This window comes from Streptomyces sp. NPDC058295 (assembly GCF_042880655.1).
Lineage (GTDB): Bacteria > Actinomycetota > Actinomycetes > Streptomycetales > Streptomycetaceae > Streptomyces > Streptomyces coriariae.
Window position 1 is genome coordinate 1 of sequence record NZ_JBHVYO010000019.1, and the last position, 112,346, is coordinate 112,346.

Below are 112,346 nucleotides of genomic sequence, written 5' to 3' on the forward strand. Positions count from 1 at the left end.
GGCGGGGCCGCGCCCGGGGCCCGGCCCCGGCCCCCGGCGGCGCCCGGCGGGGCCCGCCCCCGGCGGGCCCGCCGCCATGTACGGGCCCGCTCAGGCAGCCGCCCGCCGCCCCCGCCGGTGCGCGATCTCGCCGAGGACGACGTCCATGACCAGGAAGCCGGCGAGCGGGATGCCGAGGAGCGGCACGAAGTAGGCGACCACGGCGACCGTCGCCATCAGCGGGACGAGGACGTACGGCGGAACCTGCGCCCAGGCCCCGCGCGGGACGGGCCGGCCGAAGGCGGACCCGCGGCCGCGCTGCCACCACATGCGGTAGCCCCACACGATCAACAGGACCAGGGAACCCGCGAGAAGCATCAGCGCGAGCTGGTTGACCAGACCGAACAGGACGCCGGTGTGCAGGTCGATGCCCCAGCGGGTCAGTTTGGCGAGCAGCGGGTAGTCGTCGAACCGCAGCACGTCGGTGACCTCGCCGGTGGCCGGGTCGACCGCCACCGCGTCCTGCTTCTCGGGCCAGCTGCGCTGCACCTGCTTGACCACGAACGCGGAGGAGGCGTCCGCGGGCGGGACGATCTCGACCGGGTCGCCCAGCCCCTCGGCCCGCGCGGCGGCCAGGACCCTGTCGAGGCCGACGCCGTGCTCGGCGTCGCCGCCCGCGCCGGAGGCCGTGTCGTGACCGGCGTGGTCGCCGCCGCTCGCGGCCGCCGAGACCGACGGAGTGGCCTGGCCGAGCGAGGTGCGCAGGACGTCGACGTTGGCGCCCGCGTAGGTGGACCAGGTCAGTCCGGTCGCGGACAGGAAGATGAAGCCGACGGCGGCCCACACGCCGACGGTGCCGTGCAGACCCAGCGTGCGGCGCCGTCCGGCGGTGCCGCGGACCTTGCGCAGGGCGCGCCGCCGGGAGAACCAGAGCACCAGGCCGCCGCCCGCGATCACCCACAGCCAGCTGGCGGCGAGTTCGCTGTAGAGGCGGCCGTTCTCGCCGAGGTGCAGATCGCGGTGGAACTCGTCGATCCAGGTGCGCAGCGGCAGCGCACCGGTGGAGCCGTACTGCTCCAGGGCGCCGCGCACCTTGCCCGTGTACGGGTCGACGAACACGGCGAGGGTGTGGGTGGCGTCGACGCCCTCGACGCCGGACAGCATCACGCGGGTCGTGGCGTCGTCCTCCGGCGAGGGGCGGACGGCCGCAACCGTACCCTCGGGGTAGGCCTTGCGGGCGGCGTCCACCTGCTCGGAGACCGGCAGCGGCGCGGCACCGACCGGCACGGTCAACTCGTGGGCGTACACGAGCCTCTCGGCCTGGAACGCACCGGCGTACAGGAACCCGGTGGCGGCGGCGACCAGCAGGAACGGCGCCACGAACACGCCGGCGTAGAAGTGCAGACGCAATATCAGCGGGCGCAGCGGGGCCCACGGACCGCGGGACTTCGGCTCGGGGGCCGCTGCTTGCGGTGCCTCGTCCGGTCCCCCGGCTCGAGCGGAGCCGGGGGTGGGGGAGGTCGAGGGAGCGGTGGACATGGTGGCGCTTCTCCGGGGGCAGGAGGAGTGGGTCGGGGACAGCGGCACGGGGGACGCTTTCAGCCGTGCCGCACCAGTAGTCGGCGGCGGACGGCACCGAGTTCCCGCCACTTCGAGTGACCTGCGTCACATGTCATGCGGCCATGGCATGCTGGTCCGATGGCATCTCCCAGTCCCCGCGCGCCCCTTGCCGAACGGATCGAGGAACTCCTCGCCCCTGGCGGCCCGTTGCCCATCGTGGCGGCGGGAGACCCGGTCCTGCGGACGGGTACGACGCGCTACGAGGGTCAGCTCGACCCCGCTCTGCTGGCCCGGTTCGTCGAGGCCCTGCGCGTCACCATGCACGCGGCGCCGGGCGTCGGCCTCGCCGCCCCGCAGGTCGGGGTGGAACTGCGGATCGCCGTCATCGAGGACCCGGCGCCGGTGCCGGAGGAGGTGCGGCTGGCCCGCGGCCGGGTGCCCCAGCCGTTCCGGGTGCTGGTCAACCCCGAGTACGAGCCGGTCGGTTCGACCCGCGCCGCCTTCTTCGAGGGCTGTCTGAGCGTGCCGGGCTACCAGGCGGTGGTGGCCCGGCACGCCGAGGTGCGGCTCACGGGTGCGGACGAGCACGGCCGGCCACTGGACGAGGTGTTCGCCGGCTGGCCCGCCCGTATCGTCCAGCACGAGACGGACCACCTCGACGGTCTGCTCTACCTCGACCGGGCCGAACCGCGCTCGCTCTCGGCCAACCAGGCCGTGCTCGAACGCTGGACGCAGCCGACGGCGGACCTCGCCGCGAGGGCGCTGGGGTTCGAACTCCCCTGAGCCGCCGGCCCGGTCGGCCGGGTTCGCTCAGTTGTCCCGGTAGGCCTCCAGCAGCCGCAGCCACACCTCGCTGAGCGTCGGGTAGGACGGGACGGCGTGCCACAGCCGGGCGAGCGGGACCTGGCCGGCGACCGCGATCGTCGCCGAGTGGATCAGTTCGCCGACACCGGGGCCGACGAAGGTGACGCCGCGCAGGATCTCCCGCTCCAGGTCGACGACCATCCGGGCGCGGCCCTTGTAACCCTCGGCGTACAGACCCGCTCCGGCCACGGACGACATGTCGACGTCGACGGCCCGCACCCGGTGTCCGGCCTGTTCCGCCTCGGCGAGCGAGAGACCGACGGCGGCCGCCTCCGGGTCGGTGAAGACGACCTGGGGGACGGACTCGTGGTCGGCCGTGGCGGCGTGGGCGCTCCACGGGTCGCTCTCCGGCAGCTCGGTACCGGCCGCGCGGGCGGCGATGGCGGCACCCGCGATCCGGGCCTGGTACTTGCCCTGATGGGTGAGAAGGGCCCGGTGGTTGACGTCGCCCACCCCGTAGAGCCAGTCGGTGCCGTTGACACGCAGACTGTCGTCGACGGTGAGCCAGGAGCCGGGTGCCAGGCCGACCGTGTCCAGGCCGATGTCGTCCGTGCGCGGGGCGCGGCCGACGGCGAAGAGGATCTCGTCGGCCTCGATGCGTTCGCCGGTGTCGGTGACGACCACGACGGTGCCGTCGGAGCGGGTCACCGACGCCACCGAGGTGCCCGTGCGCACGTCCGCGCCGGCCTCCGTGAGCGCCTCGGCGACCAGTTCGCCCGCGAACGGTTCCATCCGGTCGAGCAGGCCCTTGCCCCGCACGAGAAGGGTGACCTGCGAGCCGAGCGCCTGCCAGGCGGTGGCCATCTCGGTGGCGACGACTCCCCCGCCGACCACGACGAGCCGGCCGGGCGCCGACTGGGCGCTGGTGGCCTCCCGGCTCGTCCAGGGCCCGACCTCGGCGAGCCCCGGCAGGTCGGGCAGCGCGGCGCGGGTCCCGGTGGCGACGACGACCGCGTGGCGGGCCGTGAGCACCTTGTCCCCCACCGTCACCGTGCGCGGCCCGGTCAGTCTGCCGTGGCCGCGGTAGAGGTCCGCGCCGATGCTCTTGATCCAGTCGACCTGCCCGTCGTCCGTCCAGTCGCCGGTGAACCAGTTGCGGCGGGCGAGGACCGCCGCCGTGTCCAGCGGGCCCTGCACCGCCTCGCGCAGGCCGGGCAGTCGGCGGGCGTCCGCGCGGGCGATCACCGGGCGCAGCAGGGCCTTGCTGGGCATACAGGCCCAGTACGAGCACTCGCCGCCGACCAGCTCGCTCTCCACGACCGCGGTGGTGAGGCCGTGCGCACGGGTGCGGTCGGCGACGTTCTCCCCCACGGGCCCGGCTCCGAGCACAACCACGTCGTACAGGTTGGTTTCCGTTTCCGTCATGGGGTCAGTCTGGTGGGTGGTGTGCGGGGTGGCCACACGGGTAGGGGCGCGGAATACGCGTCGGGCCGGCCGTGTTGTGGCGGACGGTTTCACCCCATGCCAGGAGACCCCTGGCGGGAAGCACCGGGAAGAGGAATCACGCCATGAGCAGCACCGTGGAGCTCACCAAGGAGAACTTCGACCAGACGGTCACCGACAACGACTTCGTCCTGATCGACTTCTGGGCGTCCTGGTGCGGCCCGTGCCGTCAGTTCGCCCCGGTCTACGACAAGGCCGCGCAGGAGAACCCGGATCTGGTGTTCGGCAAGGTGGACACCGAGGCGCAGCCGGAGCTGGCCGCGGCCTTCGGCATCCAGTCCATCCCGACGCTGATGATCGTGCGGGACCGGGTCGCCGTGTTCGCGCAGCCGGGCGCCCTGCCCGAGGCCGCCCTCACGGACGTCATCGGACAGGCGCGCAAGCTGGACATGGACGAGGTCCGCAAGTCGATCGAGGAAGAGCAGGCCAAGTCCGGGGCCGACGGCTCCCCGGCCGCCCAGGGCGAGTAGCCCCGGAGCCGCCTGGACCCGGGACCGCCTAGAAGGGGTACGGCGCCACGTCCGCGCGTACCGTCGTCCAGCGGACGTCGGTGAAGGCCTCGAGGTTGGCCTCGCCGCCGAAGCGGGCGCCGGTGCCGGAGGCGGCGACCCCGCCGAAGGGCGCGACGGCCTCGTCGTTCACCGTCTGGTCGTTGATGTGCACGATGCCGGTCGGGATCCGTTCGGCGAGGTCGAGACCGCGGGCGGCGTCGCGGGTGACGATGCCGAGCGAGAGGCCGTAGGAGCTGCGCGCGGCCAGGGCCGCCGCCTCGTCCGGCGTACCGAAGGAGCGGACCGGGGCCACCGGGCCGAAGACCTCCTCCGCGTAGGCGGGGGTGTCGTCGTCGACGCCCGCGAGGACGGTCGGCCGGTAGAAGAGGTCCTCGTGCCTGCCGCCCGCGGCGAGCTTGGCGCCGGCCGCCGTGCTGGCCTCCACCAGGCCGTGCACCTTGGTGAGCTGGCCGCCGTCGATGAGCGGGCCGAGGTGGACCTGGGCGCGGTGCGGGTCGCCGACGGCGAGGGCGTCGGCCTTCGCCGCGAGCCGCTCCACGTACTCCTCGTAGAGGGAGGCGTGCACCAGGTGGCGGCCGGTGGTCATGCAGATCTGGCCCTGGTGGAAGAAGGAGCCCCAGGCCGCGGTGGAGATCACCGCGTCCAGGTCGGCGTCCTCCAGCACGATCAGGGCGGAGTTGCCGCCGAGTTCCAGGTGGGCCCGCTTGAGGTGGCGTCCTGCGGCCTCGCCGACCGCCCGGCCGGCCGCGGTGGAGCCGGTGAAGGAGATCACCGGCACCAGCGGGTCGGCCACCAGGGCCGCACCGGTCTCGGCGCCGCCCGGGAGGATGTGCAGGAGGTTCTCGGGCAGGCCCGCCTCCGCGAAGACCGCGGCCAGGGCCAGTCCGCCGCACACCGCCGTCCGCGGGTCCGGCTTGAGGACGACCGCGTTGCCGAGCGCGAGGGCGGGCGCGACGGACCGGATCGACAGGATCAGCGGGGCGTTGAACGGGGAGATCACGCCCACGACGCCGACGGGCACCCGCCGGGTGTACGACAGCCGGGGCGCCTCGCTGGGCAGGACCTGTCCGGCCGGGCGGGAGGCGAGCGCCGCGGCCTCGTAGCACTCCTGGGCGGCGACATGCAGCTCGAAGTCGGCCTTGCCGGGTATGGATCCGGACTCGCGGACGATCCACTCGCGCAGTTCGTCGGCGTGGGCGGCGAACAGGTCGCCGGCCTTGCGCAGCACACCGGCGCGCACGAAGTGGGGCAGCCGGGCCCACTCGGTCTGCGCGGCACGGGCGGCCTCGGCGGCCGGACCGACGTCCGCGGCGCCCGCCAGGTCGACGGTGCCCAGCGGATCGCCGGTGGCGGGCTCGGTGACGGTGTACCGGGGGCCCGACAAGGTGCGGGACTGCCAGTTCTTGGGGTCGAGCAGCGGCATGAAGGCTCTCCGATCGGTGACCCGCGGGACTCGCGGCTCTCTCACAGGGGGAGGGGAAGTCCCGTGTAGTTGGCCGCCAGTTCGGCGGCGGCGTGGCGGGATGCGGTGATCCGGCGCAGCCGGGCGAGCTGCATCCGATGGTCGAACGCATCTCCATCTGGTTGAGCGTGCAACATCCTAGTCATGTCGTCGGAAAAGCGGGTCGCCTGCCACACACGTCGCAGACAGAGATCCGAGTACCCGTCCAGCAGCCTCGTGGACCCGGTGGCGTGCAGTTCGGCGAAGGCGCTGCCGAGCAGCCGTACGTCCGAGACGGCGAGGTTGAGCCCCTTGGCACCGGTCGGCGGGACGATGTGGGCCGCGTCCCCGGCGAGCAGGAGCCGGCCGTGCCGCATCGGCTCGTGGACGAGGCTGCGCAGCGGCGTCACGGACTTGCTGATGACGGGGCCGCGGCGCAGCGTCCAGTCGGCGTCGACGGCGAAGCGGGCGGCGAGTTCGTCCCAGATCCGGTCGTCGGGCCACTCCCGCAGGCCGGTGCCGTTGGGGACCTGGAGGTAGAGCCGGGAGATCCGCGGCGACCGCATGCTGTGCAGGGCGAAGCCGCGTTCATGGCGTGCGTAGATCAACTCCTCGCAGGAGGGCGGCACTTCGGCGAGCACACCGAGCCAGGAGTACGGGTAGTCGTGGGTGTACGTCCGGCCCGCCGCGGCCGGGAAGGCGGCGCGGGCGACGCCGTGCGAGCCGTCGCAGCCGACGACCCAGTCGCAGGACAGGGTCCGTTCGCGCCCCTCGTGCAGGAACCGCACGACGGGCGACCCGCTCAGCGGCTTCTCCACGGCGAGGGCCGCCGCCTCGAACAACAGGGGCGGCCCGTCGGCGAGTTGGAGGGCGACGAGATCCTTCACGAGCTCCGTCTGGGCGTAGATCGTGACCGTGCGGCCGCCGGTGAGGACGGGGAAGTCGAGATGGTGGCGCTCGCGGTCGAACCGCAGCTCGATGCCGTGGTGCACCAGGCCCTGGGCGTCGAGCCGTTCGGCGGCTCCGGCCGCGCGCAGGGTGTCGACCGTGCCCTGCTCCAGCATTCCGGCACGCTGGCGCCGTTCCACGTACTGTCTGGCCCTGCTCTCCAGGACCACGCAGCCGACTCCCGCGCGGTGCAGCAGCCGGGCGAGCAGCAGCCCCGCGGGGCCGCCGCCGATGATGCCGACCGTCGCACGCATGGCACGCCTCCCCTGCGACCGTAGTTCAGCTGGAGTCGCGCTGCACCACGGTGGCTCCGAACGGTTCGTGCGCCTCGGGGACGGCCGCGGGGCTGCGCACCGCCCGGTCGACCAGCGAGGCGAGGTCGCGGCCGGAGGGCAGCGCGATCCGCACGGTGCTGAGCCGGGGCCGCAGCAGCCGCCCGAGCATCAGGTCGTCGGCACCGATGACGGCGACGTCCTCGGGGACACGCACGCCCGCGTCCTGAAGGGCGCGCATCAGCAGCATCGCGTACTCGTCGTTGTAGGCGAAGACGCCGTCGAGGCCGAGGTCGGGCCAGCGGGCGGCGAGGGCGGCCGCGGACTCCTCCGTGTAGGCCAGGGACAGTTCGGTGACGGTGGCGTCCGTGCCGTGCAGCGCCTCGCGGGAGCCGGCCAGCCGGGGCGCGGAGAACATCTCCATGCCACGCTCGGCCGGGACGACCACCCCGATCCGGCGGCGGCCGCGGGCGTACAGGTGCGCGGCGGCGCTGCGGCCGACGTCGGCATGGTCGAGGAGCAGCGCGCGGGCGCCCTCGACCGCCTCGGGACCGAGGGTCACCACGGCCCGGGCGCCGGACCTCTTCAGTACGGCGACCCCCTCCGGGCCGACGCCGGGGCTGGGCACCAGCACGGCGACGGGCCGCAGTTCGGCCCAGGCGCGGGCCGCGTCGTCACCGCGCAGACCGGTGGCGCCGTACTGGACGACGGTGTAGTCGAGGCGGCTCAGCGCCCCCTGGAAGTCGTGCACGAACTGGGAGTAGAGGGGGCCGGCCGGGACGGGCAGGGTGGGCATCAGGACCATGCGGCTGTGGCCGGCCCGCAGGGTACGGGCGGCCGCGTGCGGCACGTACCCGAGTTCCTTGGCGGCCTCGTGCACGCGGCGGCGGGTGGGCTCGCTGATGCGTACGGCGCTGGCGTTGTTCAGGACGTAGGAGACGGTCGCGCGCGAGACGCCGGCCAGGCGGGCCACGTCCGCGCTCGTGGGCACGGGGCGCGGCGCCGGCGACATCGTCGGCGCGGGCGGGTTCGGTATCTGCACCATGACGTACGGCATCTTGGCAGAAGCGGTGAGCGGCCTTCCGGGCGGGGGACGCCGAAATCCGATGAGCCGTCAACGAACATGTTCGTGACGTACTTGTTCGCAACGAACATGTTCGGTAGGGTGACGGCATGACAGCACGCCCCGACACCCCGCGCAGTCGCCGTGAGCGCCCGGCCAAGCCCGCTCTGACCAGGGAGGGCATCGTGGCCGCCGCCCTCGCGGTACTGCGCGCCGAAGGCCTGCGGAAGCTGACCATGCGGCGCCTGGCCGAGGAGCTCGACACCGGCCCGGCCTCCCTGTACGTCTACGTCCGCAACACGGCCGAGCTGCACGCGGCCGTGCTCGACGAGCTGCTGGGCACGACCCTGCCCGCACCGGCCGCGGGGAGCTGGCGCGAGCGGCTGGAGGGCGTGCTCACCTCGTACACCGCGATGCTCTTCGCCTATCCCGACCTCGCCCGCTCCGCGCTCACCGCCCGGCCCAGCGGCCCCCACTACCTGAACCTGATCGAGACCCTGCTCGCCCTGCTCGACGAGGGCGGGGTGCCGCCCACGCAGGCCGCGTGGGGCGTCGACCTGCTGCTCCAGCACGCCACCGCGACGGCCGCCGAGCACACGGACGAGGCGCCCCCGGAGGACTGGGACGCCCTGCTGCACGCGGTGCGCGAGGCGTCGGAGCGGACCCATCCGCACATCGCCGGCCTCACGGGACCGCTGCTCTCGGGATCGCCCGAAGCCCGCCTCTCCTGGGGACTCCAGACCCTGATCAGCGGCATCGAGCGGACCGCCGTACCCGAATGACCACCCCAGCCACCCCACCCCCCCAGGAGGAACCGTGCATCACCCCATAGCAATCATCGGCGCCGGACTCGGCGGCCTCACCCTCGCCCGTGTGCTGCACGTGCACGGCATCGAGGCGGCAGTCCTCGACCTGGACGCCTCGCCCGGCGCCCGCACCCAGGGCGGCCTGCTCGACATCCATCTGGACTCCGGCCAGGAGGCACTGCGCGCCGCCGGACTGCACGAGGAGTTCCGGACGCTGGTCCTGCCCGGCGGCCAGGCCACCCGGGTCCTCGACAAGGACGCGGTGATCCGCTTCGAGGGGGCCGACGACGGGACCGGCGAGCGCCCCGAGGTCGACCGGGGTGCCCTGCGCGACCTGCTGCTGAACGCGTTGCCCGAGGGAACGGTCCGCTGGGGCGCGAAGGTCACCGGCGCGCGTGCGCTGGGCGGCGGGCGGCACGAGGTGCGTCTCGAGGACGGCTCCGCCTTCACCACGGACCTGCTGGTCGGCGCCGACGGAGCCTGGTCGCGGATCCGCCCGCTGCTCTCCGACGCCCGGCCCGCGTACACGGGCGTGTCGTTCGTCGAGACGGACCTGCTCGAGGCGGACGCACGCCATCCGGTGAGCGCCGGCGTGGTCGGCGGCGGGTTCCTCCTCGCGCTCGGCGCCGGCAAGGGCTTCCTCGCGCACCGCGAACCCGACGGCAGCCTGCACGTCTACACCGCTCTGCGGGTCGCCGAGGACTGGGCGGACCGCGTGGACTTCGACGACGCCGAGGCGGCCAGGAGGTACGTCCTGGAACACTTCGCGGACTGGGACAAGAGCCTGCGGGCGCTGGTCGCCGACGCCGACGGACCCCTGGTGCCGCGCCTCATCCACGCCCTGCCGGTCGGCCACCGCTGGGAGCGGGTCCCCGGTGTCACCCTGCTCGGCGATGCCGCCCATCTGATGTCGCCGTTCGCGGGCGAGGGCGCCAACCTCGCGATGCTGGACGGCGCCGAACTGGGCCTGGCCCTGGTCGCGCACCCGGGCGAGCGCGAGGCCGCGCTGGCCGCCTACGAGGAGAAGCTGTTCCCGCGCAGCGAGGCGGCCGCGGCCGCCTCCGCCCACAGCAGCGTGGCCCTGTTCGCCGAGGACGCCCCGCAGGCCGTCGTCGACCTCTTCACCGCGGGGCCCTGACCGGCGCCGCGCTCGGCACCCCGCTGGTCACCCGGTCGACCAGTTCGCTCCAGCCCGCCTCCAGGCGCGCCGCCGGCATACCGCACTGCCGGGTGAGGTGGTGGACGAGGACCGGGTTGAGGTACCCCGTCAGCGTGTGGGCCAGCAGTTCGACATCCGTGTCGGGCAGGGCCTGGCGCAGCAGCAGGACGAGATGGCTGTGGTGGACACGGCGCGGCGGCACGGAGTACCGGCGGTCCGGTCCGGGCTCGGCCGCCAGCTGGAGGTCCAGTTCGTCCACGGACCGCCTGAGCATGGCGACGCCGAACGCCCGCAGTCGCTCGACGGGTTCCGCGCCCGGCCCCAGCGGCGGGGGACCGCTCAGGAACGCGGCCTGGAAGTTGCGCTCCGAGTGGTCCAGGAGCGCGGTCAGCAGCCCGGTGCGGTCGCCGAAGCGCCGGAACACCGTGCCCTTGCCCACGTTCGCCGCGCTCGCCACCGCCTCCATGGTGACCCCCGCCGCGCCGTGCTCGGCGATCAGCCGGGCGGCGGCGTCCAGCAGCCTGGCCCGGTTGCGGGCAGCGTCGGCGCGCAGGCACGGCTCGTCCCCGGCCGGCCCCAGGTGCAGCAACCCGGGCTCGGTCAGACTCTCCTCGGGCTCCGGACAGGGAGGCAGAACGGCGGACATGAACTCAGCGTAAAGCATCGGGAATGAAACTGGACCGCGGTCCGGTTAGGATGCTAGAACATTAAACGGACCTCGGTCCGGATTTGTAACAGCAATGTTTCAGCCTCTGGGAGTACCCATGTCTGTCCGCATCCTCGCGCTCGTCGGCAGCCTTCGCGCCGGTTCGACCAACCGCCAGCTCGCCGAGGCGGCCGTCAAGGTCGCTCCCGAAGGCGCCGACGTCGACCTCTTCGAGGGCCTGGCCGAGATCCCCTTCTACAACGAGGACCTCGACGTCGAGGGCAGCGTCCCGGCCGCCGCCGCCAAGCTGCGTGCGGTCGCCCAGGCCGCCGACGCGTTCCTGCTCTTCTCCCCCGAGTACAACGGCACCATCCCGGCCGTCCTGAAGAACGCCATCGACTGGCTGTCCCGCCCGTACGGCGCCGGCGCCTTCGGCGGCAAGCCCGTCGCCGTGGTCGGTACCGCGTTCGGCCAGTTCGGTGGCGTGTGGGCGCAGGACGAGGCCCGCAAGGCCGTGGGCATCGCCGGCGGCAGGGTCATCGAGGACCTCAAGCTCTCCATCCCGGGCTCGCTGACCCGCTTCGCCGAGACCCACCCGGTGGACGACGCCGAGGTCGCCGCCCAGCTGACCGAGGTCGTGGCCCGTCTGCACGGCCACGCGGGCGAGGTCGTGGCCGCCTGACCGGCAGCACCACGACATAGCAGGACACGGGGCTGCTGGGGGTCCGGAATTCTTTCCGGGCCCCTTTCGCCGTACGCGGCCCCCGTTCCCCGCTCCCCGCACCCCGGCCCGGTCGGTCCAGCTCGGCCGGCCGCACCACGGCGGGGCCACGAAACGCTCGATCCAGCCGGCCGTCTCGCCCAGGCGCGGCGCGAGGATCACCGTGTCGATGCCGAGCTCGGGGTAGAGGCGAAGAGATCGCACGCGTCCGTGTACCGGGCGACCAGCCGCAGCGTCCTGCGCGCCTCCGCCGCCGATCAGGATCTCCGGGCGCGGGGAGCCGACCGCGGTCTTGATCGCCGTTCACCGGCTCCGGTGACGCCAGACCTCGGAGCGCTCTCGAAGTCAAGGGACCACCGGCCGGACCGGCCTCCGCGTCCGCGTCCGGTCATCCGATAGGCGAATCTCGTCCAACCCGAAGACCTCCTCCCGTCGCGTCTGATAGGGCTGGGCGGATGCAGACCCTCTATCGACGACTGCTCGGCCTGATGCCCCGTATCGGCGTCCAGGTGACCGACCTCGGACCGGGGACGGCGGTGGTCTCGCGGCGCGGCGGCGCGTACCGGGTGACCGGCGCGGACAAGGACACCTGGGTGGTGCGGCGTACCCGTGACAAAGCCCGTTCCGAGGTCGCCGAGGGCGGCGCCGTGCGGCTGGGCGACACCGGCGCGTTGCTCCTGATGGAGACCACGGGCGGTCAGGACGAGCGCAGACTCCAGCTGGCGGCCGCCGAGTACCTCTGCACCCAGCATGTGACCGCCATGCTGGAGCTCTACGGCGTGAACTGCGTCTTCGACGTCGGCGCCAACAACGGCCAGTACGCCAGGCGCCTGCGGAAACTCGGCTACACCGGCCGGATCGTGTCCTTCGAGCCCACCTCGGAGACGTTCGCCCGGCTCGAGCAGGCCGCGGCGGACGACCCCGACTGGCAGGTGTACCGGTGCGGACTGGGCCGCGAGGAGACGACGGCCGAGATCCACGTCGGCTGGAAGACGATGAACTCCCTGCTGCCTGCCAGCGACTACGGCAAGGGCCGCTACAGCAGGTTCGCGAAGGCCGACACCGAGGAGATCCGGGTCCGCCGGCTGGACGAGGTCATGGCCGACGCACTGGACGGCCTCGCCGATCCGCGCCCCTACCTGAAGATGGACACCCAGGGCTACGACCTCGAGGTGTTCGCCGGCGCCGGGGAGCGGATCGCGGAGTTCGTGGGGATGCAGTCCGAGGTCGCGGTGCTGAAGCTGTACGAGGGCAGCCCCGGTATGGGCGAGGCCGTCGCGGTGTACGAGGCCGCCGGGTTCGGCATCACCGGCATGTACCCCGTGACGCGCGAGGCGACCACGGGGCGGGTGATCGAGTTCGACTGCGTGATGATGCGCGCGGACGCCGCGCCTACGCCGTAGAGCCGTCCCGCGCCGCCCCCTCCGGTCGCCCCTCTCCTTCCTCCCTTTCCTGCCGCTCCTGCCGTGCGGAGGCCCGCAGGCTGGTGACGGTGGTGACCGCGAGGACGAGCACGATGAAGCCGAGCGAGAAGGGGATGCCGATCTCGGGCACGTGCACCCCGGACTCGTGCAGCGCGTGCAGCACCAGCTTCACACCGATGAAACCGAGGATGACCGACAGGCCGTAGCCGAGATGGACCAGCTTCTTCAGCAGGCCGCCGATGAGGAAGTACAGCTGCCTGAGGCCCATCAGCGCGAAGGCGTTGGCGGTGAACACGATGTACGGGTCCTCGGTCAGCCCGTAGATGGCGGGGATCGAGTCGAGCGCGAACAGCACGTCGGTGGAGCCGATCGCGAGCATCACGACCAGCATCGGGGTCATGACCCGCTTGCCGTTCTGCTCGATCCACAGCTTCGTCCCGTGGTAGCGGTCGGCCACGCCGAACCGTCTCTCCACGGCCTTCAGCAGCTTGTTCTCCTCGTACTCCTCCTCGTGCCCGCCCTTCCTGGCATCCTGGATCAGCTTCCAGGCCGTCCAGATCAGGAAGGCTCCGAAGAGGTAGAACACCCAGGAGAACGTCGAGATGATCGCCGCGCCCGCCGCGATGAACAGCGCGCGCAGCACGAGGGCCACCAGCACGCCCACCATCAGCACCCGTTGCTGGTACTGCGAGGGCACCGCGAACTTGGCCATGATCAGGACGAACACGAACAGGTTGTCCACGCTCAGCGACTTCTCGGTGATGTAGCCCGCGAAGAACTCCCCCGTCGGCCCGCCGCCTCCGAAGAGGAACACGCCGAGGCCGAACAGACAGGCCAGGACGACCCAGACGACGGTCCAGGTGCCGGCCTCGCGGACCGAGACGTCGTGCGGTTTGCGGCCGATGAGGAAGTCGACGGCGACGAGCGCGCACAGCGCCGCGACGGTCAGCAGCCAGACGGGGAGGGAGACGTTCACGGGGGTCACTCCTGGTGCCTGTGTGGGGGTGAAAATCGTTGTCGTCCGCGGCTGCTTCTTTCCACCCCAGACAGGTGAACAGAAGGTCATGACCTGGCAAGCTGCGGAGCGGGGCAGGGCGTCACCCGCCGTACGGCGGGCAGCTCCCGCCGTACGGCGGCCCCCGGACGGGCGGCGGGTGCGCCGATCATGGGCCGCACGAGCCGCCGCGCAACCGCGCTCCGCGTGAGGAGAACCCCATGACGTCCGCACCGCCGCCCTTCGACCCCGAACTCGGCGCCGCCCTGGAACTCATCCGGGAGATGATCCAGCCGGGGCTGACCGCCGAGGACATCGAAACCGTCCGCCAGGGGCCGGGCATCGCCCTGCTGGCCGAACTGGACCTGACCCAGGGCGGGGCCTTCGAGGTCGAGGACCGGACGGTGCCGGGACCCGAGGGCGCCCCCGGGATCTCGCTGCTGATCTGCCGGCCCACCTCACCGGCTCCGGCACGCCCGCGTCCGGTCGTCTATCACGTGCACGGCGGCGGCATGATCCTCGGCAACAACCGCGTCGGCGTGGACGTGGCCCTGGACTGGGCGCGGGAACTGGACATGGTCGTGGTGTCCGTGGAGTACCGGCTGGCGCCCGAGCACCCCCATCCGGCGCCGGTCGAGGACGTCTACGCCGGTCTGCTGTGGACGGCGGAACACGCCGCGGAACTGGGCGCGGACCCCGAGCGGATCGTGCTCGCCGGGGCCAGCGCGGGCGGCGGTCTCGGTGCCGCGCTCGCCCTGCTGCTGCGCGACCGTCAAGGGCCGCGGCCGCTCGGCCAGTTGCTGCTGTGCCCGATGCTGGACGACCGCAACGACACCCCCTCCAGCCATCAGATGGCGGGCCTGGGCGTCTGGGACCGCACGGCCAACGAGACCGGGTGGACGGCCCTGCTCGGCGAGCGGCGCGGCGGCCCTGACGTCCCCCCTTACGCGGCGCCCGCCCGGGCCGAGGACCTGTCCGGGCTGCCGCCGGCCTTTCTCGACGTGGGCTCCGCCGAGACGTTCCGGGACGAGGTGGTCGCCTACGCCTCCCGGATCTGGCAGGCCGGCGGGGTCGCCGAGCTGCATGTCTGGCCGGGCGGATTCCACGGCTTCGACGGCTTCGCGCCGCAGGCCGCGCTGTCCAGGTCGGCCCGTGCGGCCCACCTGGACTGGCTGCGGCGGCTGCTCGCCGAGTGACGCCCGCGGACGGCGGCCCGGCGGCGGGGCGGCTCAGCGGCGCTTGAACGCCACGGGCCCCTGTTCCCTTCGATGGTCCCGTCCGCGTGCGGGAACGGCCGGCGACCGGCTCCCCCCGCACAGGTCCGGCCCCGGCACCGTGTTCCCGCCCTTTCCGACCTCCGGCAATCCGCTCAGGCCCCCGGTCCGTCGGCTTTTCGCCACCGTTTCGCGGCGAGCCCGGAACCGACCACCGAGGCCGGTTCCGGGCGGAAGCGGTGGCCGCACCCCTCCCTCGTCGGCGCCCGCGTGGCGCATCATGGCCGCATGAAAGAGCTGGCCGGGCGCCTGACCGCACTGGACCCGGACGCCGGCGCCGCCGTGCGGGTCATCGCCTACTTCGACCGGCTGGCCGAGTCCCGGGCCGGGGTGGAGGCGCTGCTGCGCGGGGCCGCGGTGCTCGCCGGGGTGCCCGCGCGGCTCGTCGACGCGGACCGCCGGGTGCGGGTCCGGGTGGAGCCCGACGGCACCCGCCGGGACACGGAGCTGCCGCCGGACCCGGACTGGCCGTGCACGGCGCTGACGCCCGACGGGCCACCCGCGCTGTGGCTGGAACGCGCCGGTGCGATACCCAGCGTCGTGGACGCCGTGATCCTGGAACGGGCGGCCGGCGCGGCCCGCGTCGTGCTCGACCGCACCCGCGGGCGGGCGCCGCTCGACGACCCCGCCCTGGTCGAGACGCTCCTCGACGCCGCGGCCGCCGAACCGGCCCGGCTGCACGCGGCCCGCCGCCTCGGCCTGGGCCCCGCCGCCCCCGCCCGCGCCCTGGCCACGCCCGGCGGCCGGCCCCGGGTGCTGCCCGCGGACGCCCGGGACGCCGTGCCGGCCGGCCGGGTGGGGGTCGGGCCCGCCGTGCCCGTGACCGACCTGCCGCGCTCCTGGACCGCGGCCCGCACCGCGCTGCGCTTCACCGCGGACGGCACCGCGCAGGACCCGGGCCCTCGTGTCGTGTACGCCGACGAACTGGGCGGCATCGCCCTGCTGGCCGACCTCGTCGCACCGGGGGCCGAGCCTCCGGCGGACGTCCTCGCGGTCGAGACGGCCGCCGCGGACGCGCCCTGGCTGCTCACCACGCTGCACGCCGTCACCGCCACCGCGAGCCTGCGGTCGGCGGCGGCCGAGGCGAACGTCCACCACTCCACCCTCCAGGACCGGCTGGCCCACGCGGAGCATCTGCTGGGGTGGCCGGTGCGCACGCCCCAGGGCCGGCTGCGGCTGCACCTGGCGCTGACGATGCGGCGGCTGGCACGGCCGTGACGGCACTCCCGCGGGGCGGCGATCCTCGGGGAGGGGGCGTTCAACCGATCGATTGAACGGGGATTCCATCGCACGCGCGTGGTCCGCTCCGTCCGGACGACGCGGGCCGGCCGCCGGGCGCGGCAGGATCGACCTCGACCGTGGCGCCCGGTCCCCCACCCCCTCAGCGTGCGAAAGAGGTTCACCGCCATGCCCAGCTCCCCCAGCAGAAGGCGCCTGCTCACCACCGGTGCCGGTGCCGCCCTCGGCCTCGGCGCGCTCGGCGCCGCCTCCACCCCGGCGTCCGCGTCCGCGGCGCCGGCCGCTCCCGCGCGGGGCTCCGGCGCCGAGGAGACCAGGTCCCTCGACGAGCTGTACCGGGCCGCGCTCGCCGAGGGCGGCAGGCTCGTCGTCTACGCCGGCGGCGACACCCCGACCCAGCAGGACGGCACCAAGGCCGCCTTCCTGAAGCGCTTCCCGGACATCGACCTGAAGCTGATCGTCGACTACAGCAAGTACCACGACGTACGCGTCGACAACCAGCTCGCCACCGGCACCCTCGTGCCCGACGTCGTCCAGCTCCAGACCCTCCAGGACTTCGACCGCTGGAAGGCCCAGGGCCGCCTGCTGTCGTACCGGCCGGCCGGGTTCTCGAAGGTGCACGAGGGGTTCAAGGACCCGCAGGGCGCCTGGGTCGCGATCGGAGCGATCGCGTTCAGCTTCATGTACGGGACGGCCGCGGTCGGTTCGGACGCGCCCCGCACCCCGCTGGACCTGGTCGACGCCAAGTGGAAGGGGAGGATCGCCTCGTCCTTCCCGCACGACGACGACGCGGTGCTCTACCTGTACTCGCTCTACGTCGAGCACTACGGCTGGGACTGGGTGGCCCGGCTGGCCGCGCAGGACGTCCGGTTCGCGCGCGGCAGCAACTCCCCCGGGGACGCCGTGCGCGCCGGCACGCACGCGATCGGCGTCGGCGGCTCGGGTGCGCCGCTGTCGACCGGCCCGGTGAAGTTCGTCGTACCGGACAGTGCCCCCTTCATGGCCTGGGGCCAGCGGGCGGCGGTGCTCAAGGCCGCGAAGAACACCACGGCCGCCAAGCTCTACCTCAACTGGCAGCTGTCCACGGAGGTCCAGCGGAACTCCTTCAACGGCTGGTCGGTGCGCACCGACATCACTCCCCCGGCCGGCCTGAAGCCGGTCTGGGAGTACCGCAACGCCCACCTCGACGGCTTCCCCCGTTTCATGTCCGACCGGGCCGGGGTGGAGCGGCTGAAGCAGACGTTCGCGCTGTACTTCGGCGAGGTCGAGGGCGACCCGACGCCGGGCTTCCTCGGGCTGCGTCCGGGCGCCTGAGGCGACCCGGCCGTCCTCACACGGTCCCTACAGCTGCCGGATAGACTCGGGCCCCCTGTTCGAACGGATCATCGTCCAAGGGGATCTGCCGTGTCCGACCGCGCTCCCGTCCACACCCCCGCGAGGGCGGCCCGGGGGAGCCGGCCGATCGCCGACCTCCTCGCCCATCTCACCTTCTTCGTCGTCGTGGGCGCCGCTCTGGTCCGGCTGGTGCAGCTGAGGATCGGGCTGTGCTGGGACATCGTGGGCGTCAGCGGGCTGCTGGCGCTGGTGTACGCGGGCGGACTCGCGGCCGGTGAACGGCTGGGCCGGATCGGCCGGCACCTGTGGGTCGTGGCGCTGCTGGCGCTGTGGACCACGCTGGTCCTCCTCGCGCCCGCGTCGCTCACCGCCGCCTACGTGTGGTGCGCGCTGCCGCTGGCCTGCGCGGCCCTGCGGGTGCTCGGCCGGCGGGCGGCCGGGGCGGCGGTGGGCGCCCTCTCGGTCGTCCTCGCCGGTCAACTCGTCCGCAGCGCGGGGCAGTTCGATCCCGAGCTGGTGCTGATCCCGGTGGCGGCCGTGTGGGGCACCGTCGCCCTCTACCGCGCCCAGCAGCGCGACGCGGCCGAACGGCTGCGGCTGGTCGAGGAGTTGCGGGGCACCCGGGACGTACTGGCCCGGCAGCAGCGGCAGGCCGGGGTGCTGGCCGAGCGGGCCCGGATCGCCCGGGACCTGCACGACACGCTGGCCCAGGAGCTCTCCGGCGGGGTGATGCTGCTGCAGGCCGCCGACCGCGACTGGGACGCGAGGCCCGAGGTGGCCCGGAACCGGATGCGGGCGGTCGCCGACGCACTGCACGCCAATCTCGCCGAGACCCGCAGGATCATCCGCGACCTGACGCCGTCCGCCGTGGACGAGGCCGGTCTGGAGGGCGCGCTGCGGCTGCTGTGCGCGCGGGCCGAGGCGGAGGGCGCGGCGGCCCGGGTGCGGTTCCTCTCGGTGGGCGAGCGTCGGCCGGTCCTGGACGGGCCCGCGGCGGCGACCCTGTTCCGGGTGGCACAGAGCACGCTGGCCAATGTCCGTGAACACGCGCGCGCGGTGAACGTCCTGGTCACGCTGCACGGGTACGCGGACCGGACGGAGCTCGAAGTGCGGGACGACGGCGCGGGGTTCGAGACCGGCCGGGTCGGCGTCCCCGCCCAGGCCGTCCGGGGGCTCGGCATCCCGGCCGCCCGGGCGCGGCTGCGGGAGTGCGGCGGGGATCTCGTCGTGGGCAGCGTGCCGGGGCGCGGCACCTGTGTGCGGGCGACGGTGCCGGCCCTGGCGAAGAGCCGCCCGGCGGCCCCGGTGGCCGCCCGGTGAGCGGTGCGCCGTTGCGTCTGCTGGTGGCGGACGACCATGCCGTCGTCAGGGCGGGGCTGCGCGCACTGCTGGAGGGCGAGCCGGATCTCGAGGTGGCCGCCGAGGCGGGGTCCGGGGAGGACGCCGTTCGGCTCGCGGCGCGCCTGCTGCCGGACCTGGTGCTGATGGACCTGCGGTTCGGGAGCGGTGCCGGCATCGACGGGATCGAGGCGGTGCGCAGGCTCGCGGCCGAGGCGCCGGGGATCCCGGTGGTGATGCTGACGAGCTACGCGGGCCGGGCCGATGTGGTGCGCGCGCTGGAGGCGGGTGCCCGGGGCTATGTGCTGAAGGCGGGACCGCCGGAGGAGCTGTTCCGGGCGGTACGGGGTGCCGCGGCCGGTGCGCTCGGGCTGGCGTCGGAGGTGGTGGGCGAGTTGGTCGCCCAGAACCCGGCTCCGGAGCGGGAGTTGAGCGGGCGGGAGGTGGAGGTGGTGCGGCTGCTCGCGGAGGGGCTGAGCAACCGTGCGATCGCCGAGGCGCTGTTCCTGAGCGAGGCGACCGTCAAGACGCACCTGGTGCGGATCTACCGCAAGCTGGGCGCGGACAACCGGGCGGCGGCGGTGTCGGAGGCGGTCCGCAGGGGCCTGCTGGACCTGGCGTAACGCGGAGGCGGCAGCAAGCGGGGGCGGCACGGAGGGGGGCGACCTGCCGCGGTCACCCCCCTCCGGTGTCTCAGACCTTGGCCTGCTCGGGCACGGCGGTCTGGTCGGTCGCGTCCTCGCCCGCCGCGGCGGCACGGGCTGCGGGGATGACGGCGGCGATGGCCGCGGAGATCAGCGCGAGGGCGCCGCCGACCAGGAGCGCGGTACGGAAGCCGTCCTCGGAGGCGAAGGTGTGGCCGCCCATGGCCGTGGTCATCTGGGAGAGGATCACGCCGATGACGGCGGAGCCGATCGAGGTGCCGAGCGAACGCATGAGGGTGTTGAAGCCGTTGGCGGCGGCGGTCTCCGTGAGCGGGACCGAGCTCATGATCAGGGCGGGCATGGCGCCGTAGGCGAGGCCCACACCACCGCTGGTGATGAGCGTGACCACCATGACGCCCCAGGCGGACCCCATCAGTGCCAGGGAGACGAAGTAGCCGGCGGCCAGCACCAGGGCGCCGCAGACCAGTGTGAACTTCGGACCGCGGGCGTTGGTGAGCTTTCCGCCGAGCGGGGAGATCAGCATCATCATCAGGCCGCCGGGCGCCATCCACAGACCGGCCGCGAGCATCGACTGGCCGAGGCCGTAGCCGGTGGCCTCCGGGAACTGGAGCAGCTGCGGCATCACCAGCATGCTCGCGTACATGCCGAAGCCGATGAAGACCGAGGCGAGGTTGGTGAGGAGCACCCGGGGGCGGGCCGTGGTGCGCAGGTCGATCAGCGGGTCGGTGGTGCGCACCTCCCACACGCCCCAGCCGACGAGGGCCACGACGGCGGCGGCGAACAGACCGAGCGTGGTGCCCGAGGCCCAGCCCCAGTCGGCGCCCTTGGAGACCGCGAGCAGCAGCGAGACCAGACCGACGCCGAGACCGATCGCGCCGGGCAGGTCGAACCGCTGGCCCTTGGCGCCGGCCGGGACGTCCGGGACGAGCAGGTAGATCAGGACGGCGACGACGGCGGCGAGGGCGGCGGAGCCCCAGAACAGCACGCGCCAGTTGGCGTACTGGGCGACCGCGGCGGCCAGCGGCAGGCCGATGGCGCCGCCGATCCCCATGGAGGCGCTGACCAGCGCGATGGAGCCGCTGAGCTTCTCGGCCGGTACGACGTCCCGCAGCAGCGCGATGCCGAGGGGCACCATGCCCATGCCCATGCCCTGGAGCCCGCGCCCCACGATCATCGTCACGACGTCGGAGGCGAAGGCGCACACCACCGAGCCCACGATCAGCGGCACGGAACAGGCGAGCAGCATCCGGCGCTTGCCCAGCAGGTCGCCGAGGCGGCCGACGACCGGCACGCACACGGCGGCCACCAGCAGGGTGACGGTGATCACCCAGGCGGCGTTCGAGGACGAGGTGTCCAGGATCTGCGGCAGCTCGGCGATGAGGGGGGTGACCAGCGTCTGCATGATCGCCGCGGTGGTGCCGGCGAAGGCCAGCGTGGCGATCACGGCACCTGGGCGGGCCGTGGGCTGGAGAGCGGGGGCGCCCATGGGGACTCCTCGACTTGGGATGTGCGGTGAAGGTCCGCGGGAAGGATCCGCGCGCAGCACGCGAAGGATGTGCATCGTACATGCCATGTGTATCAAGCACATGCTGTGGCCCGTGCACAGCGGTGTGCCAGGATGGTGCGGGCGCACGGAAGCAGGAGGTCGGGCACATGGACACGCCGACACACGAGGTCGAGTACGAGCAGATGCTGCTCAGCCGCCACACGTTCCTGAACCAGCGGGGCGGTCGCCGCAAGAACAGCCTCATGGAGCGCAGCGCCTACATCCTGCTCAGCCGGATCCGGGTCCAGGGACCCATGTCCATCGGGGAACTCAGCGAGGCCTTCGGACTGGACGCCTCCACCCTGAACCGGCAGACCGCGGCGGCGATGCGGGCGGGGCTCATCGAGCGGATCCCCGACCCGGAGGGCGGGATGGCCCGCAAGTTCCGGCTCACCGACGAGGGCACCCGCCTGCTGGACTCGGAGCGCGAGGGGATCGTGGACATCCTGGACCAGGTGATGACCGACTGGCCGGACGAGGACATCGCCGCCTTCGCGGGCTATCTACGGCGCTTCAACTACGGCATCGAGGCCATCGGCGGCCGCCCGTGGCCGCGCCCCTGACGGCACGGCCGTTCAGCCGACGCCGTCGGCGCGCGTCTAGAGTTGCAGGGAGATCACCACTGCGCGGGAGTTCCCATGACCGGTCCCCGTCGGACACGCCCCACCGACGCCCTCGAAGCCATCGAGCCCCCGGGCAACGCCGAGACGGTCGTCGGGGTGCTGTCGGTGACGGTCCTGGTGGAGGTGCTGGGCGTCCTGTCCGAATCCGAGGTGTGGCTCCTCGGACTGCTGGTCTTCCTGCCGGGTACGGCGTCGGCCCTGTGCACCGTCCAGCAGACGAAGTTCGTCGCCGCCTGGACCACCCTGTTCGTCACCCTCACGCTGGTCGTACGGGCCGACGACAACGGCCGGTGGCTCGACCGGGCGCTGCTGGTGCTGCTCACCCTCGCCCTGGGAGCCGCCTCCGTCTACGCCTGCCACCGGCGCATCGCGCGCGAGCACGAGATGTTGCGGCTGCGCTCCACCGCCGCCGCCATGCAGCGGCACATCCTGCACCCGCTGCCCCTGCTCACCGACGACGTGCTGGTCAACGGCGTCTACGAACCCGTGCAGGAGGACCGGCTCGTCGGCGGTGACATCTACGACGTCGTGGCCTCGCCGTTCGGCACGCGCGTGCTGATCGGGGACGTGCAGGGCAAGGGGCTGGCCGCGGTGGGCGCCGCGTTCGCCGTCATCGGCGCCTTCCGTGAGGCGGCCCACCGGGAGCCCACACTCACCGCGCTCGTCGACGCCCTGGACGCCGCGGTCGTCCGGCACAACTCCTACGCCGAACAGACCGGCGACGACGAGCGGTTCGTCACCGCCCTGATCATCGGCGTCGACCAGGGCACGGAGGCGCAGGCCGTCAACTGCGGGCACATTCCGCCCCGGTTGGTGCACGAGGGCGCCGTCACCGCACCGGCGGTGGACACCGGCGTCCCGCTCGGGCTCGCCGACCTGGCCGCCGAACCCACCACGGTCGGGTGGTTCGCGTTCCCCGCCGGGTCCACGCTGGTGCTGACCACCGACGGCCTCACCGAGACCCGCGCCCACGACGGCACCTTCTACCCGGTCGACGAGCGTCTGATGAAGCACCTCGACCTCTCCCCCACCGAGCTGCCCCTGGCCATGCACGAGGACGCCCGCGCGTACGCCGGCCACGACCGCCGGCACGACGACGTCGCCGTGCTGACCGTCCGCCGGTCACCACGTCACTGAACACGGCCGCCGACCGGGCGGCCGGTCCCTCCCCTGCGGTTCACCCGGGCCGACAGCTCCCGCTCCCGCACGGATCGCGACGGTCGTCCGGTCGCCGCTTCAGGCCTCCCTCAGGTGGCTTCGCCACAGTGATCACCCGGCGGCCGTTCAGCGGGGATGTGCCCCTGGCGAAGGGAACCAGCGACGATGACCGAGCTCGGCTCCGCTGAGGTCGTCACCGCCGGACCGCCGGGCCGGGCCCCGTCATTGCGGCCCGGTCCACCGGCTCAGGCCCAGGCGGTCGCCGCCACGAAGGAGCTGTCCTGGCGGAACAGGTCCGTGCCGTCGGGCTGTTCCACCCGGAGCTGGTAGTTGTAGTGGCGCAGGTAGTAGCCGGGGTAGTTGTACGACTCGAAGCGGACCGAACCGCTCGCCGAGCCGGTCCGGGCGATGAAGGTGGCGTCCTTGGCGAAGGACGCCGTGCCGTCGTTGGCGTCGAAGCGGCCCCGGAAGGAGTAGTGGCGCAGGTAGTTTCCGGCGGCGTCGCGGAAGGAGTACGCGTTCGCGTCGGCGAGGCCCGCCACCACGGTGAAGGTGGACGCCTGCTTCTCGGCGGTGGTGCTGGAGCTGGTCACCACGGGCAGGTTGAGCAGGGCGGACTGCTCCTGCCAGTAGCGGGTGGTGTAGTTGCCGGACCGGAACGAGCGGGTGGCGTTCTTCGTGAGGGTGGGGCCGCCGGTCACCGTCTCCTTGATGACCGTGAAGTGGCGTGCCGTGCCGGAGATGCCGGGCAGCGCCTTGGGCGCGCTCCAGGTGGCGAAGGAGTCATAGCTGTCGCTGTAGTAGTAGTTGCCGTCGCCGTAGCCGTCGAAGAAGATCCGCCAGGCGCCGTTGTCGAGCTGGATGACGGACGGGCCCTCGCGGTAGCTGCCCCAGCCCGCCCAGTCACCGGTCCTGGTGATCGTGTAGGGGCCGGCCAGGCTGGACGCCGTGCCGTACTCGATGTACTTCGCCGTCTCGTTCTTCGTGAACGCGTGGTACGTCGAGCCGACCTTCACGATGTAGGTGTCGATGTGGTTCGACCCGATGCCGGACAGGGCGACCGGTGAACTCCAGGCGGTGAGAGCGGAGTTGGTGGCCTTCAGCAGATACGGGGTGAAGATCCACTCGTCACTGGTCACGGAGCAGGACACGATGACGTTGACGCTGCCGTCGCTGTCGACGAACCACTCCGGCGCCCAGGCGCGGGAGAGGTTGGTGATCGGGACCGTGTAGTCGTACAGGAACGTCCAGTTGACCCGGTCGGAGCTGCGGGCGAAGCCGATGGTGGTGCTGGCGTCCTGCCAGGTGTGGGTCGTGTAGGTGACGTAGTAGTAGCCGTTGGTGTGCTTGAAGACGCTCGCGTCGCGGATGCGGTTGCTCGGCGGGGTGTAGGCGGAGGACTGCAGCAGCCGGAAGTCGGTGGCGTCGTCGGACTGGTAGACGTTCACGGTTCCGTCGTTGCTGTTGAGGAACGGCACGATCGTGTAGCGGGTGGCCGAACCGGCGGCCGGTGCGGCGGCCAGGGCCGTGCCGAGCAGGCCGGGAGCCTCGCCGAGCACGAGCGCCGTGGCGGGCAGGACGGCCATCGCGCGCAGCAGGGCACGACGGGACGGGGCGGGGGGACGGGTCGTCATGGCGGCTCTCCTACGGCTCAAGGCACGTCCGGCGGTTCGATATTCCGAACACAGTTCGGAAAGTCGATCAGAAGGTAGGGGCGAGGCAGGAACACGTCAATCCTTTGCGCAGGAACAGACGATGCCTGTGGGACGTCTGTGGCGGGTCGGGCCGCCGCCCCGGTGGCGGACGGGCAGACCCCTTCCGCCCGCGTGCCGTTCCACCGCCGGGCGGCCAGACTTACCGTGCGGTAGACATCGTCGTCCCGGAGGTGCCCGCATGACGCCCGACCGTGCCGCAGGCCTGACGGCCACCGCCCGCGCGCTGGCCGGGGGCGAGGTGTCCTCCCGCACGCTCGTCGAGCACACCCTCGCCCGGATCGAGGCGAGCCAGGGCACCCTGAACGCCTTCCGGATCGTCCGGGCCGAGGCCGCGCTAGCCGAAGCCGACGCGGCCGACCGGGAGTTGGCGGCCGGGGGCCGGCGGCCGCTGCTCGGCGTCCCCGTCGCCGTCAAGGACGACATGGACGTGGCGGGCGAGCCGACCGCCTTCGGCTGCCAGGGCGTGCACCCCACGGTCGCCGAGGACGGCGAGGCGGTACGCCGGCTGCGCGCGGCCGGGGCCGTGATCGTCGGCAAGACCAACACCTGCGAGCTGGGCCAGTGGCCGTTCACCGAGGGCCCGGCCTTCGGCGCGACCCGTAACCCGTGGAGCATCGAGCACACCCCGGGCGGCTCCTCCGGCGGTTCGGCGGCCGCGGTGGCGGCGGGTCTGGTGCCGGCCGCGCTCGGCTCGGACGGGGCCGGCTCGGTCCGCATCCCTGCCTCCTGGACCCATCTGGTCGGCATCAAGCCTCAGCGCGGCCGGGTCTCGACCTGGCCGCGCGGCGAGTCCTTCCACGGCATCACGGTCAACGGCACGCTGGCCCGTACGGTCGCGGACGCGGCGCTGCTGCTCGATGCGGCGAGCGGCAACCACGCGCACGACCCGCACCGGCCGCCCGCCGTCGACGCCTCGGCGGCGGTGGGGCGTGACCCCGGCCGGCTGCGGATCGCCCTGTCGTTGAAGCCCCCGTTCACCGCCGTACCCGCCCGGCTGCGACCCGAGGTGCGCGCCCGCGTCCTCGAACTCGCCGAGCGGCTGGCGGGCCTCGGGCACACCGTCGAGGAGGCCGACCCGCCGTACGGGCAGATCGGCCTCGCCTTCGTGCCCCGGGCGACCGCGGGCATCGCCGAGCGGGTCGCCGAGGCCCCGTTCCCCGCGCTGCTCGACCGGCGCACCCGGGGCGCCGCCCGGCTGGGCCGGCTGCTGGGCGGGGTCCCGCTGCGGGCGGCCCGGCGCGCGGAGGCCCTCCTGCACCGCCGTATCGGCGGCTTCTTCGAGAACTACGACGTGATCCTCGCGCCGACCACGGCCGCTCCCCCGCCCCGCATCGGGGCCATGCTGCACCTGAGCGGATTCGCCACCGACCGCGCGATGATCGCCGCCTGCCCCTACGCCTGGCCGTGGAACGTGCTGGGCTGGCCCGGCGTCAACGTGCCCGCCGGCTTCGCGCCCGGCGGGCTGCCGGTCGGGGCACAGCTGCTCGGCCCGGCGAACAGCGAGCCGTTGCTGATCTCGCTCGCCGCCCAACTGGAGGCGGAGCTGCGCTGGCACGAGCACTGGCCGCGGGAAGCGGTCGCGGACTCGCCGGCCGGATGAGCGGGTTCCGCCCGTACCCTGTGACCATGGACGATGCGTCGATGGTCGGGCTCATGGGGCGGGTCACCGGGACGATCGGGCCCGGGCTCGTCGGCGAGGTGATCGTCCGGGTGCGCGGCGGGGCCGAACACTTCCTCGCGCACCCGGCGGACGGCACGGGCCGCATCGAATCCGGCACGGTGGTGATGGTGGTGGAGCACCTGCCCCCCAGGACGGTCTACGTCACCCGGGCATACGACAGTTGAGCCCGTCCCGGCGCAGGTGAGGGCCGTTCTGTACGTCTTCGGGAACGTAAGCGTCAAGATTGCAACAAGGATTCGCCGACGTCTTCACCCCTGACCCGGGCAGGCGCAGACTCCCTTCGTTCGGTGCCGAAAGGGCACCATCCAAAGGGGGCGTATGCCGATGTTCGTCGGCGTCGTTGCGGGGGTGGCGGTTGTCGCCGTCCTCGGACTGATCGGTCTGTTCAAGATGATGTGGCGCGTCGCGGAACCCAACGAGGCACTCGTCATCTCCGGCTCCAACCACCGCACGGAGGGCCTCGAGGCGGGCATGGGTTTCCGCATCGTCACGGGTCGCGGGACGATGGTGATGCCCGGGGTACAGGTCGTGCGCAAGCTGTCGCTCGACCTGAACGAGACCGAACTGCATGTGGACTGCGTGACGCACCAGGGCATCCCGCTCAAGGTGCGGGGCGTGGTCATCTTCAAGGTCGGCGACGACTTCGTGTCGATCGCCAACGCGGCCCGGCGTTTCCTCGACCAGCAGAAGCTGATGTCGGAGCGGGTGCACAACGTCTTCGCCGGTCATCTGCGTTCCATCGTGGGCGGGTTGACGGTCGAGGACATGATCCGCGACCGGGAGAAGCTCACCGGGCAGACCCGTGCCGCCTGCGGTACGGAGATGGAGAAGCTGGGCCTGATCGTGGACTCGCTGCAGATCCACGAGATCGAGGACCCGACCGGTTACATCAAGAACATGGCGATGCCGCACGCGGCGGCCGTGCAGCGGGACGCGCGGATCGCGCAGGCGGAGGCGAACCGTCTCGCCACGGAGGCGGAACAGGCCTCGTTCGCCCGGATGGCGGAGGCCACCCGGGACAGCGAGATCCTGCAGGCCGGCTACCAGGCCGAGCGGGACAAGGCGGGCGCGAGGGCCCGTCAGGCGGGACCCCTCGCCGACGCCGCCTCCCGGCAGGAGGTCGTCGTCCAGGAGACGCGGGTCGCCGAACTCGAGGCGCAGCGGCGCGAACAGCAGCTCCAGGCCGATGTCCGCAAGCCGGCGGACGCGCAGGCCTACGAGAAGCGCACGCTGGCCGAGGCGGAGCGCGACGCCCGGATCTCGGCGGCGCAGGCCAAGGCGAAGGAGACGGAGCTCGCGGCCGCCGCCGAGGCGACCCGGGTCAAGACCGCCGCCGGTGCCGAGGCCGAGGCGACCAGGGCGCGGGGTGAGGCCAGCGCGGCCGCCACCCGGGCCACCGGTGAGGCCGAGGCGGCCTCCGCACAGGCCAGGGGTCTGGCGGCGGCCGAGGCGGCGAAGGCGCAGGGGCTCGCGGAGGCGGAGGCCATCAAGGCCCGGGCCACCGCCCTCGCCGAGAACCAGGAGGCGGTCGTCGCCCAGCAACTCGCCGAGAACTGGCCGGAGATCGTGAAGGCGGGCGCGTCCGCCTTCGGCAACGTGGACAACATGGTGCTGCTCAACGGCGCCGACGGTATGGCGGACGTGTTCGCCAAAGCGCTCACCATGGGCGGGACGGGACTCGGTCTGGCCCGTCAGCTGCTCGCCTCGATGAACCAGAACGGGCCTTCCGCGAACGGGACTTCGCCGCTCAACGGCGTAGCGAGCCCGCCCGCGCAGCGGGTGCCGGTCGAGGAGAAGTGACCCGCTGACGACCTGGTCACGGGGGCAACCCTTAGGGTGCCCCCGTGACCGCGTTTACCGATGAAGACGTCCCGGGCCGCTCCGGCCCCTCCGCCACCACCGAGGCCGACCCCCGCCGGGTCGGCCGGGTGCGTACCGAGTACTCCCCCGCGCACGACGGCGACCCGGACCCGGGCGAGATCGTGTGGACCTGGGTGCCCTTCGAGGAGAACGACGGCCGGGGCAAGGACCGCCCGGTGCTCGTCGTCGCCCAGGAGGCGGGCGGGACCTTCCTCGCCGTACAGCTGTCGAGCAAGCGGCACGACGGCGACCGCGAGTGGGTGCCGATCGGCGGCGGGCCCTGGGACCGGTCCGGGCGGGACTCCTGGGTGGACGTCGACCGCGTCCTGCGGCTGCACGAGGACGGCATGCGCCGTGAGGCCTGCGCGCTGGACCGGATGCGGTTCAACCTGGTCCGGCACCGCCTGCACGAGCGCTACGGCTGGACCTGAGCGGCCTTCCGGTCGAACACCCGCTCGAATGCGGTCAGCACCACGCTTCCCGGTGTCCGGTCCAGCACCCCGAACACCACCTGCTCGAACCTCCGCTCGAACCGCCCCCCGGGGCCGAGCAGCGCCCGGAACGCCCCCGCCACCTGCGCGGGGTCGTTGCGGAACACCCCGCAACCCCACGCACCGAGCACCAGGCGCCGGTAGCCGTGCGCCGCGGCCGTCTCCAGGACCCGCCCGGCACGGACGGCCAGCGCTCCCGGCAGCTCCGACGCGCGCTCCGGGGCGGTCCGCAGCACCACGCCCGCGTTGGGGGCGGCGGCCGTCAGAAAGCCGACGCCGTAGGGCTCGTCGAGCAGACGGCCCCGGTCGTCGCGGAAGACCGGCACGGCCGGTGAGTGGATGACGCGGTCCGTGTAGAACGGGTCGCGGTGGGCGCGGTGCTGGTCGTAGAACTCCCGGGCCTCGAGCAGGCAGGTGTACAGCGCGGAGGCCCGGCACAGGGCCTCCTCCTGCGCCTGCGCACCGTTGAGGTAGCCGCCACCGGGGTTGCGGGCGGAGGCGAAGTTCAGCACGGCGACCGGGCCGCTCCCGGCCAGCCGGCGGGCCGCCTCCAGGCTGCTCTCGCCGGTGACCTCGACCGTCGTGTCGCCGACGGCCCGAGCCGGCGCCTCCACGGCCGGCCCCTCCGGCACCTCGACCGGTCCCGGCCCTCCCGTCCGCGTTCCCGCCCGGGCGGACTCGATCGCCGCGGAGAGGGACACCGCGCGCCCGTCGGACGCGTGGTAGCGCCCCGCCGCGACGATCTCCTCCGTCTCCCGCGCGATGCCGCGCAGCCGCGCGCTCATGGCGCCACCCCCGTGGACTCCATGGCCGTGCGCCGCGCGGCCTCCCGCGCCCCGCCCGCCTCCCCCGTCGTGCTCATACACGCATCGTGAGCGATCCTGGACATCGCGTGCAACAGGGTTTTCCGGGCCGGGAAACACTCTGCGGACCGATCGGGAACGCCTGGAAAACAGCTCGAACTCGGTCCCGAATGTACGGTTGTGTACCCTTGTGCGGATCCGTTCGAGGGTTTTGGGTGGGACGAGCGATGCCTGTCCGGCCGCACCGAGGCCGGACCGGTGGCATGGTGGAATCTCAGGAGGATCCCGACATGTCCGACTCAGTCAGCGACTGTACCGACGAGACCCCGTCCCGCAGCGCCCTCACCGAAGCCGAGGTGGAGGCCCTGGTCAAGGGCATATGTTTCAAGACCGGACCACCCCGCACCGTCGGGGTCGAGGTGGAATGGCTCGTTCACGAGCCGCGCGAGCCGCGGCTCCCCGTCCCACCCGAACGACTCGAAGCGGCCTACGCCGCACTGCGCACCCTGCCGTTGAGTTCACCGCTCACCGTCGAACCCGGCGGCCAGCTGGAACTGAGCTCGCCGCCCACCGCCTCCCTGATGGAGTGCGTGGGCATCGTCTCCGCCGATCTGACCGCCGTCCGCGCGGTCCTGGCCGAGCAGGGTCTCGCCCTCTCCGGCCACGGCACGGACCCCTGGCGCACACCCCGCCGGTTCCTCCACGAGCCGCGTTACGACGCCATGGAGGCATGCCTCGACCGCACGGGCCCGGCCGGCCGCGCCATGATGTGCACCTCGGCCTCCGTACAGGTCTGCCTGGACGCCGGGTACGAGGAGCCCGGCCCCCTGGGACACGGGCGGCGCTGGCTGCTGTCACACACTCTGGGCGCCGTACTGGTGGCGGCCTTCGCCAACTCCCCGCTGCTCGGCGGCGCCCCCACCGGCTGGCGTTCCACCCGGCAGCTGCTGTGGACGGAGATCGGCGCCGGCCGCGCGGGCGGACCCCCGCTCGACGGCGATCCGCGCGCGGCCTGGGCCCGGCACGTGCTGGACGCGCCGGTGATGTGCGTCCGGCGCGACAGCGGGCCGTGGGAGGTACCGGACCGGCTCACCTTCCGGCAGTGGACCCGGACGGGAGCACCGACCCGGGAGGACCTCGACTACCACCTCACCACGCTGTTCCCGCCGGTCAGACCCCGCGGCCATCTGGAACTGCGCATGATCGACGCGCAGCCCGGCGACGACGGCTGGATCGTGCCGCTCGCCGTGACGACGGCACTCTTCGACGATCCCGAGGCCGCCGAGAACGTCTATCGCGCGGTGAAGCCGCTGGCCGAGCGGGCCCAGCCGCTGCCGGCCCCGCACAATCCGCTGTGGATCGACGCGGCCCGGTACGGACTGACCGACCCGGAGCTGCACGAGGTCGCCGTCACCTGCTTCACCACGGCTCTGCGGGCGCTGCCCCGCCTCGGCGCCACCGAGGCGGTGACGGACGCCGTGTCGGACTACCTGGAGCGGTACGTCCTCCAGGGCCGCACCCCCGCCGACGACCTGCTCGACCGCCTGCGCGGCACGGACACCCGCGCGTACGGGAAGGACCTCCGCACATGACCGACCCCGCCCTGGACACCGGGCAGGCGCTGGACGCCGTTCCCGGCCCGGACGACGGCCCCAGCCTGGACGCGGACACCCTCCGCACCCGGGTGCTGGCCTCCCTCACCACGGCCCGGGAGCGCACCACGCTCCTGACGAGCTGCGTCGAGGAGCCCGACCTCACCGCCCAGCACTCCCCCCTGATGTCCCCCCTGGTGTGGGACCTCGCGCACATCGGCAACCAGGAGGAGTTGTGGCTGCTGCGCACGGTGGCCGGCCGTGAGGCGATGCGTCCCGAGATCGACGGCCTGTACGACGCCTTCGAGCACTCGCGTGCCGAACGGCCCTCCCTGCCGCTGCTGCCGCCGGGCGAGGCCCGCCGCTACGCCGCGGAGGTGCGCGGCCGGGTGATGGACGTGCTGGAGTCCGCCGACTTCGGCGGCACCCGGCTGACGGAGGCCGGGTTCGCCTTCGGGATGATCGCGCAGCACGAGCAGCAGCACGACGAGACCATGCTGATCACCCACCAGCTCCGGGCCGGCCCGCAGGCCCTCACCGCGCCCGACCCGGACCCGGTGCCGCTGTTCACCGGCCCGGCCGAGGTCCTCGTGCCCGGTGGCCCGTTCACCATGGGCACTTCCGGTGAGCCCTGGGCGCTGGACAACGAACGGCCGGCGCACCGGCGCGAGGTGGCCCCCTTCCACATCGACACCACCCCGGTGACCAACGGCGCCTACCAGGCGTTCATCGAGGACGGCGGCTACGACGACGAGCGCTGGTGGACGAAGGAGGGCTGGTCGCACGTTCGCCGCAGCAAGATCCACGCGCCGCTGTTCTGGCACCGGGACGGCGGGCAGTGGCTGCGCCGCCGCTTCGGGGTCACCGAGGTCGTACCGCCCGACGAGCCGGTACTGCACGTGTGCTGGTACGAGGCCGACGCCTACGCCCGCTGGGCCGGACGCCGGCTGCCCACCGAGGCGGAGTGGGAGAAGGCGGCCCGCTTCGACCCGGCGACCGGCGGCTCGATGCGCTACCCGTGGGGCGACGCCGATCCCGGCCCCGAACACGCCAACCTGGGCCAGCGCCATCTGCGGCCGGCCCCGGCGGGCAGCTACCCGGCCGGTGCGTCCCCGCTCGGGGTGCGGCAGTTGATCGGCGACGTCTGGGAGTGGACGTCCAGCGACTTCCTGCCCTACCCCGGCTTCCGCATGTTCCCGTACAAGGAGTACTCGGAGGTCTTCTTCGGCCCCGAGCACAAGGTGCTGCGCGGCGGTTCGTTCGCGGTGGACCCGGTGGCCTGCCGGGGCACGTTCCGCAACTGGGACTACCCGATCCGGCGGCAGATCTTCTCCGGGTTCCGCACGGCCCGCTCGGGGGCCGTCTGATGTGCCGTCACCTCGCGTACCTCGGGCACGGGGAGCCGCTCGGGCGGCTCCTCGTGGAGCCCGAGCACAGTCTGTACCGGCAGTCGTGGGCGCCCCGGCGACAGCGGTACGGGACCGTCAACGCCGATGGTTTCGGGGTGGGTTGGTACGCCGAAGGGGATCCGGTGCCGGCCCGCTACCGCCGGGCCGGACCCATCTGGGCGGACCTGTCCTTCGCCGACCTGGCCCGGGTCGTCAGCAGCCGGGCCCTGCTGGCCGCCGTACGGGACGCGACGCTGGCCGGCGCCGACGCCGAGGCCGCGGCGGCGCCGTACGCGGCCGGGACCTGGCTGTTCAGCCACAACGGGGCGGTCGCGGGCTGGCCGGGTTCACTGGAGTCGCTGACCGGCTCGCTGCCCGCCGTGGACCTGCTGTCGATGGAGGCGCGCAACGACTCGGCGTTCGTCTGGGCGCTGGTCCTGGCCCGGCTGCGCGGCGGCGACACGGGGAGCCAGGCACTGGCGGACACGGTGCTCGAGGTCGCCGCCGCGGCCCCCCGCTCGCGCCTCAACCTGCTCCTCACCGACGGGGAGTCCATCACCGCCACCGCCTGGGGCGACACCCTCTGGTATCTGGCGGAGCCCGGCCGGGGCACGGTCGTGGCCTCCGAGCCGTACGACGACGATCCGCGCTGGCAGGAGGTCCCCGACCGCACCCTGCTCGTGGCGAGCCGCGCCGACGTCCTGCTCACCCCGCTCAAGGAACCGAGCACCGACACGGCATCCGCACCAACCGAGGAGACCGGCACGTGAGCCCGTTCCACATCACCCGCACCCTCCCCGAGGACGCCACGGACGCCGCGCTGCGCGCCGACGTCCAGCGCGGCCTCACCGACACCCCGAAGACGCTGCCGCCGAAGTGGTTCTACGACGCGCACGGCAGCGAGCTGTTCGAGCAGATCACCGAACTGCCCGAGTACTACCCGACGCGCGCCGAGCGCGAGATCCTCGTGGACCGGGCCGGCGAGATCGCCGCGGCGGCCGGTGCCCGCACGCTCGTCGAACTCGGCTCGGGCTCCTCGGAGAAGACCCGCTATCTGATCGACGCGCTGACCGGCCTGGACACGTATGTGCCCGTCGACGTCAGCGAGAGCGCCCTCACCCAGGCCGGGCAGGCCCTGATCGCCGAGCGGCCGGGACTGGACGTGCACGCCCTGATCGCCGACTTCACCGCGGCACTGGCACTGCCCGACACCCCGGGGCCGCGCCTGGTGGCGTTCCTCGGCGGCACGATCGGCAACCTGCTGCCGGCCGAGCGCGCGCTGTTCCTCGCCTCGGTGCGCGCCCTGCTCGCGCCGGGCGACACGCTGCTGCTGGGCACCGACCTCGTCAAGGACGAGGGGGTGCTGGTGCGGGCGTACGACGACGCGGCCGGCGTGACGGCCGCGTTCAACAAGAACGTGCTGTCCGTGGTCAACCGTGAACTGGGCGCCGACTTCGACCCGGCCGCCTTCGACCACGTCGCCCTCTGGGACGCCGGGAACGAGTGGATCGAGATGCGGCTGCGCTCGCGTACGGCGCAGACCGTGAAGATCCCCGCCCTCGACCTCGCCGTCGACTTCGCGGCCGGCGAGGAACTGCGCACCGAGGTGTCGGCGAAGTTCCGGGAGGAGGGAGTGCGTACGGAACTCGCCGCTGCCGGACTGGAGTTGAGTCACTGGTGGACGGACGGCGCGGGCCGCTTCGCGCTGTCACTGAGCACCGCCCGCTGACCACCACCGCTTGAGCCCCGTGCTCGGGACCACCGTGCACGGGGCGGCCGGGGCCGTCAGAAGGTCACCGTCAGCGCCTGCGTGATCCGGGCGGCGGCGCGGCGGGCCTCGGTCGCGGGATCGGCACCGGTGAGCACCTTCGTCATGTAGTCCTTGATCGGGTTGTCCGCCTCGACGGCGGCCCACTCGGGTGTGCTGGGGGTCGCGCGGCCCTGCGCGGCCCCCGCCGCCATGGCCTCGATCCCCTCCTCGCCGGCCACGGACTTCGCCAGCTTCGCCTTGTTCGGCACGTAGTTCATGGCGCGGGCCAGTTCGGTGTCCCACTCCGCGCCGGTCAACGCGGCGACCACGGCGACGGCGCCCTGTCTGACGTCGGTGTTGCGCGGGACGACGAGGTCGGAGCCGCCGGTGAAGACCGCGCCGGGCCTGCCCGCGCTCTTGCCGGGCACCGGGAAGAAGCCCAACTCACCATCCAGGGCGGGATTCTGCTGCACGACCGCCCGGGCCAGTCCGGGCACGGCCACGATCTGTGCCACCTTGCCCGCGGCGAACACCCCTGCCTGGGGCGGGTGTTCCTCGTCCGCCGCCACGGGGCCGCCGCCGAGCGCCTGCAGCCGCCGGTAGAAGTCCATGCCGCGCAGGGCGGCCCGGGTGCCGAGGGCGCCCTCCCAGCGGCCGCCGTCCTCGGTGGCGAGGTCGCCGCCCTCGTCCCAGATGAACCCGGCGAGCGTGTACCAGTCCTGCCCGGCCAGGTAGATGCCCTGGTTCCCGTCCGCGTTCAGCTTCTCGGTGGCGGCCAGCCACTCGGCGCGGGTGCGGGGCGGAGCGGTGATGCCGGCCTGTTCGAAGAGGTCCTTGCGGTAGATCACGACCCGGTTGGCCGCGTACCACGGGATGCCGTACTGGTGGAAGCGCTGCTGCCCCGGTTCGGCGAGGCCGGGCAGCCAGTCGTCCCGGCCCCATTTCGCGACGGACTCCAGGGTCAGGTCGAGCAGTCCGCGGCCGTCGACGTACTGCGGGACCTGGGTGTTGCCGACCTCGATGACATCCGGCCCGTTCCCGTCGCCGTCCTCCAGCGCGGCCTCCACCTTGCCGCCGATCCCGGTCCACTCCTGGATACGGATGTCGAGGTCGAGATCCGGGTGGTCGTGTTCGAAGTCCTCGGTGAACCGGTCCAGGAACTCCTGCGACGCACTGTCCTTCATCAGCCACACCGTGACCGTCCGGCGGTCGGGTCCCCCCGTCCCCGGCAGCACGCCACAGGCGGTCAGGAAGCAGGCGGACACGCAGAGAAGAGCGAGGAGGCGACGTCTCACGGGGGTCCTGTTCTGCCCGGCGGACAGGGCGAGCGGCCCGACGTGGGGGGACGAGCGCGGCGCTCGTACGGGTGCCCCGGATTTTGGTATGGACCAATACGGGGGGTCAAGAGGGACCGGCCGGAAGGGACCCGTCCGGTCCGACGCCTCGCGCTCCGCCGCAGCTTGGGGCACGGTGGAGTGACGCGTGACACACGTGACGAGGCCGTCACGGTCGAGAGGAGCACCCTGATGTCGAAGCACACCTACCGGGTCACGGAGATCGTCGGCACCTCACCGGACGGCGTCGACGACGCCATCCGCAACGGCATCACCCGCGCCTCGCAGACCCTGCGCAACCTGGACTGGTTCGAGGTGACGCAGGTGCGCGGCCAGATCGAGAACGGCGACATCGCGCACTGGCAGGTGGGCCTGAAGGTCGGCTTCCGCCTGGACGAGTCGGCCTGACGGCCCGGCACCCGCGAAGGGCCGCGCCTTCCCGCACGGCCACGCCCTCCCGCACGGCCGCGCCTTCCGCACGGCCGCCGCTCAGGTACGCCCCTCACCCTCCTGCGCCTGCTTCAACGCGCCCGAAGGAGCCGTCCAGCGCGCCAGGACGACGGTGAAACCGGCCCGCCGGGCGTCGGCGCACACCAGTTCGTCGTCGTCCACCAGGACGCGCACCTCCCGGTCGCGGGCCAGCCGGCGCAGCACCTCCAGCTTGGTGCGCCGGGCGGGCCTGCGGTCGTCGTTGCGCCGCATGTGGACGGGACCCTCCGGCAGCCCCTGCGCGGCGAGCCACTCCAGCGTGTCGCGCCGGCAGCGCTCGGGCCGGCCGGTGAGGTAGACGACCTCGCACTCCTCGGCGCGGGCCAGCACCATCGCGACGCCCTCCGGGATCGGCGGGTCCTGCGGCGCGGCCGCGAAGAACGCGTCCCAGTCGCGCGGACTGCGCTCCAGGAACCGCTGCCGGTGGGCCGTGTCGGCGAGGGTGTTGTCCAGGTCGAAGACGGCGACGGGTCGCCTGCTGCTGTCGGTCACGCCGCCCACCCTAGACAGCCGGCCCCCTCACCGGCCGGCCCGGAACGGTAGGCCCCGGCCGGCCTGCTGCTTCCCGAGGGCTGATCCACGTCGGCGCCCCGGGCGGTCCCGCGCAGGACCTCGCGCCGTGCGGGGAATCCAGCGGGCCCCGCGGTGTTGAACCCCGTATGAGCTCCGTGATCGCCTCGGCCCGCTTCTCCGTCCTCGACCGCTCGCGCACGCGCGAGGGCCACACCGGCGCCGAGGCGCTCCGGGACACCGTGCGGCTGGCGCGGGAGGCGGAGGCGCTGGGCTACCACCGGTTCTGGGTCTCCGAGCACCACGGCGTGCCCGGGGTCGCCGGATCGGCGCCCACGGTGCTGGCCGCGGCCGTGGCCGGCGCGACGGACCGGATCCGGGTCGGCACCGGCGGGGTGATGCTGCCCAACCACCGGCCGTTGGTCGTGGCCGAGCAGTTCGGTGTCCTGGAGTCCCTGTTCCCGGGCCGCGTCGACATGGGCCTGGGACGCTCGGTGGGCTTCACCGACGGGGTGCGCAGGGCGCTGGGAAGGGACAAGGACGACGCGGACGACTTCGCGGGACAGCTCACGGAACTGCTCGGCTGGTTCCTCGGCAGCTCACCCACGGGCGTGCACGCCCGGCCCTCGGAAGGACTGACCGTGCCGCCGTTCGTGCTGGCCATGGGCGAGGGCGCGGAGATCGCCGCCCGCGCGGGGCTCCCGATGGTCATCGGTGACCTCCGCGGCCGCGAGAAGATGCGACGCGGCATCGACCGCTACCGGGCCCTCTTCCGGCCCTCCCCCTGGGCGTCGGAGCCCTACGTGGTCATCTCCGGCACGATCGCGGTGGCGCGGACGCCCGAGGAGGCACGACGACTCCTGGTCCCGGAGGCCTGGTCGATGGCGCACTCCCGTACCCACGGCACCTTCCCTCCCCTGCCACCGGCCGAGGAGGCCGAGCTCCGCGCGATGACCGCGAAGGAGCGCGGCTTCTACGAGTCCGGGCTCACCGGCCATCTCGCGGGCACCGAGGAGCAGGTCGCGGACGAGCTGGAGACGGTGCTGAAGGACACGGGGGCACAGGAGGTCCTCGTCACCACCAGCACCTACGACCGGGCCGCGCTGCTGGACTCCTACCGGCGGCTCGCCGGGATCGTGCACGCGGAGCGGAGCGGCGGCTGACTATCGGCCCCGCGCCGCTCACCGGGCGTCGCGCACCCCGCGCGCATAGGATCGTGGGGTTTGTCCCGCCCCGCGCCGACCGCGCGGCCGAAGACCCGTACGGAGTTCCCCCATGCCGAGCCCACCCGAGCCGCACGGCGACCAGCCGTCCACGAAGGACGGGTACATCCGGGTCCGGGGAGCCCGCGAGCACAACCTCCGGGGCGTGGACGTCGACGTCCCGCGCGACGTGGTGGCCGTGTTCACGGGGGTGTCCGGCTCCGGGAAGTCGTCGCTGGCGTTCGGGACGATCTACGCGGAGGCCCAGCGCCGCTACTTCGAGTCGGTCGCGCCGTACGCGCGGCGGCTGATCCACCAGGTCGGCGCACCGAAGGTCGGGGAGATCACCGGCCTGCCCCCGGCGGTCTCGCTCCAGCAGCGCCGCTCGACGCCCACCTCCCGCTCGTCGGTGGGCACGGTCACGAACCTGTCGAACTCGCTGCGGATGCTCTTCTCCCGGGCGGGCGACTACCCGCCGGGCGCGGAGCGCCTCGACTCGGACGCCTTCTCCCCCAACACGGCGGCCGGGGCCTGCCCCGAGTGCCACGGCCTCGGCGAGGTCCACCGCACCACCGAGGAGTCGCTGGTACCGGACCCGTCGCTGTCCGTCCGCGAGGGCGCGATCGCCGCCTGGCCGGGTGCCTGGCAGGGCAAGAACCTGCGGGACATCCTCGACGCGCTCGGCCACGACGTCGACGTCCCATGGCGCGAACTGCCCGCCGAGCAGCGGGAGTGGATCCTGTTCACGGACGAGCAGCCGGTGGTGACGGTCCACCCGGTGCGGGACGCGGACCGCATCCAACGCCCTTACCAGGGCACCTATATGAGCGCTCACCGCTATGTGATGAAGACCTTCGCGGACTCCAGGAGCCAGACCCTGCGGGCCAGGGCGGAACGCTTCCTGACGGCCGCCCCCTGTCCGGCGTGCAACGGCGGCCGGCTGCGGCCGGAATCGCTCGCCGTGACCTTCGCGGGCCGGACGATCGCGGAACTGGCCGCGCTGCCGCTGGCGGAACTGGCCCGGCTGCTCGAGGGGACGACCGAGACGGCCCGTGTCCTCACCGACGACCTCCGCACCCGTATCGCGCCCGTCCTCGAACTCGGACTCGGCTATCTCGGCCTGGACCGCGCCACTCCCACCCTGTCGGCGGGCGAGCTCCAGCGGCTGCGGATCGCGACCCAGCTGCGCTCCGGACTGTTCGGCGTGGTGTACGTGCTCGACGAGCCGTCGGCGGGACTGCATCCGGCGGACACGGAGGCCCTGCTCACGGTGCTGGAGCGGCTGAAGGCGGCGGGCAACTCGGTGTTCGTGGTGGAACACCGGCTGGACGTGATGCGGGCCGCCGACTGGCTGGTGGACGTGGGCCCGCGGGCGGGTGAGCACGGCGGGCGGGTGCTGCACAGCGGGCCGGTGGCCGACCTGGCGTCGGTCGCGGAGTCGGCGACGGCACGCTTCCTGTTCGGCCGCTCTGCGGCGCCCGTGCGTGAAGTCCGCGACGCCCGGGGCCGGTTGACGGTCGGTCCGGTGACCCGGCACAACCTGCGCGGGGTGACCGCGGAGTTCGGGCTGGGCGTGTTCACGGCGGTGACCGGCGTCTCGGGCTCGGGAAAGTCGACCCTCGTCGGGGAGATCACGCAGGACCTGCCCGGCGTGGGCCGGCTGGTGGCGGTCGACCAGAAGCCGATCGGCCGCACCCCGCGCTCGAACCTGGCGACGTACACGGGCCTGTTCGACGTGGTCCGCAAGGTCTTCGCGGCGACGGACGCGGCCCGGGCCAGGAAGTACGGCGTCGGCCGGTTCTCCTTCAACGTGGCGGGAGGCCGCTGCGAGACCTGTCAGGGCGAGGGCTTCGTGAGCGTCGAACTCCTCTTCCTGCCCAGCACGTACGCGCCCTGCCCGGACTGCGGCGGGGCCCGCTACAACCCCGCGACACTCGAAGTGGCCTACCGGGACCGGAACATCGCGCAGGTGCTGGACCTGACGGTGGAGGCGGCGGCGGACTTCTTCGCCGACGTCCCCGCCGTCTGGCGCGCTCTGGCCACCCTCCTCGACGTGGGCCTCGGCTATCTGCGTCTCGGCCAGCCGGCGACGGAACTCTCCGGCGGCGAGGCCCAACGCATCAAACTGGCCGCCGAGTTGCAGCGCGGCCGCCGCGGCCACACGCTCTACCTCCTCGACGAACCGACGGCCGGTCTCCACCCGGCCGACGTCGAGGTCCTCATGCGGCAGCTGCACGGCCTGGTCGACGCCGGACACACCGTGATCGTCGTCGAGCACGACATGTCCGTGGTGGCGGGCGCCGACCGGGTGATCGACCTCGGGCCCGGCGGCGGCGACGCGGGCGGACGGATCGTGGCGACGGGGACGCCGCGGGAGGTGGCGGCGGCCGAGGAGAGCGCTACGGCGCCGTATCTGCGCCGGGTGCTGGGCACGCTCCGCTAGCGTCGCTGCTCGCGCCAGGCTCGGTGGTGGTCCACCAGGGTCTCCTCGATCGGACGGTAGACGAGGCCCAGTTCCTCGGTGCTTCTGCGGTTGTCGACACGGAAGCGGATGCCGAGGTGGCCTCGGATGTACTCCTGGGAGAGGCCGAAGGCGGGGCCGAGGATCCGCACCGGCCAGTGCGGGAGGGCCGTCCGGGGCAGGCGCCGGTTTCCCGGCTGGTGCTTCAGCAGGGCTCTCGACATCTGGTGGAAGGAGGTCATCTCCCGCGCCGCGACGATGTAGCGGCCGTGCGCCTCGGGGCGTTCGGCCGCCGCTATGTGGGCCGCCGCGACCTCGCGCACGTCGGCCGTGGTGAAGCTGAAGTCCGGGGCGCCGTAGAAGAAGTAGCCCTTGAAGAGCTCGTCCAGGAGGAACAGGCTGCCCGAGTCCGAGCCGGGGGTGAGGGAGGGGCCGAGGATCAGGCCGGGGTTGACGGAGACCATGCGCCAGCGGCTCTGGGCGGCCTCCGCCTCCCAGGCGGCCCGCTCGGCGACCGTCTTGGCGTAGTGGTACGGGTTGTTCTCCACGGTGCTGGTGGTGTTGAAGTACTTCTCCGACAGGGTCTGGCCGTCCATCTCCCGTACATCGGCGTAGTCGCCGAAGATCGCCCCGACCGTGGACGTGAGGACCAGGCGCTCGACGGTCCCGGTGCGCTCGATCGACGCCACGACGTTGCGCGTGCCCGCCAGGGCCGGTTCCACCACGTCCCGCCGGCCGTCCTTGATCTTCTCCGGCATCAGGAAGGGCGAGGCCACATGGAAGACCACCGTGCAGCCCTTCATCGCCTCGTCGAAGGAGCCCTCCGTCAGCAGGTCCGCCTCGAAGAGGTCGAGGCGGCCGGGATGGGCGTCCCCCAGGGCGCACAGCGGCCGGCACTTGGCCTCGTTCGCCGTGGCACGCACGGTCGTGCGCACGTGGTAGCCGCGCTCCAGGAGCTGCTGGACGAGATGGGCGGCCACGAAGCCGCTGCCCCCCGTCACGAGGACCGTCCGGCCGGCCGGGCTTCCGCTCACGCGCGCTCCCCTCAGAGGTCGGGATGCATCATGATCCCATCAAGTTCGGCCGACGACACCCGACTTGGACGGAATGCGCCCGGCGGCCGGCCTCACCGGCCCCGGCCGGCGAACTCGGTCAACTCGGTCAACTCCGTAGGCTCGGCGGACTCGGCGACCCGCCCTTCGCCCTCGGCCGCGGGCCCCGTTTCCACGGCACGTACCCGCCCCGGGAGCCGGACCGGTTGCCGGAGCAGTTGCCGGACCGGAACTCCGGCGCGCTCCCCGGCACCCCGAAGCACCTCGCGGGGACCGCGGAGGCGGAGGCGCGACGGGCGCGGTGCGCGCGGGTCGGGGCGGTGGCACGCCGCGCCGGGCACGGCGTCGGGCCGGGCCATGGCCTGCCGCTCGGGCAGGCCGTCCAGCACCTGGGCGCCGGCGGCCGCGGCCAGCGCCCTGCGGTCGGGGTGGCTGCCCGGCGCGAGCGCGGGCAGGACCTCGACCTCCGCCACCAGGCCCCGCGCCGACACCACCCGCCACAGCGAGGCGAGCAGCGGGTCGTCGCCGACGAACGCGGCCACGGTGCTGGCCGCTCCCGCACGGTTGCGGTAGCGGATGCGTACGGGCTGTACCGGCACCCGGGCGTCCAGGGCGGCCTGGAACACCGCCCGCCGGAAGTACCCCTGGGCGCGGCCGCACCAGGTGCTGCCCTCCGGGAACACCGCCACCGCCCGCCCGGCGCGCAGGGCGTCGGCGATCGCGGCGACCGTGGCGGGCAGGGCCCGCAGCCGGTCGCGGTCGATGAACAGGACACCGCCGCGCGCGACCAGCGTGCCCGCCACCGGCCACCTGCGGATCTCGTCCTTGGCCAGCATCCCGGCCGGGCGGACGGCGGCCAGCAGCGGGATGTCCAGCCAGGAGATGTGGTTCGCGACCAGCAGCAGCCCGGTGCCGGTGGGCGCGGTCGCGCCGGTCACCCGGACCCGCACCCCCGCCGCCCGCACGACGGTCCGGCTCCAGTACCGCACCAGGCGGGACGGGAACCGACCGCCGACCGGCGCCAGCACCACCCCGACCAGGACGAGCACGACCACCGCCGTGAGCCGCAGCACGGCCCGGGGCACGGTCGTGAGGGTCGCCGTCGCCTCCACGCACGCCCGCGGAGTGCAGGGCGCGCTGGGCAGCCAGACGCTCATCAGGCCGGGACGAGGGAGAGGAAGTGCCGCAGGTAGCGCGCGTCGACCCGGCCCATCGGCAGCAGCACGTACAGGTCGGCGACGCCGAAGTCGGGGTCGTGGGCGGGCTCCCCGCACACCCAGGCGCCGAGACGGAGGTAGCCGCGCAGCAGGGCCGGGAGTTCGGTGCGGCCGGCCGGGGCGGTGTCGTTCGGGGTCCAGGGGCGCAGCGGCCGTACCCGGTACTCCGGCGGGGCGAGGTGCTTGTCGCGCACCCGGTCCCAGGTCGCCGTCGCCAGGGTGCCGCCGTCGGCCAGCGGGATGGAGCAGCAGCCGGCCAGCCACTCGTGGCCGCGGTCCACCATGTAGCGGGCTATCCCGGCCCAGATGAGCCCGATGACGGCGCCGTCGCGGTGGTCGGGGTGCACGCACGAGCGGCCGACCTCGACCAGGCCGGGCCGGACCGCGTCGAGCGGGCTCAGGTCGAACTCGCCCTCGGAGTAGAGCCGTCCGGCGATCGCGGCCCGCTCGGGCGGCAGCAGCCGGTACGTGCCGACCACCTCGCCGGTGGCGTTGTCACGGATGAGCAGGTGATCGCAGTACGCGTCGAAGGCGTCGGTGTCCAGGCCCGGTTCGGCGCCGTCGAGCCGGGCGCCCAGCTCCCCGGCGAACACCTGGTGGCGCAGCCGTTGCGCGGCGCGGACGTCGTCCTGGTCGCGGGCGAGCGAGACGAGATAGCCGGAACCGCCGGGCGGCACGGCGAGAGCGGGGGGTGCGACGGGCATGGCGGTCATGGAGGTCTCCTGCGCCGAGCGGAAGAAGCATGGGGACGGTGCACGGGGAATCTGCACCTGCTTTCTTCCGCGCCCGGCTGGCCTCGGCGTGACCGGGACGGGGCCCGTGGATGTGCGGCTGCTGAATGCCAGACGCTCGGCCCGCCGGCGGGAAAGCAGACGGGACCGGGGATGAGCACCACTCCCGGTCCCGCCCGTCCGCGCTGTTCGGCGAACGTTCTTCTCCGCTGTCCGGCGCCCTACCGCTTGGCCACCTTCCGCGTGGCCCGCAGCCACTCCTTGTTCATGCCCGTGATGGACACCAGCGGGATGCCCTTGGGACAGGCCGTCGCGCACTCCCCGGCGAGCGTGCAGCCGCCGAACCCCTCCTCGTCCATCTGCGCCACCATGTCCAGCACCCGGGTCTCCCGCTCGGGCGCGCCCTGCGGCAGCACGTTGAGGTGGTTGACCTTGGCGGAGGTGAACAGCATCGCCGCGCCGTTTGGGCAGGCGGCGACGCAGGCCCCGCAGCCGATGCACTCGGCGTGCTCGAAGGCGAAGTCGGCGTCGGGCTTGGGCACCGGTGTCGCGTGGGCCTCGGGGGCGGCGCCGGTCGGGGCGGTGACGTACCCGCCGGCCTGGATGATCCGGTCGAAGGCGCTCCGGTCGACCACCAGGTCCTTGACGACCGGGAAGGCGGCGGCCCGCCACGGTTCGACGTCGATCGTGTCGCCGTCCCGGAAGGACCGCATGTGCAGCTGGCAGGTGGTGGTCCGCTCCGGCCCGTGCGCGTCGCCGTTGATGACGAGCGAGCACGCGCCGCAGATGCCCTCGCGGCAGTCGTGGTCGAAGGCGACCGGGTCGTCGCCGCGCAGGATGAGCTCTTCGTTGAGGGTGTCGAGCATCTCCAGGAAGGACATGTCGGGCGATATGCCGTCCACCTCGTACGTGGACATGGCGCCGTCGGCGTCCGCGTTCTTCTGCCGCCAGACGCGCAGGTTGAGCCTCATGCGTAGCTCCGCTGGGTGGGGTGGACGTACTCGAAGACCAGGTCTTCCCGGTGCAGGGCCGGGGCCTCGCCCGTCCCGGTGAACTCCCAGGCGGCCGCGTACCCGAACTCCTCGTCCCGGCGGGCCGCCTCACCGTCCGGGGTCTGCGACTCCTCGCGGAAGTGGCCGCCGCAGGACTCGGCGCGGTGCAGCGCGTCGAGGCACATCAGCTCGGCGAGCTCCAGGTAGTCGACGACGCGGTTGGCCTTCTCCAGGGACTGGTTGAACTCCTCGCCGGTTCCGGGCACCTTGATGCGCCGCCAGAACTCCTCGCGGATCTGCGGGATGCGCCCGAGGGCCTTGCGCAGGCCGGCGTCGGTGCGGGCCATGCCGCAGAACTCCCACATGAGTTCGCCGACCTCGCGGTGGAAGGAGTCCGGGGTGCGGTCGCCGTCGACCGAGAGCAGCAGGTTCAGACGGTCCTGGGTCTCCGCCAGCACCTCCTGGACGACGGGGTGCTGGAGGGTCACCTCGCCCTGGTGCGGGTTGCGGGCGAGGTAGTCGTTGATGGTGGCCGGCAGCACGAAGTAGCCGTCGGCCAGCCCCTGCATCAGCGCGGAGGCGCCGAGACGATTGGCCCCGTGGTCGGAGAAGTTGGCCTCGCCGATCGCGAACAGGCCGGGGACGGTGGTCTGGAGGTCGTAGTCGACCCACAACCCGCCCATCGTGTAGTGCACCGCCGGGTAGATCCGCATCGGGACCTCGTACGGATCCTCGTCGGTGATCCGCTGGTACATGTCGAAGAGGTTGCCGTACTTGGCCTCGACGGCCTCGCGGCCCATGCGCGCGATGGCGTCGGCGAAGTCGAGGTACACGCCCTGTCCGCCGGGTCCGACGCCCTTGCCCTCGTCGCAGACGTTCTTGGCGGCGCGGGAGGCGATGTCCCGTGGGACCAGGTTGCCGAAGGAGGGGTAGATGCGCTCCAGGTAGTAGTCGCGTTCCTCCTCGGGGATGCGGTTCGGCGGACAGTCGTCGCCCTTGGCCTTCGGCACCCAGATCCGGCCGTCGTTGCGCAGCGACTCGCTCATCAGCGTCAGCTTCGACTGATGGTCGCCGGTGCGCGGGATGCAGGTCGGGTGGATCTGCGTGAAGCAGGGGTTGGCGAAGTACGCGCCTCGCCGGTGCGCCCGCCAGATCGCGGTGGCGTTGGAGTTCATCGCGTTGGTCGACAGGTAGAAGACGTTTCCGTAGCCGCCGCTCGCCAGGACGACGGCGTCCGCGAAGTAGGTGTCGATCTTCCCGGTGATCAGGTCCCGGGCCACGATGCCGCGCGCCCGCCCGTCCACGACGATCAGGTCGAGCATCTCGGTGCGCGGGCGCATCTCGATGTTGCCGGCGGCGATCTGCCTGCTGAGGGCCTGGTAGGCGCCCAGCAGGAGCTGCTGGCCCGTCTGGCCGCGGGCGTAGAAGGTCCGCGACACCTGTACGCCGCCGAACGAACGCGTGTCGAGCAGCCCGCCGTACTCCCGCGCGAAGGGCACGCCCTGGGCGACGCACTGGTCGATGATCTCGACCGAGATCTGCGCGAGCCGGTGCACGTTGGACTCCCGGGCCCGGAAGTCGCCGCCCTTGACGGTGTCGTAGAACAGGCGGTGGACGGAGTCGCCGTCGTTGCGGTAGTTCTTCGCCGCGTTGATGCCGCCCTGCGCGGCGATGGAGTGGGCGCGGCGCGGGGAGTCCTGGTAGCAGAACTGGACGACGTGGTAGCCCTGTTCGGCGAGGGTGGCGCCGGCCGAGCCGCCCGCGAGGCCGGTGCCCACGACGATGACCGTGTGCTTGCGCCGGTTGGCCGGGTTGACCAGCTTGGCCTCGAAGCGGCGCTTGTCCCAGCGCTCGGCGACGGGGCCGGAAGGGGCCTTGGTGTCGACGACCGGCTCACCGGTCGCGTAGTCCGCGTAGGCGGAGAAGGCAGTCATGTTCAGCTCACCACTCCGGTCATGACGCCCACGGGTACGGCGAGGAAGCCGGCCGTGAGCAGTAGCGCGAGGACGTCGGCGACGGTCTTGAGGGCGCGGTCGCGGGTGCGGCTGCCGACGCCGAGGGTCTGGGCGGCGCTCCAGAAGCCGTGCCGGACGTGCAGCCCGACGGCGAGCATCGCCACGATGTAGACGACGTTGCCGTACCAGGTGGAGAAGGTGTCCACGACGTTCTGGTACGGGTGGCCCTCCTGGAAGCCGCCGCTGTGCACGGTGCCGGTGGTCAGGTCGAGGATGTGCCACACGATGAACAGGGCCAGGATGATGCCGCCCCAGCGCATGGTGCGGGTGGCGTAGCTCGCCCGCGGCTTCTTGTGCACGTACTTGCTGGGCCGCGCCCTGATGTCGCGGCGGCTGAGCTGGTACGCGGAGACGGCGTGGGCGACCACCGCGACGACCAGCACGACGCGCACCAGCCAGAGCGTCCACTCGTAGTGCATGAACGGTTCGCCCACGGTGCGCAGCCAATGGGCGTAGTGGTTGAACTCCTCCGCGCCGAAGAAGATCTTCAGATTGCCGATGACGTGGACGACCAGGTATAGCAGCATGATCATGCCGCTGACCGCCATCACCGTCTTCTTGCCGACGGAGGAGTCCCACACGGTGCGCGCCATGGACGGCCGTCGGTCCGTCCGCGTTGCCAGAGCCATGGGTCAAGACGCTAGGGCCGGACCACCCCATCGGTCCAAGACATGGTCCGCCTCGATTCCATAGCCTGCGGCTATCGCCGACGTAGGCTGGGGGCATGCAGTTCCAGCAGCTCCAGTACTTCGTGGCGGTCGCCGAGACCCGGCACTTCACCCGGGCCGCCGAGCTCGTGCATGTCGCGCAGCCTTCGCTGTCGCAGCAGATCAAGGCACTGGAAAGGGAGTTGGGGGCGGATCTGTTCCTGCGGGCGCGCGGCAACATCACGCTCACCGACGCGGGCGAGGCGCTGCTGCCGCTGGCGCGGCGGATCCTCGCGGACACGGAGACCGCGCGGTACGAGGTGCAGGAGCTGGTGCAGCTGCGCAGCGGGCGGGTACGGCTCGGGGCGACGCCGAGTCTGTGCACGGGTCTGCTGCCGGACGTGCTGCGCGCCTTCCACGACCGCTATCCGGGTATCCGGCTGCTGATCGAGGAGGGCGGCTCGCACGACCTCGTGCGCGAGCTGGCCCGCGGCGCCCTGGACCTCGCGCTGGTCGTCCTGCCCCTGCCGACCCCGTCCCCGGCCCTGACGACGGTGGAGCTGCTGCGTGAGGACCTGGTGGTGGTGTCCTCCCCGGAGGCCTCCCGGCCGGGGAACGGGCGGCGGACCGTACGGATCGCCGAACTGGAGGGCGAGCGTCTGGTGATGTTCCGGCACGGCTACGACCTGCGGGAACTGACCGTGGCCGCCTGCCGGGCCGAGGGGTTCGAGCCGGACTTCGCGGTGGAGGGCGGGGAGATGGACGCGGTGCTCGGGTTCGTCCGGGCCGGGCTGGGGGTGGCCGTCGTCCCCCGGATGGTGGCCGCCCGGTCGGGCCGGGGCCTACGGGTCACCCCGCTCGCCCGGCCCGGCCTGCACCGCGCGATCGCCCTCGCACACCGCAGCGATGTGGCTCCGCCGAGGGCGGCCCGGGAACTCCAGCGGATGCTGCTGGAGCGCTGAACGGCGACCGATCGGCGCGCGGGGACGGCGTCGGACGCGGCCTAGCCTCGAACCGCCGGCTTCAGCACCTCCTCGCACCACATCCGGAAGCTCGTGGGTGCGGTGTCGGGGGTGCTGGGCCGGGTGGCGCCGTAGAAGCCCTGGGTGTTCTGGGCGTGCATCATGTCGGCCACCCCCTGTGCCCAGGCCTCCGTGGCGCCGAAGCCCGTCAGCCTCGCCTTCTGCTCGGCCACGGTGATCTGCCGGACCCGTACGGGCCGGTCCAGCACCTCGGAGACGACCCGGGCCATGCCCTCGGGGGTGAGGGCGTCGGGGCCCACCAGCGGAACGTCCGCGTATCCGGTCCAGGAGCCGTCCAGGAGCAGTCGGCCCGCCTCGGCGGCGACGTCCCGGACGGCGCAGGTGCGCACCACGCGATCCAGTGCGAGCGCCTCCGACCACACGCCCTCGGCGCGGATCGAGGCCGTCTGGCGGAGCAGGTTCTCCATCAGCGACGGCGGACACAGCGCCCGGTAGTGCACGCCGGTGGCGGCGATCGCCTCGTCCATGGCCAGCGACGCCGAGATCTGCCCGGCGTTCTCGGCGACGCCCCGGCCCAGGGTCGAGACGGCCACCACCCGCTCGACGCCCTGGCCCTCGATCACCTCGCACAGCGGACCGGCGAAGGAACGGAAGTGACCCTCGACGCTGTCCGCCCCGGGCGTCGGGGGCACCAGCCAGAAGATCCGGTCGGCGCCCTCGCACGCCTCCTTCAGGACGGCGGGGTCGGCGTGGGACCCCTGGACGACTTCGACGCGTTCGCGGGTCTCCGGGGAGAGCCGGGCGGGATCGCGGACGATCACCCGGACCGGTGACGCGCCGTGGCCGGCGTCGAGCACCCGGGCCAGGACCTCGCGGCCGATCTGGCCGGTCGGAGTGGTGATGACGATCATGAAATGCTCCAGGGATCGCGGTGGTCGGTATGCGTCGAGCCTGCTGCCCCGCGCGCCGGAACTGAAGGATCGATCGGCTCGCGGTTGTTACCCTCAGAGCAATACCGATCGGAGGGCCGCCCATGGAGTCCCGCCCGCTGCGCTACTTCGTCGCCGTCGCCGAGGAACTCAACTTCGCCCGCGCCGCCGAACGGCTGGGCATCTCGCCGCCGCCGCTGTCACGGGCGATCCGCCAGTTGGAGACGGAGCTGGGGGCGGTCCTGTTCGAGCGGACCACGCACAGCGTGTCCCTGACGCCGGCGGGCGAAGTGCTGCTGGTGGAGGCCCGGTTCGCGCTCGCCGCGCTGGAGGCCGCGGGGCGCCGGGCCCGGCGCGCCGCCGCCCCCGAGCCGAAGCTGGCGCTGGCGGTGAAGGCCGACGGGGACGCCGGGCTGCTGGAGGGGATCCTCGCCCGGTACGCGTCCGACCCCGCGGCGGTGCCGGTCGCCGTCCGGCTGTGCGCCTGGCACGAGCAGTCCCGGCTGCTGTGCCGGGGCGAGGCCGATGTGGCCCTGGTCTACGAGCCGTACGACCGCACCGGCCTGGACACCGAGGACCTGGCCGCCGAGCCGCGCGTCGCCGCCCTCGCCGTGAGTCATCCGCTCGCCGCCCGGGCCGCGTTGCGCCTCGCCGACCTGGGGCTGCGCCCGGACGAGGCGCACCGCTACATCGACGAGGTACGCGGCCGGGGCCAGGACCTCGCCCAGCTCCTCACACTGGTGGGCCTGGGCGAGGTCGTGGCCCTGCTGCCCGCGTCCGTCGCCGACCGCTATCCCCGGCCGGGCGTCGTCTACCGCCCGGTCCTGGACGCGCCTCCCGCCGTCCTGGCCATCGCGTGGCCCCAGCAGTCCCGCTCACAGGCCACGGCGGCGCTGGTGCGGGCCGCCGTCTCCGTGGCCGAGGACGCCCGCGCGCGCGAGGCGGGCTGACGCTACGGGGCCTCGGGCGGGACCGGTGTGCCCTGGTGGTAGTACATCCGCCAGCCCGTCTCCTCGCTGCGCTTGCGCCACAGTGAGCTGCGCCGGGCATGCCGGCCGTCGAAGTCCGTCTCGTAGGTGAGGTGGATCAGGCCCGGCGCCAGGAGGACGCCCTCGATCGCCGGCCGCCGGTAGCGGGGGCCGGCCTGCGCGCTGCCCGGATGCTCGGGCAGCCAGGCCAGCATGTCCTCGTACGTGTAACGGCGGCCCGAGGAGCCGACCTCGACGAACTCGGGGTCGAGCAGCCGCTCGAAGAGGGCCCGGGAGGCACGCACGGCGGGGTCCATCAGGGCCAGCTCACCGGCGATCGCCTCGCCCACGCCGCCGCCCATGCCCTCGTTCACGCCGTCACTCGCGTCGCCGTTCACGCCGTCACTCGCGTCGCCGTACAGGCCGTCGTGCGCATCGCGGTACACGGCGTCGTCCTCGTGGGTCACCCGTCCATCCTCGCGGGTGACCCCCGCACTCCCGCAACCGAGTTGACGGAGTCGACCGAGTCGGCCGCTCAGCCCGTCGCGTCCACCAAGGCCAGCTCGCGGAGCCGGTCCGGCGGGCCCGGGCGGGCGTAGTACCAGCCCTGGGCCGTGTCGCAGCCCAGTATCCGCAGTTGCTCGGCCTGCGCGCCGGTCTCCACACCCTCCACCGTGACCGCGAGGTTCAGGCTGTGGGCGAGCGAGACGATCCCCTCGACGATCTTGAGGTCGACGGGGTCCGCCGGGAACTGCTGCATGCCCTGGGTGAAGGAGCGGTCCAGCTTGAGCACGCTCACCGGCAGCCGCCGCAGGTTGGCCAGGTTGGAGTAGCCGGTGCCGAAGTCGTCCAGGGCGATGTCGACGCCCATCTCCGCGAGCCGGCGCAGCGGCTTGAGCAGGTCGTCGTCGGCGCCGATCAACGCCGACTCCGTCACCTCCAGGCACAGGGCCTCCGGGGCGACACCCGCGCGTTCCAGGATGTCGACGGTGTCCTGCACCAGACCGGGATGAGTGAGCTGGCACGGGGAGAGGTTGACGTTGATCCGGAGGGGATCCGTGTCGCCGCCGCGCTCCCGCCACTCGCCGACCTGGCGCACCGACTCCTCCAGGACCCAGCGGCCCAGCGGCACGATCAGCCCGGTGTGCTCGGCGAGCGGGATGAACCGGTCGGGGCCGAGCACCCCGTGCTGCGGATGCAGCCAGCGCACCAGGGCCTCCGCGCCGCGCACACTGCCGTCGCCGAGGTGGACGAGCGGCTGGTACTCGATGAAGAACTCGCCGCGGTCGAGGGCCGCCGGAAGCGCGGTGGTCAGGCCGTGGCGGGTGATCGCGCGGGCGTCGGCCTCCGGGTCGGCGAGCTCGAAACGGTTGCCGCCCGCCGACTTGGCCCGGTACATGGTGATGTCGGCGCTGCGCAGCACCTCGGCCGCGCTGCGCTCCCCCGCCGGGCCCTCGACGATGCCGATGCTGCCGCGCACGGTCAGGTCCCGGCCGTCGATGCTCACCGGCGCGATCAGGGCGTTCATGATGCGCGCGGCGAGTTCGTCGACCTCACGGCGGGTGTCGGGGCCGGTGGTCAGCGCCACGAACTCGTCGCCGCCGAGGCGCGCGACCATCTCGCCGGGCGCGGTGGCGCAGGACTGGAGCCGGTCGGCGACCTCGACGAGCAGCCGGTCGCCGGCCGCGTGCCCGAGACTGTCGTTGATGGTCTTGAAGCCGTCCAGGTCGAGGTAGCACAGACCGAAGCGCTGCCCCGCGCCGGCGCCGAGCGCCTTCTCCAGGCGTTCGAAGAACAGGGTGCGGTTGGGCAGGCCGGTGAGCGCGTCGTGGGTGGCCTCGTAGCGCAGCCGCAGGTTGAGCAGCCGGCGCTCGGTGGTGTCCTCCATCAGGGCCAGCGAGTACTGCGGTTCGCCGTCCGCGTCCCGCAGCAGGGAGACCGTCAGGTTGGTCCACAGGGCGGTTCCGTCGGGGCGGCTGAACGCCTTCTCGGTGTGGTAGTGCTCCCGTTCGCCGCGGACCAGCTCGTCGTACAGCTTCCAGGTCTGGGGCGCGTCCTCGGGATGCGTCAGATCCTGGACCTTGCGGCCGCGCAGGGTCTGCTCCGAGCCGCCGAACATGCGCAGCAGCGCCCCGTTGACCTGGAGGACGTTGCCTTCCAGGTCGGCGATGCCGATTCCTATCGCGGCCCCCTCGAAGACCGCGCGGAAGCGGGCCTCGCTCGCGTGCAGCGCCTGCGCGACCACACCCTGGGCCCGCAACGCGGCCTGGGCGATGGCCTCCTGTTCGGCGAGCGTGCGCTCGCGCAGTGCCTGCGCGTAGCCGGCCGCCATGGCGTGCTGGAGCCTGGCGGCGCGGGCCCGCAGATCCTCCTGGGGGCCGTTCTCACCGCAGTAGAGCACCAGATAGGCGTCGACGCAGTCGAGGGAGCGGCTGAGTGCCTCGGGGTCGGTGCAGTGCGCGTCGACGAGGGCGGCGCCGACCGCCTTGCCCGTGTCGGCGTCGAAGGCGCGCTCCAGCAGTGCGCCACGCAACCGCCTTGCCAGCGGGAGGAGTTGCTCCTCCAGTTCGGGCCGGGTCAGCGACGTCGAGGTCACCGGGAACACGGACCGGCTCCAGATCGTCGCGAACCGCCGCAGTCTGTCCTCCGGCCCGTCCGGCTCGGCGGTCACGCCGTACGCCCCACGCCGGCGAAACCGGAGAGGGCCCAGGGGTCCTCGTCCTCCGGCGCCGTGTCCGGCCGCCAGTGCGGCATCGGCACCAGTCCGGGTTCCACCATGTCGTACCCCTCGAAGAACCGCGCGATCTCGTCACGCGAGCGCATGATCAGCGGGTTGCGGATGTCCTTGTACACGTCCACCGCGCCCCCGGCCCGCTCCGGTGGCAGTGGGATTCCCTCGTACGAGGCATGGGTGAGCAGGAGCAGACTGCCGGGCGCGAGGGCCGCGGTGAGTTCGGCCACCGCGGCGAACGGGTCGTCCGCGTCCTCCACGAAGTGCAGTACGGCGACGAGCAGCAGCGCCACCGGCCGCTCCAGGTCGATCAGTTGAGCCACCTGCGGACTGCTCAGGATCTCCTGCGGCTTGCGCAGGTCGGCGGCCACGACATCGGCGTCGTCGTTGCCGGCCAGCACCGCCTCGCTGTGCGCGACGGCCACCGGGTCGTGGTCGACGTAGACCACGCGGGCCCCGGGGCTCACCGCCTGGGCGACCTCGTGCACATTGCCGAAAGTGGGGATGCCGGAGCCGATGTCGAGGAACTGGGTGACGCCCTCGTCGACCGCGTACCGCACGGCGCGGCGCATGAACGCCCGGTTCGCCTGGCTGATCTTCGGAAGTCCCGGCAGGAACTCCATGGCCTTGCGGGCTGCTTCCCGGTCGACCTCGAAGTTGTGCGAGCCGCCCAGGTAGTGGTCGTAGATCCGCGAGACGCTGGGCACCGAGATGTCGATGCTCCGAGGGGCCCAGGCGGGTCGCTCCATCTATCTCTCCAAGGCGTAGGCGATCCGGTGTTCGAGCTGAGGCTACTGATCGCCCGCCAAAGGGGCGAGTGGAAACGGAAATTGACCGTCCGTTCCCGGTCACTGCCTGCGGCACGTGCCGAATCGACGTCCCCCGAAGGGCTACTTGAGGTGCTCGGCTCGTTCCGGAGAGTTCCGGAGGGTTCCGGAGCGGTCCGCGGGGCGGCGAAAGTCTACGCACAGGAACCGGCGGCAGGACAAGCACGAGGGACCGGCGGAACGCCCAAGCACAACGGTCCGCCCCCTCCGTGCGGCGCGGAGGGGGCGGACCAACGGTCGTGCGCGATGGGGCAGCTGCGGGATCGGCCCTGGGGAGGCGACCTCTACTGCTCCGGCGCTCCGACCAGCTTTCCGTTCGGCGCGACGGCGTACCACGTACCGCCCACGCCCTGGCCGTTGATGTCGCCGGGCGACTTGTCACCGGAGAAGGTGTAGATCGGCGAGCAGTTGATCGTCTGCTGCTTGGTGCCGTCGGACCGGGTGAAGTTCATGTAGCCCTTCTCCTGGATGCCCTCGGTCTCGTTGAAGGCGACCGGCGCGACGGCCGGCCACTTCTCGAGGCAGGCGCCGTTGCAGTTCGACACCGGCTCGGGCCAGGCCTTGTCCTTCAGGAAGCGGTAGACCGTCATGCCGTTCTTGTCGACGACGATCTCACCGAGGTTGGCGTCCTTGCGGACGGACAGCCCGGCCAGCTCGGTACCGGACTCGGCGGACGAGCCGGATGCCTTGGCCTTCTTGCCCTCGGGGGTGAGCGCGAACCACTTGTTGCCCACGCCCTGACCGGTGGTGTCACCGGCCTTGGCGTCCTTTGCGTAGTAGTAGGCGGGCCAGCCGGCGACGGTCAGCTGCTTGGTGCCGTCGGTGCGGGTGACCTCGCCCAGCAGCGACTTGTCGATGCCGTCGCCCGCGGCGATGTCATCGGCGGAGACCGGCGGCCAGGCGGTCGCGCAGTCGCCGTCACAGTTCGACTTCGGGGGCTCCGCGGTGTCCGCGTCGAAGCGGTAGAGAGTCTTGCCGGTGCCGTCGGTGAGGATCTTGCCGAGGGTGCCGTTCGCGGAAATGGCCAGCTCGCCGGCCCCGCCCTGCGCGGCGGCCCCTCCGGTCGCACTGGCACTCGCACCGGAGCCGACCCCACTGCCGACGCCGCTGCCCACGCCGACGCCCGCGATGCCACCGGCCGGAGCCGTGGCCCCGACGTTCTGGCTCGACGACGTGCCGCTCTCAGAACCGCACGCCGTCGTCAGCGCCAGCACGGCCACAGCACTCGCCGCAAGTGAGGCGCTCCGCCAGGTGGTCTTCATCGTCAACAACTCCCCGATCGTCACAAGGTGTTTCAGCGCCCTGCTGCGCCGCCGCACGGCACTGAGTACGCATGGTGACGGTCGTTGTGTTCAAACACGGCACAAAAAACTTTCCGGGACCTGTGACACCGGCCCCGGCGGACCCTCCGGATCGCACAGGCGCACGGCGTGCCGGATGCGCGAACGGACCGGCCGGCAAACCTGTGGAGCTGAACTTCCCCCGTTCGGGGCAATCCCCACCGGGCGTGGGCGTGGCCAGGTACGAGACGCCGCATGATCTCCGTCGTGCATGGACCCGAACCGACCCGATCCGCCCTCGTCACCAGGACCCTGGCCCTGGTGACCGCGGCCTGGATCCTCGCGGCCGTCCCGGCCGGGGTGGCCGCGGCCGACGCGTGCGCGTACGCCTCGACCAGCCCGGACGGCATCGAGGCGGTGGCCGTCGCGGGGAGTCACTCGTGGCCGACTCCCCCGGTGTGCCCGGAACCGACGCCGACGCCCACCCCGACCCCCACACCGCCGAAGCCGAAGCCACCGCCCAAGCCGACGCCGAGCCCCACACCGACACCCACGCCGACCCCCACCCCGAGGCCGACGCCCCCGCCGCCACCGGCTCCCGAGCCCCGGCCGCCGGCGCCGAAGCCGCGGCCGAAGCCACCGGCGCCCGCGCCGCCCCGCCCCGCGGCACCGCTGCCGCGGCAGGCCCCCACACTCCCGCCGCCACCGGCTCCGGCCCCCGAACCGACCCCGCCTGCCGAGCCGAAGCCCACGCCACGCCCGTCCGCGACCCCGGTGAGCTACCCGGCGTACCACGCCTCGCCGCGGCAGCGGCCCGTCCGGCGCGGCCAGTCGCCGGTCACCTACGTCCTGCTCATCACCGTGCCCGCGGTGATCGCCGTCGCCGCGCTGCGACCGCGTTAGCGCCGACCCTGGAGGCATCTCTTGCCGGAATGGCTTGTTCTGACCCTCGCGATGCTCGCCGCCTGCGCGGTGGTGGTCGTCATCACCCTCCTTCGGCACCGCCGGGCACCCGAGGACGAGGACCCCTCCGAGACCCCGGACGTCATCGAGTACATGACGATGTGGATCGGCGTGGTGTACGCCATCGTCCTGGGCCTGGCCATCGCCGGCGTCTGGGAGGCGCGCAGTGTGGCCCAGGACCACGTCCAGGCGGAGGCACAGGCGCTGCACGAGATCTCGGAGCGGGTACGCGTCTACCCGGCCGACGCCCGTGACCGTATTCGGGAGGATGTCAACGCCTATGTCGGACACGTCGTGACCACCGAGTGGAAGTCGATGGCCGACGACGGCGAGGTGACGAAGCGCGGCGACGAACTCCTCCAGCGGATCCGGGTGGACGTCACCGACTACGAGCCGACGTCCGACTTCCAGGCGCAGGCCTACCAGCCGCTGATCGACCAGATGGCCGCCGCGGACCAGGCACGCAACGCCCGGGCCGAGTCGACCGGGGCGACGATGCCGGGCGTGGTGTGGTTCGGGCTGCTGGCCGGGGCCGCCATCACCATCGGCATGGTCTTCGCGCTGCAGATCCGGCGTACCCCCCGCGAACTGGTGCTGGCCGGGCTGTTCTCCGCGCTGATCGCCTTTCTGCTGTTCCTCATCTGGGACTTCGACGCGCCCTACAGCCGGGGCATCACCGCGTCGGCGGAACCGTTCCTCCATCTGTTCCCCGGCGTCAAGGGCTGACGCCCGCTCACCTCACGCTCCCGCGACCGGGGGACGGCGGCGGAAGACCGGCCGCCACGCCGTCGCCGTCCCCCGGTTGCCGCAGCGGTGTCCCCTGGGCGGCCCACACGCTTGCCCCATTCGCGCGACTGCGATCGCGGGAGCGCACACATGTTCCTAGCGTTTCGGTCATCGAGGTGCATTTTTGACGCAAGCGGAAAAGGTCCGCAGCTGCTCCTCGGGGACCGGAGGATCCACCATGCGCGCGATACGCGTCGCTTCGGCCGCACTGTTGGGCGTCACCGCCCTGACCTTCTCCGCACCGGTCGCCGTCGCGAGTGACGACGACAACCACTACGTCATGTCCAACGGCTACAGCGTGCTGCCCTCGACGATCGCGGCGGGCGGGCAGGTCACCGTGCAGGTGGACCGCAACGCCAGTGGCTGCCGGAGCTCGGTGACGGTCTCCTCGGGCGTCTTCGACGCGGTCGTCATCCCCCGGGGGTCGTCGTCCGCGGTGGTCACGGTCGACTGGGACGCCAGGGCGGGCGCCTCGTACCGGGTGACGTTCGCCTGCGGCGGCATCAGCGCCGTCAAGGAGTTGACGATCGCCGGCGGCCGTCCGGTCGATCCCACGGTGCCCTATCCGGTCCCGCGGGGCGTGCACGCCGGCGAGGGCGGCACCGTCGCCGGGTTCGACCTCGAGGAGATCGCGCTGGGCGCCGCGCTCATCGTGGGCTCGGTCGGTGCCGCGTACTGGTTCTCCCGGCGCCGAGGCGCCGAGGACGGCGGCTGACGGCTCACCGCCGACGGCTGCGCCGTGACGCAGGCCTTCGCCCCGGATCCCAGCGGGACCGGGGCGAAGGCCTGCGTCACGTGCGACGTGCGGTCCCCTTCGGGGCGGGCCTCAGACGCGGCGCTCGGCGCGGCGGCGCATCCAGAACAGACCACCCCCGACCACGGCCGCCGCGACGAGACCGCCTCCGATGGCCATGTCGGTCGGGGTGGCGCCGGTGGTGGTGCTGCCGCCGAGACCGCCGCGGACACCGCCGATGACGGTGAAGGCGGCCGGGCGGGTCAGGGTCCGGCCCGAGCAGTTGACGGTGATGTCGTAGGTGCCGGGCCGGGCGTTCTGGTTGATGGTCGCCGTCCCCTTGGCGGTCTGGTTGGCGCCGTTGATCGGCGTCAGGTTGGCCTGCGGGAACGCCGCCGAGGTCATGGTGCCGCCGCCGGGGCAGCCGTCGACGGTGACCGTCATCTGGCCCCCGCGGGCGATGACGGCGGGCAGGGCCACGATGTTGCTCGGGTTGGCGCCCATGCCGTCGCGTGCGACGGCGGCCGGGGCGCTGACGCCCAGAGAGGCGACCGCGGCGGCCGAGACCACCGAGGCCGCCAGAATACGAGTGATGCGCATGTGATCCTCCGCGGAAGGCGCCCCGGGGCCCGTCCCCGGCATGTCGGCGAGAAAGCACCTCCCGAAATGACCCTCAGATGCCGTGCACGCGCCCGCATTTCGGGAATGGTCCGTCCTGGTGAGAGGACACGCCGAGCGAAATGCACACAATCGGATATTGCCGCAGGTCACGGACCGTCAGAAAATTCCTTCCGTCGGCAACTCGGATGGCTCACCGAAAGGCGCCGGGCCACCCGTTCGCTGCTGCCCCGTCGCCGGTTCCCGTCCGGGGACTTAGCGTTCTCGTATGCGCGAAGGGACGCGGTGACGGCCGTGTCGAAAGGGGATGGCGAATGTCTGCCTACGAGCTGTCCGAGGTGGCGGAAGAAGAGGAGCGGCGGCGGAAGCGCGCCCCTTGGGGCGTGATAGCGCTTGTTCTGCTGACCGGTCTCGCGCTCATCCGGAACGGGTCGGGAGAGTTCGACATCGGCCCGCCGCAGCCCGCCTCGGCGGCGGCGGCCGACGGCCGCACCGCAGGTGCCTTCGGCCGGGCCCCGGCAGCGCTGCCCTACGCCGTGCCGGACCGGGTCCGGATCCCCGCCATCCGGGTGGACGCGCCGGTGACGTCGGTCGGCCTGGACGCGGAAGGCTGGGTCGGCGCGCCGCCGCCGGAGGACCCGAATCTGGCCGGCTGGTTCACCGGTGGCGTCTCGCCCGGTGAAAAGGGGACCGCGGTCGTCGTCGGCCATGTCGACAACAAACTGGGTCCCGCCGTCTTCTACGGTCTCGGGGCCCTGAAGAAGGGGAATCGCGTCGAGGTGTCGCGCGGTGACGGAAAGACGGCGGTCTTCGAGATCTACGGCATCGAGGTATTCGAGAAGAACAACTTCCCCGGCGACCGTGTCTACGCCTCCAAGGGCTCCCCCGAATTGCGGGTCATCACCTGCGGCGGCGGATTCTCCAAGGCGAACGGATACGACGGGAACGTGGTCGCCTTCGCCCGCCTGGCCGAGGTCCGCTGAGCGGACACCGGCCGGGCGGGCGGGGGGCTCGCGTCAGGTGTACCGCCGGTGCGGGACGGTGATGTGGTAGCCGGAGTCCAGCAGCTGCGGCAGATAGCTGCGCAGGGCCCGCACGCTCTGCGAGCGGTCACCCCCGGCGTCGTGCGAGAGCACCACGACGCCGGGGGCGGCGCCCTTCTCGACCCGTTCGACGATGGTGCCGGTGCCGGGGGAGGTCCAGTCGAGGGTGTCGACCGTCCAGGCGAGCGGCTCCATGCCCAGTTCGGCGCCGAGTTGGAAGGCGGCACGGTTCCAGGCGCCGTAGGGGGCGCGGAACCAGCGGGGCGGCTCCCCGTAGCCCTCCTCGATGACGTCGCTGGTCCGGGACATCTCGGAGCGGATCTGACGGCGGGTGAGACCGGTCAGCAGGGGGTGGGACCAGGTGTGGTTGCCGACGACATGGCCCTCGTCCGCCATCCGTCCCAGCAGATCCCGGTTGTCGGTGGCCATCTCCCCGCACACGAAGAACATCGCGCGCACGTCGTAGTGGGCCAGGGTGTCGAGGATGCCGGGAGTGTAGCGGGGGTCGGGTCCGTCGTCGAAGGTCAGCACCATGGTGCGGCCGCGGCCGGTCATCCGCAGCAGCGGTTCGTGGCGCACCGGGGTGCGGCCGGGGGCGGTGCGCGGGGGGCCGTAGCCGGTCAGCGGCTGGAGACGGTAGGCGGAGGGCTTCAGCGGCAGGCTCCGCGCCGGGGCACCCGCGGCGGGGGCGGCGGCCCGGACCGGCTTCCCGTCCTCGCCCCAGAGGAACACTCCGGCCGTGCCGACCGCTCCGACGGCGGCGGCGCCGGCGAGCAACGCCCGGCGCCGCGTGAACAACTGATCCTTCTTCATGCAGTCATCAGTCGCCCGGCAGGCCCCCGACCCACCACACCGACACCGGACCGGCGGCACGATTCCACCCGCCCGGCGCAGTCACGGTCGGTCCGAACAGTTGAAGAGGGCCGGGTCAGCGGTGTCGTACCAGCGGGAACGGCAGGGTCTCGCGGATCGTGAGGCCGGTGAGGAACATGACCAGGCGGTCGACGCCGATGCCGAGGCCGCCGGTCGGCGGCATCGCGTACTCGAGGGCGTCGAGGAAGTCCTCGTCGAGTTCCATCGCCTCGGGGTCACCGCCGACGGCGAGCAGGGACTGCTCGGTGAGGCGGCGGCGTTGTTCGACCGGGTCGGTCAACTCGGAGTAGGCGGTGCCGAGTTCCGTACCGAAGGCGACGAGGTCCCAGCGCTCGGCGAGCCGCGGGTCGGTGCGGTGCTGCCGGGTGAGCGGGGAGACGTCGGTGGGGAAGTCCTTGTAGAAGGTCGGGAGTTGGGTCCTCTCCTCGACCAGCCGTTCGTACATCTCCAGCACGACGTCGCCGCGGCCGTCGTCGGGTGTGTACGGGACCTTGGCGCGGTCGCAGTGCCGCTTCAGGACGGTCAGAGGGGTGTCGGCGTCGATCCGCTCGCCGAGCGCCTCGGAGATCGCGCCGTGGACCGTCCGGACCGGCCACTCCCCCGAGATGTCGTACTCCCGTCCGTCCTTGCGGGCGACCTGCGTGCCGAAGGCGGCCGTGGCCGCGCCCTGGATCAGCTCGCGGACCAGGTCGAGCATCACGTCGTAGTCGGCGTACGCCTGGTAGGCCTCCAGCATCGTGAACTCGGGGTTGTGCTTGTAGGAGACGCCCTCGTTGCGGAAGGTGCGGCCCATCTCGAAGACCTTCTCCAGGCCGCCGACGCACAGCCGCTTGAGGTACAGCTCGGGGGCGATGCGCAGATAGAGGTCGAGGTCGTAGGCGTTGATGTGGGTGGTGAAGGGGCGGGCGTTGGCGCCGCCGTGGATCTGCTGGAGCATCGGGGTCTCGACCTCGAGGTAGCCGCGCTCCAACAGGCCCTGGCGCAGCGCCTGTACGGCGTGCGAGCGGGCGCGGACGACATCGCGGGCGGCCGGGCTCGCGACCAGGTCGAGGTAGCGCATGCGGACCTTGGCCTCGGGGTCGGTGAGGCCGCGGCGCTTGTCGGGCAGGGGCCGCAGACACTTGGCGGTGAGCTGCCAGGAGGTGACGAAGACGGTGGGTTCGCCCTGGTCGCTGGTCCCGGCCGCGCCCGTGACGACGAGGTGGTCGCCGAGGTCGGTGTCGGACCTGAAGGAACCGAGTGCCCCGCGGGTGAGCGCGAGCTGGTGGTCGCCCGACCAGTCGCGCAGCGTCACGAAGACGATGCCGCCGAAGTCGCGCACCCGCATGATCCGGCCGGCCACGGTGACCGTCTCCCCCGTACGGATCCGGGCGAGGGTGTGGGTGCGGAGCGGGACGCCGACCGGGTAGGGGTCGACGCCCTCGGCGCGCAGCCGGTCGAGCTTGCGGTGCCGGACGCGGACCTGCTCGGGCAGGCCCGCGTCCGGACCGGTGTCCCCGGCCTCGTCCCCTCCGTCGAGGCCGAGCGCCGCCAGGGGCGGCAGGCCCTCGGTGGTGGCGGGGCGCGGCCCGCCCTTCGCGTGGCGGTTGCCCCAGAGCTTGCGCAGCGAGGGCACGGAGACGAAGCCCTCGGCGATACCGGAGGCGAGCCCCACCCGGGCCAGGGAGCCGGCGTCGGCGTAGCAGAGGAAGCGGGGGTACCACTCGGGGTGGTACTTGGCGTTGGAGCGGTAGAGGGCCTCCAGTTGCCACCACTTGGAGAAGAACAGCAGCAGCCGGCGCCACAGCCGCAGCACCGGTCCGGCGCCGATGCGGGCGCCCTCCTCGAAGGCCGAGCGGAAGACGGCGAAGTTGAGGGAGATCCGGCGCACGCCGAGCTTCGGGGCGGCGGCGCACAGGTCGGCGACCATGAACTCCATGACGCCGTTGGGGGCGGAGCGGTCGCGGCGCATGAGATCCAGGGAGATCCCGTCGCGGCCCCAGGGGACGAAGGAGAGCAGGGCGAGGAGGTGGCCGTCGCCGTCCATGGCCTCCACGAGGAGGCAGTCGCCGTCGGCGGGGTCGCCGAGGCGGTCCAGGGCCATCGAGAAGCCGCGTTCGGTCTCGGTGTCGCGCCAGGTGTCGGCGCGGCCGACGACCTCCTCCATCTCCTGGTCGGTGAGGGTGGAGTGGCGGCGGACCCGGCAGGAGGCGCCGGTGCGGCGCACCCGGTTCACGGCCTGCCGGGTGACCCGCATCTCGCGGCCGCCGAGGTCGAAGGAGGCGACCGGCAGGATCGCCTCGTCGCCGAGCTGGAGGGCGCCGAGTCCGGCACGGGCGAAGGCCTTCGCGCCGTCCTCGGAGGCGCCCATGACCGCGGGCGCCCAGGCGTGCAGGCGGGCGGCGTCCAGCCAGGCGGCGATGGCGTGCGGCCAGGCCTCGCGGTCGCCGACGGGGTCGCCGCTGGCGAGGCAGACTCCGGCCTCGACGCGGTAGGTGACGGCGGCCTTGCCGCTGGGCGAGAAGACGACGGCCTTGTCGCGCCGGGTGGCGAAGTAGCCCAGGGAGTCCTGGTCGCCGTAGGCCTTGAGCAGGGCCCGGATGCGGGATTCCTCGTCGCCGTGCAGGGCCGCTTCCATCCGCTGGGAGCGGAAGAGGGTGGCGGCGGCGTTCAGGAGGGCGATGGCACCGAAGAGGCCGAGGAGGAAGAAGAGGGGGCGCGGCGGGCGGCCGTCGAAGGAGCGGGTGGAGACCAGGCCGCCCAGGACCCGGTTGGCGGCCCATCCGAAGCGCTGGCTCACCGGCAGGGTGCCGGGGAAGAGTTCCACCAGGCCCCAGCCCGCGAGGATCGCCAGGACCAGCCCGACGAGCAGCACGGCGAGCGCCCGTCGGACCGCCGCGCGGCGGGAGGCGGCGTAGAACTCGCCGCGGGCGACGACGAGGAGGACCAGCGCGAGCGCGCAGACGACCAGGGAGGGGACGGACTGCCTGTACAGGCCGACGGCCACGCCGAGGATGTCGGTGAGGACGAGCAGGCCGAGGTAGACGACGACCAGCCACCAGGCGACCTTCTTGCGGGCGGCGGTGGCGGCCGCCAGCAGGAACAGGAAGACGGCGTAGGCGAGGTTGGCGCTGACCGGGACGATCAGCAGGTCCAGGAAGCGGACGACCGGACGCAGCAGGCGGCGCAGCGGCGGGATCAGGGCCAGCAGGACGCAGAGCAGTCCGAGGGCGCCGAAGAAGGTCGCGAAGCCTTCGGGCACCCGGCCGAGGACGCGACCGGCGGGCCGCCGTGCCGGGCCCGGGGGGTCCACGGCCGGGGCGGTCCGCTCGGTGGCACTCATGTTCCGACTCTAGGAACACCCGGACCGGACCGCCCGTCGAGCGGCCCGCGCACCGGCCGGACCTGCGGCTTCCGATAGCCTCTGGGCCGTGACGGAACAGCACTCGCAGCAGCCCGCGCACCAGTTCGAGCGGGGCACGGACGGACCCAAGGTCATCCTCGTCGGGGTGGACGGCTCCGACTCCTCCCTACGGGCCGCGGCCTACGCCGGCGGGCTGGCCCGTCGCCAGCAAGCGCTGCTCGCCGTGGTGTACGTGCAGCCGGTGCTGGTGGCGGGCGCGGCGCTCGGGGTGCCGGTCGCGGAGACGACCGACGAGATCGCCGAGGGCCTGGTCGCGCAGATCCGGGAGGCCACCGAGCGCACCCGGGGGATATTCGACGTGCGCTGGGAGTTCCACACCTTCCGCGGCGACCCCTACGGCGGCCTGGTGAAGGCGGCGGACCGGCTCAAGGCGGACGCGGTGGTGGTGGGCGCCTCCGAACAGGCCGGTCACCGGATCGTGGGGTCCGTCGCGGTGCGGCTGGTGAAGGCGGGGCGGTGGCCGGTGACGGTGGTGCCGTAGCCGCCGGCCACCCGGTGAGCGCCTAAGGCCGGCTCACTTCCCCATCACCAGCCCGTCCTTGGCCGCGCCCCGGCCGAGGACGACCGCTGCGATCCGGTCGCGCACCCCTTGGACGCCCGCGCCCTGGGCGAGGGCCTTGTCGAGGTCGACCACCCGGCCGGCGTCGATGTCGAACAGCTGCGGCACGAACTCGGCCTTGCGCACCTCCCAGCGGCCGCCGGTCCTGGCGGGCGGGGCGAAGGTGAAGCGGGCGACGGTGGACTGGTTGCCGCGCGCGTCCTGGACGCCCTGGTGGTTGAACATCTCGCCGGCGATCTGGTCGCCCATGCCGTAGACGACCCAGGTGCCGTTGACCTTCTCGTAGGCCTGCGGGACATGGGCGTGCGTCCCGAGGATCAGGTCGATGTCGGGGCGGCCTCCCGTGCGGGAGGCGGTGAGGGTGCGGGCGAGCGTGAGCTGGCGGTCGTCCGGTGCGTCCTGCCATTCGGTGCCCCAGTGCACGGAGACGACGACCACGTCGGCGCCCGCCTTCCGGGCGGCCTTGGCGTCGGCGAGGATCCGGTTCTCGTCGAGGAGGTTGACGGTCCAGGGCTGTCCCTGCGGGGCGGGGTGACCGTTGGTGTCGTAGGTGTAGGCGAGGTGGGCGACCTTCGCCGGGCCCGCGCGCAGCAGTGTGACCGAGTTGCCCTCGGCCTCGGTGCGGGCGGTGCCCGCGTGCCGTACGCCGGCGGCGTCGAGCGCGTCGAGGGTGCGCTGTACTCCGGCGGCACCGTCGTCGAGGCTGTGGTTGGAGGCGGTGGAGCAGCCGTCGTAGCCGGTGGCGGCCAGGGCCGCGGCGATCTCCGGCGGGGACTTGAAGTCCGGGTAGCCGGTGTAGACGCCGTTCGCGCCGTACACGGTCTCCATGTGACACAGCGCCAGATCGGCGCCGGAGACGACGGGTTTGATGCCCGCGAGCATCGGGCGGAAGTCGTAGCCGGTGCCGCCGGCGTCGAAGCGGGCGCGGTCGATGACGGTGGTGTGCGGGAGGATGTCGCCGGAGGCGACGAGCGTGAAGCCGCGGGCGGCGGCCGGCGCCGGGCGGCCGGGCCGCTCGGCCGGCCCGTGGTCCCGGGCCTGGCAGGCGGCGGCCGAGGCGAGGACGGCCGTCAGGGCCAGGGCCACCTGGTGTCTGCGGGCGATCACCGGTTCACCCCACTTCCCATGAATTGTCATATTTACCCATGTGTCAGTACTAATCCATGAGGGCCCGTGGTCCGCCCCGGCACTCCCTTCGTCCAGGGCCGATGCCCGCGATCGGCGTAGCCCGGACCGTTCGTCGAACCGTTCGTCGACGCGATCGACCGTCCGCCGCAGATCCGTGTGCGTGCCCTGTCCCGAACCGGCGCACTGCGGTGCCATACGCCCATGACCGCCGGAACCACCCTCACCGCCCGGACGACGACCGCCGAGCACGAGCTCGCCGCACTCCAGCGCGAGCACGGCCGGCCGCTCTTCGCGCTGCTGCTGAGGCTGTGCGACGGCGACCGCCAGCGCGCCGAGGACCTCGTCCAGGAGACCCTGGTACGCGCCTGGCAGCATCCCGAGGCCCTGCGCGCCGACGCCTTCGACTCCGTACGGCCCTGGCTGCTCACCGTCGGCCGGCGGCTCGCGATCGACGCGCGGCGGGCCCGGCAGGCGCGACCCGCGGAGGTGGGCGACGCGGTGCTGGAGAACGCGTCACCCGTCTGCGCCGACCACGCCGAGCGGGCGGCCGCCACCCTCGACGTGCGCGAGGCTGTGAAGACACTCACTCCGGAGCACCGTGAAGTCCTGGTGCTGGTGTATTTCCAGGGGGCCAGTGTGGCGGAGGCCGCCGAAGCCCTCGGAATTCCGCCCGGTACCGTGAAGTCCCGCGCGTACTACGCGCTGCGCGCCCTGCGCCGGGTGCTTCCGGGATACGCGGCCGACCTGCGCTGAAACCCAGGACTGGGTCAAGCCTCCGTAAAGCGCCTTGCCGAGGACCCCCTTTGAGTAATCGGGTGTCCTTATCCGTGTTCCGGATGGAGCCCGGTGACCGGGTCCCCAGCGTCCCGGCAACGGGCGAGCGCAAGCACCGGAGGAAGGCAGGAAGGGATGCTGCACAGAGGTCACCAGAGCACGGACGGCACCGGTGGCGGTGAACTCACCGTCCCCATGGCCTGGTTGTATGCCGAGTACATCGCCGACGAACTGCTGCGGACCGGCGATCTCATGCCGCCGACGTCCTTCGAGTTCCGCGCCGGGCGCGACGCCCTGGCGCTCACCATCTTCCTGTCCGACACCGACGGCGAACTGCCCGGCATCCGGGTCGTGACTCAGCTGGAGACGTGGCTTTCGCTCACGGCGTACGACCAGCCGTGGCAGGACTGGGTCGAGGAACGTATGTCTCAACTGAGGGCCGAGGCAGCCAAGTCGGACGGACCGGCTCCCGATCTCGACCTGGCCGCCGCCGCCTGGCGCTGGCTGGAGGAGACGGAGCTGCTCGCTCCCGATCTCAACGCGGTTCCCGGCGGTGCGCCGGTGGTCGGCGAGGACGAGGGACCCAAGGTCTGGACACCCGCCTGGCAGCTCGGACTGCCCCTCGGCCACCTGGCGATTCATCTTTTTTAGATTCGCACCAATCCGGGGACCGGTCCGCTCCGAACATCTGGGTCACGATTCGGTACGTGGCTTGAGTGATTCGACGGCCGGGTGCGTACCGGTGGGAGCAAGGAGTAACCCCACTGGCACTCAAAGGCACGAGGTTTCGGCATGAGGTCCCTGGAAAGGCATCGCGACGTCGGCGCGTACGCGCTCGGCGTGCTGGACGAAGCGGAAGCCTTCCGCTTCGAGGACCACCTCATGGAGTGTCCTCAGTGTGCGGCGCAGGTCACCGAGTTCGGCCCCACCGCACGGCAGATGATGCTCTACCGGCGCGCCACCCCGCGCGCCGTGCACCCCTTCGCCGGACCCGGCCCGCAACTGCTGGACCGGCTGCTCGCCGAGGTGGCGACCCGCCACCGGGCCGTGCGCCGGCGGGTGCTGTACGCCGTGGCCGCCTCGGTGGTGGTCGCCCTGGCCGGCCCCGTGATCGCGATGATGGCCGGCAGCGCGAGCGGCGAGGACGCGAGCGCCGTACGGGTCACCGCGACGGACGAGAAGTCCGGGGTGTGGGCGCAGGTCACCACCGAGAACGAGGCGTGGGGCAGCCATGTGGAGCTCGAGGTCAAGGACGGGGCGGGCCCCCGCTCCTGCCGGCTGATCGCCGTCGGCCTCGACGGCTCCGAGCAGACGGTCACCAGCTGGAACGTCCCCAAGCACGACGCCCGCCCCAACACCATGCAGGGCGCCGCGGCCTGGCACCCCGACGAGATCGCCCGCTACGAGCTGCGCACGTCGGGCGGGGAGCACCTGGTGACGCTCGAGGCCCACTGACGCCGGCACGAAGTGAGTTCAGGTCACTTCGCTGTCGACGCGGGTCTCGGGGGCAGGACGGTTCGGAAGGGGACGGGACGGGACGGTTCGGCCGGTACCGTCCGGCCGACGGGCCGGGGCTACTTCAGCAGCCGGGACATCCTCCGGTCCGCCAGCGGTCTGCCGCCCGTCTGGCAGGTGGCGCAGTACTGGAGCGAGGAATCGCTGAAGGACACCTCTCGGATGGTGTCGCCGCAGACCGGGCAGGGTTCGCCGGTGCGGCCGTGGACGCGCAGACCGCTCTTCTTCTCGGCCTTCAGGCGTCCCGCCGCCAGGCCACGTGAGCGCTCGACCGCCTCCGTGAGCGTGCCGCGCAGGGCCTCGTAGAGGGTGTGGGTCTCCTCCGGCGTCAGGGTGGCCGCCAGCTTGAACGGGGACATCCTCGCCACGTGCAGGATCTCGTCGCTGTAGGCGTTGCCGACACCGGCGATCAGGCCCTGGTCGCGCAGAGCGCCCTTCAGCCGGCGCCGTTCACCCGCGAGCAGCGCGGCGAGGCGGGCCTCGTCGAAGTCGGCGGCGAGCGGGTCGGGGCCCAGCCGGGCGACGCCGGGGACCTGCTGCGGATCAGGAACGACGTACACCGCCAGCCGCTTCTGGGTGCCGGCCTCCGTCAGGTCGAAGCCCGCCCCCGTCTCCAGGGCGACCCGCAGGGCCAGGGGCCCCTTGCCGGGGCGGGGCGGACCGTCCGGGAGCTTGTCCTTCCAGTGCAGCCAGCCCGCACGGGCGAGGTGCGTGACGAGGTGCGGGCCGTCGCCGGTGGCCAGGTCGAGGAACTTGCCGTGCCGGTGCACGGCGGTGACCTCGCGGCCCTCGAGGGCGGTGACGGGCGGGTCGTACGTCTTCAGCACGCTGATCGCGACGGGGAGCACGCGGACGATCTCGTGGCCGACGAGATGCTCGGCCAGGAAGTCCTTGAGCGCTTCGACCTCGGGGAGTTCCGGCATACGTCCAGAGTGCCATCCAGAACCGGAGTGCTCAGGTCCGCTCCGTCACCACGAACTCGCACCACACGCACTTGCCGCCGCCCCGCGCCTCCACGCCCCAGGCGTCGGTGAGCAGCTCCACCAGCAGCAGGCCCCGCCCGGAGACCCCCGAATCGCCCGCCTCACGGCGGCGCGGGAGGGCGCTGGAGGAGTCCTCCACCTCGACACGCAGCCGGTGTTCGGTGCCGGTGAGCACCCGCAGGGTGACGATCGCGGCGCCCTCGGTGTGCATGAGCGCGTTGGTGATCAGTTCGTCGGCGACCAGTTCGATCTCGTCGGAGCGGTCCCGGGCGCCCCAGGTGCGGACGGCCGCGCGGATCATGTGCCGGGCCTCACTGAGGGCCTCCGGGTCACCGGGGGCCACATGCTGCTGGAGCCGGCTGCCGGCCTGGTGACCGTCGGGGCCGCGCCGGCGCAGCAGGAGCAGGGCCACGTCGTCGTCCCCGCCGCGTTCCTCGGCGACCTCGATGAGCTGGTCGGCCAGTTTCCGGACGTCCGCGGGGCCCGCGGCGATCAGTGCGGCGAGGGCCCGCATGCCGTCGTCGAGATCCGTGCCGGGCTGCTCGACCAACCCGTCGGTGCACAGCAGCAGGGTGTGGCCGGGGTCGAGCTCCACGGTGCCGACCGGGTACTCGAGGCTGCCGAACTCGGCGGACAGACCGAGCGGCAGCCCGCCGGGCACCGGGACGCGCCGGCAGGTCCCGTCGAGACCGCGCAGCAGGGGGTCGATGTGCCCGGCGCGGACCACCTGGACGACCCCGGTGGAGAGGTCGGCCTCCGCGTACAGACAGGTGGCGAAGCGGTCGGTGTCGAGCTCGTGCAGGAAGACCGAGGCCCGGGCCATCACGGTGGCCGGGGTGTGGCCCTCGGCCGCGTAGGCCCTCAGAACGATGCGCAGCTGGCCCATGACGGCGGCGGCGTGCGTGTCGTGGCCCTGGACGTCGCCGATGACGGCGCCGACCCGGCCGCCGGGCAACGGGATCAGGTCGTACCAGTCGCCGCCGATGTCCCGGCCCAGGGAGCCGCCGATGGTGGCCGCGCGGTAGCGGACGGCGACGTCGGCGCCCGGCACGCTGGGGATGGTGCGCGGCAGCATGGCCTGCTGGAGGCCCTGCGCGATGTCCTTCTCCTGTTCGTAGAACATCGCGCGCTGGAGGCTCTGCGCGATGCTGCTGCCGAGGGCGACGAGTATGTTGCGGTCCTCCTGCGAGAAGCCCCGGCGGTCGCTGTAGAGCAGGCCCATCGCGCCGATCGGGCGGGCCTGCACGATGAGCGGCAGATAGGCCGCCGAGGTGATCTTCAGGTCGGTGAGGTGCGGCCACAGCACGGGGTAGCCGCCCGCGAACTCCTCCGGCGACTCGATGAAGCGCGGGGTGAGGGTGCGCACCACCTCGCTCATCGGATAGGGCTCGTCGAGGCGGGTGACCAGCGTGCCGGGCACGAAGCTGCCCTCGGGCCCCTCGGCGATCAGCCGGATCCGGCCGGCCTCGACCAGCCCCATGACGAGGCTGGTCGCGCCGAGATGGGTGAGGCCGTGGGTGTCCTTGAGGACGTCGATCACGTCGCGCACGGTGCGGGCGTGCGCCAGGGCCGCCGTGGTGAGCTGGACGACGTTGGTCTGCTCGCGGCGGGCGTCGTCGAGGGCGGCCTCGTCGCGGCGGGCGGCGAGATCGCTGAGCTCGTCGGTCGCGTCCCGCACGATGCCGACGATGCGACGCGGCCGGCCGGTCCCGTCGCGACGGATGTAGCCCTGGGTGTGGGTCCAGCGCAGGGTGCCGTCGCGCAACCGCGTCCGGAAGTAGGCGCCGTAGTTCTCGCTGCCGTCCTTGATGGCCTGCGCGACCAGCTCGTCCAGACGGATGCCCTCGGCCGGCGGGACCCGGACGGCGAGGGTCACGGGGTTGCCGTCGTACTCGTCGGGCCGCAGGTCGAAGATCTCGTGGGCCCGGGCGTCCATGTGGAACTGCCCCGAGTCCAGGTCCCAGTCGAAACTGCCCATGCGGTTGAGCGCCAGGATCGGATCCGGGTGGGCGGGCCAGTCGTCCGGGAGGGACAGGGCGCTCGCGCCCCGATCAACCATGGAGCCACCTTGCCAGGGTTTGCCCGATTCTTCGACCGGGGAACCGGGGCCCGGGACCACGGTCAGCCCATGACGACGGCGAGGGGGCTGCCGAAGATGCTGCCGGACTGGTCCTGCGCCCCGGACTCGTCGGGCCCGTCGGGGATCAGCCCGCCGCCGTCGGGCAGGTCGGGGACTTCCGGGACGGTCTCGGGGCCGATCTCACCGGGGTCGACACCGCGGTCGAGGTCGGAGCCGACGCCCTCGTCGAAGCCGAGGCCTTCATCGGAGCCGAGGTCTTCGTCGGGACCGGAGCCGGGTGCCGCGCCGGGATCTGCGTCGGCGCCCGCGTCGGTGACCGACGGGCCGGAGTCCTGGTCGGCCGCCGAGGGGTCGGCGAAGGGGTCGCCGGAGACGACGCGTCCCTCGGCCGCCGGGACGACGCCGTCCGCGCCCGGCATCGTGATCTTCTCCTGCGCACCACCGCGTCCGGCGACAAGGAGCGCCGCCGAGAGCGCGCAGGCGGTGAGCAGAGTGGCAGTGGGTAGTCGCACCACGTTCTCCCGCATCGTCTCGTGCATCGTCTCGGTCTCTCACCCGGAGGTGATTCGACCACTATTGTCTGCTTCACCCACCAGGGTCACGCAACCGGAGGACGCGAGCACACACAGTGACACGATCCGACCGGGGACAAGCGGAGAGAACCTGAGAGAACCTGAAAGAAGGTGCGCACACAGTGGACTGGTTCACCGCACCCGAGTACTGGCTGAGCCGCCTGGTCTTCCAGCGGGCCCTGGCCGGTGTCTACCTGGTCGCGTTCCTGACGGCCGCCCTCCAGTTCCGGGCGCTGCTCGGCGAACGGGGGATGCTGCCGGTGCCGCGCTTCGTCGAGCGGGTGCCCTTCCGGCGGGCCCCGAGCCTGTTCCACTGGCGCTACTCCGACCGCCTGTTCGCGGGCTGCGCCTGGACGGGCTGCGCGGTGTCGGCGGCCCTGCTCGCCGGTCTGGACGGTCTGCTGCCCCTCTGGGCGGCGATGGCGCTGTGGCTGGTGCCGTGGGCGCTGTATCTGTCGATCGTCAACGTGGGCCAGACCTGGTACGGGTTCGGCTGGGAGTCCCTGCTGCTGGAGACGGGCTTCCTCGCCGTGTTCCTCGGCAACGACGAGGTGGCCCCACCGGTCCTCGTGCTCTTCCTGATGCGCTGGATCCTGTTCCGGGTCGAGTTCGGCGCGGGCCTGATCAAGATGCGGGGCGACGCCTGCTGGCGGAAGCTGACGTGTCTCTACCATCACCACGAGACCCAGCCGATGCCCGGCCCGCTGAGCTGGTTCTTCCACCGTCTGCCGAAACCGCTGCACCGCGTGGAGGCGGCGGCCAACCACTTCACCCAACTCGTCGTGCCGTTCCTGCTGTTCGCCCCGCAGCCGATCGCGACGGCGGCCGGGTGCCTGATGATCCTCACCCAGCTGTGGCTGGTGCTGTCGGGTAACTTCGCCTGGCTGAACTGGATCACCGTCGTGCTGGCCGTGTCCGCGCTCGAACTGCCCGCCGGCCGGCGGTCGGCGCCCGCCACCCCGCTCTGGTACGAGATCGTGGTCCTCGCCGTGGCCGCGCTGCTGCTGTTCCTCGGCTACCGCCCGGTGGTCAACATGCTCTCCCGCCGCCAGGTGATGAACCGCTCCTTCGATCCGCTGCATCTGGTCAACACCTACGGCGCGTTCGGCAGCGTGAGCCGGATCCGCTACGAGGTCGTGATCGAGGGCACGCTCGACGAGGTGCCGCGCGAGGACTCCGACTGGCGGGAGTACGAGTTCAAGGGCAAGCCGGGCGATCCCCGGCACTGGCCGCGCCAGTTCGCGCCGTACCATCTGCGGCTGGACTGGATGATGTGGTTCGCGGCGCTCTCCCCCGCGTATGCCGGGGCGTGGTTCGCCGCCTTCGTGGAACGGCTGCTGGAGAACGACCGCGACACGCTGAGGCTGCTGCGCCGCTCCCCGTTCCCGCCCGACGAGCCCCCGCGCCACATCCGCGCCCGCCTCTTCCGCTACCGCTGCACCACCTGGCGCGAGCTGCGGGAGACAGGCGCGTACTGGCATCGGACCTACGTGCGGGAGTATCTGCCGCCGACGCGGCTGGCGGGGTCGGCTCAGAGGCCGTAGACCCGGACGGCGGTGGTCTCGAAGATCTCGGTGTGCGCGTCCGGGTCGGTCAACCGCCGTGCGTGGTCCAGGACTTCACCGTAGGAAGCGGTGGGCGTGCACACCGGCCAGTCCGAGCCGTACATCAGCCGGGCCGGCCCGAAGGCCTCGAGCACGGTGTCCGCGTACGGGCGCAGGTCCTCGGTGGTCCAGGCCGCGGGGTCGGCCTCGGTGACCATGCCGGAGAGCTTGCAGACCGTGTTGGGCAGCGCCGCGAGGGCCCGGACGTCGGACGCCCAGGGCTCCAGCGCGCCGGAGGCGATCGGCGGCTTGCCCAGGTGGTCGAGGACGAAGGTGAGTCCGGGCAGGGCGGCGGCCGCCTCGACACAGGCCGGGAGCTGGTGGGGCAGCACCACCAGGTCGTGGACGAGGCCGGCGGCGGCTAGGGCGGTGAGCCCGCGCTGTACGTCCGCCCGCAGCAGCCACCGCGGGTCCGGCTCGCCCTGGACCTGGTGACGGATGCCCTTGAGGTACCGGCCGCCGGGGAGTTCCCGCAGCCGGGCCAGTTCGTCGGCGACGTCCGCGCGGGTGAGGTCGGTCCAGCCGACGACCCCCGCGATCAGGTCGTTCGCGGCCGCGAGGGCGAGGAACTCGGGGGTCTCCTCGGCCACGGTGACCGTCTGGACGAGGACGGTGCGGTCGACTCCGGCCGCCCGGGCCTGCGGCGCCAGATCGGCGACGGTGAAGTCCCGCCGCAGCGGGCTGCCTTCGGCGATCCAGTCCTGGTCCCGTACCGACAGGTCCCAGACGTGGTGGTGCGCGTCGACGGTCACGGCAGCTCCCAGACGACGGGCAGGCCGGCGCCCGCGCCCTCGTCGGAGTAGTCGTGCACCACGTCGAGCAGCTCGGCCATCCGCGCCTGCCACACCACGTTGACCGGAAGCTTCTCCAGCTCGGCGAGGAGGCGCGGGTAGTCCTCGCACTCCAGGACATGGAACAGATCGGTGCGGCTGCGCCAGATCGTCCAGGAGGTGGCGCCGGCGGCGCGGATGGCGTCCGTCAGCTCCTTCGGCACCTCCCGGTGCGCGGCCTCGTACGCGGCGACGCGGTCCGCACGGACCCTGGTGTGCAGGGCGACCCTCATGACGGCTCCTCGGGGGGAAGCAGACCCGTGTCCCGCAGCTCCTGCCAGAAGGCGGCGGGGACCCGGGTCGTGAACTGTTCGGCGCAGTCCCGCACTTCGGCGGCCGAGCGGGCGCCCACCAGGACGCTCGCCACGGCCGGGTGGGCGGCGCAGAACGCCAGGGCGGCGGCCCGCAGGGTGATGCCGTGCCGGTCGGCGGTCTCCTTCATCCGCAGGGCCCGGTCCAGCAGCCCGGCCGGCGCCCGCGCGTAGTCGAAGGTGGCGCCGGGCCGGGGGTCGGCCAGCAGACCGGAGTTGAAGGCGCCCCCGACGACCACCGACACGCCACGCTCGACGGCGGCGGGCAGCAGCTCGGCCCGGGCCCGCTGGTCGAGCAGGGTGTACCGGCCCGCGCACAGCACCACGTCGACGTCCGTGTCCCGGACGAAGCGGGTGAGCATCTCCGCCTGGTTCATGCCGGCGCCGATCGCCCCGACGACGCCCTCCGAGCGCAGCTTCTCCAGCGCCGGGTAGCCCTCCCGGAAGGCCTGTTCGGCGTGGTCGTCGGGGTCGTGCAGGTAGACGACGTCCACGCGGTCGAGGCCGAGTCGTTCCAGGCTGGCCTCCAGGGTGCGTCGTACGCCGTCGGCGCTGAAGTCCCATACGCGGCGGTGCGTGGCGGGGACGGCGAAGCCGTCGGCCAGGTCGTCGCCGCCCCGGTCCGTGGCCTCCAGACGGCGTCCCACCTTGGTCGAGACCGTGTACCGCGAGCGCGGGTGCTCGCGCAGGGCCGCGCCGAGGCGGCGTTCGGACAGGCCGAGACCGTAGTGCGGCGCCGTGTCGAAGTAGCGGATGCCCTGCTGCCAGGCGGCGGCCACCGCCTCGTACGCCCGCTCCTCGCCGACCTCGGTGAAGAGGTTGCCGATGACGGCGGCGCCGAAGGCGAGCGGACTGACCGGGACGCCGCTGCGCCCGAGCGTGTTCACCGGCCCACCGGTCGCAGCCGCAGGCCCTGCATCCCGCCGTCGACGGCGAGGGAGGTGCCGGTGGTGGCGCCGGACAACGGGCTCGCCAGATAAGCGATGGCGCCCGCGACCTCGTCGGCGGTGACCAGCCGGCCGCTGGGCTGGCGGGCCTCCAGGGCGGCGCGCTCGGCGGCCGGGTCGTCGGCCGCGTCGAGCAGCCGGCCGACCCACGGGGTGTCCGCGGTGCCGGGGTTGACGCAGTTGACGCGGATGCCCTCGCGTACGTGGTCGGCGGCCATGGCGAGGGTCAGCGAGTACACCGCGCCCTTGGTCGCGCTGTAGAGGGCGCGCTGCGGCAGACCGGCGGTGGCGGCGATGGAGCAGGTGTTGACGATCGCCGCGTGCGAGGAGCGCCGCAGGTGGGGCAGGACGGCGCGGGCCGCGCGGACCATGCCGAGGACGTTGACGTCGAGGACCCGGTGCCATTCGGCGTCGTCGTTGTCCTCGACGGTGCCCTGGGCGCCGACCCCCGCGTTGTTGACCAGGATGTCCAGCCCCCCGAGGTCGGTGACGGCGGCCGCGACCGCCGCCCGCACGGTGGCGTCGTCGGTGACGTCGGCGAGATATCCGAGCAGGGGCTTCCGCACTCCCGACGGGTCCAGGTCGAGGACGGCGACCCGGGCGCCACGCTCGGCCAGGAGCTGCGCGGTCGCCCGGCCGATGCCGGAGCCGCCCCCCGTCACCAGGGCCGTCAGCCCTTCGAAGTCGCTCACGCCGCCTTCTCCTTCCGGATCACGAGGTCGGCGGCCCGGAAGTCGCCGGCGGGTTACGTGCCGCATATTTATCAGACCACTTCCGCTCCACGACACCCCCCGGGTAGCTTTTTGGCGAGTTGCATGCCCAAGTGGTCCGACCACCTCGCTGGGGATCGCGGCGCATCGGCGACAGGAGAGGCCACGTGGAAGACACTGCGCGCAGCGGGAGCGGCGTCCCGAAGGGCACGGTGACGCAGCGCGCCATCGAGCGGATCAAGGCGATGATCACCGACGGGTCGCTGGAGCCCGGCCAGCGGCTGCCGACCGAGCGCGATCTCGCGGTCGAGCTGGGCATCTCCCGCAGCTCGATGCGCGAGGCGATCCGGGCGCTCACGGTGCTGGGGGTGCTGGAGGCCCGGCACGGTTCCGGGATCTACGTCACCGCGCTGGAGGCGGGGGACCTGCTGGAGACGTTCGGGGTGGTGGCCGATCTGTCGCGGGGCCCGCGTCTGGTCGAACTGCTCCAGGTACGCCGGGTCCTGGAGTCGACGGCCACCGCACTGGCCGCGGCCCGCATCACCCCGGAGCAGCTGGCCGTCGTGGAGGGGCACCTCGCGGCGATGAACGCGACGGACGACCCGGAGGAGATCCTCGCGCACGACCTGGAGTTCCACCGGGTGATCGCGGCGGCGGCCGGCAACGAGACGATGGCGGCGATCCTGGAGGGCCTGTCCTCCCGTACCTTCCGGGCCCGCGTCTGGCGCGGCTATCAGGAGGAGGGCGCCTTCGCCAGGACCCGCCGCGAGCACGCCGCGATCCACCGCGCGCTGGCCGCCCGTGACCCGGAGGCCGCCCGGGCGGCGGCGGCCGCCCACGTGGGCGAGGTGGAGGAGTGGCTCAGGGGGCAGGTGGGGCCCTGAGCCACGGCCGCCTCTCGACGCGGGACTCCCGGAGGGGCAGAGTTCTCCTACGTACTCGCCAGTAGTGCACGCACACCGAGGGAGCTGCCTGTGACCAGCTGGGTCGGCCGGACCGCCGTCGAGATCGCCGCCGCCGTACGCGCGAAGGAGGTCACGCCCCGTGAGGTGGTGGCCGAGCATCTCGCGCGGATCGAGCGGCTGGACGGCCGGATCGGAGCGTTCCGCACGGTGCGGGCCCGAGCCGCCCTGGCCGAGGCCGAGGAGCTGGCCACCCGGGGCGATCTGACCGGACTGCCCCTGGCCGGGGTGCCGGTGGCGGTCAAGGACAACCTCGGTGTGCGGGGCGAGGCGACCCGGGTCGGCTCGGCCGCGACGCCGGACACCCCGGCCGATGCCGACCATGTGACGGTGGCCCGGCTGCGGGCGGCCGGCGCGGTGGTCGTGGGCCTGACCAATGTGCCGGAGCTGTGTGTCTTCGGCACCACGGAGGGCGTGTACGGCACCGCCCGCAATCCCTGGGACACCTCCCGCACGGCGGGCGGTTCGTCGGGCGGCAGCGCGGCCGCGGTCGCCGCGGGCCTGGTGCCGATCGCCCTCGGCAACGACGGCATGGGCTCGCTGCGCATCCCGGCGGCCAACTGCGGCCTGGTGACCATCAAGCCGGGCCACGGGGTGGTGCCGGCCGGGATCGGCGAGGGCGACTGGTTCGGGATGTCGGAGAACGGTCCGCTGGCGACGACGGTCGAGGACACGCGGCTGATGCTGTCGGTCCTCGCGGACACCGACGTCGTGACGCCCGGGGAACCGGGTGCGCTGAGGGTCGCCGTCTCCGTGCGCAGCCCGCTGGCCGGGGTCACGGTGAGCAAGCCGTACACGGGCGCCGCGCGGGACGCGGCCGGGGTGCTGGTCCGGGCGGGACATCACGTGGAACGGGCCGAGCCGCCGTATCCGCTGTCGCTGGGCGTCACCTCGCTCGCGCACTGGACGGCGGGCACGGCGGTGGACGCCGCGAGCCTCGACCCACGGCTGCTGACCCGGCGCACCCGGGTGCACGCGGCCGTCGGCCGGCGCTTCCTGTCCGGCGTGCGGGGCGGCTCGGCACGGGACGCACTGCGCCGACGCCTCGAGCCGTTCTTCGCGGAGTACGACGTGCTGCTCACTCCGGCGCTGGCGCGACGGTCACCGAAGTCGGAGCCGTGGCACGAGCGGGGCTGGCTGCGCAACGTCGCGGTGAACACGAACTACTCGCCGCTGACGCCGCCGTGGAACCTGACCGGCTGGCCCGCCATGGCGGTCCCCTTCGGCACCCTGCCGTCCGGTGCTCCCACCGCGGTGCAGCTGGTGAGCCTGCCGGGGCGGGAGGGCGAACTGCTGCGGCTGGCCGGGCAGTTGGAGAGCCTGTGGCCGTGGCGACGGACGGCTCCGCTCGACTGAGCGGAGAGAGCGGGCCCGGCGTGGGCGTGCCTGGCGCACGTCCAGGCCGGGCGACCGCGAGCGGTCAGTCCACGCTGGGCAGGATGTGGGGCTCGGCGAGGTCCTCCTCGTAGCCCGCCAGGCGGATGGGGGCGGAGCGGGCCCACACGTCGAGGCTGCCGATCTCGCCGGGCCGACGGCCGGCCCGCTCCGTGCGTTCCTTGGGACGTTGCTCGCGATTCGTCTTCTCCGGTGTCACCGCGCACTCCTTATGTGTCGGGTCACCCTCGGGGCGTGCCGGCCAGTCTGCGGTCCGGCGCCTGACGCTCCCTCGGGGCTGGCTCAAGTCGGTCGAGGACGCGGTGGCGCCGGCAACTTCTTGGAGGGCGAGCCGTTGTGAAGCGGCCTGTCCCATGACGGACCGTGGGTGTGGGTGGCACTCCGTACTGCTGTCCGTCCGCTACACATTAACCAAATGAGCGGGCGGCCGCTCGATAGGGCTGAAAATTTGGGGTAACCATGGCAAGTCACCCGTATGTCACCGCAGGTGAATTGAACCCTTTTCCACCCTGATGCACCTTCTGGATTCACCCGTCCGGGGGATATTGCCGGGCGTGGCGGCCCCAAGAGGCGGCGCATTCGCCCACGAGTTCGTCGCGCAGTTCAAGTGCCGTTCGTCCGGCCGCAAGCAGGCCATGGTCTGCTTGCGACCGGCGACGGCGGTCTCGCGGAAGGACTGACGCATGGAGCTGCGCAGCGTCGAGGAGCTGATGGACCTGCTGTACGCCTGCCGGGGCGTGCGGGACACCCCGGACCGGGGCCGGCCGGGCGTCGACCTGCACGATCACGCGCTCCAGACGGCGGCACTGCTGCGCCGCGCTCGCCCCGCCGACAAGGAGCTCCAGCTCACCGGGCTCGTCCACCCCATCGGTCACCTGCTGTGCCCCACCGACGCCACCGGCCGGCCGGAACGGGCCGCAGAGGCCGCACGCCCCCTGCTCGGCCCCCGGGTCTCCCGTCTCGTCCATCTGCACCCCTGGCGGGAGCCCAGCGCCGACGACGATCTGCTCAGCCTGCGCCAGGCCGACGAGGACGGCCGGGTGCCCGGGTTCGACGCGGGCGTGCTGGAGGACTGGCGCACGGTGCTGGAACTGGTGGCGGCACGGAACTCGCGTCTCGGGGCTGTCGACTGACGGACCGTCATGAGACGGTACGCCGATGACGTCGTCGTACGGGTTGCGGGGCAGGGCCGCCGTCGTCACGGGGGCCACGCGCGGGATCGGCTGGGCGGTGGCACGGGTGCTCGCCGACGCCGGGGCGCGGGTGTGCGTCAGCGCGCGGGATCCGGACCGGGTACGCCGCGCGGCCGAGGAGCTGGACGGCGTCGGACTGGCCGGTGACGTCGGGGACCCCGGGCACCCCCGGAAGCTGACCCAGCTGTGCCTGGACACCTTCGGCCGACTGGACGTGCTGGTCAACAACGCGGCGACCAACCAGCCCTACGGACCGCTCATGGACGCCGATCCCGGCGCCTGGCGGGAGGCGTTCACGGTGAACGTCGAGGCGCCGCTGCGGCTGGCGCAGTGCGCGTGGCGGGGCTGGATGCGTGAGCACGGCGGCGTGGTCGTCAACATCTGCACGGAGGGCGCGGGACACGTCGGCCCCGGTGTCGGCGCCTACGGCACCAGCAAGGCGGCCCTCCTCCACCTCACCCAGCAGCTCGCGGGCGAACTGGGCCCGGGAGTGCGGGTGAACTCCGTCTCCCCCGGCCTGGTACGCACCGAGATGGCCCGGTTCGTCTGGGAGCCGGGAGAACAGGAGATCGCGGCGGCCCTGCCGCTGGGCCGGATCGGGGAACCGGAGGACGTGGCACGCGCGGTGCTCTGGCTGTGCTCCGACGAGGCGAAGTGGATCACCGGGGCGGACCTGCTGGTGGACGGCGGCACGAAGGTGCGCCGGGCGCACCTCACCACCTGAGGGACGCGGGGGCGCGGGGAACCGCGCCGACGGCCCCCACAGCCCGCCGCCGACCACCGGCGCGGAGCGGCCCTACCACTTACCGGGCGCGTAGTCCTTCAGGAACACCCCGTACAGATCCTCACCCTGCTCGCCGCGCACGATCGGGTCGTAGACACGGGCCGCGCCGTCGACCAGGTCGAGCGGGGCGTGGAAGCCCTCCTCGGCGAGACGCAGCTTGTCGTAGTGCGGGCGCTCGTCGGTGATCCAGCCGGTGTCGACCGAGGTCATGAGGATGCCGTCGGCCTGGAACATCTCCTGGCCGCTGGTCCGCGTCACCATGTTCATCGCGGCCTTGGCGGCGTTGGTGTTCGGGTGGCCCGCGCCCTTGTAGCCGCGGCCGAAGACTCCCTCCATCGCCGAGACGTTGACGACGTACGCGCGGCCGCTCGTCGCCTTCCTGGCGGCGTCGGCCATGGCCGGGCGGAGCTTGCTGATCAGGATGAACGGCGCCGTGTAGTTGCACAGCTGGGTCTCGAGGAGCTCCACCGGGGAAATCTGCTCGATGGTCTGCACCCAGGTGTTGGTGTCGACGACGTCGGGGACCAGACCGCCCGCGTCGATGGCGGTGCCGTCGAGGTGCCGGGCGATGCTGGCGTTGCCCGCGACCAGGGCGAGGTCGGCGACCTGCTGAGCGTCGATGCCGGAGATTCCGGCGGGCAGCGTGGCCAGCCCGTCGACCGCGCCGGAGCCGAAGGCGCCGATGACATGGTGGGCGGGCAGCTCGCCGGCCGGCAGCGGCGCGCTCTCGCCGTCGACCAGGGCGGCGTACGCGGAGGCCAGTCGCCGGACGGTCTGCGTCGCGTTGTTGACGAGGATGTCGAGGGGGCCCGCCTCGGCGACCTGGTCGGCGAGGGCGACGGCCTGCGCCGGGTCGCGCAGGTCGATGCCGACGACCTCCAGGCGGTGCATCCAGTCCCCCGAGTCGTCCATGGCCTTGAAGCGGCGGATGGCGTCCTTGGGGAAGCGGGTCGTGATCGTCGTGTGCGCGCCGTCCCGCAGCAGCCGCAGCGCGATGTACATGCCGATCTTGGCGCGGCCGCCGGTGAGCAGGGCACGCTTGCCGGTGAGGTCGGCGCGCACGTCGCGCTTGTCGCGGTTCAGGCGGGCGCAGTCGGGACAGAGCTGGTGGTAGAAGTAGTCGACCTCGACGTACCGGGTCTTGCAGGTGTAGCAGGAGCGCGGGCGCTGGAGTATCCCGGCGATCCGGCCCTCCTCGGTGACCGAGGACGGCAGGATGCCCTCGGTCTCGTCGTCGATGCGCTGGGCGGAGCCGGTCGCGGTGGCTTCGGTGACCGCCTTGTCGTGGGCGGTCTTGGCGGCCCGGCGGTCCTGGCGGCGGCGCTGCTTCACGGTGCGGTAGACGCCGGCGGTGGCCCGGCGCACGGCGATCGCGTCGGGGTGGTCGACGTCCAGCCGGTCGAGTTCGTCCAGCACGGCGAGGCAGACGGCGAGCCGCTCCGGGTCGATGCCGGGCCCGTACACGACCTCGTCCACGACCTCCTCCGTGATCGCCGTCGAGCCGTCCTCTGTCACCGTCATCGCGCTGCCGCTTCCCTGATCACCCGTGCGGCGCTCCGACCGAGTCCGCCCTCGAAGGACGAATTTTACGGAGCGCCGGGCCGCTCCTCCAAACCCGTTCCCGTCAAGAGCCGCAGGCCGTGATGAGCGTCTCCACCTCGGCGGTCAGGGCGCGGGCGAACCGATCGAGGTCGGGGACCGCCTCGGCGTCGGCGACGAGCCCGTAGTGGATCTGGCCGCGGTAGGTGGAGACGGCGACCGCGAGGGCCTGGCCGCGGGCGAGCGGGGCGTACGGGAAGACCTCGGTCACCGGGTTCCCGCCGAGCTTCAGGCCGAAGCCGGGCAGGGGCACGCTGGTGACGAGGATGTCGAACCAGAGCCGGGCGGCGTGGCCGACCAGCGGGCCGCCGAGGCGGTGACCGAGGGCCGGGACGTGGTCGGCGAGCAGGGCGACGGCACCGGCGCCGCGGCCGGGGCCCGCGTCCTTGTTGCGGTCCATGGCGGTGCGGACCGTGGCGAGACGGCGCAGCGGGTCCGGATCGTTCACGGGAAGCCGCATCAGGTACCCGGAGAGCCGGTTGCCCTGGGGGTGGGCGGTGCGCGGGCGGCGCTTGGAGACGGGGATGAGCGCGCGCGGCACGACGCCCTCGCTGCCGTCGCCGCGTTCGTCGAGCCAGCGGCGCAGGGCTCCGGCGACGACCGCGATCAGCACGTCGTTGACGGTGCCGCCGGCGACCTTGCGGATCCGGTGCACGTCGTCGAGGTCGATGACGACTCCGGCGGTGCGTCGGGTTCCGGTGGACGCGGCGGTGAGGGCGGGGGTGGGGCGCATGCCCAGGGTGTGCACGGCGACGGAGGCGCCGATGTCGAGGGCGCGGCCCACGTCGGAGACGGCTCCGCGCAGCAGGCCGGGCAGTCTGCGCACGTCGGGGAGGGCGCCGCGGGCCGGTTCGGCGGGGCGGGGGCGGGGGGCGGGCAGATCCATGGGGTCGAGGACGGCGGCGGCCAGGGTCAGCGCGCGCAGTCCGTCGGCGAGGGCGTGGTGGAACTTGAAGAGCACGGCGAAGCGGCCGCCGTCCTCGTCGGGCACGACGTGGGCCTCCCAGGGCGGGCGGCCGCGCTCCAGGGGGCGTTCCATGAGCCGCCCGGCCTCGGCCTGGAAGTCGGCGGCGGGCGCGTGCAGCGTGACGTGGTGCAGGGGGTCGAAGTCGGGGTCCGCCTCCCGGGTCGCGCCGCCGAAGGCGAGCGACCGGCGCAGGTCGAACGGTTCCGAGCGGTCGAACGGCCGCCACAGGTCCCGGATCCGCATGCGCAGTCCGGGAACGGCGGCGGCACGGGACGCGAGCAGGTCGGCGGCGTGGGCGCCCGCGGTGGGCGACTGCGCCGTGAAGACGCCGAGCGCTCCCAGGTGCATGGGGTGCTCGGCCGACTCGAGGTTCCAGAACGCCAGGTCGAGGGGGGCCAGCAGATCATCAGCAGTCAAGGGCTTGCCTCGCGTCGGCTCAGAGTGGAGGCAATCAGTCAAGCGCGCTCGGGCGATTACGGTCAAGTACGATCAAGCTACACACAGTTAACAGCGCATTAAGTTCAGGACACCAGCTGGCCCTTACCCAGGGCAATCACGCCGCCCTTCGACACCGTGTACAGCTCCGCGTCCCGCTCCGGGTTCACGCCGATGGTCGCACCCGGAGGGACCCCCACGTTCTTGTCGAGCACCGCCCCGCGCACGACCGCACCCCGTCCGATGTGCACGTTGTCGTGCAGGATCGAGCCCTGCACGACCGCTCCCGGGTCCACCACCACACCCGGCGACAGCACCGAGCGGGTGACCTGCCCGCGGATCAGGCACCCCGAACTGATGATCGACTCGCCGGCGATCCCGCCCGCGTTGAAACGCGCGGGGGACAACTGGCCCGAGTGGGTGTAGATGGGCCAGCTGCGGTTGTACAGGTTGAAGGCGGGGCGCTCGGCGATCAGGTCCATATGGGCGTCGTAGTACGCGTCGAGCGTGCCGACGTCCCGCCAGTAGCCCTGGTCCCGGGTGGTCTCGCCGGGCACGTGGTTCTCGTGGAAGTCGTACAGCTGGGCCTCGCCGCGCCGGGTGAGCGCGGGCAGGATCGAGCCGCCCATGTCGTGGACGGAGCTCTCGTCCTCGGCGTCCCGCTGGAGCGCCTCTATGAGCGCCTTGGTGGTGAAGATGTAGTTGCCCATCGACGCGAACACGCACTCCGGGTCGTCGGCGAGCCCCGGCGGGTCGGCCGGCTTCTCCAGGAAGCGCTCGACCGTCAGCCCGTCCGAGCCCGGGGTGATCACCCCGAAGGAGGAGGACTCGCCGCGCGGGACCCGGATCCCGGCCACGGTCACGCCCGCGCCGCTGTCGATGTGCTGGGTGAGCATCTGGCGCGGATCCATGCGGTACACGTGGTCGGCGCCGAACACGGCCACGTACTCGGGCCGTTCGTCGTAGATCAGGTTCAGCGACTGGAGGATGGCGTCGGCGCTGCCGAGGTACCAGCGCGGCCCGAGCCGCTGCTGGGCCGGGACCGGCGTGACGTAGTTGCCGAGCAGACTGGACATCCGCCAGGTGGTGGTGATGTGCCGGTCCAGCGAGTGCGACTTGTACTGCGTCAGCACACAGATACGCAGGACGTCCGCGTTGACCAGGTTGGACAGCACGAAGTCGACGAGCCGGTACGTGCCGCCGAAGGTGACCGCTGGTTTGGCGCGGTCAGCCGTGAGAGGCATCAGGCGTTTGCCCTCACCACCCGCCAGCACGATTCCGAGCACCGAAGGCCCGCCACGACGCATGCCCGCTCCCCTCACCCTGGTTGAACCATGGTTGCCCCCGGCCGGGGGAACTAAGCCTGTTTGACGATCTCCTCGTACAGCCCGACCGTCCGCCGGGCCACCGCGTCCCAGCCGAACTCCCCCACCGCGCGCACCCGCCCGGCCTCGCCCATCCGGCGGCCGGCCGCCGGGTCACCCAGAACCGCGTCCAGCGCCCGCGCGAGGCCCGCCTCGAAATCGTCGTCCACCTCCACGAGCGTCCCGGTCACCCCGTCCTCGACGACCTCCGGAATGCCGCCGACCCGGGAGGCCACGACGGGAGTGCCGCAGGCCATCGCCTCCAGATTGACGATGCCGAGCGGTTCGTACACCGAGGGGCAGACGAACACGGCGGCATGCGTGAGGAGTTGGATCACCTCGGGGCGCGGCAGCATCTTCGGGATCCAGTGCACCCCGTCACGGGCCCGGCTCAGCCCGGCGAAGAGATCACGGAACTCCTGGTCGATCTCGGGGGTGTCGGGCGCTCCCGCGCACAGCACGACCTGCGCCGCGGGGTCGATGTCCCGGACCGCGCGCAGCAGATGGGGCACGCCCTTCTGCCGGGTGATGCGGCCGACGAACAGCACGAACGGACGGTCCGGGTCGAGACCGATCCGGGTGAGGGCGTCGGTGCCGTGATCGGGACGGTACAGGGCGGTGTCGATGCCGTTGTGGACGACGTGGACCCGGTCCGGCGCGAGCGTCGGGTAGCAGGCGAGGATGTCCTCGCGCATCGCCGCGGAGACGGCGATCACCGCGTCGGCCGCCTCCACCGCGGTCCGCTCGGCCCAGCTCGACAGGGCGTAGCCGCCGCCGAGTTGCTCGGCCTTCCAGGGCCGCAGGGGCTCCAGCGAGTGCGCGGTCACCACGTGCGGGACGCCGTACAGCTCCTTGGCGAGGTGGCCGGCGAGGTTGGCGTACCAGGTGTGGGAGTGGACGAGCTCGCGGCCTTCGAGGGCGGCCGCCATGGCGAGGTCCACGGAGAAGGTGCGCAGCGCGTCGTTGGCACCGTCCAGCGCTGACCAGGGGCGATGCCGCTGGACGCCCTCGGTGCGGCCCTCGCCCCAGCAGTGCACGTCGAGGTCGACCAGCCGCCGCAACTCACGGGCCAGGAACTCCACATGGACGCCCGCGCCGCCGTACACGTCCGGGGGATACTCCCGGGTCAGCAGTCCCACTCGCACCCGGAACCCCCACATCTCACTCAGCGACCGGCTCCCTTCATGGTCACCCAGACGGGGCGCGTGGGGAAGAGCGCGGGGGTCGTGTGAAGCAACAGTCGCCGCAGACGCCCCCGCCGGGCACCCGGTAGTACAGGCAGCAGCTGCGCCGGCGGAAGGCGGTACCGGCCGAGGTCCCGGTGCCCGGGAGGAGTGCCCCGGTGTCCGCGAGGAGGGGGTGGGTGAACAGCTCTGCGGTGAGGGCGCGCGCGCGTGCGGCGACGTCGGGACGGCCGTGCGCGCGGGCCCACAGATCCAGCTGCCGGGCGGCCCCGGCCAGCGCGGATCCGGAGTTGCCCCGCAGCAGCCCCGGCGCGACCGGGCGGCGGGCGCGCAGCGCGGCGGAGAGGGGTTCGAGGTGGCCGTCCAGGACCGTCGCGGCCACGGTCGCCGCGTCCCCCGGCCGGTCCCGCACCTCGGTCAGCCACAGGTCGTCCGGGGCGGTCGCGTCCGGGTCCCAGCACAGCAGCCCCGGAGCGAGGTCCGGGATCCTCCCGTACAGGACGGCGCAGCCCAGCGTCACCGACCAGAGGCGGGCCGCGAGGCCCTGCTGCGCCACCGAGGCCCCGATCCGGTCCTCCGGGGCGCGCAGGGCCCGGGTCACCTTGCGGACCCGGTAGGCCAGCGGATCCCCGTGGACGTCCGGTGCCGCGCTTCCGGAGGTCTCCCGGCAGGCCGGCTCCGCGTAGGCCCGGGCGAGGGTCGGCGACGGCGCGGCCGGCTCTCCTGTGCCACCCGGCCGTGTGCGCAGGACGAAGAAGGGGCCGAGCGGGCGCAGCGCGGCGAGATCGGGGTCGAGGTCCACGAAGTGCAGTAGTACCAAGGCCGTCAGGGCCCGCGCTCAGGGGGATCCCTGGTCCGTCACCCGCCTGAGGGAGGACAGTGGGCCTTCAGTACTCCATCGGTAGTAGGACCTATTGCGTGCTCAGGTACGACGACGGGAACAGATCGACAGGGCATCGTGTTGGTTATGAGAGCCGACCGTTCGCCGCGCCGGGCCCCGAGCCCCCGCCTCACGCAGAGGATCAGCTGATGAGCGCCCTCGCGTTGTCCGTGGTCCTGTCGCTCGTCTCCGCTGTCGCGTACGCGGCCGGGGCGATCGTGCAGGAGCAGGTCGCGCTGTCCTCGCCCGACGAGGAGTACGCCCCGCTGCGCCGTCCGGGCTGGTGGGCGGCGGTGGCGTTGAACGGTCTCGGCGGAGTCCTCCACGTGGTGGCGCTCGCCTACGGTCCCCTCAGTCTGGTTCAGCCGCTGGGCGCGCTGACCATCGTGTTCGCGTTGCCCATGGCCGCGCTGTTCGTCGGCCGCAGGGCCGGGGCGACCGCCTGGCGGGGCGCGATTATGGCGACGGTCGGTCTCGCCGGTCTGCTGTCCCTGGTGGGGGCGGCCGACGCACAGTCGCTGAGCACCCCGCAGCGGGTCAGCGTGGCCGTGGTCACCGCGGCCGCGGTCGTGGCCCTGATGGTGGCCGGGCGGGCCGCCCACCGGCACCCGGCGGTCCGCAGCATGCTGCTGGCGACGGCGTCGGGCATCGCGTTCGGCATGTCGTCGGTGTTCACCAAGACCGTCGCGGTCGACTGGACCGGGGGTGTCTCGACGGCCGACGTCCCGTCCCTGGCCGTGATCGGCGTGCTCGCCACGGCCGGCATGCTGCTGTCCCAGGCCGCCTACCGGGGCGCGGGCCTCGCGGCCCCGCTGGCCACGCTGACGGTGGTCAACCCGGTGGTGGCGGCCGCGGTCGGCATCACGATGTTCGGCGAGACCTTCCGCTACGGCACCACGGGCACCGTGCTCGCCCTGGGCTGCGGTGTGGTCGCGGCGGGCGGACTCATCCTGCTCACGACGGAGCGCCTCCAAGGCGCTCGCCCGGAGACGGCGGCCGGGCTCCCGGCCGCGCGGACCCGGACGGACATCGGGACGGCGGAGGTCTCGGCCACCGACCCGGCGGACGGCAAGACCGGAGCTGCGACGGACGGGATCCCGTTCCCCTTCCCCGCGCAGCCGGGCGCGCCGCTGCCGGAGGACCTGCGGTCGGCGGAAGCGGCGCTGGAGGACCTGCGGCTCGCTGGAACGGCGCCGTCGCTGGACAAGGCGCGGTCGGCGGAGGCGCGGGAGACAGAGGTACGGGAGGCAGAGGTACTCAGGGAACGGCTCGTTCTGGCTCCGGCCGCGGTCGACGGCGAGGACCGCTACGAGGAGGACCCGTCCGGCGGGGACGTGCCTCCGTCGTTCTACACCCCGCTGTACGGAGGTCTGTACATCCCGATGCCGGTCGTGGACCGGCATCGGGAGCGCGTCAAATCCTGACGCCGCCGGCCCGGAGATACGCCACCGGGTCGACATCCGTTCCGAAACCGGGCCCGGTCCGCACCTCGAAGTGCAGATGCGGGCCCGTGCTGTTGCCGGTGGAACCGGACCGGCCGATGCGCTGTCCGCCGCTCACCGACTGCCCGTCCCGTACGGAGATCGCCGACAGGTGGGCGTACTGCGAGTAGCGGCCGTCGCCGTGCCGGATGACCACCTGGTACCCGAAGGAACCGGCCCAGCCCGCGCTCACCACCTCGCCCGCCTTGACCGCCTGCACGGAGGTGCCGGTGGGCACGGGGAAGTCGACGCCGGTGTGATAGCCCTTCGACCAGGACGAACCCGTGGCGTGGTACGGCGTCCCGGTGGAGGCGCTGACGGGCGACACGAGGGAATGGCCGGTCGTCGCCTTGCGTCCGGTGTCCTTGTCTTTCGCCTTGGTGCTCTTGGCCGGCTTGCTCTCCTTGGCGCCCGAGGAGGTCTTCGGCTTCTCCGTCCGGGGTCTGGTGCGGCTCGGGGCCTTGGCCGCGGCGGCCGCCCGGCCCTCCAGGCTGAGTCGCTGACCGGGCAGGATCAGGTCGGGGTCGCCGCCGATGGTCGTCCGGTTGGCTGCGTAGAGCCCCCGCCAGCCGCCCTTGACCTCCTCGGTGTCCGCGATGCCGGAGAGGGTGTCCCCGCGGACCACGGTGTACATCTCCGCGGTGCCCGCGCGGGACTGAGGTGTGCTCTGCGGCCGTACGTCGTCCAGGGACGTCTTCGACGCCTGGGGAGCCGCCTTGGAGGACGGCTGGGACGACGACGGGGACGACGACGGCTTGGCGGACTTCGTCGAGGTGCCGCTCGGGTGGATGTCCGGGGCGTCGCCGCCCCGGCTCAGTCCCGCCCGCACCGAGCAGACGGGCCAGGCGCCGGGCCCCTGCCCGTCCAGCACCTTCTCGGCCACCGCGATCTGCTGGTCCTTGGTGGCCAGATCCGCACGGGGCGCGTACCGCGTACCGCCGTACGCCTCCCAGGTGGACTGGGTGAACTGGAGTCCGCCGTAGTAACCGTTGCCGGTGTTGATGTTCCAGTCGTTGGTCGACTCGCACGCGGCGACCTTGTTCCAGGTGTCCACGTCGGCCGCTTGAGCTGCACCGGTGCCGATCAGCGGCAGCGCCATACCGGCACCGCCCGCCGTGACGGTGAGCGAGGCCCGGTTGATCCTGTTCGGCTGATACCGGCGGTGCCGGCCGCGTACGGCCATGGAGATCCCCCTCGACATGCGTCAGGAGGGGCAAAAGTAAGGGCGGCGAACAGGCCATGACAAGGCGACAACCGGCCGCTCCGACGCGCGGGCGAACACCGGACGCCCCGGGCGGGAATCCGGCCGCGGAACCCGTCAAGATGGTCCCAGGACGACACTGACCGAATGCACGGGCACACCCCTGGAGGAGCCAACCGTATGAGCACTTCAGCTCAGATCGGCGTCACGGGACTCGCGGTCATGGGCCGCAATCTCGCCCGCAACTTCGCACGCAACGGCTACACGGTCGCGCTGCACAACCGCACGGCGGCACGGACGCACGCCCTGGTCGAGGAGTTCGGCCACGAGGGCGAGTTCGTCGCCACCGAGACCGCCAAGGAGTTCGTGGCGGCACTGGAGCGGCCCCGCCGCCTGGTGATCATGGTGAAGGCCGGTGAGCCGACCGACGCGGTGATCAGGGAGTTCGCCCCGCTGCTCGAACCCGGCGACATGATCATCGACGGCGGCAACGCGCACTTCGCCGACACCCGCCGCCGCGAGCGCGAACTGCGCGAGCAGGACATCCACTTCGTCGGCACGGGCATCTCCGGCGGCGAGGAGGGCGCGCTGCACGGCCCGAGCATCATGCCGGGCGGCTCGCCGCAGTCGTACGAGTCGCTGGGCCCGATGCTGGAGAAGATCTCGGCGAAGGCGGCGGACGGGACGCCCTGCGTCACGCACATCGGCCCGGACGGCGCCGGTCACTTCGTGAAGATGGTCCACAACGGCATCGAGTACGCCGACATGCAACTGATCGGCGAGGCCTATCAGTTGCTGCGCGATGTCGCCGGGTACGAGCCCGCGCAGATCGCGGACATCTTCCGCACGTGGAACACCGGCCGCCTCGACTCCTACCTGATCGAGATCACCGCCGAGGTGCTGTCCCATGTGGACACCGCGACGGGCCGGCCCTTCGTGGACGTGGTGGTCGACCAGGCTGAGCAGAAGGGCACCGGCCGCTGGACGGTCCAGATCGCGCTCGACCTGGGCGTTCCCGTGTCGGGCATCGCGGAGGCCGTCTTCGCACGGTCGCTGTCGGGCCACGCGGCGCTGCGCGAGGCCTCGCGCGGCCTGGCGGGACCGACCGCGTCCGCGCTGGGCAAGGCGGAGGCACAGGCCTTCGCCGACCGGGTGGAGCAGGCGCTGTACGCCTCGAAGATCGTGTCGTACACGCAGGGCTTCCACGAGATCGCCGCGGGCAGCGAGGAGTACGGCTGGGACATCGATCTCGGCGCCGTCTCCTCGATCTGGCGCGGTGGCTGCATCATCCGCGCGGCCTTCCTCGACCGGATCCGCGCCGCGTACGACCACCGGGCCGACCTGCCGAGCCTGCTGTCCGACGAGACCTTCGCCTCGGAGATCGCGGCGGCGCAGGACCCGTGGCGTGAGGTGCTGGTGTCCGCGACGCTCCAGGGCGTACCCACGCCCGGGTTCGCGGCGGCGCTCGCGTACTACGACGCGCTGCGCGCGGAGCGGCTGCCGGCGGCGCTCACCCAGGGACAGCGGGACTTCTTCGGGGCGCACACCTACCGGAGGGTGGACCGCGAAGGCGCGTTCCACACCCTCTGGGGCGGCGACCGATCGGAGACGGAGGCGTAGCCCTTCGGGGGCGTCAGGGCGTCACGGCGTCCCGGCATCACGGTGGGCGGCGGTCTCCCGTCCCCCACCGTGGTCCCGTCGCGTCAGGTGAGGGGTGGACCCGGCTCCGGGCTCGGGACCGGTTCCGGACCCGGGGGGATCGGGGACGGCGAGGGGCCCGGGGGCGGGCCGGGCCGCGGCGGCGTCGGATCCGGACCCGGCGGCGGCTCGGGAACGGGCACCGGGCTGGGGAACGGCTCCGGGGGGCCCGGGACCGGCCCCGGCGGCGGTCCGGGCTGGACGGGATCGGGCTCGACAGGGTCGGGGTGGACGGGGTCGGCGTACGGGTTCGTCATGGTGTCCTCCGGCCGGATGCGAGGCGTGGCTACTGGACTCATCCCCCGCGTACCCGGGGCGGCCTCGGCCACTCACCCGGTTGGCCCGGCCCGCCTCGACGAGGTACCGCCGGCACCTCGCTCAGAAACGGCCGGGGTGCGCGCGCAGCCAGTCCTTGGCGGCGCGCAGCAGCTCGGGGTCGGCGGCCGGAGCCTCGTCGGGGTGACGCTCGGCCCACTTCACGACGTACGGGCAGAGCGGCGCCACGGGGATGCCCTCGCGCCCGGAGGCGGCGTACAGCTCCCGCGCCAGCGACCCGGCGATGCCCTTGCCCTCGTGGGCCGGCTCGACGATCGTGTGCACCGGCACCAGGGCGGGCGCGGGCGACTCCAGGACGAAGTACTCGATGCGGCCGACGACTTCACCGCCGTCGCCGAGGGCCTCCAGGCGGCCGGCCGCCCGGTCGTCGCGGATCTCGATGTCGCTCATGGGCACTCCCGGTGCGATGCGTGCGAGGGCTGCTGCGGTCAGACCGACACCGCCTGCGGGCTGCGTTCCTGTTCGGAGCCCGGTACCGGCTCCGAGGGGTCCGCTCCGAGGGCCACGATCCGGTTGTCACGGTCCACGTGCACGACCCGCGGCTGCAGGGCCCGCGCCTCGGCGTCGGTCACCTGAGCGTAACTGATGATGATCACCAGATCACCGGGGTGCACGAGATGGGCGGCGGCCCCGTTGATCCCGACGACACCCGAGCCGCGCTCACCCTCGATGACGTACGTCTCGAGCCGCGCCCCGTTGGTGATGTCGACGATGTGGACGAGCTCCCCCGGCAACAGATCGGCGGCGTCCAGCAGGTCGGCGTCGATGGTCACCGATCCCACGTAGTGCAGGTCGGCCTGGGTGACGGTGGCACGGTGGATCTTGGACTTGAACATGGTGCGCAGCATGGAGAAGCTCCTGGTCGGTCTGCTCCCTGCCCGCTTGTCGCAGGTCAAGGGCGATTTCCGGAGACTACAACGATTCGCGGAGCCGGTCAGCTGTCCGCGAGTGTTCCAGGACTCACACCGACCGTGGGTTTCCCCATACGACGGTGGCCGGCGCCGCCCCGGGTGAGGGGGCACCGGTTGCCACGCCGGAGCGCCGTCGGCGCCTGCAAGCGAGCGTCAGCGCCGGCTCCCCCCGAGGCTGACGTAGGCGAACCCCTCCCCCTCGCGTGGCTCCCGGGTCCAGGACCGGGTGGTGAAGGTGTGGAGCCTGCCCTGGGTCAGCGCGAAGCGGGGAAGCGAAAGCCCGAGTTCGGTGTGCAGGGCCTCCAATACACGCAGCTCGCGGTCCGGTTCACTGTCCTCCGGGCGGAACAGCCGTGCGGGGTCCAGGGCCTCGGGAATCGCGCCGGAGCGCCGGATCTCCGTACCCCGGACGGTGAACGCGTAGAGCTCCTCGCCCTGTTCGGCGACGGACAGGTGCAACGCGGCCGGACGGTCGCCCGGGGGCGATTGCCTCGGATCGCGCCACACCACCACCGCGCGGCCGGACGACGAGGCGGCCCGAGCAGGAGACAGGAACAGCTTGCTCAGGTGGTGGTGGGAGTAGCCGTCGAAGGCGAAGGCCCATCCTTCGGCGGTACGGCCGACGGCAACCACAGCCCGGTCCTCCCAGAGTTCCACGCCCTCTCGCTCGTGGGGCTTGGGTGCGCGCCAGGAGGCCTCGCGCGGATCTACCGGCGCGCTCAGTTCGGCGCCTTCCTCTCCCATCAGTGCGGGCAGGCGGGCGGGGTCGATCCCCTCGACCCAGACACAGCGGTAGCCGTCGGACGGCTGCCGGTTCGCCGCCGGCTCGGTCAGCCAGGCGAGGCCCGGCGGGTCGAGATCGGGCACCGGCTCGGGGGCGGGTCCCGCTTCCCCGGCCCGCGGCGTCGCAAGGATTGCCCGTCCACGCTCCGGGGTGATCAGCGAGCCCAGGACCGGATCGGCGAGCAGGCCGATCGGGGCGATCAGCGAGGGCCCGGGCGCCTGCCACCCCGGGAGCGCGTCCCGCAGGATCCGCCACGCGGGGTCGGTCGCCCCCCAGCGGGCCGCCTCCCGGGCCTCGGAGACGGCCCGGCCCCAGGGGCCGGGAGGCGCGTAGCGATAGGTGCCGTCCCGCATCGTGCGCAGTGCGGCCTCGGCGGTCTCCCGGGGGACCCCGCGGGCGGTCATCATCCCGAGCCAGTGGTCGTCCCCGCCCAGCCGCCATTCGCCGCGGGCCGGCGTCATGGCCGCACCGGGCAGGATCTCGGGCAGGTAGCGCGGGTCGGCCACCAGGTAGCCGTAGTCCCGGGGGCTGCGGGGAGTCGACAGATGCCGGAGCTGGTTCAGCAGGACGGCGCTGTGCGGCCGTCCGAAGGACAGCGCCTCCTCGATCAGGGGCAGGGCCTCCTCGTACCGTCCGCGCAGGGCCAGCAGCCTGCCCTCCTCCACCCGGGCGTCCTGGGCGCGCGTGGTCGCGTTGACGAAGTCGGGTCTCTCCACCCGGTCGGCGTGGAAGCCGCGGTACATGGCCTCCATATACGCACGGAACGACGGGTAGCGGTCCGGGAACTCACCGCTCCAGCCTTTGTAGACGTACAGCGCCCACTCGCCGTCCTGGTCGGTGTCGCCCGGGTCGAGCAGGGCGTACGACATGTCGGAGTCCGTCTCCAGGCGTAGGGCCCGTTGCCACATCCCGGCCAGCAGGACGTCTTCCTCGCGCGGGTTGTCGCCGAGATTCTCCTCGTACAGCGGGGTCATGTCGTACGGATCCTGGAACCAGCCGATGTCCGCGACACCGCCGAGCTGGTAGACCCCGGCCGTCTGTTCCACGTGCCACCCGTCGCTCACGGCCAGGAACGCCCGGTACGAGGCCGGCAACCGGCGTCCCAGCCGCTCCTCGGCGGCGGCGATCGCCTGCTCCGGTGCCCCGGGGCTGCCCAGCTGGACAGCGGTCCGCCCGCCGCCGCCCTCGTCGTCGTCCTCGTCCTCTTCGTCCTCACCCGCGCGCGGGACCCACTCCTCCTGCCAACGCCCGAGGAAAACGTGCCAGTCGAAAGACTCTTCGCTCATGGCCGGATGGTGTCATCCGGCCATGACAACGGCGCCCCTGAGCAGCCCGCCGAGCGTTCGCCGCGAACCAACGGCGCGCACGCGCCCTCCGCGTCGGCCCCGAACATCGCTGGACGGAGGACCAGGGCGTGCCGACGGACCGGGACCTCGTACACCTCTCTCACCTGGGTACTTCCGGGACCGCCGGTGCCCGTCGGGGCAACTCGGCTTGCCCCGACGGCTCCTGACGGATGCCGTCCGCGCCCGTAGCGTCGAGCAGTGAGTATTTGGACTTCCCTCGAACCTTCCTCGGCCACGGTGGATCCCGGCGGCAGCACGACCGTGCGGCTGCGGCTGCGCAACACCGGTGACGTGGTCGACGAGTACCGCTTCGAGCCCGTCGGCGACCTCGCGCCCTGGACCACGGTGGAGCCTGCTTCCGTGCGGCTGTACCCGGGGACGACGGGGACGGTGGAACTGACCTTCGCGCCGCCGCGCACACCCGACGCCACGGCCGGGCCGAACCCCTACGCGATTCGGATCACCCCGACCGAGCATCCGGAGTCGACGACCGTTCCCGAGGGGAATCTGACGATCTCGCCCTTCACGGAGGTGCGGGCCGAGCTCGTCCCTCCGACGGTGAAGGGCCGTTTCCGGGGACGGCCGAAGCTGGCTGTCGACAACCTGGGCAACACGAAGGTGACCGGGTCGCTGAGCGGCAGCGACAACGGTGACCAGCTGTCGTACGAGATCCACCCGAGCAGCTTCCAGATCGAGCCCGGCCGTGCCGCGTTCGTGAAGGCCACGCTGAAGCCCCGGCAGATCATCTGGTTCGGGTCCAGGACGGAACGGCCGTACGCCCTCGCGGTGAAACGGTCGGGGGTGGAGCCGCTCTCCGTCGAGGGCACCTATGTGCAGCGCAGTTTCCTTCCCGGCTGGTTCACCAGGCTGTTCGGGATCCTCCTGGCGCTCACGATCGCCTTCGTGATGCTGTGGATCGCCTACAAGCCCACGGTCACCAGCAGCGCCCGGGAGTTGCAGGCGGCCGCCGTCAGCACGCTGGCGCCCTCCCCTTCGGCTTCGCAGGCGCCGCCTTCCGCACCTGTGGTGTCCGCCCCGCCCGCCGCGGCGGCCTCACCTGCCGCGTCGGCCTCGGCGCAGAACGGCGGAGGCGGCGGCGCGGCGTCCCCGCCGGCCAAGAAGAAGACCCCGAGCGTGCTGCCTGCGTCCGACATCATGCTGCGCAACCCGACCACCAAGATGTGCGCCGATCTCCCCGCGAGCGACGACGCCGACTCGGCGGGCCGGGTGGTGCAGGCGACCTGCGACGAGAACACCGCCGGCAGCCAGCGGTGGAACCTGGAGGTGAAGTACCCGAAGCTGGGCCCCGGCGGCACGGCTCTCTTCCAGATCCGCAACGTCGAGGACCAGCTGTGCGTGGATCTGCCGGACTACGGCGCCAAGCCCATCAGGTCGCCGATCCTGGAGTACGCCTGCGCCGGAACGACCGCCGACAACCAGCTGTGGTGGCTCGACAAGCAGGACGACGGCAACTACTGGATCCGTAACTACGCGAGCAACAACGCCTGCCTGGACGTCGCCGGATACAGCACCGGCGGCAACGGAGAACACCTCACGCTCTTCACCTGCTCCAACACCGACGACCAGGAGTGGCAGATCATCCGTCCCTCGGATTCCTGAGACGCCGCCCGCCCCGGGCCTGTCACCGTCGGCGACGCCGTGGCGACAAGCGACAAACGGCTCGGCGCCGGGTGTGCGGGGGTGGATCCGGGGGAGAGGTGGATGGACATGAGCACACCGTTCGCAGGGATGATCGCGGGCTTGGCCGAGGACACGGCCGCGCCCTGCGCCACGCGCACCCGCCTGCTCCGCAGTACCTGGACGCACCGGAGGTGCCATGTCCGCTGACCCGTACGCCGGCGGGGTACGCCGCACCTTCCGGCCCCGGGTGCCGGCCGCCTGGTGGCCGGCGCTGCGGCGTACACCGGTGTCCCTGTGGAACGACGACATCACGGACTACGCGGCGGCGCTGACGTACTACGCGATCCTCGCCGTGCTCCCCGCGATGATGGTCACCGTCCTCGCGTTCGGGCTGATCAGCCCGGACACGGCGGAGGAATTCGTCACCCACGTCACGATGTACGCCCCGGCCGAGTCCGGCGCCGACCTGCACGCCGTGCTGTCCCGTGCGCTGGGCGCCGACCGGGGGGCCTGGCCGCTGCTGGTGGCCGGAGCGACGAGTGCGCTGTGGTCGGCCTCCAGCTATCTCGCCGTCTTCCGCCGCGCCCTGCACCACATGCACCGGGTCGAGGACCGGCGCTCACCCTGGCGCAAGGCGCCCCGCATCCTGCTGACCGCCCTCGCTCTGCTGGGACTGCTCCTCGCCGGTTCCCTCGTCCTGTTGCTCACCGGTCCGCTGGCCGAGGCGGCGGGCCGGGTCATCGGCGTGGACACCACCGCGACCTGGGCCTGGAGCGTGCTGCGCTGGCCGCTGTTGCTGTGCCTGGCCGCCCTCCTGGTCGTGATCGTCTTCCACACCGGTCCGGCCCCGGCTCGCCTGCGCGGGCGCATTCTGCCCGGCGGCGTGCTGGCAGCCGCGCTGTGGCTCGTGGTCTCCGCGGGCTTCGCCTGGTACGCCTCCGGCCTGAGCGCGTACAGCAGGCTCTACGGCTCGCTCGCGGGCGTCGTCGTCTTCCTCATCTGGCTGTGGTTGTCCAACCTCGCCCTGCTGACCGGGGCGCAGTTCGCCGCGGAACTCTCCGCGCCGCGCGGTCAGGACACGGGGAAGCCGTCGCGCGCGCCGTAGCAGTCCGCAGGCAGGGTTTCGGGTGATCCAGACCCGCCCGTCACCGTGCGCTCGCGAGGGTCGCCGGGCGGGCTCGCGTCGCGGCTGCCATCGGCCCGTTCGACCCTCGTGCCACATGCCTGGAAAAGTTACCGACCGGTCGGTATCGTGCCGTTCATGACCACCGTCGCTCCGGACCCGCGCGCGGGCCGCCACTGTCACAGCACCCTCAACTCGCTGCACGCGACGCACTACTTCTCCCCCGACGTGGGCCGTGAGCTGGGCGCGCTCGGCGTCACCCACCCGCGGGCCGTGAACTTCGCCGTGCGGGCGGCCGCGTTGGGGCCGGTGGGCGCCGGCGCGGTGACGGCGACGTTCTACAACTACAAGCACACACTCGTCGCCCGGTACGTGCCCGCGGTCTGGGAGTCGGCCACGCCCGAGCAGGTCCTGGCGGCACGTACGCGGGCCGTCGACACGACGCTGCGCCGCCAGCTGGGCGCCGACGTGGTCGCGTCCGCGGAGATGGCGGAGGCGGCACGGCTCGCCCTGCGCGCCACCGAGGCCTGCTCGCGAAGCGCCCGGCCCCTGTACTCGGCCCACGCCGACCTGCCGGTCCCCGAGGAGCCGCACCTGGCGTACTGGCATGCGGCCACGCTGCTGCGCGAGCACCGGGGCGACGGGCACCTCGCCGTGCTGATGGCCGCGGGACTCGACGGTCTGGAGGCCATGGTGACCCACACCGCGACCGGCAAGGGCATGTCGCCGAAGTGGGTGCTCGACACCCGCGGCTGGAGCCGGGAGGACTGGGACGCGGCGACCGGCCGGCTGCGGGAGCGCGGCCTGCTGGACGAGGACGGGGAGCTGACCGAGCAGGGGCGCGCGCTGCGCCAGGAGATCGAGCGGGAGACGGACCGGCTGGACCGCGCCCCCTACGCACACCTGGGCGCGGAGGGCGTGGCCCGGCTGACCGAGCTCGGCACGGGCTTCGTACGCACCGCGCTCGCCGCCGGCGCCTTCCCGGCGGATCTGCTCGCCAAGCGCTGACCTTCCGAAGGCGGCGCGGCAGCGGGTCCGGCGTCGGCGGCCGGAGCGACGTGAGCCGGTGCCGCGCGGGGAACGGACGGCCCGTCGCGCGCCGCCCTCGCCCCGCCTCGACCCGCCTCAGCGCACGGCCGCCTCCGTCATCCCCGGCTGGTCGAACTGCGTCCGGTGCAGCTCCGCGTACCGTCCGCCGGCCGCGAGGAGTTCGTCGTGGTCGCCGCGTTCCACGACCCGGCCGGACTCGACGACCAGGATCAGGTCGGCGGCGCGCACGGTCGACAGCCGGTGGGCGATGACGATCGCCGTACGGTCCGCGAGAGCCTCGGCGAGGGCTTCCTGGACGGCCGCCTCGGAAGTGTTGTCGAGGTGCGCGGTGGCCTCGTCGAGGATGACGACGCGCTGGCGGGCCAGCAGCAGCCGGGCGATGGTCATGCGCTGGCGCTCACCGCCGGAGAGGCGGTAGCCGCGTTCCCCGACGACCGTGTCGAGGCCGTCGGGGAGCGAGCGGACGAGGTCGTCGAGGCGGGAGCGGCGCAGGGCGTCCCACAGTTCGTCCTCGGTGGCCTCGGGACGGGCCAGCAGGAGGTTCGCGCGGACGCTGTCGTGGAAGAGGTGGCCGTCCTGGGTGACCATGCCGAGGGTGGCCCGCAGGGAGCCCGCGGTCAGGTCACGGACGTCGACCCCGCCGATCCGGACGGCGCCCGCGTCGACGTCGTACAGGCGCGGCAGGAGCTGGGCGATGGTCGACTTGCCGGCGCCCGAGGAGCCGACGAGGGCGACGGTCTGTCCGGGAGCGGCGCGGAAGGACACGCCGTGCAGGACCTCGGCGCCGCCGCGGGAGTCGAGGGCCGCGACCTCCTCCAGGGAGGCCAGGGAGACCTTGTCGGCGGACGGGTAGCCGAAGCGGACCTCGTCGAACTCGACGGAGACGGGGCCCGGCGGCACCTCGCGGGCGTCCGGCTTCTCCTCGATGAGCGGCTTCAGGTCGAGCACCTCGAAGACCCGCTCGAAGCTGACCAGCGCGCTCATCACCTCCACCCTGGCCCCGGCGAGGGAGGTCAGCGGGGCGTACAGGCGGGTGAGGAGCAGGGCGAGGGCGACGACGGCGCCCGGTTCGAGGCCTCCGTTCAGCGCGAGATGGCCGCCGAGGCCGTAGACGAGGGCGAGGGCCAGTGCGGAGACGAGGGTCAGGGCGGTGATGAAGACCGACTGGGCGGTGGCCGTACGGACGCCGATGTCCCGGACGTGGGCGGCCCGCGCCGCGAACTCCGCCGACTCCTCCTCGGGCCGGCCGAACAGCTTGATCAGGGTGGCGCCGGGCGCGGAGAAGCGCTCGGTCATCCGGGTGCCCATCGCCGCGTTGAGCGTCGCCGCCTCGCGCTGCATGCCCGCCATCCGGCTGCCCATCCGCCGGGCCGGCAGCACGAAGACCGGCAGCAGCGCCAGCGCGAGCAGGGTGACCTGCCAGGACAGGGTGAGCATGACGGCCAGGGTCAGCACCAGGGTGACCAGGTTGGAGACCACTCCGGAGAGGGTGTTGCTGAAGGCGCGCTGGGCGCCGATCACGTCGTTGTTGAGTCGGGAGACCAGCGCTCCCGTACGGGTACGTGTGAAGAACGCGACCGGCATCCGCTGCACATGATCGAACACGGCCGTGCGCAGATCGAGGATGAGCCCCTCCCCCAGCGTCGCCGAGAGCCGCCTGCCCAGGATGCCGAGCGCCGCCTCCAGCACCGCGATGACGGCGATGAGCAGCGACAGCCGGACGACCGCGCCCGCGTCGCCGTGCGACACGATCGCGTCGACGACCCGTCCGGCGAGGACAGGGGTGGCGACGGCCAGCAGCGCGGTCAGCACCCCCAGCAGGACGAACAGTGCGATCCGGCGGCGGTGCGGGCGGGCGAATGCGCCGATGCGGCGCAATGTCACCCGGTCGAAGGGGCGGCGTTCCTGCTGGGCGTTCATGACGCTGTAAAGCTGCGTCCAGGCGGTGCTCTCCATGCTCATGGGAGTGACCGTAGGACCTCAAGCAACCTTGAGGTCAACCTTCTCCCCGCATCTTCGACGGAAAAGGATCGGACAAGGGATCAGCCGAGGGGTCGGACCGCGGATCAGACACAGGATCAGGCACAGGATCAGACGAAGGACCCGATGACCGTACGCAATGTTCCGTCCCCGTTTCCGCAACCCGCCGTTGGCGCCGTGCCGAGAACCTCTTCGAGTGTGACAGCGGTTCCCGTTCCCCTTGTTCCCGTTCCCCTTCCCCCGGGCAGGCCGGCCCGGCGCGTGCCGGTGCGCCAGATCCTGTGTCTGCTTCCGCTCCTGCTCGTCACCGTGGTCGCGGTGCGGCACCGGTCCGTTCTCGTCGAGGGCTTCGCACAGCTGCGGAGCGCGCAGTGGCCCTGGCTGCTGGCCGCGCTCGCGGCGACCTGTCTGACGTGGGTGGCGGCGGCCGTCACCCGGCAGGGCGCCGTGGTGGAGCGGCTGCCCGGACGACGGCTGCTGGCCGCGCAGTTCGCGGCCGGCGCGGCCAACCACCTGCTGCCGACAGGGCTGGGCGCGAGCGCGGTCAACCTACGGTTCATGACCGTGTGCGGAGTGCCTCTGGCCCGCTCCTCCGCGGCCCTCGCGCTGTATCTGATGGCGGAGGGCGTGGCCCGGGTGGGCCTGCTGACCGTGCTGCTGCTGGTCTTCCCCGACGCGTTGCGGCTCGGCTCCCTGCTGCCCGGCGGGGCGCTCGGCCCGCTGCTGGGCGTCCTCGGGGCGGCCGTACTGGTGGTGGCGAGCGCGCTCGCCCTCGTACGGCGGCTGCGGTCGGCGGTGTGCTCCTTCCTGCGCACCGCGCTGGGCGAGGCACGCTCGGTGCACTCCCGCCCGGCCCGGGCGCTGGCCCTGTGGGGCGGCTCGCTGGCGTTCCCGATGCTCCAGGCGGCCGGCCTGGCCGCGGTGGGGCAGGCGCTGGGGCTGCCGGTGCCGGTGGCGCACATGGCGGTCGCGTACCTGGCGGCGACGGTGGCGGTCGCGCTGGTGCCGACGCCGGGCGGGATCGGTTCGGTGGAGGCGGCGCTGATCGTGGCACTGGTGGCGGCGGGCGGTCCGGTGGCGCCGGCCACGGCCGTGGTGCTCGGCTACCGGATCATCACGGTGTGGCTGCCGCTGGTGCCGGGGGCGCTGACGCTCGGTGCGCTGGTACGGATGAAGGTCATCTGAGGCACCCGCGCGGCCTCGGCCGCCTCACGGCCCGACGCTCACGTGGACGGGACCGTCCCTCGGGTCGACCCGGTGCGTCCAGTCGGCCGGCAGGCGCAGGGTGCGGTTCGGCAGGGCGGCCGTCCACAGCCGTTCCCGGTGCAGCACGCGCCCGTTCTGGGTGACGCGCAGGACGGGGCGGGTCAGTCTCGTGGCGGTGCGCAGGACGTAGGGGAGGCGGTCCGCCGCAGTGACGCGGTTCGGGGCGATCCAGCGCAGGGGCGGGTCCACGAGCAGCGGCACGGCATCGGCGCGGTCGGCGCCCGAAGGCCGGCCCGTGGCCGCGAGGTGGTCGGTGGCCGCGAGACGGTCGGTGGCCGCGAGGTGGTCGAGGACGGCACCGGCGGCGTGGGCGCCCTCACGGACGGCGGTCGCCGCGCTCTCCACGGCGTGCAGCACGCTGCCGACGGCGAAGACACCGGGGCGGGAGGTGCGCAGGGCGCCGTCGACGGCCGGGCCACGGGTGCCGGGGTCCAGGACGAGCCCGCCGCGCCGGGCCAGTTCGTGGTCGGGGACGAAGTCGCCGGTGAACACGACGGTGTCGCAGGACAGTACGGCCGTACGGCCGTCGCGGTGCCGCACCCGCACGCCCGACAACCGTCCCCGGCCCAGCAGTTCGGCAACGGTGGTGCCGGTGAGGAGTGGAGTGCCCCGGCGCAGCCGGGAGTCGGCGGCACGGGCCGGGGTGGTCTGCGGGCCGGGCAGGTCGGTGAGCATCGCCACGACCGTGGCGCCGGCGGCCCGTACGGTGTCGGCGGCGGCGTACGAGACGTCCTGCGCGCCCACCACCACCGCGCGGGTACCGATCCGCTGCCCGTAGAGGTGTACGGCCTGCTGGAGTTCGCCGGTGGTGTAGACACCGGCCGGGCGGGTGCCGGGCACCAGACGGGCCGCTCGGGGGCGTTCGCGGGCGCCGGTGGCCAGGACGACCGCCCGTGCGGTGATCGTCCCGGGCCCCTCGGCGCCGAGGGTGCGCAGGGCGAGGGGGCCGGCCCAGTCGAGGGCCGTCACACCGGTGCGGACGATCGCCCCGGCCTGCCGGGTCGCGGTGACCAGCAGCCGGGCGTACGCGGGGCCGGTGAGGGGATGCAGCAGGGTGCCGTAACCGCCGTGCGCGCAGTGCCGCGGCGCTCCCCCGGCCCGGGTCTCCCGGTCCACGATCTCGACGCGTCCGGCTCCGGCGGCGGCGAGCCGGGCGGCGGTCGCGAGGCCCGCGGGGCCCGCGCCGACGACCAGGACGTCGACGCGGCGCGCTCCGGTCATATCGGGGCCTGTCATATCGGGGCCTGTCAGCTCGGGGCCTGTCATGTCCGGGCCTCCTCCAGCAGGGCCCGCACGGCCGCCCCGCAGTGGAAGCCCTGGCAGCGGCCCGCGCGGGCCCGGGTGCGGCGGCGCAGTCCGTCGAGGGTGCGCGGCGGGATCGGATCGGCGAGGGCGTCGCGGATCGCGCCCCGGGAGACGCGTTCGCAGTGGCAGACGAGGATGCCGTACTCGGGGCCGGTCCGCCTCCGGTTCATCCGCACCGGTCGCAGTTCGCGCACCGGTCCCGGGTCGAGGCCGGCCTCGGTCTCGAGCAGGCCGACGACGTGGGCGGCGATGGCGAGGGACGCGGTCAGACCGGTGGAGCGGATCCCGCCGACGGTGACACCGGCCCGACCGGGGTGGGCGGTGATGCGGTAGTCGTCGTACTCGGTGGCGGCGCGCAGTCCGGCGTAGACGGCGGTGACCTCCTCGTCGAGGAGGCCGGGCAGGATGCGGCCGCCCTGCGCGCGCAGTCCCGCGAGGCCGTCGGCCGTGGAGTGCGTGGCCCGTTTGTCGTCCAGGTCCTCGGCGGTGGGGCCGAGCAGGACGTTGCCGTACACGGTGGGGGCGACCAGGACGCCCTTGCCGAGGGCAGTCGGCACGGGCAGCAGGATGTGGTGGACGAGATCGCGGGCGAACGTGTCGAAGACGATGAGCTGGCCGCGGCGCGGGGTGACGGTGAAGTCGTCGTGGCCGAGCAGCCGGTCGAGCGCGTCGGCGTGCAGACCGGCCGCGTTGACGAGGAAGCGGGCGCGCAGGGTGCCCCGGCCGGTGTCGATCAGATGGGTGTCGCCCTGCCGGTCCACCTGTCGGACCGGGGAGTCGAGGTGCAGGTCCACACCGTGCCGCACCGCCTGGGTGGCGTACGCCAGCGGGGTCGTCCAGGGGCAGATGACGCTCTCGCCGGGCACGTGCAGGGCGCCGAGCGCGCCGGGCCCCAAGTGCGGCTCGCGCGCGTACAGTTCGGCGGCCCCGATCGGCCGCGCGTCCTGGTACTCGTTGCGCTCGGCCTTCTCCGCCAGGTGGGGCAGGGCGGCGAGCTGCTCCTCGTCCCAGGCCACGAGCAGCGCGCCGACCGGCTCGACGGGGATGCCCGACTCGGCGGCGTACGCGGCGAGCAGGGCGGCGCCCTCGCGGACCAGACGGGCCTCCAGCGAGCCGGGGACCGCGTCGAAACCGGTGTGCAGGATCGCGGTGTTGGCCTTGGACGTGCCCTGGCCGATGTCGTCCTGGGCCTCGACCAGGGCGACCTTCAGGCGGGGCCGGCGGGCCAGTTCGCGGGCGATGGCGCAGCCGACGACTCCGGCGCCGACGATCGCGACGTCGTACGCAGCCGTGGGCAGCGGCCCGTCGGAGGTCACCGTCATACCGGCGCCCTCTCCAGCAACACCGCTACGGCGGCACGGAATTCACCCAGCCGCCGCGCCGCCTCCGCCGCCGGGATGCGCGGCTCGTACACGGCCGAGGGCCTGCTCTCGGGCAGCGCGTCGGCGACGCTCAGACCGGGGGTGAAGCCGAGGCGGGCCAGGGCGCCCGCGCCGAGGGCGGTCGCGTCGGGCAGCGGGGACACCTCGACGCGACACTGCGCCAGGTCGGCCTGGGTCTGCATGAGCAGGGCCGAACGGGTCAGGCCGCCGTCGACCCGCAGGGTGGACACGGGCGTGCCGAGGTCGGCCGACACGGCCTCGGCCAGCTCCACGATCTGTGCGGCCAGGCCCTCGCACAGGGCGCGCACCAGGTGCCCCGGGGTGGTGTCCAGGCCGAGTCCGGTGAGGGAGCCGCGCAGGTCGCCGCGCCACCAGGGGGCGGCCAGTCCGGCGAGGGCGGGGACGAAGGTGACGCCGCCGCTGTCGGGCACGGTGGCGCCGACGGTGTCGAGGTCGGCGGCGTCCTGGATGACACCGAGGCCGGTGAGCCAGCGCACGGCGGAGGCGGCGGTGTACACCTGGCCGTCGAGACAGTAGGCGGTGCGTCCCCCGAGCCGCCAGGCGACGCAGCCGACCAGTCCGGAGGCGCTGCGGCGGGCCGTGTCGCCGGTGGGGGCGAGGAGGAACGCCCCGGTGCCGTAGGTGCATTTGGCGACGCCGGGGGTGGTGACGCGTTGGGCGAACAGGGCGGCCTGCTGGTCGACGGCGAGGCCGGTGAGCGGGATCTCCGGGCCGAACGCGCGGGTCGTGCCGACCGGTCGGGCGTTGTCGACGATGTCCGGGAGCCGTTCGCCGGACAGGCCGTAGAGGTCGAGGGCGCGCGGCGACCACCGCGAGCGGTCCAGGTCGAGCAGCTGGGTGCGGCCCGCGGTGGCGGCGTCGGTGACATAGGCGCCGGTGAGGCGGTGGACGAGCCAGGCGTCGCTGGTGGTGACGACTCCCTCGGCGGTGCGGTGACGTCGTATCCAGGCCATCTTGGGGGCGGCGAAGTACGGATCCAGGGGCAGGCCGGTGAGGTGGCGCAACTCGGCGGCGTACGACTCCAGTTCGGCGCAGACGGAGGCGGCCCGGCGGTCCTGCCAGACGAGGGCTTCGGTGAGCGGGCGGCCCGTGGCCGGGTCCCAGGCGAGGACGGTCTCGCCCTGGTTGGCGAGGCCGAGCGCCACGACGGGTTCGCGGGCCTCGGCCAGCGCCTGGCGGCCTGCGGCGACGACCGAGTCGTACAGCGCGCCGGGGTCGACCTCGGCCAGCCCGCCGGGTGGGTAGCGGGGGTGCACGGCGGCGAACCCGGTGCCGATCACCCCGCGTTCGGGGCAGACCACCAGGGCCTTGGTGCCGGAGGTGCCCTGGTCGACGGCGAGTACCGGACCCGTCATCGCGCCCTCCCTGGGTGATCGGTCGGGTGATCACGGGGCGACAGCCTGCCGTCGGTCCACGGGTCCCGTCAAGAGGCCCCCGACCAGCGGTGACCCCGCCCTCGTTCGTTGGCTGATGGCCAGTCAAATAAGGTGTGCAAAAGGAGAGTTGGATCGAGCGAGAAACGAGTGTGAGCCGTTTCCGGCGCCTCTATAGTGACGGCCGGTCGACGCGATCTCCGCACCCGCCGCTCCATCCGCCGCCCCGAGGAGGGCTGTTGTCACTCCACCCTGCCGTCGTGCCGGTACCACGCCCGCGGGCGGGTGGCTGATGGCGAGAGACGGAGCACGGCCGGCCTACGACCCCGCCGGACACGACGGTGATCTGCGGGCCGCCCTCCAGGAGGTCCGCACCGGGCGCTGGCTGTCGATGCGCGTCCTCCTGGAGCGCACCACCGCGTGGTGCCAGTGGACGCGGCGCACCCAGGTGCTGGCCGCCGCGGCGGCCGGGACGGACGTGGTGCGGGCCTGGCTCGCCGAGGAGCCGCACAGCGTCCCGGCCACGGTGATGCAGGCCCGGGTCGCCGTCGAGCGGGCGCTGCGGGCGCATCGCGAGCGCCATCTGCGTACGCACGAACTGTGGATCGAGGCCTGGGACCTGAGCCAGTCGGCGGCCCGCACGGCGCCGCCGGACCCGGTGCCGTGGGTGTGCCTGCTGGCGCTGGCCCAGCTGGACCGCAAGCTGCTGTGGGCGGAGCACCGGGCGGCGCCGCCCGAGCCGAGCCTCCCGCCGGGCCCCTGGGGGCTGCTGGACGAGGCCGGCCGACGTGACCCGCACAACCGCGAGGCGCACCACCGCATGCTCCAGTTCCTGTACACACAGGCGGGTTCCGGCCGGCTGGCCGGGGCGGCGGGCTTCGCGCACCGGGTCGCGGGCACCGCCCCGCCGGGTTCCGCGCTGCACGTCCTGCCCCTGTACGTGCGGGCCGAGCGCTACCGGCGCGGTGGCGGGCGCGGCGCCGCCCTCGATCTGCACTGGGTGGCGGAGGACGCGACCCGGGAGGCGCTGCGGGCGCGGGAGGGGTGGTTCGACCGCGCCGGTCCCGCCGAGCGCTCGCCGCTCGACCTCAACCATCTGGCGCACGCCCTGTGGGGAGCGCTCCGCTTCGCCGACGCGGCCGAGGTGTTCGACGCGATCGGCCCGTACTGCACGCCGCTTCCCTGGGCGTACCGCGCTTCGGCTCCCGGGGATCACGCGGAGGCCGTGCAGGTGTTCCTCCAGGCCCGTTCGCGCAGCCGGCCTGCGGCGCGGGGGCCCGGTTCCTGACGCCGTCCCCGTCCCCCTGCTCATCGCCCTCAACTCCCCCACCCCTCCCGCCTCCACTCCCTCCCCTTCTGCCTCGCGCTCCCCTCATGGCCCGTCTTCCTCCGGAGGTTTGTCATGTCCAGCGTCCCCGACCCCGCGGCTCTGCCCGCCTTGCCCGCCTTGCCCGCCTTACCGGCCGTACCCGGCCCCGACGAGGAGCAGCGGCTGCGCGAACTCGGCTACCGGCCGGTGCTGGCCCGCCGGATGGGCGGCTTCGGCAACTTCGCGATCAGCTTCTCGGTGATCTCGGTCCTGTCCGGCTGTATGACCCTGTACGGCTTCGGCATGGGCGCGGGCGGCCCCGCGGTGATGCTCTGGGGCTGGGCGGGCGTCGGCCTGTTCGTGCTCTGCGTCGGGCTCGCGCTGGCCGAGGTCACCAGCGCCTATCCGACCTCCGGCGCCCTGTACTACATGGCCGACCGGCTCGGCGGCCGGCGCTGGGGCTGGTACACCGGCTGGCTGAACCTGCTCGGCCTGTTGGGCGCGATCGCCGGCATCGACTACGGCGCCGCGCTGTTCGTGGGCGCGTTCGCCAATCTCCGCTGGGGCTTCGAGCCGACGCCGGAGAAGACGATGCTGATCTTCGTGGCGATCCTGCTGCTGCACGCCGTGCTGAACCTGTTCGGCGTCCGCCTGGTCAGCGTCCTCAACTCCGTCTCCGTCTGGTGGCACCTGGCGGGGGTGGCGCTGATCGTCGGCGCGCTGTGGATCGTCCCGGACCACCACCGGTCGCCGTCGTTCGTGTTCACCGAGTTCGTGAACGACACCGGCTGGCACAACCCGGTGTACGTGGCCGCGATCGGGCTGCTGCTGGCCCAGTACACGTTCTCCGGCTACGACGCCTCGGCCCACCTCTCCGAGGAGACCTCCAACGCCTCGGTGGCGGCGGCCCAGGGCATCGTGCGCTCCATCTGGGTCTCGTGGATCGCGGGCTTCGCGCTGCTGGCGGGGCTGACCTTCGCCATCCAGGACTACGCCGCCACCCGCGCCACCGCCACCGGTGTGCCGCCCGCGCAGATCCTGCTCGACGGGCTGGGCACGGACGGCGCGAGCGCGCTGCTGGTCGTGGTGATCACCGCCCAGTTGTTCTGCGGGAACGCCGAGGTCGCCGCCGCCAGCCGGATGGTCTTCGCGTTCAGCCGGGACCGGGCCCTGCCCGGCTCGGATCTGTGGCGCAAGGTCAGCAGCCGTACCCAGACGCCGGTCGCCGCCGTGTGGCTGTCGGTGGCCGTCGCGGGTGTGCTCGCCCTGCCGTCCCTGTACTCGGCCACGGCGTACGGCGCGGTCACCGCCATCAACGTCATCGGCATCACGCCCGCGTACGCCATCCCGGTGCTGCTGCGGCTGCGCGCCGGGGACCGTTTCCGGCCCGGTCCGTGGCATCTGGGCCGCTGGAGCCGTCCCGTCGGGTGGGTCACCGTGGTGTGGGTGGCCTGTGTGACGGTGCTGTTCTGCCTGCCCCAGTCGTCACCGGTGACGGTGGACACGATGAACTACGCGTCCGTGGCGCTGGCCGTCGTACTGCTCCTCGCCACGGTGTGGTGGTTCGTGGCCCGCCGTTCGTACGGGACGCCCACCACAGCGGCCTACGGATCGGACCGCGAGCAGGCCGAACTGGCCGAGGGAATCGTCTGAGCTGCGGGATCCCGCCACCGCGACCGGATCCTCGGGTACGAACTCCCGTGCCGGATACGGCAGGATGAGCGGTCGCGCCCGCTGCGCGAACGGCGGGCGCGACCGCACATCCCGGAACCGAACAGGTGACATCGTGACGAGACTTCACATCCGGCCGTCGGCGACCCCCCGTGCCGCGGATCGACTTCCCGGAGGTGACCGGTGAACCGCTCCCTGACCCTGGACGACGGAGTCATCGCCGGAATCGCCCTGGCCACCGGCCTGTTGGCCGCCTTCCTGTCCCGCACGCTGCTGCGCTGGCTGGCGAAGCACGCCAAGCGCACGAGGTGGAGCGGCGACGACGTCGTCGTGGACGCGCTGCGCACGGTGGTGCCGTGGTCGATGATCGCCGGTGGCGCGGCGGCCGCGGCCGCGGTGCTGCCGCTGACGAAGGCCGTCCAGCACACCGTCAACCAGTCTCTGACGGTGTTGCTGATCTTCGTGGTGACCGTGTCGGCGGCGCGGGTCGTCGCCGGGCTCGTGCAGTCGGTGACCCCCTCGCGCTCCGGGGTCGCCGGGTCGGCCACGATCTTCGTGAACATCACCCGGATCCTGGTCCTGGCGATCGGCTTCCTGGTGGTGCTCCAGACGCTGGGCATCTCCATAGCCCCGCTGCTCACCGCCCTGGGCGTCGGCGGTCTGGCCGTCGCGCTGGCCCTCCAGGACACCCTCGCGAACCTGTTCGCGGGCATCCACATCCTGGCCTCCAAGACCGTCCAGCGCGGTGACTACATCAAGCTGAGCAGCGGTGAGGAGGGCTATGTCGAGGACATCAACTGGCGTCAGACGACCGTGCGCGCCCTCTCCAACAACCTCGTCGTCATCCCCAACGGGCAGCTCGCCAAGACGAACATGACCAACTACATGCGTCCCGAGCAGCAGTTGACGATCCTGGTGCAGGTGGGCGTCGCCTACGACAGTGACCTGGAGCAGGTGGAACGGGTGACCTCGGAGGTCATCGCGGAGGTCATGACGGGCGTCGACGGCGCCCTCCCGGACCACGAACCCGCCATTCGTTTCCACACCTTCGGCGACTCGCGGATCGGCTTCACGGTGATCCTGGGCGTCGGCGAGTTCAGCGACCAGTACCGGATCAAGCACGAGTTCATCAAGCGGCTGCACCGCCGCTACCGCGAGGAGGGCATCCGGATTCCGGCGCCGGCCCGCACGGTGGCGTTGCAGTCGGGCACGGTCGTCATCCCGCAGCAGCGGACCGGCGACGACTTCGTGCAGGGCGGGATGACCACCCTGCACGACTGACGGCGGCCGAGGGCGTCGGCCGCCGGGTCAGAGCGTGGCCGAGTTCTCGTGCCGGCGCGCGCCCGCCGGCCGGCGCGGGGCGGTGAGGGACGGCGTCACCGGGGTGACCGTCCAGTCCGGATGGCCGGGCATCCTCGGGGTCGTCGTGCCGTACAGCCAGTCCCGCAGGAAGCCGGACACGTCCTGCCCGCAGGTGTGCGAGGCGAGGGCGATGTAGTCCTCCGTCGACGCCGAGGAGTCGCGGTGGCGGGCCAGAAAGGCCCGCTCGACCGCGTGGAAGGCGTCCTCGCCGACGAGCTGCCGCAGCGCGTACAGGACGAGGACGCCGCCCAGATAGCGCTGGCTGTCGAAGAGGTTGACCGCGTTCGGCGCGGCCACCGGGCCGGAACTCTTCCGCCACTGGTCGCCGCGCGCGTAGGTGTCCTTCATCCGGGCCTCGAAGGTGGTCAGGCCCAGGGAGTCCGCCCAGCCCCGCTCGTAGCGGTAGAGCAGCCCGTAGAAGTCGGCGTGGCCCTCGTTGAGCCACAGGTCGGCCCAGCCGGCGGGGCTGACACTGTTGCCGAAGTAGGAGTGGACCAGCTCGTGCATCATGTGCGAGCCGATCTTCGGCTCCGCCTGGAGCAGGTAGTTCGGCTTGTACAGGGTGAGGGTCTGGGTCTCCAGGCCAGTGAAGTCGAAGGCGCTCGGGTCGTCGGAGTTGCAGGGCAGCAGTCCGTACGTCTCGAACGGGTAGGCCCCCAGCCGTGCCTCGATCCACTCGACCAGGTTCGGGGTGAGCGCGAGGGCAGGCTCCAGGGCCTCGGCCCGCGCGGTCGGGACGACGTCGCGCAGCGGCAGTCCGTGCGGGCCCCGGCGCTCCTTCACGACATAGTCGCCGACGGTGACCTGCACCAGCTCGGTGGCGATCGGCGAGCGGGAGCGGTAGGTGTACGCGGTCCGGTCGCCGGCCAGCTCCTCGGTGCACACGAGGGAGCCGCTCGCGACGGCCCGCAGGGCTGCCGGGACGGTGATGCGGAAGGTGAAGTCCGCCTTGTCCGACGGATGGTCGTTGCAGGGGAAGACGGTGTGCGCCGAGTCCGGCTGGGGACAGATCGCGAACCCGTCCGCCGTCGGCACCCACGCGGTGTGCGCGAGCGCGCGGCGCGGGTCCGCGGTGTACGTCACGCACACGGTGACCCGGGCCCGGTCGGGCAGCGGCCGGTCCGGGGTGATCCGCAGCTTTTCGTCCACCTGTTCGAAGGTGGCCGTGCGGCCGTCGACGCGGACCGTGCGTATGTCCAGGCCCAGGGCGTCCAGCGAGAGACGGGTGAGGGCCTGGGTGGTGCGCAGCTCCAGGGTCGCGGCGGCGTCGACCAGGGCGGTCGAGGGGTCGTAGGAGAAGTCGAGGTGGTAGGCGTCGACGCGGTAGCCGTTGTTCCCGAGGGCCGGGAAGACGGGGTCACCGAGGGTCTCGGGAGCCGCCTCGGGGGGCGGGGCGCCCTCGGTCCTCGCGCCCGCGTACGCCGTGTTTCCCCCGGCCAGAACTGCCGCCGTGCCGATCAGCGCGGCCGCCGGGGCCGTCACTCTGCTGCGATATCTCATGGTCCGCTTTCGCTCGGGCGGCCGGCTGGTCGGTCCGGCCGTCGGATCAGGTCGACGCTGTACACCCGCATGACCACGAAAACGAACACTTCGGTTGCCCCGCGGAACCACCCGGACATCCCGGGGTGTGAGGAGACCCCTGTCGAGCCGACGCCGGTCACGAGATATCTTGATGTCGAGCAATGTTGCAGACGTGGAGCGGAGCACCCGGTGACTGACTCGACCATCATCTATACGCACACTGACGAGGCCCCGGCCCTGGCGACGTATTCCTTCCTGCCGGTGGTCCAGGCGTACGCCTCGCAGGCGGGTGTCGCCGTCCAGACGCGGGACATCTCGCTGGCCGGGCGGATCATCGCCGTGTTCCCGGAGTACCTGACCGAGGACCAGCGGATCCCCGACGCGCTGAGCGAGCTCGGTGAGCTGGCCAAGACGCCCGAGGCCAACATCATCAAGCTGCCGAACATCTCGGCGTCGATCCCGCAGCTCAAGGCCGCGGTCGCCGAGCTCCAGGCGCAGGGCTACGCGCTGCCGGCCTACCCGGACGACCCGAAGACCGACGAGGAGCGGGAGATCCAGGCCCGCTACGACAAGGTCAAGGGCTCCGCCGTGAACCCGGTCCTGCGCGAGGGCAACTCCGACCGCCGCGCCCCCGCGTCGGTCAAGAACTACGCGAAGACCCACCCGCACCGCATGGGCGCCTGGTCGCCGGAGTCCAAGACCAACGTCGCCACCATGGGCGTCGACGACTTCCGCTCCACCGAGAAGTCGGTCGTGATCTCCGAGGCCGGCTCTCTGAGGATCGAGCTGGTCGGCGACGACGGCTCCACCAAGGTGCTGCGCGAGTCGGTACCGGTCCTCGAGGGCGAGGTCGTCGACGCCTCCGTCCTGCACGTCGCGCCGCTGCGCGAGTTCCTCACCGCGCAGATCGCCCGGGCCAAGGCCGAGGGCGTGCTGTTCTCCGTACACCTCAAGGCCACGATGATGAAGGTCTCCGACCCGATCATCTTCGGTCACGTGGTCCGCGCCTTCTTCCCGAAGACCTTCGCGCAGTACGGCCAGACGCTCGCCGCGGCCGGCCTGACCCCGAACGACGGTCTGGGCGGCATCTACAAGGGCCTGGAGTCCCTGCCGGAGGGCGCCGAGATCAAGGCCTCCTTCGACGCCGAGCTCGCCGAGGGCCCGGCGCTGGCCATGGTCGACTCCGACAAGGGCATCACCAACCTGCACGTGCCGTCCGACGTGATCGTCGACGCCTCGATGCCGGCCATGATCCGCACCTCCGGCCACATGTGGGGCCCGGACGGCCAGGAGGCCGACACCCTCGCGGTGCTGCCGGACTCCTCCTACTCCGGCGTCTACCAGGCCGTGCTCGACGACTGCCGCGCCCACGGCGCCTACGACCCGTCGACCATGGGCTCCGTCCCGAACGTCGGCCTCATGGCGCAGAAGGCCGAGGAGTACGGCAGCCACGACAAGACCTTCGAGATCCCGACCACCGGCACGGTCCGCCTCGTCGACCGGGCCGGCAACGCGCTGATCGAGCAGGCGGTCTCCGCGGGCGACATCTTCCGCGCCTGCCAGACCAAGGACGCGCCGATCAAGGACTGGGTGAAGCTGGCCGTCACCCGCGCCCGCGCCACCGGCAACCCGGCCGTGTTCTGGCTGGACGAGACCCGCGCCCACGACGCGAACCTGATCGCCAAGGTCAACGCGTACCTGCCGGAGCACGACACCGAGGGCCTGGACATCC

Annotated in this window: 98 protein-coding genes (1 of these 98 running past the window's edge); 49 read left to right on the top strand and 49 right to left on the bottom strand. The window is 72.7% G+C overall.

Annotated elements, in window-relative coordinates; all coding sequences use genetic code 11:
* Positions 1–90 precede the first annotated feature (90 nt).
* Positions 91–1,518, bottom strand: coding sequence for a PepSY-associated TM helix domain-containing protein (locus ACFVYS_RS21170; RefSeq protein ID WP_389504105.1), 1,428 nt, complete (start codon positions 1,516–1,518; stop codon positions 91–93).
* A 159-nt stretch (positions 1,519–1,677) separates the two neighbouring features.
* On the opposite strand from ACFVYS_RS21170, the gene ACFVYS_RS21175 reads away from it, so the two are divergent.
* On the top strand, positions 1,678–2,322 hold the full coding sequence (locus ACFVYS_RS21175; protein ID WP_389504107.1) for a peptide deformylase: 645 nt from the start codon (positions 1,678–1,680) through the stop codon (positions 2,320–2,322).
* Positions 2,323–2,349: 27 nt separating this feature from the next.
* On the opposite strand, the gene ACFVYS_RS21180 is transcribed toward ACFVYS_RS21175, so the two are convergent.
* Positions 2,350–3,768, bottom strand: a complete 1,419-nt coding sequence (locus ACFVYS_RS21180) for a dihydrolipoyl dehydrogenase family protein (protein WP_389504109.1) — start codon at positions 3,766–3,768, stop codon at positions 2,350–2,352.
* A gap of 143 nt (positions 3,769–3,911) precedes the next feature.
* On the opposite strand from ACFVYS_RS21180, the gene trxA reads away from it, so the two are divergent.
* Positions 3,912–4,316 carry a thioredoxin gene (gene trxA / locus ACFVYS_RS21185; RefSeq protein WP_389504111.1) on the top strand — a complete coding sequence of 135 codons (405 nt, stop codon included), beginning with the start codon at positions 3,912–3,914 and terminating at the stop codon, positions 4,314–4,316.
* Positions 4,317–4,344: 28 nt separating this feature from the next.
* Here the strand turns inward: trxA and ACFVYS_RS21190 are convergent, their stop codons facing one another.
* The 3 genes from ACFVYS_RS21190 to ACFVYS_RS21200 are packed head-to-tail and all read right to left on the bottom strand — an operon-like array spanning position 4,345 to position 8,076.
* A complete protein-coding gene (locus ACFVYS_RS21190; RefSeq protein WP_389504113.1) occupies positions 4,345–5,781 on the bottom strand; it encodes an aldehyde dehydrogenase family protein in 1,437 nt (478 codons plus the stop codon).
* Positions 5,782–5,822: 41 nt separating this feature from the next.
* Positions 5,823–7,001 carry a 4-hydroxybenzoate 3-monooxygenase gene (locus ACFVYS_RS21195; protein ID WP_389504115.1) on the bottom strand — a complete coding sequence of 393 codons (1,179 nt, stop codon included), beginning with the start codon at positions 6,999–7,001 and terminating at the stop codon, positions 5,823–5,825.
* A gap of 25 nt (positions 7,002–7,026) precedes the next feature.
* Positions 7,027–8,076, bottom strand: coding sequence for a LacI family DNA-binding transcriptional regulator (locus ACFVYS_RS21200; RefSeq protein WP_389504117.1), 1,050 nt, complete (start codon positions 8,074–8,076; stop codon positions 7,027–7,029).
* Positions 8,077–8,192: 116 nt separating this feature from the next.
* Here ACFVYS_RS21200 and ACFVYS_RS21205 point away from each other — a divergent pair, with 116 nt between their 5' ends.
* Both ACFVYS_RS21205 and ACFVYS_RS21210 read left to right on the top strand, forming a co-directional pair.
* Complete coding sequence (locus tag ACFVYS_RS21205) at positions 8,193–8,864, top strand: TetR/AcrR family transcriptional regulator C-terminal domain-containing protein (RefSeq protein ID WP_389504119.1); 672 nt, start codon at positions 8,193–8,195, stop codon at positions 8,862–8,864.
* A gap of 34 nt (positions 8,865–8,898) precedes the next feature.
* A complete protein-coding gene (locus ACFVYS_RS21210) occupies positions 8,899–10,026 on the top strand; it encodes an FAD-dependent oxidoreductase (RefSeq protein WP_389504121.1) in 1,128 nt (375 codons plus the stop codon).
* Here ACFVYS_RS21210 and ACFVYS_RS21215 read toward each other — a convergent pair.
* The gene (locus ACFVYS_RS21215) at positions 10,010–10,711 is read right to left on the bottom strand and encodes a TetR/AcrR family transcriptional regulator (RefSeq protein ID WP_389504123.1); all 702 of its coding nucleotides are present in this window, start codon (positions 10,709–10,711) and stop codon (positions 10,010–10,012) included. The genes ACFVYS_RS21210 and ACFVYS_RS21215 overlap by 17 nt on opposite strands.
* A 100-nt stretch (positions 10,712–10,811) precedes the next feature.
* On the opposite strand from ACFVYS_RS21215, the gene ACFVYS_RS21220 reads away from it, so the two are divergent.
* Together ACFVYS_RS21220 and ACFVYS_RS21225 are read left to right on the top strand one after the other, a co-directional pair.
* Positions 10,812–11,375 (top strand): NADPH-dependent FMN reductase, encoded by a 564-nt coding sequence (locus ACFVYS_RS21220; protein ID WP_389504125.1) that lies wholly within the window; start codon positions 10,812–10,814, stop codon positions 11,373–11,375.
* Positions 11,376–11,869: 494 nt separating this feature from the next.
* Entirely contained in the window at positions 11,870–12,817 is a 948-nt protein-coding gene (locus ACFVYS_RS21225; RefSeq protein ID WP_389504127.1) for an FkbM family methyltransferase, read from the top strand.
* Here ACFVYS_RS21225 and ACFVYS_RS21230 read toward each other — a convergent pair.
* Entirely contained in the window at positions 12,807–13,814 is a 1,008-nt protein-coding gene (locus ACFVYS_RS21230) for a TerC family protein (RefSeq protein ID WP_389504129.1), read from the bottom strand. The two genes, ACFVYS_RS21225 and ACFVYS_RS21230, sit on opposite strands and share 11 nt — an antisense overlap.
* A 239-nt stretch (positions 13,815–14,053) precedes the next feature.
* On the opposite strand from ACFVYS_RS21230, the gene ACFVYS_RS21235 reads away from it, so the two are divergent.
* The 5 genes from ACFVYS_RS21235 (at position 14,054) to ACFVYS_RS21255 (ending at position 19,641) form a co-directional block, all read left to right on the top strand.
* Complete coding sequence (locus ACFVYS_RS21235; protein ID WP_389504131.1) at positions 14,054–15,028, top strand: alpha/beta hydrolase; 975 nt, start codon at positions 14,054–14,056, stop codon at positions 15,026–15,028.
* Positions 15,029–15,334: 306 nt separating this feature from the next.
* The gene (locus ACFVYS_RS21240; protein WP_389504133.1) at positions 15,335–16,324 is read left to right on the top strand and encodes a helix-turn-helix domain-containing protein; all 990 of its coding nucleotides are present in this window, start codon (positions 15,335–15,337) and stop codon (positions 16,322–16,324) included.
* A gap of 189 nt (positions 16,325–16,513) precedes the next feature.
* On the top strand, positions 16,514–17,659 hold the full coding sequence (locus tag ACFVYS_RS21245) for an ABC transporter substrate-binding protein (RefSeq protein ID WP_389504135.1): 1,146 nt from the start codon (positions 16,514–16,516) through the stop codon (positions 17,657–17,659).
* A gap of 90 nt (positions 17,660–17,749) precedes the next feature.
* Positions 17,750–19,000 carry a sensor histidine kinase gene (locus tag ACFVYS_RS21250; protein ID WP_389504137.1) on the top strand — a complete coding sequence of 417 codons (1,251 nt, stop codon included), beginning with the start codon at positions 17,750–17,752 and terminating at the stop codon, positions 18,998–19,000.
* The gene (locus ACFVYS_RS21255; protein ID WP_389504139.1) at positions 18,997–19,641 is read left to right on the top strand and encodes a response regulator; all 645 of its coding nucleotides are present in this window, start codon (positions 18,997–18,999) and stop codon (positions 19,639–19,641) included. The genes ACFVYS_RS21250 and ACFVYS_RS21255 overlap by 4 nt, the downstream gene beginning before the upstream one ends.
* A gap of 70 nt (positions 19,642–19,711) precedes the next feature.
* Here ACFVYS_RS21255 and ACFVYS_RS21260 read toward each other — a convergent pair whose 3' ends face one another.
* The gene (locus ACFVYS_RS21260; RefSeq protein WP_389504141.1) at positions 19,712–21,169 is read right to left on the bottom strand and encodes an MFS transporter; all 1,458 of its coding nucleotides are present in this window, start codon (positions 21,167–21,169) and stop codon (positions 19,712–19,714) included.
* Between the two features lie 167 nt (positions 21,170–21,336).
* On the opposite strand from ACFVYS_RS21260, the gene ACFVYS_RS21265 reads away from it, so the two are divergent.
* Both ACFVYS_RS21265 and ACFVYS_RS21270 read left to right on the top strand, forming a co-directional pair.
* Positions 21,337–21,792 (top strand): MarR family winged helix-turn-helix transcriptional regulator, encoded by a 456-nt coding sequence (locus ACFVYS_RS21265; protein ID WP_020127572.1) that lies wholly within the window; start codon positions 21,337–21,339, stop codon positions 21,790–21,792.
* Between the two features lie 75 nt (positions 21,793–21,867).
* Positions 21,868–22,989 (top strand): PP2C family protein-serine/threonine phosphatase, encoded by a 1,122-nt coding sequence (locus ACFVYS_RS21270; protein ID WP_389504143.1) that lies wholly within the window; start codon positions 21,868–21,870, stop codon positions 22,987–22,989.
* A 266-nt stretch (positions 22,990–23,255) separates the two neighbouring features.
* Here the strand turns inward: ACFVYS_RS21270 and ACFVYS_RS21275 are convergent, their stop codons facing one another.
* On the bottom strand, positions 23,256–24,644 hold the full coding sequence (locus ACFVYS_RS21275; protein ID WP_389504145.1) for a glycoside hydrolase family 43 protein: 1,389 nt from the start codon (positions 24,642–24,644) through the stop codon (positions 23,256–23,258).
* Between the two features lie 259 nt (positions 24,645–24,903).
* Here ACFVYS_RS21275 and ACFVYS_RS21280 point away from each other — a divergent pair, with 259 nt between their 5' ends.
* The 4 genes from ACFVYS_RS21280 (at position 24,904) to ACFVYS_RS21295 (ending at position 28,697) form a co-directional block, all read left to right on the top strand.
* The gene (locus ACFVYS_RS21280; protein ID WP_389504147.1) at positions 24,904–26,325 is read left to right on the top strand and encodes an amidase; all 1,422 of its coding nucleotides are present in this window, start codon (positions 24,904–24,906) and stop codon (positions 26,323–26,325) included.
* Positions 26,326–26,351: 26 nt separating this feature from the next.
* Positions 26,352–26,570, top strand: coding sequence for a hypothetical protein (locus ACFVYS_RS21285; RefSeq protein ID WP_020127564.1), 219 nt, complete (start codon positions 26,352–26,354; stop codon positions 26,568–26,570).
* Positions 26,571–26,724: 154 nt separating this feature from the next.
* The gene (locus ACFVYS_RS21290; RefSeq protein WP_389504149.1) at positions 26,725–28,206 is read left to right on the top strand and encodes a flotillin family protein; all 1,482 of its coding nucleotides are present in this window, start codon (positions 26,725–26,727) and stop codon (positions 28,204–28,206) included.
* Positions 28,207–28,250: 44 nt separating this feature from the next.
* Positions 28,251–28,697, top strand: a complete 447-nt coding sequence (locus tag ACFVYS_RS21295) for a type II toxin-antitoxin system PemK/MazF family toxin (RefSeq protein WP_389504151.1) — start codon at positions 28,251–28,253, stop codon at positions 28,695–28,697.
* Here the strand turns inward: ACFVYS_RS21295 and ACFVYS_RS21300 are convergent.
* Entirely contained in the window at positions 28,682–29,542 is an 861-nt protein-coding gene (locus tag ACFVYS_RS21300) for a TIGR02452 family protein (protein WP_389504153.1), read from the bottom strand. The genes ACFVYS_RS21295 and ACFVYS_RS21300 overlap by 16 nt on opposite strands.
* 308 nt (positions 29,543–29,850) lie before the next feature.
* Here ACFVYS_RS21300 and egtA point away from each other — a divergent pair, with 308 nt between their 5' ends.
* The 4 genes from egtA to egtD are packed head-to-tail and all read left to right on the top strand — an operon-like array spanning position 29,851 to position 34,269.
* The gene (gene egtA, locus ACFVYS_RS21305) at positions 29,851–31,152 is read left to right on the top strand and encodes an ergothioneine biosynthesis glutamate--cysteine ligase EgtA (RefSeq protein ID WP_389504155.1); all 1,302 of its coding nucleotides are present in this window, start codon (positions 29,851–29,853) and stop codon (positions 31,150–31,152) included.
* Entirely contained in the window at positions 31,149–32,519 is a 1,371-nt protein-coding gene (gene egtB, locus ACFVYS_RS21310) for an ergothioneine biosynthesis protein EgtB (RefSeq protein ID WP_389504157.1), read from the top strand. Before egtA ends, egtB begins: the two co-directional genes overlap by 4 nt.
* The gene (gene egtC, locus ACFVYS_RS21315; RefSeq protein ID WP_389504159.1) at positions 32,519–33,310 is read left to right on the top strand and encodes an ergothioneine biosynthesis protein EgtC; all 792 of its coding nucleotides are present in this window, start codon (positions 32,519–32,521) and stop codon (positions 33,308–33,310) included. Before egtB ends, egtC begins: the two co-directional genes overlap by 1 nt.
* Positions 33,307–34,269, top strand: a complete 963-nt coding sequence (egtD, locus tag ACFVYS_RS21320; RefSeq protein ID WP_389504161.1) for an L-histidine N(alpha)-methyltransferase — start codon at positions 33,307–33,309, stop codon at positions 34,267–34,269. Before egtC ends, egtD begins: the two co-directional genes overlap by 4 nt.
* 56 nt (positions 34,270–34,325) lie before the next feature.
* Here egtD and ACFVYS_RS21325 read toward each other — a convergent pair whose 3' ends face one another.
* Positions 34,326–35,585 carry an extracellular solute-binding protein gene (locus tag ACFVYS_RS21325; protein WP_389504163.1) on the bottom strand — a complete coding sequence of 420 codons (1,260 nt, stop codon included), beginning with the start codon at positions 35,583–35,585 and terminating at the stop codon, positions 34,326–34,328.
* 231 nt (positions 35,586–35,816) lie between these two features.
* On the opposite strand from ACFVYS_RS21325, the gene ACFVYS_RS21330 reads away from it, so the two are divergent.
* Positions 35,817–36,032, top strand: a complete 216-nt coding sequence (locus ACFVYS_RS21330) for a dodecin (RefSeq protein ID WP_020127554.1) — start codon at positions 35,817–35,819, stop codon at positions 36,030–36,032.
* Between the two features lie 81 nt (positions 36,033–36,113).
* On the opposite strand, the gene ACFVYS_RS21335 is transcribed toward ACFVYS_RS21330, so the two are convergent.
* The gene (locus tag ACFVYS_RS21335) at positions 36,114–36,605 is read right to left on the bottom strand and encodes a hypothetical protein (RefSeq protein ID WP_389504165.1); all 492 of its coding nucleotides are present in this window, start codon (positions 36,603–36,605) and stop codon (positions 36,114–36,116) included.
* Positions 36,606–36,772: 167 nt separating this feature from the next.
* Between ACFVYS_RS21335 and ACFVYS_RS21340 the strand changes: the two genes are divergently transcribed.
* The gene (locus ACFVYS_RS21340; RefSeq protein ID WP_389504167.1) at positions 36,773–37,786 is read left to right on the top strand and encodes an LLM class flavin-dependent oxidoreductase; all 1,014 of its coding nucleotides are present in this window, start codon (positions 36,773–36,775) and stop codon (positions 37,784–37,786) included.
* Between the two features lie 112 nt (positions 37,787–37,898).
* The gene (locus ACFVYS_RS21345) at positions 37,899–40,268 is read left to right on the top strand and encodes an ATP-binding cassette domain-containing protein (RefSeq protein ID WP_389504169.1); all 2,370 of its coding nucleotides are present in this window, start codon (positions 37,899–37,901) and stop codon (positions 40,266–40,268) included.
* Here ACFVYS_RS21345 and ACFVYS_RS21350 read toward each other — a convergent pair.
* From ACFVYS_RS21350 to ACFVYS_RS21375, 6 genes are all read right to left on the bottom strand, one after another.
* Positions 40,265–41,320: an NAD-dependent epimerase/dehydratase family protein gene (locus ACFVYS_RS21350; RefSeq protein WP_389504171.1), complete on the bottom strand. Its 1,056-nt coding sequence runs from the start codon at positions 41,318–41,320 to the stop codon at positions 40,265–40,267. The two genes, ACFVYS_RS21345 and ACFVYS_RS21350, sit on opposite strands and share 4 nt — an antisense overlap.
* A 92-nt stretch (positions 41,321–41,412) precedes the next feature.
* Positions 41,413–42,495 (bottom strand): lysophospholipid acyltransferase family protein, encoded by a 1,083-nt coding sequence (locus tag ACFVYS_RS21355; RefSeq protein WP_389504173.1) that lies wholly within the window; start codon positions 42,493–42,495, stop codon positions 41,413–41,415.
* On the bottom strand, positions 42,495–43,268 hold the full coding sequence (locus ACFVYS_RS21360; RefSeq protein ID WP_389504175.1) for a GNAT family N-acetyltransferase: 774 nt from the start codon (positions 43,266–43,268) through the stop codon (positions 42,495–42,497). Before ACFVYS_RS21360 ends, ACFVYS_RS21355 begins: the two co-directional genes overlap by 1 nt.
* Before the next feature lie 239 nt (positions 43,269–43,507).
* Positions 43,508–44,257 carry a succinate dehydrogenase/fumarate reductase iron-sulfur subunit gene (locus tag ACFVYS_RS21365; RefSeq protein WP_054241185.1) on the bottom strand — a complete coding sequence of 250 codons (750 nt, stop codon included), beginning with the start codon at positions 44,255–44,257 and terminating at the stop codon, positions 43,508–43,510.
* The gene (locus ACFVYS_RS21370) at positions 44,254–46,212 is read right to left on the bottom strand and encodes a fumarate reductase/succinate dehydrogenase flavoprotein subunit (RefSeq protein WP_389504177.1); all 1,959 of its coding nucleotides are present in this window, start codon (positions 46,210–46,212) and stop codon (positions 44,254–44,256) included. The genes ACFVYS_RS21365 and ACFVYS_RS21370 overlap by 4 nt, the downstream gene beginning before the upstream one ends.
* A 2-nt stretch (positions 46,213–46,214) precedes the next feature.
* Entirely contained in the window at positions 46,215–46,886 is a 672-nt protein-coding gene (locus ACFVYS_RS21375; protein ID WP_389504351.1) for a succinate dehydrogenase, read from the bottom strand.
* 131 nt (positions 46,887–47,017) lie between these two features.
* On the opposite strand from ACFVYS_RS21375, the gene ACFVYS_RS21380 reads away from it, so the two are divergent.
* Positions 47,018–47,902, top strand: a complete 885-nt coding sequence (locus ACFVYS_RS21380) for a LysR family transcriptional regulator (protein ID WP_384115632.1) — start codon at positions 47,018–47,020, stop codon at positions 47,900–47,902.
* Positions 47,903–47,943: 41 nt separating this feature from the next.
* Here ACFVYS_RS21380 and ACFVYS_RS21385 read toward each other — a convergent pair whose 3' ends face one another.
* Positions 47,944–48,834 carry an NAD(P)H-binding protein gene (locus ACFVYS_RS21385; protein WP_389504178.1) on the bottom strand — a complete coding sequence of 297 codons (891 nt, stop codon included), beginning with the start codon at positions 48,832–48,834 and terminating at the stop codon, positions 47,944–47,946.
* Positions 48,835–48,956: 122 nt separating this feature from the next.
* Between ACFVYS_RS21385 and ACFVYS_RS21390 the strand changes: the two genes are divergently transcribed.
* The gene (locus tag ACFVYS_RS21390) at positions 48,957–49,802 is read left to right on the top strand and encodes a LysR family transcriptional regulator (protein ID WP_389504179.1); all 846 of its coding nucleotides are present in this window, start codon (positions 48,957–48,959) and stop codon (positions 49,800–49,802) included.
* A gap of 2 nt (positions 49,803–49,804) precedes the next feature.
* Here the strand turns inward: ACFVYS_RS21390 and ACFVYS_RS21395 are convergent, their stop codons facing one another.
* From ACFVYS_RS21395 to ACFVYS_RS21410, 4 genes are all read right to left on the bottom strand, one after another.
* Positions 49,805–50,182, bottom strand: a complete 378-nt coding sequence (locus tag ACFVYS_RS21395; RefSeq protein ID WP_389504353.1) for a DUF4440 domain-containing protein — start codon at positions 50,180–50,182, stop codon at positions 49,805–49,807.
* A 173-nt stretch (positions 50,183–50,355) separates the two neighbouring features.
* Positions 50,356–52,491 carry a putative bifunctional diguanylate cyclase/phosphodiesterase gene (locus tag ACFVYS_RS21400; RefSeq protein ID WP_389504181.1) on the bottom strand — a complete coding sequence of 712 codons (2,136 nt, stop codon included), beginning with the start codon at positions 52,489–52,491 and terminating at the stop codon, positions 50,356–50,358.
* A complete protein-coding gene (locus ACFVYS_RS21405; RefSeq protein WP_389504182.1) occupies positions 52,488–53,300 on the bottom strand; it encodes an SAM-dependent methyltransferase in 813 nt (270 codons plus the stop codon). Before ACFVYS_RS21405 ends, ACFVYS_RS21400 begins: the two co-directional genes overlap by 4 nt.
* Before the next feature lie 362 nt (positions 53,301–53,662).
* A complete protein-coding gene (locus ACFVYS_RS21410; RefSeq protein ID WP_389504183.1) occupies positions 53,663–54,640 on the bottom strand; it encodes an SCO0930 family lipoprotein in 978 nt (325 codons plus the stop codon).
* Positions 54,641–54,925: 285 nt separating this feature from the next.
* On the opposite strand from ACFVYS_RS21410, the gene ACFVYS_RS21415 reads away from it, so the two are divergent.
* The 3 genes from ACFVYS_RS21415 (at position 54,926) to ACFVYS_RS21425 (ending at position 57,122) form a co-directional block, all read left to right on the top strand.
* A complete protein-coding gene (locus tag ACFVYS_RS21415) occupies positions 54,926–55,561 on the top strand; it encodes a hypothetical protein (RefSeq protein WP_389504185.1) in 636 nt (211 codons plus the stop codon).
* 21 nt (positions 55,562–55,582) lie between these two features.
* Positions 55,583–56,347, top strand: a complete 765-nt coding sequence (locus ACFVYS_RS21420; protein WP_389504186.1) for a hypothetical protein — start codon at positions 55,583–55,585, stop codon at positions 56,345–56,347.
* 238 nt (positions 56,348–56,585) lie between these two features.
* The gene (locus ACFVYS_RS21425) at positions 56,586–57,122 is read left to right on the top strand and encodes a hypothetical protein (RefSeq protein WP_389504188.1); all 537 of its coding nucleotides are present in this window, start codon (positions 56,586–56,588) and stop codon (positions 57,120–57,122) included.
* Between the two features lie 111 nt (positions 57,123–57,233).
* Here the strand turns inward: ACFVYS_RS21425 and ACFVYS_RS21430 are convergent, their stop codons facing one another.
* Positions 57,234–57,740: a hypothetical protein gene (locus ACFVYS_RS21430; RefSeq protein WP_389504190.1), complete on the bottom strand. Its 507-nt coding sequence runs from the start codon at positions 57,738–57,740 to the stop codon at positions 57,234–57,236.
* Between the two features lie 332 nt (positions 57,741–58,072).
* Between ACFVYS_RS21430 and ACFVYS_RS21435 the strand changes: the two genes are divergently transcribed.
* The gene (locus ACFVYS_RS21435; protein ID WP_389504192.1) at positions 58,073–58,741 is read left to right on the top strand and encodes a class F sortase; all 669 of its coding nucleotides are present in this window, start codon (positions 58,073–58,075) and stop codon (positions 58,739–58,741) included.
* Positions 58,742–58,774: 33 nt separating this feature from the next.
* On the opposite strand, the gene ACFVYS_RS21440 is transcribed toward ACFVYS_RS21435, so the two are convergent.
* Entirely contained in the window at positions 58,775–59,614 is an 840-nt protein-coding gene (locus ACFVYS_RS21440; RefSeq protein WP_389504194.1) for a polysaccharide deacetylase family protein, read from the bottom strand.
* Between the two features lie 115 nt (positions 59,615–59,729).
* A complete protein-coding gene (gene lysX, locus ACFVYS_RS21445; RefSeq protein WP_389504196.1) occupies positions 59,730–62,996 on the bottom strand; it encodes a bifunctional lysylphosphatidylglycerol synthetase/lysine--tRNA ligase LysX in 3,267 nt (1,088 codons plus the stop codon).
* 88 nt (positions 62,997–63,084) lie between these two features.
* On the opposite strand from lysX, the gene ACFVYS_RS21450 reads away from it, so the two are divergent.
* Positions 63,085–63,558: a universal stress protein gene (locus ACFVYS_RS21450; RefSeq protein WP_389504198.1), complete on the top strand. Its 474-nt coding sequence runs from the start codon at positions 63,085–63,087 to the stop codon at positions 63,556–63,558.
* A 33-nt stretch (positions 63,559–63,591) separates the two neighbouring features.
* Here the strand turns inward: ACFVYS_RS21450 and ACFVYS_RS21455 are convergent, their stop codons facing one another.
* The gene (locus tag ACFVYS_RS21455) at positions 63,592–64,743 is read right to left on the bottom strand and encodes a CapA family protein (RefSeq protein WP_389504200.1); all 1,152 of its coding nucleotides are present in this window, start codon (positions 64,741–64,743) and stop codon (positions 63,592–63,594) included.
* A gap of 222 nt (positions 64,744–64,965) precedes the next feature.
* Here ACFVYS_RS21455 and ACFVYS_RS21460 point away from each other — a divergent pair, with 222 nt between their 5' ends.
* The 3 genes from ACFVYS_RS21460 (at position 64,966) to ACFVYS_RS21470 (ending at position 66,993) form a co-directional block, all read left to right on the top strand.
* Entirely contained in the window at positions 64,966–65,517 is a 552-nt protein-coding gene (locus tag ACFVYS_RS21460) for a sigma-70 family RNA polymerase sigma factor (protein ID WP_054241199.1), read from the top strand.
* A gap of 156 nt (positions 65,518–65,673) precedes the next feature.
* Positions 65,674–66,189 (top strand): hypothetical protein, encoded by a 516-nt coding sequence (locus tag ACFVYS_RS21465; RefSeq protein WP_389504202.1) that lies wholly within the window; start codon positions 65,674–65,676, stop codon positions 66,187–66,189.
* A 141-nt stretch (positions 66,190–66,330) separates the two neighbouring features.
* Positions 66,331–66,993 (top strand): zf-HC2 domain-containing protein, encoded by a 663-nt coding sequence (locus ACFVYS_RS21470; RefSeq protein WP_389504204.1) that lies wholly within the window; start codon positions 66,331–66,333, stop codon positions 66,991–66,993.
* Between the two features lie 119 nt (positions 66,994–67,112).
* Here the strand turns inward: ACFVYS_RS21470 and ACFVYS_RS21475 are convergent, their stop codons facing one another.
* From ACFVYS_RS21475 to ACFVYS_RS21485, 3 genes are all read right to left on the bottom strand, one after another.
* Positions 67,113–67,976 (bottom strand): Fpg/Nei family DNA glycosylase, encoded by an 864-nt coding sequence (locus ACFVYS_RS21475; protein WP_389504206.1) that lies wholly within the window; start codon positions 67,974–67,976, stop codon positions 67,113–67,115.
* A 31-nt stretch (positions 67,977–68,007) separates the two neighbouring features.
* A complete protein-coding gene (locus tag ACFVYS_RS21480) occupies positions 68,008–70,095 on the bottom strand; it encodes a SpoIIE family protein phosphatase (protein ID WP_389504208.1) in 2,088 nt (695 codons plus the stop codon).
* Between the two features lie 62 nt (positions 70,096–70,157).
* A complete protein-coding gene (locus ACFVYS_RS21485; protein ID WP_389504210.1) occupies positions 70,158–70,628 on the bottom strand; it encodes a hypothetical protein in 471 nt (156 codons plus the stop codon).
* A 182-nt stretch (positions 70,629–70,810) separates the two neighbouring features.
* On the opposite strand from ACFVYS_RS21485, the gene ACFVYS_RS21490 reads away from it, so the two are divergent.
* The gene (locus ACFVYS_RS21490; protein WP_389504212.1) at positions 70,811–72,232 is read left to right on the top strand and encodes a lipase maturation factor family protein; all 1,422 of its coding nucleotides are present in this window, start codon (positions 70,811–70,813) and stop codon (positions 72,230–72,232) included.
* On the opposite strand, the gene ACFVYS_RS21495 is transcribed toward ACFVYS_RS21490, so the two are convergent.
* From ACFVYS_RS21495 to ACFVYS_RS21510, 4 genes are read right to left on the bottom strand one after another with little or no spacing between them, the layout of a single operon-like run.
* A complete protein-coding gene (locus ACFVYS_RS21495) occupies positions 72,220–73,044 on the bottom strand; it encodes an amidohydrolase family protein (protein WP_389504214.1) in 825 nt (274 codons plus the stop codon). The genes ACFVYS_RS21490 and ACFVYS_RS21495 overlap by 13 nt on opposite strands.
* The gene (locus ACFVYS_RS21500; RefSeq protein ID WP_389504216.1) at positions 73,041–73,355 is read right to left on the bottom strand and encodes an L-rhamnose mutarotase; all 315 of its coding nucleotides are present in this window, start codon (positions 73,353–73,355) and stop codon (positions 73,041–73,043) included. Before ACFVYS_RS21500 ends, ACFVYS_RS21495 begins: the two co-directional genes overlap by 4 nt.
* A complete protein-coding gene (locus tag ACFVYS_RS21505; RefSeq protein WP_389504218.1) occupies positions 73,352–74,320 on the bottom strand; it encodes an aldo/keto reductase in 969 nt (322 codons plus the stop codon). Before ACFVYS_RS21505 ends, ACFVYS_RS21500 begins: the two co-directional genes overlap by 4 nt.
* The gene (locus ACFVYS_RS21510; RefSeq protein ID WP_389504220.1) at positions 74,317–75,072 is read right to left on the bottom strand and encodes an SDR family NAD(P)-dependent oxidoreductase; all 756 of its coding nucleotides are present in this window, start codon (positions 75,070–75,072) and stop codon (positions 74,317–74,319) included. Before ACFVYS_RS21510 ends, ACFVYS_RS21505 begins: the two co-directional genes overlap by 4 nt.
* Before the next feature lie 185 nt (positions 75,073–75,257).
* On the opposite strand from ACFVYS_RS21510, the gene ACFVYS_RS21515 reads away from it, so the two are divergent.
* Both ACFVYS_RS21515 and ACFVYS_RS21520 read left to right on the top strand, forming a co-directional pair.
* A complete protein-coding gene (locus tag ACFVYS_RS21515) occupies positions 75,258–75,974 on the top strand; it encodes a FadR/GntR family transcriptional regulator (RefSeq protein ID WP_389504222.1) in 717 nt (238 codons plus the stop codon).
* A gap of 90 nt (positions 75,975–76,064) precedes the next feature.
* Positions 76,065–77,408, top strand: a complete 1,344-nt coding sequence (locus tag ACFVYS_RS21520; RefSeq protein ID WP_389504224.1) for an amidase — start codon at positions 76,065–76,067, stop codon at positions 77,406–77,408.
* Positions 77,409–77,472: 64 nt separating this feature from the next.
* Here the strand turns inward: ACFVYS_RS21520 and ACFVYS_RS21525 are convergent, their stop codons facing one another.
* Positions 77,473–77,646, bottom strand: a complete 174-nt coding sequence (locus ACFVYS_RS21525) for a hypothetical protein (protein ID WP_103782545.1) — start codon at positions 77,644–77,646, stop codon at positions 77,473–77,475.
* Between the two features lie 484 nt (positions 77,647–78,130).
* On the opposite strand from ACFVYS_RS21525, the gene ACFVYS_RS21530 reads away from it, so the two are divergent.
* Both ACFVYS_RS21530 and ACFVYS_RS21535 read left to right on the top strand, forming a co-directional pair.
* Complete coding sequence (locus tag ACFVYS_RS21530) at positions 78,131–78,580, top strand: hypothetical protein (RefSeq protein WP_389504226.1); 450 nt, start codon at positions 78,131–78,133, stop codon at positions 78,578–78,580.
* A gap of 25 nt (positions 78,581–78,605) precedes the next feature.
* Complete coding sequence (locus tag ACFVYS_RS21535) at positions 78,606–79,364, top strand: SDR family oxidoreductase (RefSeq protein ID WP_389504228.1); 759 nt, start codon at positions 78,606–78,608, stop codon at positions 79,362–79,364.
* Positions 79,365–79,436: 72 nt separating this feature from the next.
* On the opposite strand, the gene ACFVYS_RS21540 is transcribed toward ACFVYS_RS21535, so the two are convergent.
* From ACFVYS_RS21540 to ACFVYS_RS21560, 5 genes are all read right to left on the bottom strand, one after another.
* Positions 79,437–80,945 (bottom strand): SDR family NAD(P)-dependent oxidoreductase, encoded by a 1,509-nt coding sequence (locus ACFVYS_RS21540; protein WP_389504230.1) that lies wholly within the window; start codon positions 80,943–80,945, stop codon positions 79,437–79,439.
* Positions 80,946–81,048: 103 nt separating this feature from the next.
* Complete coding sequence (locus tag ACFVYS_RS21545; RefSeq protein WP_389504232.1) at positions 81,049–82,407, bottom strand: wax ester/triacylglycerol synthase family O-acyltransferase; 1,359 nt, start codon at positions 82,405–82,407, stop codon at positions 81,049–81,051.
* A gap of 104 nt (positions 82,408–82,511) precedes the next feature.
* Positions 82,512–83,732, bottom strand: coding sequence for a glucose-1-phosphate adenylyltransferase (gene glgC / locus ACFVYS_RS21550; protein WP_389504234.1), 1,221 nt, complete (start codon positions 83,730–83,732; stop codon positions 82,512–82,514).
* A gap of 50 nt (positions 83,733–83,782) precedes the next feature.
* Positions 83,783–84,934 carry a glycogen synthase gene (gene glgA / locus ACFVYS_RS21555; protein ID WP_389504236.1) on the bottom strand — a complete coding sequence of 384 codons (1,152 nt, stop codon included), beginning with the start codon at positions 84,932–84,934 and terminating at the stop codon, positions 83,783–83,785.
* 43 nt (positions 84,935–84,977) lie between these two features.
* Entirely contained in the window at positions 84,978–85,793 is an 816-nt protein-coding gene (locus ACFVYS_RS21560; protein ID WP_389504238.1) for a (2Fe-2S)-binding protein, read from the bottom strand.
* A 209-nt stretch (positions 85,794–86,002) separates the two neighbouring features.
* On the opposite strand from ACFVYS_RS21560, the gene ACFVYS_RS21565 reads away from it, so the two are divergent.
* Positions 86,003–87,277, top strand: coding sequence for a DMT family transporter (locus tag ACFVYS_RS21565; RefSeq protein ID WP_389504240.1), 1,275 nt, complete (start codon positions 86,003–86,005; stop codon positions 87,275–87,277).
* On the opposite strand, the gene ACFVYS_RS21570 is transcribed toward ACFVYS_RS21565, so the two are convergent.
* The gene (locus ACFVYS_RS21570) at positions 87,267–88,517 is read right to left on the bottom strand and encodes a transglycosylase family protein (RefSeq protein WP_389504242.1); all 1,251 of its coding nucleotides are present in this window, start codon (positions 88,515–88,517) and stop codon (positions 87,267–87,269) included. The two genes, ACFVYS_RS21565 and ACFVYS_RS21570, sit on opposite strands and share 11 nt — an antisense overlap.
* Positions 88,518–88,715: 198 nt before the next feature.
* Between ACFVYS_RS21570 and gndA the strand changes: the two genes are divergently transcribed.
* The gene (gene gndA / locus ACFVYS_RS21575) at positions 88,716–90,155 is read left to right on the top strand and encodes an NADP-dependent phosphogluconate dehydrogenase (protein ID WP_389504244.1); all 1,440 of its coding nucleotides are present in this window, start codon (positions 88,716–88,718) and stop codon (positions 90,153–90,155) included.
* Positions 90,156–90,611: 456 nt separating this feature from the next.
* On the opposite strand, the gene ACFVYS_RS21580 is transcribed toward gndA, so the two are convergent.
* The 3 genes from ACFVYS_RS21580 to ACFVYS_RS21590 all read right to left on the bottom strand — a co-directional run bounded on the left by ACFVYS_RS21580 (position 90,612) and on the right by ACFVYS_RS21590 (position 93,550).
* Positions 90,612–90,959, bottom strand: coding sequence for a GNAT family N-acetyltransferase (locus ACFVYS_RS21580; RefSeq protein WP_389504246.1), 348 nt, complete (start codon positions 90,957–90,959; stop codon positions 90,612–90,614).
* A gap of 38 nt (positions 90,960–90,997) precedes the next feature.
* Positions 90,998–91,417 (bottom strand): aspartate 1-decarboxylase, encoded by a 420-nt coding sequence (gene panD / locus ACFVYS_RS21585; protein ID WP_389504248.1) that lies wholly within the window; start codon positions 91,415–91,417, stop codon positions 90,998–91,000.
* A 216-nt stretch (positions 91,418–91,633) separates the two neighbouring features.
* A complete protein-coding gene (locus tag ACFVYS_RS21590; RefSeq protein ID WP_389504250.1) occupies positions 91,634–93,550 on the bottom strand; it encodes an SMI1/KNR4 family protein in 1,917 nt (638 codons plus the stop codon).
* Positions 93,551–93,808: 258 nt separating this feature from the next.
* Between ACFVYS_RS21590 and ACFVYS_RS21595 the strand changes: the two genes are divergently transcribed.
* From ACFVYS_RS21595 to ACFVYS_RS21605, 3 genes are all read left to right on the top strand, one after another.
* The gene (locus ACFVYS_RS21595) at positions 93,809–95,230 is read left to right on the top strand and encodes an RICIN domain-containing protein (protein WP_389504252.1); all 1,422 of its coding nucleotides are present in this window, start codon (positions 93,809–93,811) and stop codon (positions 95,228–95,230) included.
* A gap of 217 nt (positions 95,231–95,447) precedes the next feature.
* Positions 95,448–96,356 carry a YihY/virulence factor BrkB family protein gene (locus ACFVYS_RS21600; protein WP_389504254.1) on the top strand — a complete coding sequence of 303 codons (909 nt, stop codon included), beginning with the start codon at positions 95,448–95,450 and terminating at the stop codon, positions 96,354–96,356.
* Positions 96,357–96,512: 156 nt separating this feature from the next.
* Positions 96,513–97,382: a hypothetical protein gene (locus ACFVYS_RS21605; protein WP_389504256.1), complete on the top strand. Its 870-nt coding sequence runs from the start codon at positions 96,513–96,515 to the stop codon at positions 97,380–97,382.
* A 117-nt stretch (positions 97,383–97,499) separates the two neighbouring features.
* Here the strand turns inward: ACFVYS_RS21605 and ACFVYS_RS21610 are convergent, their stop codons facing one another.
* Positions 97,500–99,380: an ABC transporter ATP-binding protein gene (locus ACFVYS_RS21610; protein WP_389504355.1), complete on the bottom strand. Its 1,881-nt coding sequence runs from the start codon at positions 99,378–99,380 to the stop codon at positions 97,500–97,502.
* Positions 99,381–99,665: 285 nt separating this feature from the next.
* Here ACFVYS_RS21610 and ACFVYS_RS21615 point away from each other — a divergent pair, with 285 nt between their 5' ends.
* Positions 99,666–100,589, top strand: coding sequence for a YbhN family protein (locus ACFVYS_RS21615; protein ID WP_389504258.1), 924 nt, complete (start codon positions 99,666–99,668; stop codon positions 100,587–100,589).
* A 24-nt stretch (positions 100,590–100,613) separates the two neighbouring features.
* Here the strand turns inward: ACFVYS_RS21615 and ACFVYS_RS21620 are convergent, their stop codons facing one another.
* The 3 genes from ACFVYS_RS21620 to ACFVYS_RS21630 are packed head-to-tail and all read right to left on the bottom strand — an operon-like array spanning position 100,614 to position 104,733.
* Entirely contained in the window at positions 100,614–101,891 is a 1,278-nt protein-coding gene (locus ACFVYS_RS21620; protein ID WP_389504357.1) for an NAD(P)/FAD-dependent oxidoreductase, read from the bottom strand.
* Between the two features lie 41 nt (positions 101,892–101,932).
* Positions 101,933–103,297 (bottom strand): FAD-dependent oxidoreductase, encoded by a 1,365-nt coding sequence (locus ACFVYS_RS21625; RefSeq protein ID WP_389504260.1) that lies wholly within the window; start codon positions 103,295–103,297, stop codon positions 101,933–101,935.
* On the bottom strand, positions 103,294–104,733 hold the full coding sequence (locus ACFVYS_RS21630) for an FGGY family carbohydrate kinase (protein WP_389504262.1): 1,440 nt from the start codon (positions 104,731–104,733) through the stop codon (positions 103,294–103,296). The genes ACFVYS_RS21625 and ACFVYS_RS21630 overlap by 4 nt, the downstream gene beginning before the upstream one ends.
* 310 nt (positions 104,734–105,043) lie before the next feature.
* Here ACFVYS_RS21630 and ACFVYS_RS21635 point away from each other — a divergent pair, with 310 nt between their 5' ends.
* The 3 genes from ACFVYS_RS21635 to ACFVYS_RS21645 all read left to right on the top strand — a co-directional run bounded on the left by ACFVYS_RS21635 (position 105,044) and on the right by ACFVYS_RS21645 (position 109,012).
* Complete coding sequence (locus tag ACFVYS_RS21635; protein WP_389504263.1) at positions 105,044–106,039, top strand: hypothetical protein; 996 nt, start codon at positions 105,044–105,046, stop codon at positions 106,037–106,039.
* A 114-nt stretch (positions 106,040–106,153) separates the two neighbouring features.
* A complete protein-coding gene (locus ACFVYS_RS21640; RefSeq protein WP_389504264.1) occupies positions 106,154–107,713 on the top strand; it encodes an amino acid permease in 1,560 nt (519 codons plus the stop codon).
* Positions 107,714–107,914: 201 nt separating this feature from the next.
* Positions 107,915–109,012 carry a mechanosensitive ion channel family protein gene (locus ACFVYS_RS21645; RefSeq protein WP_389504266.1) on the top strand — a complete coding sequence of 366 codons (1,098 nt, stop codon included), beginning with the start codon at positions 107,915–107,917 and terminating at the stop codon, positions 109,010–109,012.
* A 27-nt stretch (positions 109,013–109,039) separates the two neighbouring features.
* Here the strand turns inward: ACFVYS_RS21645 and ACFVYS_RS21650 are convergent, their stop codons facing one another.
* Positions 109,040–110,575 carry a M1 family metallopeptidase gene (locus ACFVYS_RS21650; RefSeq protein ID WP_389504267.1) on the bottom strand — a complete coding sequence of 512 codons (1,536 nt, stop codon included), beginning with the start codon at positions 110,573–110,575 and terminating at the stop codon, positions 109,040–109,042.
* A 228-nt stretch (positions 110,576–110,803) separates the two neighbouring features.
* On the opposite strand from ACFVYS_RS21650, the gene ACFVYS_RS21655 reads away from it, so the two are divergent.
* Positions 110,804–112,346 carry the 5' portion of an NADP-dependent isocitrate dehydrogenase gene (locus ACFVYS_RS21655; protein ID WP_389504269.1) on the top strand. Its footprint extends 677 nt past the window's final position, so 1,543 of the gene's 2,220 nt are visible here — the first part of the coding sequence; it begins with the start codon at positions 110,804–110,806; its stop codon lies beyond the right edge, outside the window.

Excerpts from the sequence above, each read along its gene's own strand:
- ACFVYS_RS21170 (WP_389504105.1), bottom strand. The coding sequence starts at position 1,518 with ATGTCCACCGCTCCCTCGACCTCCCCCACCCCCGGCTCCGCTCGAGCC.
- ACFVYS_RS21175 (WP_389504107.1), top strand. The coding sequence starts at position 1,678 with ATGGCATCTCCCAGTCCCCGCGCGCCCCTTGCCGAACGGATCGAGGAA.
- ACFVYS_RS21180 (WP_389504109.1), bottom strand. The coding sequence starts at position 3,768 with ATGACGGAAACGGAAACCAACCTGTACGACGTGGTTGTGCTCGGAGCC.
- trxA (WP_389504111.1), top strand. The coding sequence starts at position 3,912 with ATGAGCAGCACCGTGGAGCTCACCAAGGAGAACTTCGACCAGACGGTC.
- ACFVYS_RS21190 (WP_389504113.1), bottom strand. The coding sequence starts at position 5,781 with ATGCCGCTGCTCGACCCCAAGAACTGGCAGTCCCGCACCTTGTCGGGC.
- ACFVYS_RS21195 (WP_389504115.1), bottom strand. The coding sequence starts at position 7,001 with ATGCGTGCGACGGTCGGCATCATCGGCGGCGGCCCCGCGGGGCTGCTG.
- ACFVYS_RS21200 (WP_389504117.1), bottom strand. The coding sequence starts at position 8,076 with ATGCCGTACGTCATGGTGCAGATACCGAACCCGCCCGCGCCGACGATG.
- ACFVYS_RS21205 (WP_389504119.1), top strand. The coding sequence starts at position 8,193 with ATGACAGCACGCCCCGACACCCCGCGCAGTCGCCGTGAGCGCCCGGCC.
- ACFVYS_RS21215 (WP_389504123.1), bottom strand. The coding sequence starts at position 10,711 with ATGCTTTACGCTGAGTTCATGTCCGCCGTTCTGCCTCCCTGTCCGGAG.
- ACFVYS_RS21220 (WP_389504125.1), top strand. The coding sequence starts at position 10,812 with ATGTCTGTCCGCATCCTCGCGCTCGTCGGCAGCCTTCGCGCCGGTTCG.
- ACFVYS_RS21225 (WP_389504127.1), top strand. The coding sequence starts at position 11,870 with ATGCAGACCCTCTATCGACGACTGCTCGGCCTGATGCCCCGTATCGGC.
- ACFVYS_RS21235 (WP_389504131.1), top strand. The coding sequence starts at position 14,054 with ATGACGTCCGCACCGCCGCCCTTCGACCCCGAACTCGGCGCCGCCCTG.
- ACFVYS_RS21240 (WP_389504133.1), top strand. The coding sequence starts at position 15,335 with ATGAAAGAGCTGGCCGGGCGCCTGACCGCACTGGACCCGGACGCCGGC.
- ACFVYS_RS21245 (WP_389504135.1), top strand. The coding sequence starts at position 16,514 with ATGCCCAGCTCCCCCAGCAGAAGGCGCCTGCTCACCACCGGTGCCGGT.
- ACFVYS_RS21260 (WP_389504141.1), bottom strand. The coding sequence starts at position 21,169 with ATGGGCGCCCCCGCTCTCCAGCCCACGGCCCGCCCAGGTGCCGTGATC.
- ACFVYS_RS21265 (WP_020127572.1), top strand. The coding sequence starts at position 21,337 with ATGGACACGCCGACACACGAGGTCGAGTACGAGCAGATGCTGCTCAGC.
- ACFVYS_RS21270 (WP_389504143.1), top strand. The coding sequence starts at position 21,868 with ATGACCGGTCCCCGTCGGACACGCCCCACCGACGCCCTCGAAGCCATC.
- ACFVYS_RS21275 (WP_389504145.1), bottom strand. The coding sequence starts at position 24,644 with ATGACGACCCGTCCCCCCGCCCCGTCCCGTCGTGCCCTGCTGCGCGCG.
- ACFVYS_RS21280 (WP_389504147.1), top strand. The coding sequence starts at position 24,904 with ATGACGCCCGACCGTGCCGCAGGCCTGACGGCCACCGCCCGCGCGCTG.
- ACFVYS_RS21285 (WP_020127564.1), top strand. The coding sequence starts at position 26,352 with ATGGACGATGCGTCGATGGTCGGGCTCATGGGGCGGGTCACCGGGACG.
- ACFVYS_RS21290 (WP_389504149.1), top strand. The coding sequence starts at position 26,725 with ATGCCGATGTTCGTCGGCGTCGTTGCGGGGGTGGCGGTTGTCGCCGTC.
- ACFVYS_RS21300 (WP_389504153.1), bottom strand. The coding sequence starts at position 29,542 with ATGAGCGCGCGGCTGCGCGGCATCGCGCGGGAGACGGAGGAGATCGTC.
- egtA (WP_389504155.1), top strand. The coding sequence starts at position 29,851 with ATGTCCGACTCAGTCAGCGACTGTACCGACGAGACCCCGTCCCGCAGC.
- egtB (WP_389504157.1), top strand. The coding sequence starts at position 31,149 with ATGACCGACCCCGCCCTGGACACCGGGCAGGCGCTGGACGCCGTTCCC.
- egtC (WP_389504159.1), top strand. The coding sequence starts at position 32,519 with ATGTGCCGTCACCTCGCGTACCTCGGGCACGGGGAGCCGCTCGGGCGG.
- ACFVYS_RS21330 (WP_020127554.1), top strand. The coding sequence starts at position 35,817 with ATGTCGAAGCACACCTACCGGGTCACGGAGATCGTCGGCACCTCACCG.
- ACFVYS_RS21340 (WP_389504167.1), top strand. The coding sequence starts at position 36,773 with ATGAGCTCCGTGATCGCCTCGGCCCGCTTCTCCGTCCTCGACCGCTCG.
- ACFVYS_RS21345 (WP_389504169.1), top strand. The coding sequence starts at position 37,899 with ATGCCGAGCCCACCCGAGCCGCACGGCGACCAGCCGTCCACGAAGGAC.
- ACFVYS_RS21355 (WP_389504173.1), bottom strand. The coding sequence starts at position 42,495 with ATGAGCGTCTGGCTGCCCAGCGCGCCCTGCACTCCGCGGGCGTGCGTG.
- ACFVYS_RS21360 (WP_389504175.1), bottom strand. The coding sequence starts at position 43,268 with ATGACCGCCATGCCCGTCGCACCCCCCGCTCTCGCCGTGCCGCCCGGC.
- ACFVYS_RS21365 (WP_054241185.1), bottom strand. The coding sequence starts at position 44,257 with ATGAGGCTCAACCTGCGCGTCTGGCGGCAGAAGAACGCGGACGCCGAC.
- ACFVYS_RS21370 (WP_389504177.1), bottom strand. The coding sequence starts at position 46,212 with ATGACTGCCTTCTCCGCCTACGCGGACTACGCGACCGGTGAGCCGGTC.
- ACFVYS_RS21375 (WP_389504351.1), bottom strand. The coding sequence starts at position 46,886 with ATGGCGCGCACCGTGTGGGACTCCTCCGTCGGCAAGAAGACGGTGATG.
- ACFVYS_RS21380 (WP_384115632.1), top strand. The coding sequence starts at position 47,018 with ATGCAGTTCCAGCAGCTCCAGTACTTCGTGGCGGTCGCCGAGACCCGG.
- ACFVYS_RS21385 (WP_389504178.1), bottom strand. The coding sequence starts at position 48,834 with ATGATCGTCATCACCACTCCGACCGGCCAGATCGGCCGCGAGGTCCTG.
- ACFVYS_RS21390 (WP_389504179.1), top strand. The coding sequence starts at position 48,957 with ATGGAGTCCCGCCCGCTGCGCTACTTCGTCGCCGTCGCCGAGGAACTC.
- ACFVYS_RS21395 (WP_389504353.1), bottom strand. The coding sequence starts at position 50,182 with ATGGGCGGCGGCGTGGGCGAGGCGATCGCCGGTGAGCTGGCCCTGATG.
- ACFVYS_RS21405 (WP_389504182.1), bottom strand. The coding sequence starts at position 53,300 with ATGGAGCGACCCGCCTGGGCCCCTCGGAGCATCGACATCTCGGTGCCC.
- ACFVYS_RS21410 (WP_389504183.1), bottom strand. The coding sequence starts at position 54,640 with ATGAAGACCACCTGGCGGAGCGCCTCACTTGCGGCGAGTGCTGTGGCC.
- ACFVYS_RS21425 (WP_389504188.1), top strand. The coding sequence starts at position 56,586 with ATGCGCGCGATACGCGTCGCTTCGGCCGCACTGTTGGGCGTCACCGCC.
- ACFVYS_RS21430 (WP_389504190.1), bottom strand. The coding sequence starts at position 57,740 with ATGCGCATCACTCGTATTCTGGCGGCCTCGGTGGTCTCGGCCGCCGCG.
- ACFVYS_RS21435 (WP_389504192.1), top strand. The coding sequence starts at position 58,073 with ATGTCTGCCTACGAGCTGTCCGAGGTGGCGGAAGAAGAGGAGCGGCGG.
- ACFVYS_RS21440 (WP_389504194.1), bottom strand. The coding sequence starts at position 59,614 with ATGAAGAAGGATCAGTTGTTCACGCGGCGCCGGGCGTTGCTCGCCGGC.
- lysX (WP_389504196.1), bottom strand. The coding sequence starts at position 62,996 with ATGAGTGCCACCGAGCGGACCGCCCCGGCCGTGGACCCCCCGGGCCCG.
- ACFVYS_RS21460 (WP_054241199.1), top strand. The coding sequence starts at position 64,966 with ATGACCGCCGGAACCACCCTCACCGCCCGGACGACGACCGCCGAGCAC.
- ACFVYS_RS21465 (WP_389504202.1), top strand. The coding sequence starts at position 65,674 with ATGCTGCACAGAGGTCACCAGAGCACGGACGGCACCGGTGGCGGTGAA.
- ACFVYS_RS21470 (WP_389504204.1), top strand. The coding sequence starts at position 66,331 with ATGAGGTCCCTGGAAAGGCATCGCGACGTCGGCGCGTACGCGCTCGGC.
- ACFVYS_RS21475 (WP_389504206.1), bottom strand. The coding sequence starts at position 67,976 with ATGCCGGAACTCCCCGAGGTCGAAGCGCTCAAGGACTTCCTGGCCGAG.
- ACFVYS_RS21480 (WP_389504208.1), bottom strand. The coding sequence starts at position 70,095 with ATGGTTGATCGGGGCGCGAGCGCCCTGTCCCTCCCGGACGACTGGCCC.
- ACFVYS_RS21500 (WP_389504216.1), bottom strand. The coding sequence starts at position 73,355 with ATGAGGGTCGCCCTGCACACCAGGGTCCGTGCGGACCGCGTCGCCGCG.
- ACFVYS_RS21530 (WP_389504226.1), top strand. The coding sequence starts at position 78,131 with ATGGAGCTGCGCAGCGTCGAGGAGCTGATGGACCTGCTGTACGCCTGC.
- ACFVYS_RS21535 (WP_389504228.1), top strand. The coding sequence starts at position 78,606 with ATGACGTCGTCGTACGGGTTGCGGGGCAGGGCCGCCGTCGTCACGGGG.
- ACFVYS_RS21540 (WP_389504230.1), bottom strand. The coding sequence starts at position 80,945 with ATGACGGTGACAGAGGACGGCTCGACGGCGATCACGGAGGAGGTCGTG.
- glgC (WP_389504234.1), bottom strand. The coding sequence starts at position 83,732 with ATGCGTCGTGGCGGGCCTTCGGTGCTCGGAATCGTGCTGGCGGGTGGT.
- ACFVYS_RS21565 (WP_389504240.1), top strand. The coding sequence starts at position 86,003 with ATGAGCGCCCTCGCGTTGTCCGTGGTCCTGTCGCTCGTCTCCGCTGTC.
- ACFVYS_RS21570 (WP_389504242.1), bottom strand. The coding sequence starts at position 88,517 with ATGGCCGTACGCGGCCGGCACCGCCGGTATCAGCCGAACAGGATCAAC.
- gndA (WP_389504244.1), top strand. The coding sequence starts at position 88,716 with ATGAGCACTTCAGCTCAGATCGGCGTCACGGGACTCGCGGTCATGGGC.
- ACFVYS_RS21580 (WP_389504246.1), bottom strand. The coding sequence starts at position 90,959 with ATGAGCGACATCGAGATCCGCGACGACCGGGCGGCCGGCCGCCTGGAG.
- panD (WP_389504248.1), bottom strand. The coding sequence starts at position 91,417 with ATGCTGCGCACCATGTTCAAGTCCAAGATCCACCGTGCCACCGTCACC.
- ACFVYS_RS21590 (WP_389504250.1), bottom strand. The coding sequence starts at position 93,550 with ATGAGCGAAGAGTCTTTCGACTGGCACGTTTTCCTCGGGCGTTGGCAG.
- ACFVYS_RS21600 (WP_389504254.1), top strand. The coding sequence starts at position 95,448 with ATGTCCGCTGACCCGTACGCCGGCGGGGTACGCCGCACCTTCCGGCCC.
- ACFVYS_RS21605 (WP_389504256.1), top strand. The coding sequence starts at position 96,513 with ATGACCACCGTCGCTCCGGACCCGCGCGCGGGCCGCCACTGTCACAGC.
- ACFVYS_RS21610 (WP_389504355.1), bottom strand. The coding sequence starts at position 99,380 with ATGGAGAGCACCGCCTGGACGCAGCTTTACAGCGTCATGAACGCCCAG.
- ACFVYS_RS21620 (WP_389504357.1), bottom strand. The coding sequence starts at position 101,891 with ATGACCGGAGCGCGCCGCGTCGACGTCCTGGTCGTCGGCGCGGGCCCC.
- ACFVYS_RS21625 (WP_389504260.1), bottom strand. The coding sequence starts at position 103,297 with ATGACGGTGACCTCCGACGGGCCGCTGCCCACGGCTGCGTACGACGTC.
- ACFVYS_RS21630 (WP_389504262.1), bottom strand. The coding sequence starts at position 104,733 with ATGACGGGTCCGGTACTCGCCGTCGACCAGGGCACCTCCGGCACCAAG.
- ACFVYS_RS21635 (WP_389504263.1), top strand. The coding sequence starts at position 105,044 with ATGGCGAGAGACGGAGCACGGCCGGCCTACGACCCCGCCGGACACGAC.
- ACFVYS_RS21640 (WP_389504264.1), top strand. The coding sequence starts at position 106,154 with ATGTCCAGCGTCCCCGACCCCGCGGCTCTGCCCGCCTTGCCCGCCTTG.